Source organism: Glutamicibacter sp. HZAU, assembly GCF_004100365.1.
In the GTDB taxonomy this organism is placed as follows: Bacteria; Actinomycetota; Actinomycetes; order Actinomycetales; family Micrococcaceae; genus Glutamicibacter; species Glutamicibacter nicotianae.
Genome location: NZ_SCKZ01000006.1, coordinates 1 through 114,384, shown reverse-complemented (window position 1 = coordinate 114,384; position 114,384 = coordinate 1). Strand labels below are relative to the sequence as shown.

The 114,384-nt window shown below is 62.3% G+C and carries 98 protein-coding genes, 1 tRNA gene, 1 other RNA gene, 1 pseudogene and 5 riboswitches (1 of these 106 only partly in view); of the genes and pseudogenes, 44 read left to right on the top strand and 57 right to left on the bottom strand.

The genetic code is table 11. The features are described 5' to 3' along the window. Positions 1-1,047, bottom strand: the 5' portion of a protein-coding gene (xylA, locus tag EKH49_RS10220) for a xylose isomerase (protein WP_128470765.1). It extends 141 nt beyond the left edge of the window; the window shows 1,047 of its 1,188 coding nt (coding positions 1-1,047); it begins with the start codon at positions 1,045-1,047; its stop codon lies beyond the left edge, outside the window. A gap of 130 nt (positions 1,048-1,177) precedes the next feature. Between xylA and EKH49_RS10215 the strand changes: the two genes are divergently transcribed. Continuing rightward, on the top strand, positions 1,178-2,413 hold the full coding sequence (locus EKH49_RS10215) for an ROK family transcriptional regulator (protein ID WP_128470764.1): 1,236 nt from the start codon (positions 1,178-1,180) through the stop codon (positions 2,411-2,413). On the opposite strand, the gene EKH49_RS10210 is transcribed toward EKH49_RS10215, so the two are convergent. Then, positions 2,410-3,207 carry a MerR family transcriptional regulator gene (locus EKH49_RS10210; protein WP_128470763.1) on the bottom strand — a complete coding sequence of 266 codons (798 nt, stop codon included), beginning with the start codon at positions 3,205-3,207 and terminating at the stop codon, positions 2,410-2,412. The genes EKH49_RS10215 and EKH49_RS10210 overlap by 4 nt on opposite strands. Positions 3,208-3,471: 264 nt before the next feature. On the opposite strand from EKH49_RS10210, the gene EKH49_RS10205 reads away from it, so the two are divergent. After that, positions 3,472-4,761, top strand: coding sequence for an adenylosuccinate synthase (locus EKH49_RS10205; protein WP_038991981.1), 1,290 nt, complete (start codon positions 3,472-3,474; stop codon positions 4,759-4,761). Positions 4,762-4,873: 112 nt separating this feature from the next. Here EKH49_RS10205 and EKH49_RS10200 read toward each other — a convergent pair whose 3' ends face one another. After that, positions 4,874-6,388 (bottom strand): sodium:solute symporter, encoded by a 1,515-nt coding sequence (locus EKH49_RS10200; protein WP_128470762.1) that lies wholly within the window; start codon positions 6,386-6,388, stop codon positions 4,874-4,876. A 367-nt stretch (positions 6,389-6,755) separates the two neighbouring features. On the opposite strand from EKH49_RS10200, the gene EKH49_RS10195 reads away from it, so the two are divergent. The 5 genes from EKH49_RS10195 to EKH49_RS10175 all read left to right on the top strand — a co-directional run bounded on the left by EKH49_RS10195 (position 6,756) and on the right by EKH49_RS10175 (position 12,561). Beyond that, entirely contained in the window at positions 6,756-8,411 is a 1,656-nt protein-coding gene (locus EKH49_RS10195; RefSeq protein WP_128470761.1) for a thiamine pyrophosphate-dependent enzyme, read from the top strand. Positions 8,412-8,547: 136 nt separating this feature from the next. Further along, entirely contained in the window at positions 8,548-9,828 is a 1,281-nt protein-coding gene (locus tag EKH49_RS10190) for an AAA family ATPase (protein WP_128470760.1), read from the top strand. Positions 9,829-9,851: 23 nt separating this feature from the next. Further along, the gene (locus tag EKH49_RS10185; RefSeq protein ID WP_128470759.1) at positions 9,852-11,480 is read left to right on the top strand and encodes a hypothetical protein; all 1,629 of its coding nucleotides are present in this window, start codon (positions 9,852-9,854) and stop codon (positions 11,478-11,480) included. A gap of 132 nt (positions 11,481-11,612) precedes the next feature. Beyond that, the gene (locus EKH49_RS10180) at positions 11,613-11,987 is read left to right on the top strand and encodes a hypothetical protein (RefSeq protein ID WP_038991978.1); all 375 of its coding nucleotides are present in this window, start codon (positions 11,613-11,615) and stop codon (positions 11,985-11,987) included. 142 nt (positions 11,988-12,129) lie between these two features. Next, positions 12,130-12,561, top strand: a complete 432-nt coding sequence (locus EKH49_RS10175) for an SRPBCC family protein (protein WP_038991977.1) — start codon at positions 12,130-12,132, stop codon at positions 12,559-12,561. Between the two features lie 21 nt (positions 12,562-12,582). Here EKH49_RS10175 and EKH49_RS10170 read toward each other — a convergent pair whose 3' ends face one another. The 9 genes from EKH49_RS10170 to EKH49_RS10130 form a co-directional block, all read right to left on the bottom strand. Then, positions 12,583-13,338, bottom strand: a complete 756-nt coding sequence (locus EKH49_RS10170) for a polysaccharide deacetylase family protein (protein ID WP_128470758.1) — start codon at positions 13,336-13,338, stop codon at positions 12,583-12,585. A 103-nt stretch (positions 13,339-13,441) separates the two neighbouring features. Continuing rightward, positions 13,442-14,746, bottom strand: coding sequence for an MFS transporter (locus tag EKH49_RS10165; RefSeq protein WP_128470757.1), 1,305 nt, complete (start codon positions 14,744-14,746; stop codon positions 13,442-13,444). A gap of 128 nt (positions 14,747-14,874) precedes the next feature. After that, entirely contained in the window at positions 14,875-15,153 is a 279-nt protein-coding gene (locus EKH49_RS10160; protein WP_038991974.1) for an HPr family phosphocarrier protein, read from the bottom strand. Between the two features lie 51 nt (positions 15,154-15,204). After that, positions 15,205-16,887, bottom strand: coding sequence for a phosphoenolpyruvate--protein phosphotransferase (gene ptsP / locus EKH49_RS10155; RefSeq protein ID WP_128470756.1), 1,683 nt, complete (start codon positions 16,885-16,887; stop codon positions 15,205-15,207). After that, positions 16,884-18,929: a PTS fructose transporter subunit IIABC gene (locus EKH49_RS10150; protein WP_128470755.1), complete on the bottom strand. Its 2,046-nt coding sequence runs from the start codon at positions 18,927-18,929 to the stop codon at positions 16,884-16,886. The genes ptsP and EKH49_RS10150 overlap by 4 nt, the downstream gene beginning before the upstream one ends. After that, positions 18,926-19,906, bottom strand: a complete 981-nt coding sequence (locus EKH49_RS10145; RefSeq protein ID WP_128470754.1) for a 1-phosphofructokinase family hexose kinase — start codon at positions 19,904-19,906, stop codon at positions 18,926-18,928. Before EKH49_RS10145 ends, EKH49_RS10150 begins: the two co-directional genes overlap by 4 nt. Next, positions 19,903-20,679, bottom strand: a complete 777-nt coding sequence (locus tag EKH49_RS10140; protein ID WP_128470753.1) for a DeoR/GlpR family DNA-binding transcription regulator — start codon at positions 20,677-20,679, stop codon at positions 19,903-19,905. The genes EKH49_RS10145 and EKH49_RS10140 overlap by 4 nt, the downstream gene beginning before the upstream one ends. A 315-nt stretch (positions 20,680-20,994) precedes the next feature. Continuing rightward, positions 20,995-21,489, bottom strand: coding sequence for a CoA-binding protein (locus EKH49_RS10135; RefSeq protein ID WP_066143617.1), 495 nt, complete (start codon positions 21,487-21,489; stop codon positions 20,995-20,997). Further along, positions 21,489-22,862, bottom strand: coding sequence for an O-acetylhomoserine aminocarboxypropyltransferase/cysteine synthase family protein (locus EKH49_RS10130; protein ID WP_128470752.1), 1,374 nt, complete (start codon positions 22,860-22,862; stop codon positions 21,489-21,491). The genes EKH49_RS10135 and EKH49_RS10130 overlap by 1 nt, the downstream gene beginning before the upstream one ends. Before the next feature lie 98 nt (positions 22,863-22,960). Further along, a riboswitch (SAM riboswitch) is annotated at positions 22,961-23,072 on the bottom strand. Between the two features lie 110 nt (positions 23,073-23,182). Here EKH49_RS10130 and EKH49_RS10125 point away from each other — a divergent pair. The 3 genes from EKH49_RS10125 to EKH49_RS10115 all read left to right on the top strand — a co-directional run bounded on the left by EKH49_RS10125 (position 23,183) and on the right by EKH49_RS10115 (position 24,982). Beyond that, positions 23,183-23,743: a histidine phosphatase family protein gene (locus EKH49_RS10125; RefSeq protein ID WP_128470751.1), complete on the top strand. Its 561-nt coding sequence runs from the start codon at positions 23,183-23,185 to the stop codon at positions 23,741-23,743. A gap of 115 nt (positions 23,744-23,858) precedes the next feature. Beyond that, on the top strand, positions 23,859-24,356 hold the full coding sequence (locus EKH49_RS10120) for an RNA polymerase sigma factor (protein ID WP_128470750.1): 498 nt from the start codon (positions 23,859-23,861) through the stop codon (positions 24,354-24,356). After that, on the top strand, positions 24,353-24,982 hold the full coding sequence (locus EKH49_RS10115) for a methylated-DNA--[protein]-cysteine S-methyltransferase (protein WP_128470749.1): 630 nt from the start codon (positions 24,353-24,355) through the stop codon (positions 24,980-24,982). The genes EKH49_RS10120 and EKH49_RS10115 overlap by 4 nt, the downstream gene beginning before the upstream one ends. Positions 24,983-25,080: 98 nt before the next feature. Here EKH49_RS10115 and katG read toward each other — a convergent pair whose 3' ends face one another. Together katG and EKH49_RS10105 are read right to left on the bottom strand one after the other, a co-directional pair. Continuing rightward, positions 25,081-27,261 carry a catalase/peroxidase HPI gene (gene katG / locus EKH49_RS10110; protein ID WP_038991963.1) on the bottom strand — a complete coding sequence of 727 codons (2,181 nt, stop codon included), beginning with the start codon at positions 27,259-27,261 and terminating at the stop codon, positions 25,081-25,083. Positions 27,262-27,338: 77 nt separating this feature from the next. Then, positions 27,339-27,791, bottom strand: coding sequence for a Fur family transcriptional regulator (locus EKH49_RS10105; RefSeq protein ID WP_128470748.1), 453 nt, complete (start codon positions 27,789-27,791; stop codon positions 27,339-27,341). Between the two features lie 660 nt (positions 27,792-28,451). Here EKH49_RS10105 and EKH49_RS10100 point away from each other — a divergent pair. Then, positions 28,452-30,329, top strand: coding sequence for a BCCT family transporter (locus EKH49_RS10100; protein WP_236641119.1), 1,878 nt, complete (start codon positions 28,452-28,454; stop codon positions 30,327-30,329). Positions 30,330-30,413: 84 nt separating this feature from the next. Here EKH49_RS10100 and acs read toward each other — a convergent pair whose 3' ends face one another. The 4 genes from acs to EKH49_RS10080 all read right to left on the bottom strand — a co-directional run bounded on the left by acs (position 30,414) and on the right by EKH49_RS10080 (position 35,193). After that, positions 30,414-32,375: an acetate--CoA ligase gene (acs, locus tag EKH49_RS10095; RefSeq protein WP_128470747.1), complete on the bottom strand. Its 1,962-nt coding sequence runs from the start codon at positions 32,373-32,375 to the stop codon at positions 30,414-30,416. A 61-nt stretch (positions 32,376-32,436) separates the two neighbouring features. Then, complete coding sequence (locus EKH49_RS10090; protein WP_128470746.1) at positions 32,437-33,264, bottom strand: ABC transporter permease; 828 nt, start codon at positions 33,262-33,264, stop codon at positions 32,437-32,439. 6 nt (positions 33,265-33,270) lie between these two features. Beyond that, positions 33,271-34,293, bottom strand: a complete 1,023-nt coding sequence (locus EKH49_RS10085; RefSeq protein ID WP_128470745.1) for an aliphatic sulfonate ABC transporter substrate-binding protein — start codon at positions 34,291-34,293, stop codon at positions 33,271-33,273. 84 nt (positions 34,294-34,377) lie between these two features. Continuing rightward, positions 34,378-35,193 (bottom strand): ABC transporter ATP-binding protein, encoded by an 816-nt coding sequence (locus EKH49_RS10080; protein WP_038992052.1) that lies wholly within the window; start codon positions 35,191-35,193, stop codon positions 34,378-34,380. A 5-nt stretch (positions 35,194-35,198) separates the two neighbouring features. Then, positions 35,199-35,301: riboswitch (SAM riboswitch) on the bottom strand. Positions 35,302-35,568: 267 nt separating this feature from the next. Next, positions 35,569-35,660, top strand: a riboswitch (SAM riboswitch). Between the two features lie 15 nt (positions 35,661-35,675). On the opposite strand from EKH49_RS10080, the gene EKH49_RS10075 reads away from it, so the two are divergent. Together EKH49_RS10075 and EKH49_RS10070 are read left to right on the top strand one after the other, a co-directional pair. After that, positions 35,676-37,007 (top strand): acyl-CoA dehydrogenase family protein, encoded by a 1,332-nt coding sequence (locus tag EKH49_RS10075; protein WP_128470744.1) that lies wholly within the window; start codon positions 35,676-35,678, stop codon positions 37,005-37,007. A 58-nt stretch (positions 37,008-37,065) separates the two neighbouring features. Further along, positions 37,066-38,469 (top strand): LLM class flavin-dependent oxidoreductase, encoded by a 1,404-nt coding sequence (locus EKH49_RS10070; protein ID WP_128470743.1) that lies wholly within the window; start codon positions 37,066-37,068, stop codon positions 38,467-38,469. A gap of 84 nt (positions 38,470-38,553) precedes the next feature. On the opposite strand, the gene ggt is transcribed toward EKH49_RS10070, so the two are convergent. Together ggt and EKH49_RS10060 are read right to left on the bottom strand one after the other, a co-directional pair. Then, on the bottom strand, positions 38,554-40,377 hold the full coding sequence (gene ggt / locus EKH49_RS10065; protein ID WP_128470742.1) for a gamma-glutamyltransferase: 1,824 nt from the start codon (positions 40,375-40,377) through the stop codon (positions 38,554-38,556). A gap of 216 nt (positions 40,378-40,593) precedes the next feature. Then, positions 40,594-41,457 (bottom strand): SDR family oxidoreductase, encoded by an 864-nt coding sequence (locus tag EKH49_RS10060; RefSeq protein ID WP_128470741.1) that lies wholly within the window; start codon positions 41,455-41,457, stop codon positions 40,594-40,596. Between the two features lie 306 nt (positions 41,458-41,763). After that, a riboswitch (SAM riboswitch) is annotated at positions 41,764-41,855 on the top strand. Between the two features lie 94 nt (positions 41,856-41,949). Here EKH49_RS10060 and EKH49_RS10055 point away from each other — a divergent pair. From EKH49_RS10055 to EKH49_RS10000, 12 genes are all read left to right on the top strand, one after another. Next, positions 41,950-42,969: a methionine ABC transporter ATP-binding protein gene (locus EKH49_RS10055; RefSeq protein WP_128470740.1), complete on the top strand. Its 1,020-nt coding sequence runs from the start codon at positions 41,950-41,952 to the stop codon at positions 42,967-42,969. Further along, positions 42,966-43,661: a methionine ABC transporter permease gene (locus EKH49_RS10050; protein ID WP_013347651.1), complete on the top strand. Its 696-nt coding sequence runs from the start codon at positions 42,966-42,968 to the stop codon at positions 43,659-43,661. Before EKH49_RS10055 ends, EKH49_RS10050 begins: the two co-directional genes overlap by 4 nt. A gap of 29 nt (positions 43,662-43,690) precedes the next feature. Next, the gene (locus EKH49_RS10045; RefSeq protein ID WP_128470739.1) at positions 43,691-44,602 is read left to right on the top strand and encodes a MetQ/NlpA family ABC transporter substrate-binding protein; all 912 of its coding nucleotides are present in this window, start codon (positions 43,691-43,693) and stop codon (positions 44,600-44,602) included. A 294-nt stretch (positions 44,603-44,896) separates the two neighbouring features. Then, positions 44,897-44,988, top strand: a riboswitch (SAM riboswitch). A gap of 124 nt (positions 44,989-45,112) precedes the next feature. Continuing rightward, entirely contained in the window at positions 45,113-46,744 is a 1,632-nt protein-coding gene (locus EKH49_RS10040) for an ABC transporter substrate-binding protein (protein ID WP_236641118.1), read from the top strand. A gap of 11 nt (positions 46,745-46,755) precedes the next feature. Further along, positions 46,756-47,712: an ABC transporter permease gene (locus EKH49_RS10035; protein WP_013347654.1), complete on the top strand. Its 957-nt coding sequence runs from the start codon at positions 46,756-46,758 to the stop codon at positions 47,710-47,712. Between the two features lie 14 nt (positions 47,713-47,726). Beyond that, positions 47,727-48,614, top strand: a complete 888-nt coding sequence (locus EKH49_RS10030) for an ABC transporter permease (protein WP_128470737.1) — start codon at positions 47,727-47,729, stop codon at positions 48,612-48,614. 28 nt (positions 48,615-48,642) lie between these two features. Further along, on the top strand, positions 48,643-50,265 hold the full coding sequence (locus EKH49_RS10025; protein ID WP_128470736.1) for an ABC transporter ATP-binding protein: 1,623 nt from the start codon (positions 48,643-48,645) through the stop codon (positions 50,263-50,265). A 38-nt stretch (positions 50,266-50,303) separates the two neighbouring features. Continuing rightward, on the top strand, positions 50,304-51,545 hold the full coding sequence (locus EKH49_RS10020; RefSeq protein ID WP_128470735.1) for an acyl-CoA dehydrogenase family protein: 1,242 nt from the start codon (positions 50,304-50,306) through the stop codon (positions 51,543-51,545). 2 nt (positions 51,546-51,547) lie between these two features. Next, the gene (locus EKH49_RS10015) at positions 51,548-52,966 is read left to right on the top strand and encodes an NtaA/DmoA family FMN-dependent monooxygenase (protein ID WP_128470734.1); all 1,419 of its coding nucleotides are present in this window, start codon (positions 51,548-51,550) and stop codon (positions 52,964-52,966) included. A gap of 103 nt (positions 52,967-53,069) precedes the next feature. Further along, on the top strand, positions 53,070-53,486 hold the full coding sequence (locus EKH49_RS10010; RefSeq protein WP_128470733.1) for a CoA-binding protein: 417 nt from the start codon (positions 53,070-53,072) through the stop codon (positions 53,484-53,486). A 10-nt stretch (positions 53,487-53,496) separates the two neighbouring features. Further along, entirely contained in the window at positions 53,497-53,916 is a 420-nt protein-coding gene (locus tag EKH49_RS10005; RefSeq protein ID WP_066143674.1) for an MmcQ/YjbR family DNA-binding protein, read from the top strand. A 4-nt stretch (positions 53,917-53,920) separates the two neighbouring features. Then, complete coding sequence (locus EKH49_RS10000; protein ID WP_038991945.1) at positions 53,921-54,244, top strand: putative quinol monooxygenase; 324 nt, start codon at positions 53,921-53,923, stop codon at positions 54,242-54,244. 65 nt (positions 54,245-54,309) lie between these two features. Here the strand turns inward: EKH49_RS10000 and EKH49_RS09995 are convergent, their stop codons facing one another. The 5 genes from EKH49_RS09995 to EKH49_RS09975 form a co-directional block, all read right to left on the bottom strand. After that, positions 54,310-56,340 (bottom strand): 5'-nucleotidase C-terminal domain-containing protein, encoded by a 2,031-nt coding sequence (locus EKH49_RS09995; protein WP_128470732.1) that lies wholly within the window; start codon positions 56,338-56,340, stop codon positions 54,310-54,312. A gap of 175 nt (positions 56,341-56,515) precedes the next feature. Further along, the gene (locus EKH49_RS09990) at positions 56,516-56,728 is read right to left on the bottom strand and encodes a hypothetical protein (protein ID WP_128470731.1); all 213 of its coding nucleotides are present in this window, start codon (positions 56,726-56,728) and stop codon (positions 56,516-56,518) included. Positions 56,729-56,898: 170 nt separating this feature from the next. Beyond that, positions 56,899-57,606, bottom strand: coding sequence for an HNH endonuclease family protein (locus EKH49_RS09985; RefSeq protein WP_128470730.1), 708 nt, complete (start codon positions 57,604-57,606; stop codon positions 56,899-56,901). A gap of 143 nt (positions 57,607-57,749) precedes the next feature. Next, complete coding sequence (gene fepB, locus EKH49_RS09980; protein WP_128470729.1) at positions 57,750-58,964, bottom strand: Fe2+-enterobactin ABC transporter substrate-binding protein; 1,215 nt, start codon at positions 58,962-58,964, stop codon at positions 57,750-57,752. A 31-nt stretch (positions 58,965-58,995) separates the two neighbouring features. Next, positions 58,996-60,189, bottom strand: a complete 1,194-nt coding sequence (locus EKH49_RS09975) for a siderophore-interacting protein (RefSeq protein ID WP_128470728.1) — start codon at positions 60,187-60,189, stop codon at positions 58,996-58,998. A gap of 206 nt (positions 60,190-60,395) precedes the next feature. Between EKH49_RS09975 and EKH49_RS09970 the strand changes: the two genes are divergently transcribed. Together EKH49_RS09970 and EKH49_RS09965 are read left to right on the top strand one after the other, a co-directional pair. Continuing rightward, positions 60,396-60,743, top strand: a complete 348-nt coding sequence (locus tag EKH49_RS09970) for a zinc ribbon domain-containing protein YjdM (RefSeq protein WP_128470727.1) — start codon at positions 60,396-60,398, stop codon at positions 60,741-60,743. A 269-nt stretch (positions 60,744-61,012) separates the two neighbouring features. Then, positions 61,013-62,326, top strand: coding sequence for an FAD-dependent oxidoreductase (locus EKH49_RS09965; RefSeq protein WP_236641117.1), 1,314 nt, complete (start codon positions 61,013-61,015; stop codon positions 62,324-62,326). Here EKH49_RS09965 and EKH49_RS09960 read toward each other — a convergent pair. Both EKH49_RS09960 and EKH49_RS09955 read right to left on the bottom strand, forming a co-directional pair. Further along, positions 62,318-62,989: an NADPH-dependent F420 reductase gene (locus EKH49_RS09960; RefSeq protein ID WP_128470726.1), complete on the bottom strand. Its 672-nt coding sequence runs from the start codon at positions 62,987-62,989 to the stop codon at positions 62,318-62,320. The genes EKH49_RS09965 and EKH49_RS09960 overlap by 9 nt on opposite strands. A 16-nt stretch (positions 62,990-63,005) precedes the next feature. Next, on the bottom strand, positions 63,006-64,049 hold the full coding sequence (locus EKH49_RS09955) for an LLM class flavin-dependent oxidoreductase (RefSeq protein WP_128470725.1): 1,044 nt from the start codon (positions 64,047-64,049) through the stop codon (positions 63,006-63,008). Positions 64,050-64,258: 209 nt separating this feature from the next. Between EKH49_RS09955 and EKH49_RS09950 the strand changes: the two genes are divergently transcribed. Continuing rightward, positions 64,259-64,879 (top strand): GerMN domain-containing protein, encoded by a 621-nt coding sequence (locus EKH49_RS09950; protein ID WP_236641115.1) that lies wholly within the window; start codon positions 64,259-64,261, stop codon positions 64,877-64,879. 65 nt (positions 64,880-64,944) lie between these two features. Here EKH49_RS09950 and purL read toward each other — a convergent pair whose 3' ends face one another. Genes purL through purS form a run of 3 tightly spaced genes read right to left on the bottom strand, consistent with a single transcriptional unit; the run spans position 64,945 to position 68,260 of the window. Further along, complete coding sequence (purL, locus tag EKH49_RS09945) at positions 64,945-67,260, bottom strand: phosphoribosylformylglycinamidine synthase subunit PurL (RefSeq protein ID WP_128470724.1); 2,316 nt, start codon at positions 67,258-67,260, stop codon at positions 64,945-64,947. Further along, entirely contained in the window at positions 67,257-68,009 is a 753-nt protein-coding gene (gene purQ, locus EKH49_RS09940; RefSeq protein WP_038991934.1) for a phosphoribosylformylglycinamidine synthase subunit PurQ, read from the bottom strand. The genes purL and purQ overlap by 4 nt, the downstream gene beginning before the upstream one ends. Beyond that, positions 68,009-68,260: a phosphoribosylformylglycinamidine synthase subunit PurS gene (purS, locus tag EKH49_RS09935; protein WP_038991933.1), complete on the bottom strand. Its 252-nt coding sequence runs from the start codon at positions 68,258-68,260 to the stop codon at positions 68,009-68,011. The genes purQ and purS overlap by 1 nt, the downstream gene beginning before the upstream one ends. A gap of 220 nt (positions 68,261-68,480) precedes the next feature. On the opposite strand from purS, the gene EKH49_RS09930 reads away from it, so the two are divergent. Continuing rightward, positions 68,481-68,891: a YchJ family protein gene (locus EKH49_RS09930; RefSeq protein WP_236641114.1), complete on the top strand. Its 411-nt coding sequence runs from the start codon at positions 68,481-68,483 to the stop codon at positions 68,889-68,891. A gap of 18 nt (positions 68,892-68,909) precedes the next feature. On the opposite strand, the gene EKH49_RS09925 is transcribed toward EKH49_RS09930, so the two are convergent. Beyond that, positions 68,910-69,899: an ankyrin repeat domain-containing protein gene (locus EKH49_RS09925; protein WP_128470722.1), complete on the bottom strand. Its 990-nt coding sequence runs from the start codon at positions 69,897-69,899 to the stop codon at positions 68,910-68,912. Between the two features lie 179 nt (positions 69,900-70,078). On the opposite strand from EKH49_RS09925, the gene rlmC reads away from it, so the two are divergent. Next, positions 70,079-71,209, top strand: coding sequence for a 23S rRNA (uracil(747)-C(5))-methyltransferase RlmC (gene rlmC / locus EKH49_RS09920; RefSeq protein ID WP_128470721.1), 1,131 nt, complete (start codon positions 70,079-70,081; stop codon positions 71,207-71,209). Here rlmC and EKH49_RS09915 read toward each other — a convergent pair. The 3 genes from EKH49_RS09915 to EKH49_RS09905 are packed head-to-tail and all read right to left on the bottom strand — an operon-like array spanning position 71,206 to position 74,194. Then, complete coding sequence (locus tag EKH49_RS09915; RefSeq protein ID WP_128470720.1) at positions 71,206-72,783, bottom strand: cation:proton antiporter; 1,578 nt, start codon at positions 72,781-72,783, stop codon at positions 71,206-71,208. The two genes, rlmC and EKH49_RS09915, sit on opposite strands and share 4 nt — an antisense overlap. A gap of 47 nt (positions 72,784-72,830) precedes the next feature. Beyond that, positions 72,831-73,262: a hypothetical protein gene (locus EKH49_RS09910; protein WP_128470719.1), complete on the bottom strand. Its 432-nt coding sequence runs from the start codon at positions 73,260-73,262 to the stop codon at positions 72,831-72,833. Positions 73,263-73,294: 32 nt separating this feature from the next. Continuing rightward, a complete protein-coding gene (locus EKH49_RS09905; RefSeq protein WP_128470718.1) occupies positions 73,295-74,194 on the bottom strand; it encodes a 3-methyladenine DNA glycosylase in 900 nt (299 codons plus the stop codon). A gap of 78 nt (positions 74,195-74,272) precedes the next feature. On the opposite strand from EKH49_RS09905, the gene EKH49_RS09900 reads away from it, so the two are divergent. The 3 genes from EKH49_RS09900 to EKH49_RS09890 all read left to right on the top strand — a co-directional run bounded on the left by EKH49_RS09900 (position 74,273) and on the right by EKH49_RS09890 (position 77,717). Then, the gene (locus EKH49_RS09900) at positions 74,273-74,830 is read left to right on the top strand and encodes a mycothiol transferase (RefSeq protein WP_128470717.1); all 558 of its coding nucleotides are present in this window, start codon (positions 74,273-74,275) and stop codon (positions 74,828-74,830) included. A gap of 183 nt (positions 74,831-75,013) precedes the next feature. Further along, the gene (locus EKH49_RS09895) at positions 75,014-76,363 is read left to right on the top strand and encodes a TIGR01777 family oxidoreductase (RefSeq protein WP_128470716.1); all 1,350 of its coding nucleotides are present in this window, start codon (positions 75,014-75,016) and stop codon (positions 76,361-76,363) included. Positions 76,364-76,571: 208 nt separating this feature from the next. Next, a complete protein-coding gene (locus EKH49_RS09890; protein WP_330857427.1) occupies positions 76,572-77,717 on the top strand; it encodes a ferrochelatase in 1,146 nt (381 codons plus the stop codon). Between the two features lie 228 nt (positions 77,718-77,945). Here the strand turns inward: EKH49_RS09890 and EKH49_RS09885 are convergent, their stop codons facing one another. The 4 genes from EKH49_RS09885 to EKH49_RS09870 all read right to left on the bottom strand — a co-directional run bounded on the left by EKH49_RS09885 (position 77,946) and on the right by EKH49_RS09870 (position 82,528). Further along, complete coding sequence (locus EKH49_RS09885; RefSeq protein ID WP_128470715.1) at positions 77,946-78,326, bottom strand: Sec-independent protein translocase TatB; 381 nt, start codon at positions 78,324-78,326, stop codon at positions 77,946-77,948. 78 nt (positions 78,327-78,404) lie between these two features. After that, positions 78,405-79,787 carry an LCP family protein gene (locus EKH49_RS09880; RefSeq protein ID WP_161567498.1) on the bottom strand — a complete coding sequence of 461 codons (1,383 nt, stop codon included), beginning with the start codon at positions 79,785-79,787 and terminating at the stop codon, positions 78,405-78,407. 167 nt (positions 79,788-79,954) lie between these two features. Further along, the gene (locus EKH49_RS09875; protein WP_121866017.1) at positions 79,955-80,848 is read right to left on the bottom strand and encodes a LysR family transcriptional regulator; all 894 of its coding nucleotides are present in this window, start codon (positions 80,846-80,848) and stop codon (positions 79,955-79,957) included. Positions 80,849-81,103: 255 nt separating this feature from the next. Then, complete coding sequence (locus tag EKH49_RS09870) at positions 81,104-82,528, bottom strand: CitMHS family transporter (protein ID WP_128470714.1); 1,425 nt, start codon at positions 82,526-82,528, stop codon at positions 81,104-81,106. Between the two features lie 186 nt (positions 82,529-82,714). On the opposite strand from EKH49_RS09870, the gene EKH49_RS09865 reads away from it, so the two are divergent. Both EKH49_RS09865 and EKH49_RS09860 read left to right on the top strand, forming a co-directional pair. After that, positions 82,715-84,409, top strand: a complete 1,695-nt coding sequence (locus EKH49_RS09865; protein WP_128470713.1) for a sensor histidine kinase — start codon at positions 82,715-82,717, stop codon at positions 84,407-84,409. After that, positions 84,406-85,077 (top strand): response regulator, encoded by a 672-nt coding sequence (locus EKH49_RS09860; protein ID WP_128470712.1) that lies wholly within the window; start codon positions 84,406-84,408, stop codon positions 85,075-85,077. Before EKH49_RS09865 ends, EKH49_RS09860 begins: the two co-directional genes overlap by 4 nt. 10 nt (positions 85,078-85,087) lie before the next feature. Here the strand turns inward: EKH49_RS09860 and EKH49_RS09855 are convergent, their stop codons facing one another. Then, entirely contained in the window at positions 85,088-85,843 is a 756-nt protein-coding gene (locus EKH49_RS09855; RefSeq protein ID WP_128470711.1) for an aminoglycoside 3'-phosphotransferase, read from the bottom strand. 178 nt (positions 85,844-86,021) lie between these two features. Here EKH49_RS09855 and EKH49_RS09850 point away from each other — a divergent pair, with 178 nt between their 5' ends. Continuing rightward, entirely contained in the window at positions 86,022-87,629 is a 1,608-nt protein-coding gene (locus EKH49_RS09850; RefSeq protein ID WP_128470710.1) for an alkaline phosphatase D family protein, read from the top strand. A gap of 70 nt (positions 87,630-87,699) precedes the next feature. Here the strand turns inward: EKH49_RS09850 and EKH49_RS09845 are convergent, their stop codons facing one another. The 10 genes and pseudogenes from EKH49_RS09845 to EKH49_RS09800 form a co-directional block, all read right to left on the bottom strand. Then, complete coding sequence (locus tag EKH49_RS09845) at positions 87,700-88,986, bottom strand: aspartate kinase (protein WP_128470709.1); 1,287 nt, start codon at positions 88,984-88,986, stop codon at positions 87,700-87,702. A gap of 181 nt (positions 88,987-89,167) precedes the next feature. Then, a complete protein-coding gene (locus EKH49_RS09840; protein WP_128470708.1) occupies positions 89,168-89,719 on the bottom strand; it encodes a hypothetical protein in 552 nt (183 codons plus the stop codon). 20 nt (positions 89,720-89,739) lie between these two features. After that, complete coding sequence (locus EKH49_RS09835) at positions 89,740-89,949, bottom strand: hypothetical protein (RefSeq protein WP_128470707.1); 210 nt, start codon at positions 89,947-89,949, stop codon at positions 89,740-89,742. 144 nt (positions 89,950-90,093) lie between these two features. Next, complete coding sequence (locus EKH49_RS09830) at positions 90,094-90,570, bottom strand: MarR family winged helix-turn-helix transcriptional regulator (protein ID WP_128470706.1); 477 nt, start codon at positions 90,568-90,570, stop codon at positions 90,094-90,096. A gap of 8 nt (positions 90,571-90,578) precedes the next feature. Continuing rightward, on the bottom strand, positions 90,579-92,201 hold the full coding sequence (locus tag EKH49_RS09825; protein ID WP_128470705.1) for an MFS transporter: 1,623 nt from the start codon (positions 92,199-92,201) through the stop codon (positions 90,579-90,581). 400 nt (positions 92,202-92,601) lie between these two features. Further along, a pseudogene (recR, locus tag EKH49_RS09820) lies at positions 92,602-93,192 on the bottom strand (recombination mediator RecR); the annotation flags it as partial. 90 nt (positions 93,193-93,282) lie between these two features. Continuing rightward, positions 93,283-96,822 (bottom strand): DNA polymerase III subunit gamma and tau, encoded by a 3,540-nt coding sequence (locus tag EKH49_RS09815; protein ID WP_128470703.1) that lies wholly within the window; start codon positions 96,820-96,822, stop codon positions 93,283-93,285. Between the two features lie 12 nt (positions 96,823-96,834). After that, positions 96,835-97,752, bottom strand: a complete 918-nt coding sequence (gene gluQRS / locus EKH49_RS09810; protein ID WP_128470702.1) for a tRNA glutamyl-Q(34) synthetase GluQRS — start codon at positions 97,750-97,752, stop codon at positions 96,835-96,837. A 28-nt stretch (positions 97,753-97,780) separates the two neighbouring features. Then, positions 97,781-97,877, bottom strand: an RNA gene (gene ffs / locus EKH49_RS09805) — signal recognition particle sRNA small type. A gap of 92 nt (positions 97,878-97,969) precedes the next feature. Further along, entirely contained in the window at positions 97,970-99,511 is a 1,542-nt protein-coding gene (locus EKH49_RS09800) for an HNH endonuclease signature motif containing protein (RefSeq protein WP_128470701.1), read from the bottom strand. Positions 99,512-99,699: 188 nt separating this feature from the next. Between EKH49_RS09800 and EKH49_RS09795 the strand changes: the two genes are divergently transcribed. Together EKH49_RS09795 and EKH49_RS09790 are read left to right on the top strand one after the other, a co-directional pair. Further along, a tRNA-Ser gene (locus tag EKH49_RS09795) sits at positions 99,700-99,787 on the top strand. Positions 99,788-99,914: 127 nt separating this feature from the next. Continuing rightward, the gene (locus EKH49_RS09790) at positions 99,915-100,280 is read left to right on the top strand and encodes a VOC family protein (RefSeq protein ID WP_128470700.1); all 366 of its coding nucleotides are present in this window, start codon (positions 99,915-99,917) and stop codon (positions 100,278-100,280) included. Positions 100,281-100,384: 104 nt separating this feature from the next. Here EKH49_RS09790 and EKH49_RS09785 read toward each other — a convergent pair whose 3' ends face one another. After that, positions 100,385-101,425 carry an isopenicillin N synthase family dioxygenase gene (locus tag EKH49_RS09785; RefSeq protein ID WP_128470699.1) on the bottom strand — a complete coding sequence of 347 codons (1,041 nt, stop codon included), beginning with the start codon at positions 101,423-101,425 and terminating at the stop codon, positions 100,385-100,387. A gap of 271 nt (positions 101,426-101,696) precedes the next feature. On the opposite strand from EKH49_RS09785, the gene EKH49_RS09780 reads away from it, so the two are divergent. Together EKH49_RS09780 and EKH49_RS09775 are read left to right on the top strand one after the other, a co-directional pair. Beyond that, positions 101,697-101,999 carry a type II toxin-antitoxin system VapB family antitoxin gene (locus tag EKH49_RS09780; RefSeq protein WP_038993786.1) on the top strand — a complete coding sequence of 101 codons (303 nt, stop codon included), beginning with the start codon at positions 101,697-101,699 and terminating at the stop codon, positions 101,997-101,999. A gap of 78 nt (positions 102,000-102,077) precedes the next feature. After that, positions 102,078-102,701 carry a LytR C-terminal domain-containing protein gene (locus tag EKH49_RS09775; RefSeq protein WP_128470698.1) on the top strand — a complete coding sequence of 208 codons (624 nt, stop codon included), beginning with the start codon at positions 102,078-102,080 and terminating at the stop codon, positions 102,699-102,701. A 4-nt stretch (positions 102,702-102,705) separates the two neighbouring features. On the opposite strand, the gene EKH49_RS09770 is transcribed toward EKH49_RS09775, so the two are convergent. After that, positions 102,706-103,395 carry a DsbA family oxidoreductase gene (locus tag EKH49_RS09770; RefSeq protein WP_073707369.1) on the bottom strand — a complete coding sequence of 230 codons (690 nt, stop codon included), beginning with the start codon at positions 103,393-103,395 and terminating at the stop codon, positions 102,706-102,708. Between the two features lie 123 nt (positions 103,396-103,518). Here EKH49_RS09770 and EKH49_RS09765 point away from each other — a divergent pair, with 123 nt between their 5' ends. Then, positions 103,519-104,241, top strand: coding sequence for a YoaK family protein (locus tag EKH49_RS09765; protein ID WP_236641113.1), 723 nt, complete (start codon positions 103,519-103,521; stop codon positions 104,239-104,241). 62 nt (positions 104,242-104,303) lie between these two features. Here EKH49_RS09765 and EKH49_RS09760 read toward each other — a convergent pair whose 3' ends face one another. Then, positions 104,304-105,710: an amino acid permease gene (locus tag EKH49_RS09760; RefSeq protein WP_128470697.1), complete on the bottom strand. Its 1,407-nt coding sequence runs from the start codon at positions 105,708-105,710 to the stop codon at positions 104,304-104,306. Between the two features lie 187 nt (positions 105,711-105,897). Between EKH49_RS09760 and EKH49_RS09755 the strand changes: the two genes are divergently transcribed. Further along, positions 105,898-106,464 (top strand): histidine phosphatase family protein, encoded by a 567-nt coding sequence (locus tag EKH49_RS09755; RefSeq protein WP_128470696.1) that lies wholly within the window; start codon positions 105,898-105,900, stop codon positions 106,462-106,464. A gap of 6 nt (positions 106,465-106,470) precedes the next feature. On the opposite strand, the gene EKH49_RS09750 is transcribed toward EKH49_RS09755, so the two are convergent. From EKH49_RS09750 to aceA, 3 genes are all read right to left on the bottom strand, one after another. Continuing rightward, complete coding sequence (locus EKH49_RS09750; protein WP_128470695.1) at positions 106,471-107,535, bottom strand: alpha/beta hydrolase; 1,065 nt, start codon at positions 107,533-107,535, stop codon at positions 106,471-106,473. A 133-nt stretch (positions 107,536-107,668) separates the two neighbouring features. Further along, positions 107,669-109,306, bottom strand: a complete 1,638-nt coding sequence (gene aceB, locus EKH49_RS09745) for a malate synthase A (protein WP_128470694.1) — start codon at positions 109,304-109,306, stop codon at positions 107,669-107,671. Between the two features lie 80 nt (positions 109,307-109,386). Continuing rightward, positions 109,387-110,700 (bottom strand): isocitrate lyase, encoded by a 1,314-nt coding sequence (gene aceA, locus EKH49_RS09740; protein ID WP_038993781.1) that lies wholly within the window; start codon positions 110,698-110,700, stop codon positions 109,387-109,389. A gap of 54 nt (positions 110,701-110,754) precedes the next feature. On the opposite strand from aceA, the gene EKH49_RS16895 reads away from it, so the two are divergent. Next, positions 110,755-110,895, top strand: coding sequence for a hypothetical protein (locus EKH49_RS16895; RefSeq protein ID WP_236641112.1), 141 nt, complete (start codon positions 110,755-110,757; stop codon positions 110,893-110,895). Positions 110,896-111,230: 335 nt separating this feature from the next. Here the strand turns inward: EKH49_RS16895 and EKH49_RS09735 are convergent, their stop codons facing one another. Together EKH49_RS09735 and EKH49_RS09730 are read right to left on the bottom strand one after the other, a co-directional pair. Further along, positions 111,231-111,833 (bottom strand): HutD family protein, encoded by a 603-nt coding sequence (locus EKH49_RS09735; RefSeq protein WP_128470693.1) that lies wholly within the window; start codon positions 111,831-111,833, stop codon positions 111,231-111,233. Positions 111,834-111,842: 9 nt separating this feature from the next. Further along, positions 111,843-112,463, bottom strand: coding sequence for an AAA family ATPase (locus EKH49_RS09730; protein ID WP_128470692.1), 621 nt, complete (start codon positions 112,461-112,463; stop codon positions 111,843-111,845). A gap of 236 nt (positions 112,464-112,699) precedes the next feature. Between EKH49_RS09730 and EKH49_RS09725 the strand changes: the two genes are divergently transcribed. Next, on the top strand, positions 112,700-114,163 hold the full coding sequence (locus tag EKH49_RS09725) for a helix-turn-helix transcriptional regulator (protein ID WP_174787673.1): 1,464 nt from the start codon (positions 112,700-112,702) through the stop codon (positions 114,161-114,163). Positions 114,164-114,384: the final 221 nt, after the last annotated feature.

The following is a 114,384-nucleotide window of genomic DNA, read 5'->3' as shown; positions in this document are numbered from 1 at the left end:
CAGGGTGCTTTCGCCCAGCTCGAACACGCCCGAGAACTTCATGGCCTCCTGCACCTCGGGATCCGCGCGGAAGGCGGCGGCGCGTTCCTTGAGCATCAGGTACATGGACATGTTGGCCTTGGCCGAGTCCCACACCCCGTCATAGCCGTCGGTGCGCGATGGCTTGTAGTCGAAGTGGCGCGGGCCGTCGTACTTCGGTCCGCCGTTCGGGAAGCCGTTTTCCAGCAGGTCCACGGTGAAGAAGGCGCTGGCCAGGTCGCCGTGGCCGAAGACCAGGTCCTGGTCGTACTTGATGCCCCGCTGGCCGTTGAGGTCGATATGGAACAGCTTGCCTGCCCACAGGGCCTGGGCGATGCCGTGGGTGAAGTTCAGGCCGGCCATCTGCTCGTGGCCGGTCTCCGGGTTCAATCCGACAATGTCGCCGTGCTCCAGCTGCTCGATGAAGGCCAGGCCGTGGCCGACGGTGGGCAGGAAGATGTCGCCGCGCGGCTCATTCGGCTTCGGCTCCAGCGCGATGCGCAGGTTGTAGCCCTTGTCCTTGATGTAGCCGGCAGCGGTGTCCACGCCTTCGCGCATGCGGTCCAGCGCTGCTGCCAGGTCCTTGGAGCCGTCGTATTCGGAGCCTTCGCGCCCGCCCCACATGACGAAGGTTTCGGCGCCCATTTCGGCCGCCAAATCGATGTTGTGCAGCACCTTGGCGAGCGCGAAACGGCGGATCGAGCGGTCGTTGGAGGTGAAGCCGCCGTCCTTGAAGACCGGGTGGCTGAACAGGTTGGTGGTCACCATCGGGACCTTCAAGCCGGTTTCCTCCAGTGCCGCGCGGAAGCCGGCCAGGATCCTTTCGCGTTCCGCCTCGGTGGCGTCGAAGGGAATCAGGTCGTTGTCGTGGAAGGTGATGCCGTAGGCGCCGAATTCGGCCAGCTTGTGGACAGCTTCCACCGGGTCCAGGTTCTCGCGGGTGGCGACGCCGAACGGATCGGCGCCGGTCCATCCCACGGTCCACAATCCAAAAGTGAAGCGGTCGGCGGGGGTTGGCTGAAGAGTCATGGGATGCATCCTCGGATCGGGGTGGGGTGGCTTCCACCATTTAGTTTATGTCCTGAACTATATGGGTGGCCATGCGCTAGAGTCAATAGCGAAGAACATCAGTCCGGTCGCCAATTTCCCAGGAGCAGGCATGCGCACGACAACAGCCAACACCCAGCCTGCGCCGTCCACGGCGCCGGGCAGCGTGGGGGATGTCCGCAAGGCGAACCTGGCCAGGGTGCTTGCGGTGATTGCAGGTGCAGCCAGCGGCCAGCGCCTGTCCCGCGCCGATATCGCCCAACTCAGCCAGCTCACCAAGGCTTCGGTATCCAGCCTGGTTGCGGATCTGCTGGAAACCGGCCTGGTCATCGAAATCGGGGTGCACCGCGACGGCGAACGCGGCAGGCCCTCGGTGGGGCTGGTGCTGAACCCGGCACGCTGCGTGATCGGCATGGAAATCAATGTCGACTACATCTCCGCCGGGCTGGTCGACCTGTCCGGGAAATTGCTGGATCACCGGATCGTTGCCCGCGCCAACGGCACGGCCACCGCCGGGCAGGTCATGGCTGCCCTCGGCGAGCTGAGTGCCGAGATGCAGCAGGCAGCCACGGCCCAGGGACTTGAGATCCTCGGCGGGGCGCTCGCCGTGCCGGGCCTGGTGGACGAGGAAAAATTCATGGTGCTCCAGGCCCCGAACCTGGGCTGGGCGGACCAGGTGCTGGATGCTGCGAAGCTGCTGGCCGAGCCGAAGACCCGCGTCCGCCTGTTCAATGAGGCCAATGCCTCCGCGCTGGCGCAGCTGCAGCTGATGGAGCCGGGCCAGCGGGACTTCCTATTCGTTTCCGGCGAAGTGGGCATCGGCGGCGGCGTGGTCATCGACGCGCAACTCTTCACCGGCCCGCAGGGCCACGCGGGCGAACTGGGCCACGTGGTGATCCAGCCGGGAGGCAATCCCTGCAGCTGCGGCGGACAGGGCTGCCTGGAAACCGTGGCCGGCCAGGAAGCAATCCTGGCGGCCGCCGAATCGGCCGATTCCGCGCACGGCCTCTCGCGCCAGCAGCGCATCGGCAATTTCTACCGGGCCCTGGAGGGGGGAGAAGAAAAAGCGCTGCGCGCGGTGGCCGAAGCCGGAACCGCGGTGGGCATCGCCCTGGCCTCCACGCTGCGCCTGTTCAATATCTCCACCGTGGTGTTCGGCGGGCATTTCGCCGCCCTGGAACGGTGGCTGCTGCCGGCGGTCCATGAGGCATTGCAGGCCCACGCGCCGGGCATCGCCAGCGAAGCCAAGTTGGCGTGCTCGCCGCTGGGGCAGGCCGGCGCCTTGGCCGGCGCGGCGCGAAGCGTGGTCGGGGACCTGCTCGAAGCCCCGCACCAGCTGGTGGCCTAGGGTGCGCTGACCGGCTGCTGCAGCTCGGTCACCCAATCGGCCTGATCTTCCGACGCGGCCCGCAGATACACTTCGCGGCACGGCCCGGAGGGCACCAGCCCGCGGACCAGCACCTCGTCATGCACCGCCTGCCAGCTTTCGTGGATGCTGTCCATGGCCCCCAGATGCATTCCGCAGATGGCCTCGGGAACCGCGGGCAGCTCGATGATTTCGGCGCCGTCGACGGCGTCAGCCGAGCTGGCGTACCCGGCAATGACCTGAATCCCGGACTCGCTGCCGGTGTACTGCGCAATCGGTGTCGCCAGGCTCTGGCCCTGCAATGCCTGGGCGACACGGTCGAACACTCCACCGATCAACCCGGCGATCCGGGGCTGCTCGGCCACCGTGAAGCGGCCGGCGGCCAGGCGTACCGCAGGCAGCGGCTTATGGATGATTTCAATGCGTGACATGAGTTTCTCCTTCGAGATCAAGCGCAGGCGCCGTTGCACATCCTGCAACCGCTGCGTGGCGAGCCGGTGTTCGGCCTCGACCTGCGCAGCACGATGCCGCAGGTGCCCAGCAATCTCTTCCGCGGTGGCTCCCTGATCCAGGATCGAGGACACCTCCTCCAGCCCGAATCCCAGTTCGCGCAGCGCAACGATCTGGTGCAAGCGCTGAAGCTGGGAGGGGTCGTAGGAACGGTAGCCGGTGAACGGGTCCACGTGGGCGGGCTTGAGCACGCCGGCGGTATCCCAATGCCGCAGCATGCGGTGGGTCACCTGGCCGATTTGCGCAAACGCGCCGATGGATAACATGCTTCAGTTCTCCGCCCTCACACAGTGTCAGGGTCAAGTTTGCTTGAAAAAGCCGCGTATATCCATGAATCGCATCGGCTCGGTGACGCACAGCTCGAGATTCGCTAATCGTTTCGGTAAACTTTGGTCGTAAGAGCCCCTAACTCTTGCAACGGACCTCCGGGTTTCAGTGAGCAGGACAGGGGCATATTTTTTGCCCGGCACCGTGCCGGGACGGCGCTAAGCACGCCGCAACCGCTGCTTATAAGCAAGGGGGAGGATCCCATGCCAGCAATCGTGATCGTCGGAGCCCAATGGGGCGATGAAGGCAAAGGAAAGGCTACCGACCTGCTCGGTGGCAAGGTCGACTACGTAGTGAAGCCAAACGGCGGCAACAACGCCGGGCACACCGTGGTCGTGGGCGGCGAGAAGTACGAGCTCAAGCTTCTTCCAGCCGGCATCCTTTCGCCGAACGCCACTCCGATTATCGGCAATGGCTGCGTGGTGAACCTTGAAGCGCTCTTCGAAGAGATCGACGGCCTGGAGTCCCGCGGCGCCGATACCTCCAAGCTGCGTGTTTCGGCCAACGCCCACCTGGTGGCCCCGTACCACCAGACCATGGACAAGGTCACCGAACGCTTCCTGGGCAAGCGGGCCATCGGCACCACCGGCCGCGGCATCGGCCCGGCCTACATGGACAAGGTCGGACGCCTGGGCATCCGCGTGCAGGACGTCTTCGACGAATCGATCCTGCGCCAGAAGGTCGAAGGCGCGCTGCGCCAGAAGAACGAGCTGCTGGTCAAGATCTACAACCGCCGCAGCGTCGAGGTCGAGGAAATCGTCTCGTACTTCCTGTCCTACGCCGAGCGCCTGCGCCCGCTGGTCATCGATTCCACCTACGAGCTGAACAAGGCGCTGGACGAGGACAAAGTCGTGCTGATGGAAGGCGGCCAGGCCACCTTCCTGGACGTCGACCACGGCACCTACCCGTTCGTGACCTCCTCGAACCCGACCGCCGGCGGCGCTTCGGTAGGCTCGGGCATCGGCCCGACCCGCATCACCCGTTCGATCGGCATCATTAAGGCCTACACCACCCGCGTGGGTGCCGGTCCGTTCCCCACCGAGCTGTTCGACGACATGGGCATCTACCTGCAGAAGACCGGCGGCGAGTACGGCGTGAACACCGGCCGCCCACGTCGTTGCGGCTGGTACGACGCGGTGCTGGCCCGCCACGCTTCGCGCGTGAACGGCTTCACCGACTACTTCGTGACCAAGCTGGACGTGCTCACCAACATCGAGCAGATCCCGGTCTGCGTTGCCTACGACGTGGATGGCGTGCGCCATGACGAGATGCCGATGACGCAGACCGAGTTCCACCACGCGAAGCCGATCTTCGAGTACTTCCCGGGCTGGACCGAGGACATCTCCGGGGCCAAGACCCTGGAAGACCTGCCGGAGAACGCCCGCAACTACATCCTGGCCCTCGAGAAGATCAGCGGCACCCGGATCTCCGCCATTGGCGTGGGTCCTGACCGCGACCAGACCATCGTGCGCCACGATCTGATCAACGACTAGTTCCGACAGTTACGAGGAAACCCCCAGTAGGAGCATCCTGCTGGGGGTTTCCTCATACCTGTCATAAGCGGAGTACCGGTGCCCAGAGGAGAACCTTCCGCCAGCGGAGCGGCTACGGTTCGACGCTGACGCCTTCTTCCTTGGATTTGCCCGAGACCCGCAAGTTCCACTGGGTGAGCACCTTGGAATCGGTGGCCTTGGTGACAGCGGAGACCACGGCAAAGGTCGCCGCGGAGGCGATCAGGCCATAGTAGATCGGTTCGTTGGCGTAGACGCCATCGAACTTGTTCTCAGCTTGGATCTCCAAGATGATCATGGTGCCCAGCGTGACCACGGTGCCCACGGCCATGGACGCAGTTGCGCCCGCGCCGTTGCCGCGCTTCCACAGCAGGCCGCCGATGATGGCCACCAGCAGGCCGCCGACCAGGATGTCGTAGGCGATGGTCAGCGCGGCGACCACGTCGTCGACGAGGATCGCCAGGGTCACCGTAACGATGCCGAGGACCAGCACCCAAATGCGGTTCGCCCGCACGTCGTGCTCCGGGTTCAGATCGGTGTTCACCTGGATATTCTTTCCGAACCAGCTGGCGACGAATGGGGTCACGTCGGTGCGGGCCACGGTAGCCGCTGCAATCAGCGCGCCCGACGCGGTGGACATCATCGCGGCCACGGCGGCGGCCATGACCAATCCGCCCACAGCTACCGGCAGCAGCTGGGTGGCGACCTCGGCGTAGACCACGTCCTTGTTGTCTGCCGCCCCGGCGATATCCGGCAGGGCGACCTTGGCCGCCATGCCGATGAGCGCGCCGGCGATGCCGTAGATGATGCAGTAGATCCCGGCGGTGGTGCCGCCCCAGCGGGCGACCTTCGGGGTCTTCGCGGTGAACACGCGCTGCCAGATATCCTGGCCGATCAGCAGGCCCAGGGTGTAGACCACGAAGTAGGTGATGATGGACTGCAGCCCGATGCCGGTGATGTCGAAGAATTCTGCACCGATGCGTTCGCGGATGCCGTCCAGGCCGCCGGCGGCATGCATGGAGAATGGCAGCATCAGGGCGAAGATGCCGATGGTCTTGATGATGAACTGCACCTGGTCGGCCAGGGTAATGGACCACATGCCGCCGATGGTCGAATAGACGACCACAATGGCGCCGCCGATGGCGATGGCCAGCCATTTCTCCCAGCCGAAGAGCACCACGAAGATGGTGGCGTAGGCGCTGGTGGAGGTGGCGCAGAGCATCAGCGTATAGGCCAGCATGACGATGCCGGAGGTGTTGGTTGCTGTCTGGCTTCCATAGCGCAGGGAGAGCATCTGCGAAACGGTGAAGACCTTGAGCTTCTGCAGCGTCGGGGCGAACGCGAGCGACAGCAGGATCACGCCGGCGCCGATGGCGACCACGAGCCACATGCCGGAAATGCCCCACTTGTAGCCCAGGCCAACGCCGCCCACGGTGGAGGCGCCGCCAAGCACCACTGCGGCCATGGTTCCGGTATAGAGGAACGGGCCGAGGCGGCGGCCGGCCACCAGGTAGTCGCTGCTGTTCTTGGTGCGGGACTTGCCCCACCAGCCAAAGGCCAGCATGGCGGCCAGGTAGGCGGCGACAATTGCGCCGTTGATGAATTCCATGGAGAACATCGATGTCCAGGCGCATGCAGCGCTTACCGTAAGTAAACTTTTGTTGCACCATAGGCTACTCGCGCTTAAGCCGCCGATCAATGAAATTGGCAATTATTGCCTGCCGCCCGGCTCGCGCCAGCCGTAATGTGATGAATCAAACTGTTCCATCCAGTGAAACTTTCTAGACATTTTGCATCGAAATATGATTCACGTACGGCATCGTGTCACATATGCGTAGCATTCGACCGGCAATGTGTGCAGTCGCAGCTTGTTTAGTACTGTTTCAGGTTGACGCAGCGTTGCATCCTTGGCCAGCCGGGCCGCTTCCCAGCCGTTGCGTCAGATGATTTCTCGAAACCAGAAAGACGCCTAGAAGATGAGTGAAAATGGTCAGGGCCTGACGAAGAAGTCGGCCGGACACGTCATTGTCGACACGCTTGCCGCGCACGGCGTGGAACGAGCCTACGTAGTACCGGGTGAAAGCTACCTGGATGTCCTGGACGGGCTGCATAACTCGCCAATCGAAACCGTGGTCTGCCGACACGAAGGCGGAGCCACCTACATGGCCGAAGCCGAAGGCAAGATGCACCAGCGCCCCGGCGTTGCCATGGTGACCCGAGGACCCGGAGCTGCCAATGCCCACGTCGGCCTGCACACCGCATGGCAGGACTCGACCCCGCTGGTGCTGTTCGTGGGATTGATCCCGTTCGAGCACCGTGAAAAGGAAGCCTTCCAGGAATTCGATCCGAAGGCATGGTTCGGCACCGGCGCCAAGCGCGTCATGATCCTGGACCACGCCGATCGCGCCAGCGAAGTCGTTGCCGAGGCAATGTTCGCGGCGATGTCCGGACGCCCGGGCCCGGTGGTTGTCGGCCTGCCGGAAGACATCATCCGCAACGAAATTTCTGCCGAAATCCACCCGGAAATCCCGGTGGCCACCGGCGGCATGACTGTGACCGACTGGAAGGCGCTGAACTCCGCCCTGCAGGAAGCAGACAAGCCGCTGTTCATCTTCGGCGGCAACGACTGGTCCCACGAAGGCGCCGCGGACTTCACCCGCTGGCTCGAGGAGCACGACCTGCCTGCCGCTGCCGAATGGCGTTGCGAGGGCACCGTGCCTTTCAACTCGCCATCCTATGTCGGACCGATCGGCTACGGCCGCCCCAAGCCGACCTATGATCTGCTGGAGGAAACTGACCTGCTGATCTTCGTCGGCACAGTTCCCGGCGATGTCATCACCGACGGCTTCAACGTCCGCCAGAACTGGGACAAGAAGAACTTCCTGGTCACCATCGACCCGTCGCTGCGCGGGCGTTCCGGCCCGGTATCGCACCAGATTGTCGCCAAGCCTGATGTCTTTGTCCGCGACCTGCTGCTGATGGATCTGCCGGTCAAGGAATCCTGGAAGGAATGGACCTCGCGGATGCGTGGCGAGCAGGAGAAGTTCGCCGAGCTTCCACCCGCACAGCCATCCGAAGGCCAGGCAAAGATGGCCACCATGATGGCCAATCTGGTCGAATCCCTTCCGGAAGATGCCATGGTGACCTTCGGTGCCGGCGAGCATACCAACTGGGCCCACCGCTACTTCCCGACCAACGGTTACGCTTCCATGCTCTCGGCACGCAACGGTTCCATGGGCTACTCGATCCCTTCGGCCGTCGCCGCATCGCTGAATTACCCGGGCCGCCGCGTGGTGAGCATCGCCGGCGACGGCGAGTTCTTGATGAACGGCCAGGAGCTGGCAACCGCCGCCCAGTACGGCGCCACCCCGCTGGTGATCATTATGGACAACCAGCAGTACGGAACCATCCGCACCCACCAGGAACGCCAGTATCCGGAACGTGTTTCCGGAACCCAGCTGCTGAACCCCGACTTCGCGCTGATGGCGCAGTCCTTCGGCGGGTTCGGTGTCCGCGTCGAGAATGATGCGGATGTTCCGGCAGCCCTGGAAAGCGCGCTGAAGGCTATCGACGAGAACAAGCAGTTCGCGTTGATCCACTTGGTGGTGGAACAGGGAGTCAAGGCCTACTAGGCACTTGCCGTCTTCGGCAAACCGTCGGGTCTGCGACATATAATTCCAGCGGGTATCGTTTTTAGCGATGCCCGCTGGGCGCTTTAACCAGTTAGGCGCAGCAGACCGGAAGCTTACAACCGTGGATCGGCCCAAAATGAATGATGCCCTTATTGCCAGCCTCCTGCGTGCAGTCGAAGCAGCGCCGGAAGACCATGCCCTGCGATTGCATCTGGCTGAGCAGATGAATACCGCCGGCCGATCCGCAGAGGCGCTCGCGCATGTCAGCGCCGTGCTGCAACAGGATCCGGGACATGCGGCCGCACTGGCAATGCTTGGAACCATTAGCGCGTCGATTACCGGAACCACTGTTGAAAAACAGGGGGCCGAACCCGCAGCCGATGCTGCACCGGATGAACCGCAGCATGGCACGCCATCAGGGTACGACTGGGAGGCAGGGGCCAAGGAGTTCGGCAGTTCGCTGCCGGCGCCGTTTGTCGAAGAACGGATCCCCGTGCAGGCAGATGCGGGGTCCGAGGTTCCGGGCATTCCTATCGAAAACCCTGCTGGACCGGGCATTACCCTGGATGATGTGGGCGGTTTGCAAGCGGTCAAGAACCGGTTGAATGAATCCTTCCTGGCCCCGATGCGCAACGCCGCAATCGCCAAGGCCTTTGGCAAATCATTGCGCGGCGGCCTGCTGCTGTACGGTCCGCCAGGTTGCGGCAAGACCTTCCTGGCCCGCGCGGTGGCCGGCGAGCTGAAAGCCAATTTCATGTCGGTCACCATTACCGATGTCGTGGACTCCTACATCGGCGAGACGGAGAAGCGGCTCAAGGCGATTTTCGACCAGGCCCGCAAGAACGCCCCAACCGTGCTCTTCATCGATGAAATCGATGCCATCGGCATCCGCCGCGGTTCGCTGAACGGGTCGGGCGCGTGGATGCGCCAGATGGTCAACCAGCTGCTGATCGAGATGGATTCGCTCGCAGGCAACAACGACGGCCTGTATGTTCTGGGCGCCACGAACCACCCATGGGATCTGGATGAAGCACTGCTGCGTCCGGGACGGCTGGATCGCACCCTGCTGGTGACTCCGCCGGATGCTCCGGCCCGGGAATCCATTTTGCGCTACCACCTGAAGAACCGCCCGATCGCCGGAATCGATCTGAATTGGATCGCGGCGCAGACCGACGGGTTCTCGGGCGCAGATCTGGAGCATGTCTGCACCACCGCCGCGGAAAAGGCGATGATGCAATCCATCGAGCGCAACGAGGTGCTTCCCCTGGGCATGGAGCATATCCGCAAAGCATTGGCGGAAATCAAGGCGTCGACGGTCCCGTGGCTGGAATCCGCCCGCAATGTGGTGCGATTCAGCAACCAGCATGGCCGCTACGATGACTTGGCCGAGTATCTGGTTTCGCGGAACATGCTCTAGGAAGCACCGGGGGAGAACACCGCATGGAATTCGAGCGACTGCATCACCGGATCACGCACAACCTGGCTATCGGACGTGAAACCGAAGCGATTGCGTTGCTGAAGGACCAGCTCAACGAACACCACCAGGTTCCTGCATTCTGGATCCTCTATTCGTCATGCCATTTGAATCTCGAGCAGTGGGCGGAAGCCGAGTCCAACGCCCGGGCCGCGCTGAATCTGGATCCTGCCAACCCGGTCGCCGGGGAATGCCTGGCTATCGCCTTGATGCGCCAGCATCGCCGAGACGAAGCGCTGCTGGCGATCCGGCAGGTTATTGAAGCTGATCCGGAATACGGCAACGGGCACTACTGGCTGAGCATGATCACGCTTAGTGGCATCCGGAGCAATGATGACAGGGTGCTGGCCCGCCAAGCCATCGAGCACGCGATTCGGCTGGATCCCGGGAACCCCGCCTATTACCAGGGTGCGGCGATCGTTGCCGAGGCCCAGGACGACAATCGCGCGGCACTTGCTTTCCTCCAAGCCGGGCTGCAGATCGACGCCAACCACCAGGGGCTGCTGCGGGTGGCAGGCGGCATCGGCAATGGCGAAAAAATCGTCGGGGACCAAGGCGATGTGCTGCGTGGATTGATTTCCATGGATCCGATGAATGAGGGCCTGCATCAGGACTATGCGGAATCCTTCGTCGCGAAGCAGTCGGTCTATGCCCATCGCTTTTGGCTCTTCGCCCCGGTCGTGGCAGCCGCCGCGGCGCTGGGGCAGCGGGCCGGGGGTGCAGGAACGGTGCTGGCGATTCTCGCCATTGCCGTCCTCTCGGGCCTCTTCGGATGGTGGAACAAGCGGCAGTACAGCGAAGCGGCGAAGTTCCTGCCCGCCGGTTACACCAAAGACATTGCTGCGCGCTACCCCAAGCTGCCGCGAGCCATGCGTGCCTATCAGCTGGCCTGGCTGCTGGGCGCAGGCGGCGCGATGCTGGGCTGCTTCTTGCCGGTGGCCGGCATCATCGTGATGCTGCTCGGCGTGCTGGCCAGCCAGCTGGGCGCATTGTGGATCCTGCAGGAAAATGCCGGCCCGCCGGCAGGCACGGCCGATCGCCACGAGCAGCGCCGGTACCTCATCCGGTGCAGCGGCATGCACGCGGAAGGTTTCTGGAAGCGGGTGGGCCTGGTGCTGTGCCAGCTGGTGATCTTCGGAATTTGCCTGGCCAATGGAAGCCGGATTGCAGCCGTGCCAGCCGGATCGATAGCGGCCGGGCTGCTGTTCCCGGGATTCAGCCTGCTGGCGGCTCAATTCCGCCTGGGATTCAAGGAGAACGCCTTCGCCTTCGGGCTGGCTGCCACCACCTCGGCCAAGAACCGGAATCTGGCCTTGCTGCGCGGCAATATCGGCGGACTGTATTTCATCGGGGTGCACCTGTTCATCGGGCTGATTGCCGCAACGGCTTCGTTCACGCTGCTCGCATCGGGGGTGGATTCCTCACTAGACCCGGCGTCAGAAGACCAGACACCACGCCAGGAGAACGTCATCGACGAGAACCTGCTCAAGCGGCTCGAGGAATTGGAAACCAGGGATCGGCAAATCAGAGAATACGCCACCCCAACGCTGCCCGAGCTGCCCGACATTCCCTCGCTCAGCGTCCCGGAACAGTAAGCGGCAGGCAGCGCGTAAAAGTTCACAGCTGCGCGGGCCGTTCTGTCTTGGCACGCGCCCGCTGAGGAAATAAGATGAATTGCTACCGAATCCCGTGAGCACTAGAACCCCGACCACGAGGTGGATAATCTGATGGCACAGATGAGCGAAGAGCTCATTGAGCAGTGGGCCGACGCGACTGCTGAAATCTACAATGAGTCCCTGACTGGCATTAACCTGACACGTCTGCCTGAGGCAGTGGCTCAGTACGTCGAACTCTTCGCGCAGAGCGAGAACCTGACGTTCAACGGGGATGCCACCCCCACCGATTACTTCGACAATCACCCGTTCCTCGCAGTGACCGCAGTGCTCAACAGCCCTGAGGCGATGGAGGTGCTGGATTCCGACGCGCAGGACGCATTGGACGCTATGGCCGACTTCACCGAGGCCTGGTACAACTTCGACCTCGAGAACGAGCCCGAACTGGGCATCTCCGAGGCAGATGACGACGGCGACGAAGACTGGTAAGTCTTCCCCCGGCTAAGGCCGGCACCCAGCAGCACCATGCTCGCTGGGTGCCGGCCTTTGCCGTTGGATAGCGGGAAATGGATCGCATGGCAACAGCCATGGAACTATTCCATTTGGCCGCCGAGGGTGGCACTATTCGCATATGAGCCAGTTCAGCGTCTTCGAGAGCACCGTGGTCATCCACCTGCCGGTGCACCGTGTCTGGGAGCTGCTTACCGATTGGGCAGCAACACCCTTGTGGATCCATGGCATCGGTTCCATGCATTCGGACGACCCGGAACTCAAGGTCGGCACCAACCTCGTGTACCGCGTGGCCGGACATGAACGCGTGTATCGCGTCCATGACCTTATCGAGAACCGCCTGCTGATCCTGCATACCTCGGAAAATCCCGATGGGCTCTCCTACCGCTACGACCTGAAGGATGACGCGGGGCACACCGAGGTAGTGCTGCAGGTGGCGATCATCAATCCGGACCTGACAGTGGAGCAGTGCGAGGAGCTGGCGGCGAATATCCGTGAAAGCGAAGGCGACAAGCTGGACCAACTGCGGCTCTACGCAGAGCAGGCTCCCTGAGCGGCAGGCGTTGGCGGGCAGCTATTTGGCAGAGCCGGGAGCCGGCGCCGAGGCGTAGGCCTTCGAGTTCTCCAGCTGGCCATTGAAGAGCTGGTCCACGGTGACCGGGGTGTAGCCAGCGGCCTTCAATTTCTTCACCAGATCCGGCACGGCCTTGATTGAGCTCTCATGGATGTCATGCATCAGGATGATCGATCCCGGCTGGACTTCGTCCATGGCGATGCGCACGGTCTTCTTCGGATCATGGTGCTTCCAATCCAGGGTGTCCACATCCCATAGCACCAACGGGTAGGGGACCAGTCGATCATAAACGGCGCCGTGGCTCCCATAGGGAGGCCGGAAGACGGTCGGCTTCTTCCCGGCAGCCTTTTCCACCGCATCGCTGGTCCACCCCAGCTCATGCTCGATCTGCTCCCGGGTCAGCGACGTGAGATCCGCATGGTCCCAGGTGTGGCTGCCCAGCTGGTGGCCTTCGGCAGCCATGCGCTTGACCGTCTCGGGGTACTTGGCGATGTTCTTCCCGACGAGGAAGAAGGTCGCTGGCGCATCCGCCGCCTCCAGTTCGTCGAGCAGTCGTCCGGTGTATTGGCCGGGACCGTCATCGAAGGTCAGCGCCACGCAGCGGGCCACGGTGCAGTCCACCTGCTCGCTGGTGGCAGAGGCGGTCGGTTGCGCATCGGGCGCAGGTGCAGATACCGGGGAACATGAAACCAGGCAGGCCAGTGACAGCGGCAGCAGCAGGGACCGGCGCGCCACGCCGGGCAAACGGAAAATCATCCTTCCACCATCTCGCCAACCCGCAGCGATGCCCGGGACCTACACGCCCAAAGCCGCTGGGAATTTGATCCGTGCTCGCCTAACGCCAGCTGGCCGGAGCCTCTCAGCCGCGCCCGCCGTCCAGCGCGGCCGGGACAGGGTCCGAGAGCGGATGCGCGATCTCGTCGTGGGCAAATTTCCCTGCCCACCAGGCGATGATTCCGAACAATGGCGAGGCGAGGCCGGCGATGATGAAAATCGCCTGCAGGCTGAGCACCTGGGTCAAGGGCCCGGCGGCCGCCATGGACAGCGGCATCAGCGCCAGCGAGACGAAGAAATCCAGGCTGGAGATCCGTCCGAGCAGATGGCCCGGCACCCGGCGCTGGAGCAGGGTGCCCCAGATGACCATGCCCACGGCGTCGGTGATGCCGAAGGCCAGCAGGATCGCGAACAGCATCCAGGCTTCATCGACATAGCCCACCAAAGCCAGGGGCAGGGTGCCCAGGCACCAGCAAGCGGTCATCAGGCTCAGGTAGCGCCGCGGGAATTTCGCGGAGGCGACCAGCATCGAGCCGATTGCCGAACCGAGGCCGAAGAAGGCCAGGGCGAAGCTGAATAGCTGTGCATCCCCGTGCAGGTTGCCGCTGACGATGAACGGGAGCAGCACCTCGAAGGGGCCGATGAAGGTGAACACGGAAATGACCGAGAACAGCAGCGTCCACAGCAGCCAGCGGGTGCGCACCGTGTAGCCGATGCCCTCGCGCAGCTGGCGCAGCATCCCGGGCTGCCCCTGGCCGTCAACTGGTCCTGGAGCGTTGTACGCCTGGTGGTTGGGGATCCGGCGCAGCATCAGCAGCGCCGCCAGGTGGATCACCGCGATGCCGACGATGGCATGGGCCGGCGACAGCGCGGCCACAACGAAGCCTGCGGCCATCGGTCCCAGGGCGGTGTGCACCACCGGACGGGCGGTTCCCTCCAGCCCGTTGGCGGCCAGCAGCTGCTCGGCGGGCAGCATCTTGGGCAGCAGCGCCGAGTAGGCCGGGTAGAAGAAGGCCGAACCTGCCCCGGTGCAGAAGCCGGCGAGGATCAGGTGCGACAGCTGCAGGGCCCCGGTCATGGCGAGCACCGCGGTGACGACCATGACCGCCAGCGATAGCGCCTCGACCAGCATCACGATGCGCCGGCAGGAATGGCGGTCCGCCATGATCCCGCCGAGCAGCACGAAGCAGAGCAGCCCGGCGGCGCTGGCGGTGGCCACCGCTGACAGCTCCACCGGTCCGCCGCCCAAGCGGCGCACCTGGTAGACCATTGCCACGGCCCACATGCCGGCGGCAAAGGTGGAGAAGACGAGTGCGCTGGCCAGCAGGGCGTAGTCGCGGTAGGCGAACGGCTTGATGAGGCGCAGCGCAGAGGTTTTGAGTGCGCTCATGAAAGCTCCTGCGGTAGTGCGTAGGAACTATCATCCATCCAGTGATTGAGTTCTGTCAATCAGTGAGGAGGCTTTAAAGAAGCCGGGGACCATGCGGCGGCGCATGATCCCCGGGAAACCACTGGAAACTACTCGGCGTCGTGGTCGGTTTCCAGGATGGCCGCCAGCTGCTCCAAGACGGCCTCGGCACCTTCGCCCTCGGCACGCAGCACGACGGTGGAACCGTATTCCGCGCCAAGGCCCATCAGCGAGAGGATGCTCGACGCATCCAGCGCCTCGTCGGCGGGTTCGCCCTCGTGTGCGATGGTGACCTCAACGGGCGCTTCGGCCGCGGCCTCGGCGAAGATGGCTGCCGGGCGGGCATGCAGTCCGACCCGGCTGCCGATGATTGCTGTACGTTCTGCCATGATGGCTCCTTCGGGTTTTCGTGAATGGTTGATTGCGGTAAATTACGGGGCCTAGAGGCCAAAGCGGTCCAGCTCGCCCAATTGCGCGCGCACGGCACTGCGTGCCGCCTCGGCGGACTCGGCGTCCAGGGCCAGCTGGGCCAGGCGCTGGGCGGTGGCCAGATCCACGGTGCGCAGCACCGCGGCGACCGGTGCCAGGGCCCGCTTGTTCATCGACAGGGTGCTCACACCCAGCCCCACCAGCACTACGGCGAGGGCCGGGTCGGCGGCGGCCTCGCCGCACACGCCAACCGGCTTGCCGCCGGCTGCCTTGGCACCGGCGGCGGTGGCGGCCACCATGTGCAGCACTGCCGGCTGCCAGGGGTCGTTGAGCTCGGCCAGGGCACCGAGCTGGCGGTCCGCCGCCATGGTGTACTGGGTCAGGTCATTGGTGCCGATGGAGACGAAATCGCAGCGCTGCAGGATCTGGCCTGACAGCATGGCCGCCGAAGGGACCTCGATCATCGTCCCGGCGGTGGCCAGCCCGGCTGCCGTGGCAAGCTGCGCGAACTGCTGCGCTTCGGATGGAATGGAAATCATCGGCGCCATCACCCAGACCTCGGCCTGGTGCTCACCGGCGGCCTGCGCGATGGCTTCGAGCTGGCGTTCGAGCACCCCCGGGCTGGACAGGGTCGTGCGATAGCCGCGCACGCCCAGGGCGGGGTTCGGCTCGCTGGCGTCGGTCAGGAACGGCAGCGGCTTGTCGGCCCCGGCATCCAGGGTGCGCACCACGACCTTCCGGCCGCCGAAGGCGGCGAAGACCGCCCCGTAGGCTTCGACCTGCTCTTCGCGGGTCGGCTCCTTGTCCTTGCCCAGGAAGCAGAATTCGGTGCGCAGCAGGCCCACGCCCTCGGCTCCCGCCGCGGCTGCCAGCTGCGCGTCGACGCCGCTACCCACATTGGCCAGCAGCGGGACATGGTGCCCGTCAGAAAGCTGGCCGGTGCCGGAAAACTCCGGCAGCTCCTCGCGGTTGGCGTAGGTGGCGGCCAGGTGCTCTTCGGCTGCTCCGGGATCGGCGATGACCAGCCCGTCGATGCCGTCGACGAAGACCTGGTCCCCATCGGCCAGCGCGGTGGTGCCGGGCGCCGCCACGACGGCCGGAAGGCCCAGCGAGCGGGCGATGATGGCGGTATGCGATTGCGGCCCGCCATCGGAGGTGACCAGCGCCAGGACCTTCGCCGGATCCAGTGTCGCGGTATCGGCCGGAGCCAGATCCACCGCGGCCAGGATGAACGGCTCATCCGAGTCGGGGATGCCCGGTGCGGGCACGCCGCGCAGCTGCGCGACGATGCGGGCGCGCACATCGAGCACGTCCCCGGCGCGTTCGGCCATGTAGCCGCCGAGGGCCGACAGCTGCGTGGCCACCGCATCGGCGGCCTCCCAGATGGCCGATTCGGCGCAGGTGCCCGAGGCGACCAGCTTGGTGGCGGACTTAAGCAGGGTGCGGTCGCTGGCCATCAGCGCGGTGGCCTTGAGCACCGCCTGGGCATCGCCCGTGGCCTGCGCCGCGCGCCCCTTGAGCTGGGCTGCCACCGCTTGCGCGGCCGCGGCCAGGCGCTCGGCCTCGGCTTCCGGGCTGGAGCCTGCCGGCAAGGGGGCGCCGTCTGCGGGCGGGAGGATGGGTTCGGGCATGCGGCGCACGGATCCGATGACCCGTCCGGCGCTGACGCCTACTCCGGTGAATGCCTGGCTCATGCTGCGGCCTTTGCCTGTTCAGCGGCCCGGGCGGGGGCCTTGCGGACATATTTCTTCAGGATGATCACCAGCGCCGCGGATACCAGCATGCCGATCACGGTGGCCAGCAGGAACATCGGCCAGGTGCCGTCCATGGCGAAGAAAACGAAGATGCCGCCATGCGGCGCCTGGGAGAGCGCATCGAAGCTCATGATCAGCGAGCCGGTGACCCCGGCGCCCACCATGGAAGCAGGGATGACGCGCAGCGGGTCGGCCGCGGCGAAGGGGATGGCCCCTTCGGAGATGAACGCGGCGCCCAGCAGCCAGGCCGCCTTGCCGTTTTCGCGCTCGGCGGCGGTGAACAGTTTCGGCGAGAGCGCGGTGGCCAGCGCCATGGCCAGCGGCGGAACCATGCCGGCTGCCATCACGGCCGCCATGATCATCAGCGGGGCGGGGTTCTCCGCGACCGAGCCGGTGCCCAGGCCTGCCACGGCGAAGGAGTAGGCCACCTTGTTGACCGGTCCACCCAGGTCCACCGCCATCATCAGGCCCAGGATCAGGCCGAGCACGGCCGCTGCGGCGCCGGACATGCCCGAAAGCCAGTCGTTCAGCGCCAGGGTCAGCTTGGCGATCGGCCCGCCGAGGAAGAGGAACATCAGCCCGGAGGCGATGATCGAGCCGAGCAACGGCACGATGACCACCGGCATCAGTCCGCGCATGAAGCGCGGCACGGACCAGGAATTGATCCAGCGGCAGGCCAGGCCGGCGATCAGGCCGCCGATGATGCCGCCGATGAATCCGGCGCCCATGAACCCTGCCACCGCGCCGGCGGTGAAGCCCGGGGCGATGCCGGGGCGGTCCGCGTAGGCGTAGGCGATGTAGCCTGCCAGTGCCGGAACCAGGAAGGACATGGACAGCGAACCGATCTTGAACGCGACGGCGCCGAGATAGGCACCCAGCGGGCCGAACGGCGCATCCAGCTGCGACATCACATCGGCGCCGGGCAGGTTGAACAGGGTGCTGGAACCCAGCACGCCATCGGCCACGCCGCTGATCGAGTACCCGCCAAGCAGGAAGCCCAAGGCGATGAGCAGGCCGCCGCCGGCGACGAACGGGATCATGTAGGAGACGCCGGTGAGCAGTGCGCGCTTCAGGCCTGCGCCGAAGGATTCGCTGCCGGCGGATTCTTCGCTGGACGCGGCGGCACCGGCGGGAATGCGGCGTGCCTGGGGATCTTGGGAGGCGGCGATGGCGTCATTGATCAGCTTTTCCGGCTCGTCGATGCCGCGCTTAACCGGAACCTGGATCACCGGCTTGCCGGCAAAGCGGCCGCGGTCGCGCACATCCACGTCCACCGCGAAAATCACTGCGTCGGCGGCTTCGATGACCGCCGGATCCAGCGGGGTGGAACCCGAGGAGCCCTGGGTTTCCACCGCGAAGTCGACACCCATTTCGCCGGCGGCCTGGGCCAGCGAATCGGCTGCCATGTAGGTGTGCGCGATGCCGGTGGGGCAGGCGGTGACCGCGATGATCTTCTTCGTGGCAACGGCCGGGGCGGCCGGCGCGGCGGGGCTGGCAGCCGGGGCAGCGTCGGGGAGGGAGACCGCCGGGGCGTCGGAGACAACCGCGCGGATCAGCTCGACAATCTGAGCTTCGCTGCCTGCTTCGCGCAGCGAGGCGGTGAACGGCTTCTTCACCAGCGCGCGGGCCAGCTTGGAGAGCAGCTTGAGGTGGGCCTGGTCGGCGCCGTCCGGGGCGGCAATGAAGAACACCAGGTCGGCTTCGCCGTCCTTCGCGCCGAAGTCCACCGGCGGGGCCAGCCGGACCATGGCCAGGGTCGGCTCGGTGACCGCTGCCGAACGGCAGTGCGGGATGGCGATGCCGCCGGGCACCCCGGTCGCGGTCTTGGCTTCGCGGGCCTTGGCATCGGCGGCCAACGCGGCGGCGTCGGTGGCGCGCCCCTGGCTGGCCACCAGCTGGGCCAGCTGCTCGATGACCCCGCTCGTGCTGCTGCCCAGGTCGGCGTCGAGCAGCACGAGCTCTGCGGTGATTAGTTCACTCATGACTCGGTTCCTTGAGTTGAGGTAAGTTCGCTGACGGTTACGGCGCCAGCGGTGAGATCGGATTCGGCCGGGATGGTGGAACCCGGCAGCCGGGTTGCCGCGGCCCCGTAGGCGACGGCGTTTCTCAGCTTCTCGGGGGCGCTGGCTCCGGCAGCATCGGCCAGCAGGTAGCCGGCGAGCGAGGAATCGCCCGCCCCCACCGTGCTGCGCGGGGTAATCGGGGTGTGCGTTCCGTGCCAGGCTCCGGTCTTGGTGACCAGCAGCGCGCCCTGTGCCCCGAGCGTGGCCAGTACCGCGCCGGCGCCCCGGTCCAGCAGCTGCTGCGCGCAGCCGGCGGCCAGCTCGATGGAGCCTTCCAGTGCCGCTTCGCTGTAGCCGCCAGCCAGCTGCGCCAGTTCCTCGGCGTTGGGCTTGACCAGGTCTGGGATGTGCTGCTGGCCGTGGGCAAAGAGCTCGAGCAGCGGTGCGCCGGAAGTGTCCACGGCGATCTTCGGGCACTTTGCGCCCAGGGCCGCGCGCAATTTTGCGGTCAGCTGCGCATAGAAGCCGGCGGGAACTCCCGGCGGCAGCGAGCCGGCCATCACCAGCCAGCTGGCGCCGGCGGCCGCTTCGGCGACCAGCTCGCCGAGCTCGGCCAGCTGCTGCGCATCAAGGGCGGGACCTGGCTCATTGATCTTGGTGGTGGTGCCATCGGGATCGGTCAGGGTGGTGTTGGTGCGCAGCGCTCCGGCGATCGGCAGGTTCCGGTGAGCCAGCTGGTCGTGGGCCAGCGCGGTGACCAGCGGGTCGGTGTTGGCTCCGGGCAGCACGGCCAAGGTGGCGCCACCCGCCGCGGCGATGGCGCGCGAGACGTTCACTCCCTTGCCTGCCGCCTGGACATGGCTGGCCACAGCGCGCTGCACGGCACCGGGAGCCAGCGGGTCGGCCAGCTCGATGGTCTTGTCCAGTGCCGGATTGGCGGTCAGCGTGATGATCATGCGATCACCACCTCGACATCCGCGGCTTCCAGCGCGGCAGCGAGCTCCCCGTCGGGCTGCTGGTCGGTGACCAAGGTGTCGATGTCTTCAAGCCGGGCAAAGCAGACCAGGGTTTCCTGGTCGAATTTGGATCCGTCGGCCAGCAGCACCACGCGGCGGGCGCTGGCGACCAGGGCGCGCTTGACGGCGGCTTCCAGCGGGTCCGGGGTGCTCAGGCCGAATCCTGCATGCAGCCCGTTGGTGCCGATGAAGGCGATGTCCGCCCGGTACTGGGAATATTCCAGCACGGTGCGTGCTCCGCTGGAGGCGCCGGTGATGCCGCGGACCCGCCCGCCGATCAGCTCCAAGGCGATATCCGGGCTGTGGACCAGGGCAGCGGCGATGGGCAGGGCATGGGTGATGACCACCAGGCCGTTGCCCGCGGCGCTTTTGAGCATGCGCTCGGCCAGGATTTCCGTGGTGGTTCCCGCGTCGATGACAACCGAGGCGTCGGAGACCGGCAGCAGGCTCAGTGCGCGCTGGGCGATGCGGGCCTTGGACTCGGAATGGATGGCGGTGCGCACCACGTAGCTTTCCTCGCGGGTGCTCGCCTCGGTGATGGCAACCGCTCCGCCGTGGACGCGGCGAAGGTAGTTCTCGGATTCCAGCTGGGCCAGATCCCGCCGCACGGTTTCCCGGGTGATATCGAAGCGCTGCGCGAGCTGTGCGACGGTTACTTTCCCGTCAGCTTCCAGCTGCTCAACGATCAGCCGGTGTCGTTCTTCGGCGAACATTCTTGCCTCCGCAATTCATCATGACCTGCAACACATTGATCTGTGTTTCCATGACTTTATGCCCGATTGTGTGGCATCGTCAAGTGAAAATGTGGAGAATTTTTGGCTTTATTTGGTTTTAAGTGGGTTTCGGGGGAAGGCGAGGAAATTGCATCGCGCATGATTGCGCAGGTGAACTGTACGTTCCTGCCGAATGAGCCGCGGGAAAAGCCCAGTCCCGTCGGCCTGCACGGAAACTCTGGAGCTGTTCCGAACACATAATGGGTGCATGCAGCGGAATGCTGCATGCACCCATTATGTGGAGCTCCGGACTTCCTAGGCGAGGACCTGTCGCTTCGAGGAAATCACGCCGGTGTTGAATCCGGCCAGGCGCAGACCGCCATGGAAGCGGGCGTGCTCGATCTTCACGCAGCGGTCCATGACCACGTTCATGCCCGCGGCCTCGGCGCGATGGGCCACTTCCTCGTGCCAGGAGCCCAGCTGCAGCCACAGGGTCTTCGCGCCCACGGCCAGGGCCTCGTCCAGCACGCCGGGCAGGTCATCATGCTTGCGGAAGACCTCCACCAGATCCGGGGTCTCCGGAAGATCGGCGAGCGACTTGTACACCGGCTGGCCCAGGATCTCGTCGAGTACCGGGTTGATGAAGTACACCTTGTACCGTGAGGAGGAGAGCAGGTAGGTGGCCACGAAGTAGCTGGCACGTGACGGCTTGTTCGAAGCGCCGACAATGGCGATGGTCTTCGTCTCGCGCAGGATCTCCAGGCGCTGCGCGGCTCCCGGGCCTTCCCAGGTGGTTTCAACGGCAGTCATTAGTTTGCTCCCTTCGAAGCAGTTGGCAAGGCGCAGGCGGAACCGTCATAAGTTGGCGCTTCGAACTGCGCGGCGGAACCGGCGGCAGCTTCCTGCGAAGCGGCCAGCGCTTGGTCCAGATCCCAGAGGATGTCTTCGACGTCTTCCAGGCCCACCGACAAGCGGATCAGGTCTTCTGGCACGCCAGCGGAGACCAGCTGCTCGGCGCTCAGCTGCTGGTGCGTGGTGGAGGCAGGGTGCAGCACCAGGGTGCGGGCATCGCCGATGTTGGCCAGGTGGCTGGCCAGTTGCAGCGCCTCGATGAACTTGGCGCCGGCTTCGCGTCCGCCCTTCACGCCGAAGCTGAAGACCGAGCCGACGCCCAGGGGCAGCAGCTCCTTGGCCTGCTCGTGCTGCGGGTGGGAATCCAGGCCTGCGTAGTTCACGTAGGTGACGCGCTCATCGGATTCCAGCCAGGCGGCGACCTGCTTGGCGTTGGACAGGTGGTTGTCCATGCGCTGCGGCAGGGTCTCCAGGCTCTGCAGCAGCTGGAATGCCGACTGGGCCGGCAGCGACGGACCAAAGTCGCGCAGCTGCTCGCTGCGCAGCTTGGTCAAGAAGCCGTATTCGCCGAAGTTGTCCCACCAGGAGACGTTGCCGTAGCTGGCTACCGGCTCGGTCATGGTGGGGAACTTGCCGTTGCCCCAGTTGAACTTGCCAGACTCGATGACGACGCCGCCCAGGGTGGTGCCGTGCCCGCCGATGAACTTGGTGGCCGAGTGGATCACGATGTCCGCGCCGTGCTCGATGGGGCGAAGGATGTATGGGGGAGTGAGCGTCGAGTCCACGACCAGCGGGATGTTGTGGCGGTGCGCGACTTCGGCCAGGCCCTTCAGGTCGGCGATGTCGCCGGACGGGTTGGCCACCACCTCGGTGTAGACGGCCTTGGTGTTCTCCTGGATCGCGGCTTCGAAGTCCGCGGGATCGTTGGAGTCGATGAAGGTGGTGCTGATGCCGAAGCGGCGCAGCGAGACATCCAGCTGGGTGATGGTGCCGCCATAGAGCTTGGAGGAAGCCACAATGTGGTCGCCTGCCTGGGCCAAGGCCGCGAAGGTGACGAATTCCGCGGCCATGCCCGAGCCGGTGGCAACCGCGCCGATGCCGCCTTCCAGCGAAGCCATGCGCTCTTCGAAGGCCGCCACGGTCGGGTTGCCGATACGCGAGTAGATGTTGCCGTACTTCTGCAGGGCAAAGAGGTTGGCCGCATCGTCAGCGTCCTTGAAGACGAACGACGTGGTCTGGTAGATCGGCACTGCGCGTGAGCCGTGCTCAGCATCGGGGGTGCCTCCGGCATGCAGGGCGCGGGTGCGGAATCCAAACTTGTGATCTGCCATGGTGGCTTACGACTCCTTGTCGATTGGGGTTTCGCGTGCACCGCAGGGCGGGCCGCGATCGAGGCAGGAATCCCGGAATCAATGTCGCTTCCTGCCGTTCTCCAACGGGTAAGCGGCTGCATCGTTTCTGGCGGTAGCACCGTAACCACCGGATGTGGCAGGTTGCTGCGGCGTCATCGAACCAGATCTCTCGGCCGCTCGGGATGGTGTAATAATCTTCGCAACATGACCGTTCGTGACCCAACTATGAGTCGTAACGTTGCGTATCGGACCTGTGATCGGAGATTCTTCGACATCTATGGCACCGGTAGGCTGGAGCCATGGATACTTCGCTGGCACTGGTTCGACACGGGCAGACCGATTGGAACCTTGCAGGCCGACTGCAGGGGCAAACCGACATCCCGCTGAACGAAACCGGACGCGAGCAAGCTCGCGAGGTCGGGCGCAAGCTCATCGGCCAAGACTTTTCGCTCATTCTGGCATCCCCTTTGGCGCGTGCCCGGGAAACTGCCGTGCTGATTGCCCAGCAGATCGGGGCAGCGACGGGCAACGCAGTTCCGGAACTCATTGAACGCGGTTTCGGCCCGCTGGAGGGCCGGAACATGGCGGAGGTCAGCGACAAGGAATCGGCTGCCGCCGCAGACCAGATTGAGCCGTGTGCGCACATCTTGAACCGCGCGGTGCCAGCGCTGCTGGGCCTAGCCAGCAAGCATGCCGGACGCAAGATCATGATTGTCAGCCATGGCGCCACCATGCGCACCATTCGCGACGCCTTGGCAGGAACCAGGCAAGCCCAAGGCGTGGAGAATGGCGAAATTATCGACGTGGATTTGGCCCGGCTTGAGCAGCTCGCCGGTGAATCCGACTTGGTGGCATTCTAGGAATCCGTGCGGCAGCGGGGTGAATGAAAAAATTTTTCATTCACACCTCACAGAACAGGTGGCCGTTGCGTTTACATGGTGAGAGGCCAGCAGGTCGCGAAATCCCAGGAGAGCCATGCAAGCACCATTTGAGCGGATAGTCCAAGAATATGGACTGAACGTCCTGCGTGTTTGCCGCGCCCTGCTGGATGAGCACCGCGCGCAAGATGCCTGGTCCGAAACCTTCCTCGCCGCGCTCAAGACGTACCCGCAGCTGCCAGATGATGCCAATGTCCTGGCGTGGCTGGTGCGCATTGCCCGGAACAAGGCCATTGACGAGTTGCGCAAGCATAAGCCGGAGATCCTTAATGACCAGGACATGGATGGTCCCGCGTCCGGGATGAACCGGCCGGATCTGCAGTTGGACAATCTTCAGCTCTGGCACGAGGTGAATCAGCTTCCCGGCAAGCAAAGGCAGGTCGTGGCCTATCGGTACCTGGGCGGGATGAGCTACGCGCAAATTGCCGAAATCCTTTCGGGCAGCGAAGCCGCTGCCCGCAGGGCCGGTGCCGACGGGATCAAGAACCTGCGGGTCCGGCTAGACGACCAGGAACTATGGCGGGAGCAGCCATGAACGAAAAAAATTATCAGCAGCAGGCGACGGCCGCTGAAATGCAAACCCTCGACGCGCTGCAAGGCCAGCTCGCTGAAAAAGCCCGCGCGCTTGAACTTGTCGATGTCGCCTATCGGATGGTCGACAGCCCAGTGGGTTCATTGCTGCTGGCCAGCACCGATGCCGGGCTGGTGCGGGTGGCATTCGAATCCGAGGGCCACGACCGGATACTTGAGCTGCTCTCGGAAAAGCTCAGCCCACGCATCCTGCGCGACAAGTCGAGCCTGGATGGGACCGCCCGGCAACTCGATGAGTACTTCGCGGGCACACGGCACAGTTTCGAGCTCCCGGTGGATCTGCAGCTCTCTACGCAGTTCCGCCGCCAAGTGCAGCTGGAACTGGGGCATATCGATTACGGGCAGACCCTCAGCTACGCCCAGCTGGCGCAGCAGATCGGCAAGCCGAAGGCGGTGCGAGCCGTCGGCTCAGCGTGCGCCACCAACCCGATTCCCATCGTGCTGCCCTGCCACCGCGTGCTGCGTACCGATGGTTCGCTGGGTGGCTACCTGGGTGGCTTGGAAGCCAAGACGGAACTGCTGAAACTGGAGAATCCGGACTTCGCCGGCAGCGCGGCGACGTTGTTCTAGCGGCCAAAAACTGCATAAAAAAGTGCTGGGCTGTTGCTCCCCATCAGGGGAAGCAACAGCCCAGCACTATATGCTGCGAGATAGCAGCCAGCTAGCTGCTACTTGCGGCGCAGTTCGAAGCGATCCGCGTCCATGACCTTAGCCCATGCCTTGGCGAAGTCCTTGGTGAACTTCTCCTTGGCATCGTCCGAAGCGTAGACCTCGGCGAGGGCGCGCAGTTCCGAGTTGGCACCGAAGACCAGGTCCACGCGGGAACCGACCCAGCGGCCGTCCTTCGAGTGGTAGGTCTGCTCGTCCTCGGAAGCGGTCCAGGCGATGCCTGGCTCCAGCAAGTTCGCGAAGAAGTCGTTGGTCAGCGCGCCCGGGTTCTCGGTGAAGACACCCAGGTTCGAGCCATCCCAGTTGTTGCCCAGTACGCGCAGGCCGCCGACCAGTACGGTCAGTTCCGGTGCGGATAGGCCCAGCAGGTTCGCCTTGTCGATCAGCAGGTACTCGCTTGGCATCTTGATGAAGCCCGAGTCGTAGTTGCGCAGGCCATCGGAGACTGGCTCCAGCCATGCGAACTGCTCAACGTCGGTCTGCTCCTGGGTCGCGTCAACGCGGCCAGGGGTGAATGGAACGTCGATCTGCTGGCCAGCGGCAGCTGCCGCGAGCTCGACACCGACGTTGCCGGCCAGGACCACTACGTCAGCGAAGGACGTCTTGATGCTGGAGGTGGCGTTGAAGGTGTCAACGATTTCTTCCAGCTTGGCGATGACTGGCTTGAGCTGCTCCGGCTGGTTCACGGTCCAGGAGACCTGTGGTTCCAGACGGATGCGGCCGCCGTTGGCGCCGCCGCGCTTATCCGAGCTGCGGAACGAGGCCGCTGCCTTCCACGCGGTGGAGACCAGCTGCTGCACGGTCAGGCCCGAATCCTTGATCAGTTCCTTGAGCGCCGCGATTTCCTGGGCGCCCAGGGTGACCTCTGGAGCTGCCGGCAGCGGATCCTGCCATGCCAGATCCTCGGCTGGAACTTCTGGACCGAAGTAGCGGGACTTCGGACCCATGTCGCGGTGGGTCAGCTTGAACCATGCGCGAGCGAAGGCATCGGCGAACTCTTCAGGGTTTTCCTTGAAGTGCTTCGAGATCGGACCGTAGATCGGGTCGAAGCGCAGGGCCAGGTCGCTGGTCAGCATGCGCGGTTCGCGGCGCTCGAGGGTCTCGTGCGCTGCCTGGACCAGGCCGGAACCGCCGCCGTTGACCGGACGCCACTGCTTGGCGCCTGCTGCCGACTCGAACAGTTCCCACTCGTAAGCGAACAGGATGTGGAAGAACTCGTTGTCCCAACGGGTCGGGTGGTAGGTCCAGGTGACTTCCAGGCCCGATGCGGTGTTGTTCTCCGCGTTGCCCTCGCCGTAGCCGTTCTTCCAGCCCAGGCCCTGCTCCTCCAGCGGAGCGGCTTCTGGATCCGGACCGATGCGGTCGACGTTGTTGGCGCCGTGGGTCTTGCCGAAGGTGTGGCCACCGGCAATCAGGGCGACGGTCTCGTAGTCGTTCATGCCCATGCGGCGGAAGGTTTCGCGCACGTCGACTGCCGAAGCCAGCGGATCAGGGTTGCCGTCCGGGCCCTCTGGGTTCACGTAGATCAGGCCCATCTGGACCGCAGCCAGTGGTGCTTCCAGATCGCGGTCGCCGGTGTAGCGCTCGTTGTCCAGCCAGACCTTTTCAGGGCCCCAGTAGACATCGTCATCTGCTTCCCAGACGTCCTTGCGGCCGCCGGCGAAACCGTAGGACTTCAGGCCCATGTGCTCCATGGCCACGGTGCCGGCCAGGATCATGAGGTCAGCCCAGGAGATGGACTGGCCGTACTTCTTCTTCACTGGCCACAGCAGGCGGCGGGCCTTGTCCAGGCCGACGTTATCTGGCCATGCATTCAGTGGAGCGAAACGCTGCTGGCCTGCGCCGCCACCGCCACGGCCGTCGTGCGAACGGTAGGTGCCGGCCGAGTGCCAAGCCATGCGGACGTACAGCGGACCGTAGTGTCCGAAGTCAGCTGGCCACCAGTCCTGGCGGGTGGTCATGTTCTCGATCAGGTCGGCCTTCAGGGCCTCCATGTCCAGTGCGTTGAATGCCTCGATGTAATCGAAGTCCTCATCCAATGGGTTCGATACCTGCTGGTTCTTAGCAAGGATCTTCAGGTTCAGCTTGTTCGGCCACCATTCGGTGTTGGCGTTGCCCTGGGTCGGGTGAATTCGCCCCGCGCCAACTACTGGGCACTGACCTGCAGTCGTCTCAGACATGTGCTCTTCCTTCCGGATTTTTAGGGGTTTGTGCGGTTCATGTCCACCGCGCGGTATTGGCCCGCGTGATGGCAAATCTAGGGGTTAGCTACGACATCTTTCTGCGCATTCGCAGCCTGGCAATCGGGGCAGGTGCCCCAGTAGATCACTTCAGCCTCGTCGATGCTGAAGCCGTGATCATTGGACGCATGCAGGCACGGGGCCCCGCCGACAGCGCAGTCGACGTCCGCCAGCTTGCCGCACTGGCGGCACACCACATGGTGGTGATTGTCGCCAACGCGGGCTTCGTAGCGGGCAGTGTGGCCCTGCGGCTGTATCTGCCGGATGACTCCCAGCTTCGTGAAAAGCTTCAACGAGTCATAGACAGCTTGGTGCGACACATTGGGGTGGCCTTCGCGAACGGCCGAAATGATGGTTTCGGTATCAGCGTGAGGGTGCTCGGCGACAGCGGACAGCACTGCAACGCGTGGTTGCGTAACCCGCATCGATGCCGCTTTCAGCACCTGCTCGATCCCTGCCTGTGATGTCATGTAACCAGCATGCCTGCTTATTTTGAATCAGTCAAGATAAGTTCCCGTGTATTTCTGGTTAAAGCTTGGCGAGGGTTGGTTGGCGGGCCAAATGAGCGCCTGCGTAGTAGATATTCCTCATCAGGCATGCTTCGGCTTGGGGGCCCGGCTGGCCTATTTGCTAAATCCCGATCATTCAAGAGAAAAATGAAAGCAAATTAGTGGCCATTCCGGCTACGGAAATAGTTCGGCGCAAACAAGGATTTCGCGGATGCAGGGACAGGGAAATCGGATAGCGCGAGGAAGCTCACACGGACGCTGAAGCCAGCGCAATCATCGTGATTCCCGGGTGATCGAGATCCGAAAGTGGCGAGAATTCAAGGATCTGATTTGACCCTTGGTGGGATGTCGACAATGCTGGTAAAGGCCCATTTTGGGACTTATCGTGTCAATTCCGTGTTAAATCGGGTCAGCTCGCAGGAATAATTCGCGGGATATTTGCGCAGAATAGCTGTTTCATTCAAGCAGTTCTGAAGCTAGATTTAGACACAACGGACCGACACCCGAAAAGCAATTCGCAATCAATCACACTGCATGGCGATCGTTGACTCGAGAAACGATGGCTGGACAGATTCCGCCTGGAACTTCTCCACGGGATCTCACCAGTGAAGGAAGAACGCAATGAAGCAGACGGATCAATCAATCGTAGACCTCGTCGAGGAACTGCATTCAGTTCGCCACAGGCGACCTAAGAAGTACTCCCTTTCCGGTACGGATTATTGGGTATTCGGAATCGCCGGCGTTATCGCGCTGGCATTCATCATTTGGGGTTTCTCCACCCCATCGGGGCTGGGCAAGGCCTCCAGCGCAGCCTTGGACTGGGTTATCACCAACACTGGTTGGCTTTTTGTCATCGCCGCCGCATTATTCGCGGTCTTCGCTATTGTCGTAGCAGCGAAGAATTTCGGGCGTATCCCGCTGGGCAAGGACGGTGAATCGCCACAGTTCTCCACGGTTTCGTGGATCTCGATGATGTTTGCCACCGGCATGGGCATCGGACTGGTCTTCTACGGGGTCGGCGAACCGCTGTACTTCTACATGTCGCCTCCTCCGGGAACTGTGGAAGGCTCCACCAGCGAGGCACTGAGCACCGCTATGGGCACCACGCTCTTCCACTGGACGCTGTTCCCATGGGCCATGTACGCGATTGTCGGCTTGGGCATGGCCTACGGCAGCTTCCGGCTGGGACGCCCGCAGCTGTTCTCCGCCATGTTCAGCTCGCTCTTCGGCGACCGCGCCATCCACGGCTGGGGCGGCCGCACGATTAACATCCTGGCTATCATCGCCACGCTCTTCGGCTCGGCCTGTTCGCTGGGCCTTGGCGCATTGCAGATTGGCGGCGGCATCCAGGCCACCGGGATGATGGAGAAAGTCGGTTCCGGCGTTCTGGTGGTCATCATCGCGATTTTGACTGCCTTGTTCGTTGCTTCCGCTGTTTCCGGCATTGAGCGCGGCATCCAGTGGCTGTCCAACACCAACATGGTGCTGGCAGTGATCATCGCGTTGATCGTATTCATTGGCGGTCCAACGCTGTTCATCCTTAATGTCATCCCCAACGCCATTGGCTCCTTCATTGGCGACTTGCCGGAGATGGCTTCGCGCACGGCGGCTGGCGATGTTGCAATGTCTGATTGGCTGTCCTCGTGGACCGTCTTCTACTGGGCCTGGTGGATCTCCTGGAGCCCATTCGTCGGCCTGTTTATCGCCCGCATCTCCCGCGGCCGCACGATTCGCCAGTTCGTTACCGGCGTGCTGCTGGTGCCATCGACTGTCACCTTGATCTGGTTCTCGATCTTCGGTGGCGGCGCAATCGGCATTCAGGAACGTGCCGAACGCGCCGGGGAAACCGGGGAAAAGCTGGCCAATATCGTCGATGGCGCCCCAGACATCAACTTCGATCTGATCCTCTTCGACATGCTCGGCCGCCTGCCGCTGGCAGGCTGGGTGGCTACCGTGCTGATGGTCGTCACCGTGCTGCTGATTGCGATCTTCTTCGTGACCGGCGCAGACTCGGCCTCGATCGTGATGGGTGCGCTCAGCGAACGCGGCGCCGAAGAGCCAACCAAGAAGGCGGTGATCTTCTGGGGCGTGGCCACCGGTGCTGTTGCCGCGGTGATGCTGCTGGCTGGCGGTGATCATCCGGCGGAGGCATTGAACGGCCTGAAGAACATCACCATTGTTTCGGCGCTGCCGTTCGTCATCGTGATGCTGCTGCTCTGCGTGGCGTTGTGGAAGGACTTGAGCAACGATCCGCTGGTGCTGGGCGACAAGGTGGCCCGCAAGGTGCTTGAGCATTCCGTGGGCCAGGCGATTGACCGCCATGAGGGCAGTCAGTTCAGCTTGATGACCACCGAAATTCCTTTGGTCAGTGCCGATGGCAAGGAGGCTGAAGTGAAGATCTTCGCCACCGAAGCCACCGAGGCCACCATTGACCCGGTGGAGGACGGCAAGAAAACTGAGGGCGACGGCGAGAGCCCGAAGCCAACTGCCGGGGAGTAATTACCGGCAAAGCAAGTGAAGCTTCTTCCCGATTCCGGGAAGAAGCTTCACTTTATTTAACCTCTGGAGGCTTGGCCTGGCTGATTAGCCGCGAGCGCGGCAGATCGCGTTGATCTCCGGGATGCACGGCTCATTCTGCAGACTTGTCGTATCGCCGAGCGTGGTGCCCTCGAACAACTGGGTGAGCAGGCGGCGCATGATCTTGCCAGAACGCGTCTTGGGCACATCTGGAACCAGGACGATTTCACGCGGCTTGGCAATCGGGCCGATCTGGACCGCGACGGTCTCGCGAAGCTCGGCGATGAATTCGGCCTGCCGGGCAGCGAGATCCGCATCAGGCGACTCGGCGATCAGGGTCTTGTCCAGCGGCACCACGAAGGCGGTAGCAGCGTGTCCGGTCTTGGGATCCGGGGTGGGGCAGACGCCGGCTTCCACCACACCGGGGTTGGTGACCAGCGCCGACTCGATCTCGATGGTGGACAGCCGATGGCCGGAAATGTTGATCACGTCATCGGTGCGGCCCAGGATGTAGATGTCGCCGTCCTCATCGAAGCGGGCACCGTCACCGGCCAGGAACCAGCCTTGCTCGACGTATTGTTCCCAGTAGCTGGTGTAGTAGCGTGCCGGATTGCCCCAAACGGTACGGGCCATCGACGGGCCGGTGCGGGTAATGACAATATTTCCCTGCTCGTTGGCCGGCATGCTGCGGCCATTGGCGTCAACGATGTCCACCGAAATGCCCGGCAGCGGACGTGCGGCGCAACCCGGCTTGAAGTGCTCATCCGTAGGCAATGGGGAAAGCACTGTCGCGCCGGACTCCGACTGCCACCAGGTATCGACCATGGGCAGGCCCGCCGCGGTGTCGCGGCCAATCTGCTGGCGGAACCATTTCCACGCCTCGGGGTTGACCGCTTCGCCCACGGTGCCGCCGATCTTCACCGACGACAGGTCGTATTCTGCCGGGATGCCGTCGGGGAACCAGCCCATCAGCGAGCGGACCAAGGTGGGAGCGGTGTAGTAGCTGGTGACCTTGTAGCGTTCGATGACCTCGAAGTGCCGGCCCGGATGCGGGGCGTTGGGCACGCCCTCGTAGATGACCTGGGTGACGCCGTTAGCCAGTGGACCGTAGATCTCGTAGGTGTGGGCGGTGACCCAGGCCAGGTCAGCGGTGCACCAGTGCACATCGTGCTCGCGCTGGGACTCGTCCGGATTGGCGAACAGCATGTTGTAGCTGGTGGCCGCCTGCGTCAGGTAGCCGCCGGTGGTGTGCACCAGGCCCTTGGGCTGGCCGGTGGTCCCCGAGGTGTACATGATGAACAGCGGCGTCTCGGAGTCGAAGAACTCCGGGGTGTGCTCGGTGGACTGGGTATCAACCACCTCATGCCACCAGACGTCGCGGCCCTCGGCCCACGGGATCTCATCTCCGGTTCGGCGGATCACCAGCACCTTTTCGATTTCGTTCTCGCCGGCAACTGCCGCATCGGCGTTGTCCTTGACCGGGACCGAGGTGCCGCGGCGGAACTGGCCGTCGGTGGTGACCAGCACCTTTGCCTTGGTGTCTTCCACGCGGAACTTCAGCGCTTCGGCAGAGAACCCGCCGAAGACCAGCGAGTGGATGGCGCCGATGCGGGCGCATGCCAAGGTTATGACGATGGTTTCAATGAGCACCGGCAGGTAGATGACCACGCGGTCGCCCTTCACCACGCCCAGGGATTCCAAGGCATTGGCAGCTTGGGAAACCCGCTCCTGCAGATTCTTGTAGGTGACTGCAACGCGGTCGCCGGGTTCGCCTTCGAAGTACAGCGCAACCTTCTCGCCGCGTCCTGCGGCGACGTGGCGGTCGGCGCAGTTCACTGCCGCGTTCAGCTTGCCGCCGAGATACCAGGAAATTTCCGGGCCGCGCTGCGCCTGGGGGTCAGCCGGAATGATGCGGCTGGTGGTGTGCCACGGGGTGTCCCAATCCAAAAGGTGCGCCGCTTCGTCCCAGAATTCCTGGCGTGCCGCCTCTGATTCAGGTGCTGAGGTTGTTGCCAATTCGGTGGTCATTGCAAACTTTCTTTGGTGAGGGAAGGGGTAGCGTTGCCAGCCGGTGCTAGCTAGTCCGGGGCTAGGTCCAGCGTTTGATCGCCCAGCGTTCGGCTATCGATAGCAGGGCATCGGTGATTTTTCCGAAGACGGCCAGCAGCACGATGGTCATGATCAGGCGGTCTAGGCGGCCATTGTTCTGCGAATCGGTGAGCAGGAAGCCCAAGCCCATCGACGCTCCGAGCAGTTCAGCCGCGACCAGGAAGAGCCACGCTTGGGCCAGTGCCAAGCGCAGTCCGGAGAAGATGGAAGGGACTACCGCGGGGAGCTGGACTGTGCGCAGCAGCTTCAGTCCCTTCAAACCGAAGGAGCGAGCGGCCTCGATCAGGTGGGCATCGACATGGCGCAATGCCAAGGCGACGGTGGTGAAGACCGGGAAGAACGCGCCGATGATCACGAGCGTGACCTTGGAATCTTCGCCCATTTTCATCCAGAGCACCAGCAACGGAACCCAAGCCAGCGAAGGGACGGCGCGCAGGGCGCTGATGCTCAGGCCCAGAAACGCATCTGCCAATTTGGACAGGCCGACGAGGGCGCCCAGCGCCAGGCCGAGCAGGGAACCAAAGGCGAAGCCCAGCAGTACACGCTGGGTGGAAATGCCGATGTGCTTACCAAGATCGCCATCTTCGAGGAGCTCAAAGGCGGCGGCAACGACCGAGCCTGGAGTCGGCAGCGTCCACGGGGCAACGATGCCGCTCACCGTGACGAATTGCCAGACAGCCACGGTGGCCAGAGGCAGGATCAGCGCAAGCAACCATTTGGGTGCGCGCAGGATCGTTGCGGCGATGCCTGTCTTGTGCTTGGCAGGTGTCGGATTTTCGCGGGTATCAGCCGCGTTTGCGGTGCTCATCGCTGTTTACTCTCCGGAGATCTTCGTTGCATCTGCCTTGAGGGCAAACTGGTCGTCAACGAGGGTTGCTAGTGCTTCATCTACGGATTCCTGCTTGGAAACATCGCCGCTGGCGACCAGGGTGGGGCCAATGTTGCTCAGCACTCCGGTGAATTTGGCGTCGGGAACCGCCGGAACGTCCAGATTGGAGCGTTCCTCGATCACGGTCTTGGCAACTTCTGGTTCGAGCCCTGCAACGTCGGCCAGGATCTCAGCGGTTTCCCCAGGGTTTTCGGCCGCCCAGCCGCGAGCCTTCTCATAGGCGTCGACCACGAGCTGGGCCAGTTCGGGGCTCTGCTTGATGAAGTCTTCGCGAGCGTTCAGCGCACCGTAGGTGTTGAAGTCCAGGTTCCGGTAAACCAGCTGCGCGCCGTCTTCTTCGGCGGCTGCCATGATTGGATCCAGTCCGCTCCAGGCATCGACCGAACCGTTGACCAGTGCGGTGCGGCCATCGGCATGCTGCAGGTTCTGCAGCTTGATGTCGTCTTCGCTCAGTCCCGCGGTGTCCAGAGCCTGGAGCAGGAAGAAGTATGGATCGGTGCCCTTGGTGGCGGCCACGGTCTTCCCTGCCAGGTCTTCAACGGATTCGATCTTTGAATCCTTGTCCACTACCAGGGCTGCCCATTCCGGCTGGGAGTACAGGGCGACGGTCTTGATTGGTGCACCGTTGGAACGGTTCAGCAACGCTGCGGAACCGGCGGTGGAACCGACGTCAATCGCACCGGCGCGAAGCGCCTCATTGGCCTTGTTGGAACCTGCGGACTGGATCCACTCGACGTCAACGCCCTGTTCCTTGGCGGCCGCATCCAGCCACCCCTTTTCCTTGAGCACCAGGCTCAGCGGGTTGTACGTGGCAAAGTCGATGGACAAGGTCTGATCACCGGAGTCGGCAGTAGCGTTTTCGCCAGCGCAGCCGGTCAGGGCAACTGCGCCCATGAGCAAAGCGGCGGCGGACAGAGCGGTGCGGCGGGAGAAGCGGTTCAAGAGCATGGAGAATCCTAGAATTATGCGTGCAAGCGGATGGACGATAGGGCAAAGAGCAAGGATCGCCGAGGATCCAATGCGTTCCCTGGATTAATGGTTGGTTGGGTCGACGCCGAGCAGGCGCAGCAGGTGCAGGCGATCGGCAACGAACTTCTCGTCCGTGTGCCGGCGCGGTTGCCCGGCGGAGATCGCTAGGTCTTCGATGACACCAGCCGCGCCGTTCCCGGTGCTGCGTCCCAAGACGATAACGCGGTCAGCCAAGGTCAAAGCCTCGTCCACGTCATGGGTCACCATGAGTACCGTGGTGGGGAATGATGCGTGAATTGAGAGCAGCAAATCCTGCATCTTCAGGCGGGTCAGGGCATCGAGTGCGCCGAAGGGCTCATCGAGAAGCAATACGCCCGGGCGGCGGGCCAGCGCGCGAGCCAGCGAAACACGCTGGGCCATGCCGCCGGAAATCTCCCGCGGGCGCAGGCTGGCTGCATGGCTCAGCCCGGTCAGCTCGATCAGCTCATCAATCAGCGCGTCGCCAGAGGCCTTCTCGGTTCCTGGGGCCAGACCCAGCGCAATGTTCTCGCGCACCGATCGCCACGGCAGCAGCCGTGGTTCCTGGAAAGCAACGGCGCATAGCTCGTTGATGCCGTTGACCTCGTGGGTGCCTGTGCGGATGTCACCGGTGGAGGGGTGGTCCAACCCGGAGACCGAACGCAGCAGCGTGGATTTTCCGCAGCCGCTGGCGCCTAGGATCGCGAGGACTTGGCCGGCTGGAATGTGCAAGTTGATGTCGGCCAGCACGGTGCGGCTTTCCTTCTTTGTGGTGAAGGTCCGCGACACGTTGCTGAATTGGACGTCCAGTGCGGTTGAGGTGGTTGAAGTTGCCTCGGGCGCTGCAATGGTAAGAGCCATATCAATCTCCATCGGTCCTGGCGGTAGCACCGGCCTGCGGAGCCAGAGCTCCGAAGGTGGTTGCTGCGGCGTCAAAGAGCCAGATCTCTCGGCCGCTCGGGATGGTTACCCCTCTATTACAGCGAGTCGAACGATTTGGACGCAAATCTTGCGTAACATGAAAAAATCTTCGACACCTGCGTCACATTGCCCAGAAATTTCGTTATTTATTTTACCTAGGACCGGTTTGATCGACAGCATGCCAATCCTTGCAACTCATCTTCGATGGGACGGGGATTAGGCTGTGGGATTTGAGCATAGGCCCTTCCAAATCTGAGGCGAAATATGACTTCGCGGCTTGGAAGCGCCGGATTATTACCGTTACAAATGAATCACGACCCATCCAGAGCGGCTGAGAGATCTGGCTCCACGACGCCGCAGCAACCACCCGAAGAGCGGGACGGTGCTACTGCCAGGACCGATGGAAAGAATTGAGAACCCTGATGCCTATTGGCGAATCACCGAATGCCCCAGGGCTGGACTTCAACCAGCTCAGTGATCCTTCGCAAGCCAGCGCTCTGGAACTGGACGAGTTCGAGGAGCAGCTGCCCACGCGGCAGCTGCTGAAGATCACTCCCGGTCCCGGTGCGGATGAGCAGTACGACCGGCTGGCCGAAATCTTCCGCCCGGTCTTCGCCCAGATCGCCGCGACCGCCAAGGACCGCGACCTGAACCGCGTGCTTCCCTTCGAGCAGGTAGGCCTGCTGAACCGCGAGCGCTTCGGCGCGCTGCGCCTTCCCGTGGCCGACGGCGGCTACGGTGCGCGGCTGGTGGATGTCTTCCGCCTGCTCATCGAGCTCTCCGAGGCCGACTCCCATGTAGGCCAGCTGTGGCGCGCGCATATCGCTTTTGTCGAGAATGTGCTGGCACTGGAAGACGAGGCGCTGCGCAAGAAGTGGGTGGCCCGCATCGCCGCCGGGCAGATTGTCGGCAACGCCTACACCGAGCGCGGCGGCAACGCCCTGGGCACCTTGAATACGAAGGCCAGCTTCGTGGACGGGCGCTGGGTAGTCGACGGCGAGAAGTACTACTGCACCGGCACCATCTTTGCCGACTGGACCACTGTTGCGGTGGCCCACCCTGAGCTTGCCGGACGCCAGATCGCGGTGGTGTCCACCCAGCGCAGCGGCGTCAAGATCCTCGATGACTGGGACGGATTCGGCCAGGGCCTGACCGGAACCGGCACCACCGAATTCCATCAGGTCCCGGTGGACTGCTTCATGCCGCAGCAGCGCAATGACTCCGAAGCGGCGATCTTCCAGCTGGTGCTCATGTCCGTGCAGGCAGGCATCGCCCGCGCCGCGCTGAACGACCTGCGCAGCGCGGTGCAGGCACGCACCCGCATCTTCACCACCGGAACCGGGGTGCCGGTATACCAGGAACCCCAGGTCCTGCAGCTGGTGGGGGAGGTGTCCGCGGAATCCTTCGCCGCCGACTCGGTGGTGATCGGCGCGGTACTCGAAGTCGAAGCGGCCCTGGGCGATCCGGGACTGAACGACGAGGAACGCTACGCGGTCTGCGAGCTGGCAGCCAACCGTGCGCAAACCGTGGTGCAGCCGCTGGCCATCGGCGTAACGAGCAAGCTCTTCGACGGGCTGGGGGCCTCGTCCACGAGAAGCGGCTGCAACCTTGACCGGCACTGGCGCAATGCGCGCACCATCGCCACGCACAACCCGGCGATCTACAAGGCGCGCATCGTCGGGGACTACGAGATCAACGGCGTCCAGCCGCAGCGGCTGTCCGTCACCGGCGAAGATTCGACCCAGCGGGCCTGAGAGCCCGCGACGCAAACCAGGAACTTTCCATGAATATCGACCTAATGGGGGCAAAGGCATGAGCGAGAACAAGCGCGAGATCCTATTCAACGCATTCGACATGAACTGCGTGGTGCACCAGTCGCCAGGCCTGTGGCGCCACCCGGAGGACAAGGCCTCGACCTACAACACCCTGGGCTACTGGACGCACCTGGCCAAGGTGCTGGAGAAGGGCAAGTTCGACGGCCTGTTCCTCGCCGATGTGCTGGGCACCTACGACGTGTACAAGGGCAACAACATCACCCCGCTGACCTCCGGCGCCCAGGCGCCGGTCAACGACCCGATGATGCTGGTCTCGGCCATGGCCGCCGTGACCGAGAACCTCGGCTTCGGCGTCACCGCGGGTACCGCCTATGAGCACCCGTACGCCTTCGCCCGCCGCCTGGCCACCCTGGACCACCTGACCAACGGCCGCGTCGGCTGGAACGTGGTCACCGGGTACCTGCCATCGGCTGCCCGCAATATGGGCCAGGAAGACCAGATGGAGCACGACGAGCGCTACAACCACGCCGATGAGTACCTCGAAGTGGTCTACAAGCTGCTCGAAGGCTCGTGGGAAGACGACGCGGTGCAGAACAACAAGGAAACCGGCATCTACACCGATCCGGCCAAGGTGCACCCGATTGAGCACGAAGGCAAGTACTTCAAGGTCCCGGGCATCGCCATCACCGAGCCGTCGAAGCAGCGCACCCCGGTGATCTACCAGGCCGGCGCCTCCAAGCGCGGCACCGAATTCGCCGCGTCGAACGCCGAAGCCATCTTCGTCACCTGCCCAACCCGCGAACTGCTCAAGGAAGCTGTCACCAAGATCCGCGATGCCGCTGAAGCGGCTGGCCGCGGCCGCTACGACATCAAGGTCTTCGCCATGCAGACCATCATCACCGCCGAAACCTCGGAACTGGCCCAGGCGAAGTTCGAGGACTACCGTTCCTACGTGGATACCGAGGGCTCGCTGGCGCTGCTGTCGGGCTGGACCGGCATCGACATGTCTGTCTACGGACCGGACGATGTCATTGGCGATGACGTGAAGTCCAACGCCATCCAGTCCTCGGTGGAAACCTTTAAGAAGGCCAGCGGCGATACCGGAAAGCCATGGACCATCCGCCAGCTGGCCGAATGGATCGGCGTGGGCGGCTTCGGCCCGGTCTCCGTCGGCTCGGGTGCCGAGGTTGCCGAGAAGCTCATCGACTGGGTGGAATACACCGACGTGGACGGCTTCAACCTCGCCTATGCTGTCACCCCTGGCACCTTCGAGGACATCGTCGAGTACGTGGTTCCCGAGCTGCAGGCCCGCGGGGTCTACAAGACCGAGTACACCGAGGGCACGTTGCGCAACAAGCTGTTCGGCGCCGGCGACCGGGTGAAGGACACCCACCGTGCAGCCAAGTACAAGATCGTCAACCGGATGGCCGCGCAGGCCTGAGCATCCGGCTAGATAGCGCAATCGGCGGCGGCCTGCGGCAACTTCGCAAGAATGTTGCCGCAGGCCGCCGTTTTCACTGCGTGCCTACTTGATCGGCTCCAGCACCATGGCCGAACCGCCGCCGCGCCTGGTGGGCTCGGCCGCTGCCGTGAGCGTGCCATCGGCCGCGATCTCCACGGCTTCGACGGCGCCGATTTCAGCCTGCGGGGTGAAGGAATCGCCAGCCGGCGTGAGCTTGTGGCCAAAGGCCTCAAGCGCAGGACCATAGGTTTCGATGAACTCGGGTTCGGCGGTGACCGCGGCCGTATTGCGCTGAGATGCCCGCGGCGCGGCGATGGCTTCGCTGATGCTCATGCCCAAGTCGATGCGGTTCACGAGGGTCTGCAGCACCGTGGTGATGATGGTTGAACCGCCCGGGGAACCGATGGCCAGCACCGGTTCGCCCTCCTGCAGGACAATGGTGGGCGCCATCGAGGAGCGCGGGCGCTTGCCCGGCTCGATGCGGTTCGGATCCTGCGGATCATAGACCGTGGAAAAATCGGTCAGCTCATTGTTCAGCAGGAATCCGCGGCCGGGAACCACCATGCCCGAGCCGCCGGTCTGCTCGATGGTCAACGTGTAGGAAACGACGTTGCCCCAGCGATCCACCACCGACAGGTGGGTGGTGGAGATGTTTTCCGTGTCCCGCTCTTCAACCGGCTCGCTGGTGGCAGCCGGGCACTGGCCATCATAGTTCTCGATATCGCCGGGAGCGACCGGCTTGGCCGCGGCCTGGTCCGGATTGATGGCGCACGCCCGATCCGCACCGAACAGCTTGTCGGTCAGGGTCTGGGTCGGAACATCGGCGAAAGCCGGGTCGCCGACGAACTTGCCGCGATCAGCGTAGGCAAGAGCAGTTGCCTCGAAATAATGGTGCAACGCATCGGCTTCGTCCATGGCCGCCACGTCGAACTGGCCCAGGATGTTCAGCGATTCGCCGATGGTGGTTCCTCCGCTGGAAGATGGAGCCATGCAGAAGACATCGTAGCCCCGGTAATCCACTTGCGTGGGTTCCTGCTCAACCACTTCGTAGCCGGCCAGATCGGCGGTGGACAGCTGCCCCGCGGGAACCGGGAGGCCGGTATCTGCGCTCTTTGGCGGTGCCTGCACCGTCTGGGCGATCTCGGCGGCCAAGTCTCCCGCATAGAACCCGTCGAGGCCTTGCTTGGCCAGCATCCGGTAGGTGTCCGCCAGATCCGGATTCCTGAAGATGGTCCCGACCTGGGGAGCATCCCCGCCGGGCAAGAACAATTCGCTCGTGGCAGGAAACGCGGCGAACCGTTCCTTGTTGTCCAAGGTCTGCTCGCGGAACGTCTCATCAATGGCAAAGCCGCGGGAAGCGATTTTGGTTGCCGGCCGCAGGACCTGCTTCAGGTTCTGCGAACCCCAATTGTCCAGGGCGCGTTGCCATGTGGCCAAGGTTCCGGGCACGCCGACTGCCACGCCGCTGGTAACCAGTTCCGGGGTGAAGTTGTACGGCTCGCCGGTTTCAGGATCGATGAATGCATCTTTGGCCATGCCTGCCGGGGCGGTTTCGCGACCATCGATCGTGCTGACCTTTCCCGACTGTGCATCGTAGTAGAGGAAGTATCCGCCACCGCCAATGCCTGCGCTGTAGGGTTCGGTGACGCCCAGCGCCGCCGCGGTGGCCACAGCCGCATCCACGGCGTTGCCTCCCTTGCGCAGGACTTCGATGCCGGCGGCGGTGGCCTCCGGGTCCACCGAAGACACCGCGCCTCCGGTTCCGATGGCCGTCGGGACTTTTTCGGTGTGGCGTGGATCCGCGCTCGCCGGGACAGCCGAGAAAGCTCCCAGGCCCAAGGCGATGGCTGCAGCGCAGGCAACTGGCCTCAAACGTGCTCGTGGCATACTCTGATCTCCTCTTCAGGTGGGGATGAAGTATGCGCAAATTTACGGGAGCGGGCTCTCCCAGCGAGCTTGTGACACGCAGCACAATCTATCTGGGCGTTAAAATTCCTCCTTGTCGCGCGAATATTCGCGGTTATGAAGCTTAAATGCTGCAGGGCATGCACCGCGGCAACGACTGCCGCGAGTGCCTGCCCGCTGGACCCTCGATGATCGGTGCTACTTGTCCAGGTTGTCCTTGATGACCTTGCCCAAGGACGCTGGAGCGCGGCCGATCAGCTTGGCCAGATCACCGGTGCTGACCTCCAGTGCTCCTTCGCGAATGCGCACGTCGGTATCGACGAGGATGTGCGCGAAGGGTCCTGGGACTCCGGCATCAGCGTAGATCTTTTCCAGCTGCTCGGGATCCACTTCCTGATAGGCGACGTCCTGGCCAGCGGCGGCGCCGACAGCGCCAGCAAGCTGGTTGAGGGTGAATGGCTTGTCGCTGCCCAACTCGTAGATCTTGCCGTTCTGCTCTTCATCGGACAGCAGCACCGCGGCGGCTGCCTCCGCGAAATCGGCCCGGGCGGCAGCGCTGATCTTGCCCTCGCCCGCGGCACCGAGGATTACGCCGCTATTGAGGTAGCCCATGAGCTGGTCGGTGTAGTTCTCGATGTACCAGCCGTTGCGCAGCAGCACGTACCCGATGCCGGATCCGGCCAGCAATCGCTCGGTGGCGATGTGCTCCTCGGCGAGCTCCATGCCGCCGGTCATCGCGTTGGCAATGGACGTGTAGGCGATCAGCGAGACGTCCACCTGCTTGGCGGCGTTGATGATGTTCTCATGCTGGGCAACGCGCTGGCCCACTTCGCTGGAGGAGATCAGCAGCAGCTTGTCGACGCCTTCAAGCGCAGAAACCAGATCTGGCTGGACGTTGTAATCGGCAACGCGGGTTTCCAAGCCCTTGCCTGCCAGCGGGGCCAGCTTTTCCTCCGAACGGCCGATGGCCACCAGCTGCGCGGGATCGGCCCCGCGCTCCAGCAGTGCATCGATGACGAGTTTTCCCAGCTGTCCGGTGGCTCCGGTCACGGCAATCTTCATGGCATTCCTTTCCAAGGCATTCGGTGATTCCAACCGTAGGCCAGCAGCGCGTATTCCCGATGCCGGGCCGGGGCACCAATTGCCGGCGGTTGCCGGAGAAGGCCCCCGGCTGAGCGCAAATCCGCCGGAGCACTTCCGACTTGGAAGGTCATATGAACGGCAATGAGACGAATCATGACGCCGAAGATGACGCCGACGGCCCGCAGTGCCGGATCGGAAATGACGTGATGTCGCAGTGTTGCGCAACTCTTGGCTCTGTTCGGACAGGGAACGCAGACTGGGAACACCTGGCCGCCAAGGCCGGGCAACCCATCCAGAGCGACCGAGAGACCTGGCTCGTTGACGTCGCAGCAACCACCCGAACCGCGGGACGGTGCTACCGCCAGGACCGATGGAGCAGTGGCTGCCACCGGGCCACGCCTGGCTACGAGCCGGCTCAACCTCGGCCCAAGGCAGTCCTTCACGGTGCAACAGCCAAGGAGCACGCAGCACATGATCGAGATCAAGGATCTGCACAAGCACTATGACACCGCGCAGGGGCGCATCGAAGTGCTCAAGGGGATCGACCTGTCGGTGCCGGAAGGCTCGATCACGGCAGTGGTCGGCCCTTCCGGGGCCGGCAAATCGACCCTGTCCCATTGCATCTCGCTGCTGGAGAAGCCCAGCAGCGGGCAGATCCTCGTTGACGGCAAGGATCTCGGTGCGCTCTCTGGCAGGGCGCTGCGCGCTGAACGCCGCGCCATCGGCACGATCTTCCAGAACTCGGCCCTGCTGAGCCGGCTGAGCGTCGCCGAGAACGTGGCACTTCCGCTGCGGAACCTCGGGGTGGTCCACCACGAAATGCAACAGCGGGTGGCCCAGCTCCTGGACCGGGTCGGGCTGCTGGAGAAGGCGGACGCCTATCCCGGGCAGCTCTCCGGCGGCCAGCGGCAACGCGTCGGCATCGCCCGGGCCCTGGCCCTGCGGCCGCGGCTGCTGCTCTCCGACGAAGCCACCTCGGGCCTGGATCCCGAATCCACGCACCAGGTGCTGGGGCTGCTGGATTCGCTGCGCAGCGACCTGGGCCTGTCCATCATCCTGATCACCCATGAGATGGATGTGGTGCGGCATGTGGCCGACGAGGTCGCCCAGCTGGCCGGCGGGCGCATTGCCGAGCACGGAGCCCTGCATGAGCTGGTGGCCTCGCCTGGCTCGGCGACCGGGGAGAAGCTGCTGCCGCTGCGGTCCGAGGAACTGCCGGCAGGCTTCGACTATGCCGTGACGGTGGCCTACCGCAAGGACCGGGTCGATCCCGGCTGGATCTCCCGTCTGGGCATCGAGCACGGGATCGCGGTGGCCCTGCTTGGCGGCGCCGTCGAGGCGCACCATGAGGGGACCTTGGGCCGAGTGCGCTTGGGCGTGCGGGGCGCGACCCCTCAGGACCTGCTCCGGTTGCTGGACGGGTGGGGCCTGCAGGCCGACCCGGGCAGCCTGGCCCGCAACAATCACGAATTGGTGGAGGCCAACGCATGAGAATCCCATTTGAAAGCGCAGCCGTGGGCACCGACACTCCATGGCAGCAATTGCCCGCGTTGATGCTGCCGGCCTACGGCCAGACCTGGGCCATGGTCGGAATCGTCATGGCCCTGGTCATCAGCCTCGGAGGGCTGATGGGCATCGCGCTGTACAACACCGATCGGCAGGGGCTCTTCCCGCGGGCGCGCTTGCATGCGGTGCTCAGCTGGATTGCCAACATGGGGCGCTCCCTGCCGTTCCTGGTGCTGATGGCAGCGATCATCCCCTTCACCAAATGGGTCACCGGCACCACCATCGGCATTGCCGCGGCCGCCGTGCCCATGACCATTGCCGGCATCCCGTTCTTCGCCCGGCTGGTGCAGAACGCGCTGAACGACCTGCCGAGGCACAACCTGGCCGTAGGGCTGGTCACCGGCGGTTCGGCCGCGCAGATCATCGGCACCACGCAGATCCGCGAGGCGCTGCCGGCCCTGGCTTCGGCCATCACGCTGAACACCATCTCGATGATCGAGTATTCGGCCATCGCCGGGACCATTGGAGCCGGGGGCATCGGCTATCTCGCCGTGACCTACGGCTACCAGCGCTTCGACATGAACGTCATGCTGGCGACCATCGTGGTGCTGATCCTGACCGTGCAAATTGTCCAATTCCTCGGCGACCGCATCGCCCGCGCCCTGGCGCGTCCCTGAACACCATCGACGAACGAACGAGCGAGACCATGACTACACCGCACACCGGGCACGACCACGGCTTCACGCTGCGCAAGAACCGCAATGCCCTTCCCTGGACCATCGCCGCCCTCGCGGCCGTGGCCGCCCTCATCCTCGGCGTGCTGCTGGGCCAGCAGCGCTCCGCCCCTGCCGCCGCCTCGGCCGCCGGAAGCCAGACGAAGTTCACGGTCCACTTCGAACCGGCCATGGCCGGGGAGGAGAAGATCCTGGATTTCGTGGCGCGCCAGATCGCGCCTGACTACGGCATCGAAATCGAGAAGGTCGGGCTGCAGGATCCGATCCAGGCCAACCAGGCGGTGGCCAGCGGCCAATTCGATGCCACCATTTTCGAGCACCAGTGGTACATGGAGCAGTCCGCCGAGGCTGCCGGAGTCGAGCTGGAACCCACGGTGGAGCTCTTCCAGTGGGGTTTCGGGCTCTACTCGAACCATTACGAATCGGTCGAGGACATCCCGCGCGGCGCCTCGCTGCTGCTGCCCAACGACGTGGCCAACCAGGGCCAGGCGCTGTGGCTGCTGCAACGCGAGGGCCTGCTCGGCCTGGACCCGGACATCGAACCGCGCACCGCGAAGATCTCCGATGTGGTTGATAACCCCCGGGGCTTCGAGCTCAAGGAAGCCGACCTGCTGGCGATGCCGCGCATGCTTGACGACGTCGGCGTGGCGATCGGCTACGTCTCCCAGTTCGATGCGGGCAAGGTCGACCGCGACCAGGGGATCTTGTTCCCCGAGCCGCCCAAGACCTTTGCCTCCCGCCTGATCATGGGCGCGGAGTATGCCAAGAGCGCCGATGCGCAGAAGCTGGTGGAAGCATTCTCCGATCCGCGGCTGCAGGAGTACCTGGCCACGACCGAGGATCCGCTGGTCCAGGGAGTGCTCACCCCGGTCTCCGGTTCCTGACGGCAACCCCCATTGCGCCGCACGGATCGGCGTTCGCGAAGCGGCCCGGCACCGACAGGAGCCGGGCCGCTTCACGCTCCTGATGACGCATTATCTCCGCCGAGGCCAGCAGCGTCAAGGATTTCCTGTCAAGGTGCTTAATCCTTGGACTTGTGACAGAGAATTACGCCCAATATGACGAACATCGGGCATTTCAGAATGCGTTGTGTGACTTCATGACCCCTGTCTTACGTAACGCTTGTCTGCTGAATTCACGGGTTGCAGACTTGAATTGTTCGGCCGGTACAGCCGGACACCCCATCCAGAGCGACCGAGAGACCTGGCTCGTTGAAGTCGCAGCAACCACCCGTGAACGGGAGCGGTGCTAAGGCCAGGACCGATGGAGATTGCTAATTTTCACGACAGTCTGCCGGGAGAAACTCGCCAAGAGTAGTCCCACGAATCATGGCAGAACGTACAGGGAATCTAGGCGTAATCCTCGGGTCACCAACCGAGAGGACATTTGAAATCATGCGTACAGCACATTTTGGACTGAAGACCACTGCGATTCTTGCCGTTCTGGGCTTATCGCTCACCGCGTGCGGCGGCAACGCCAATAAGACGGGCGCAGCGCAGGCGGTAGCCGATCCAGGGACGCCGGTTGAAGGAGGCACCTTCACCTTCGCTGAAGTCACCCCTATCAACAATTGGCAGACTCAGGCAGCACGCTTCTATGAGAAGGCGAATGTTCTGAACTCAGTGCTTGATCGCCTGACCTACTATGACGTGGAAGCCGGCAAACTGGTTGGCTGGATCGCCAGCGAGTTCGAAGCCAATGAGGACCAGACGGAGTTCACTTTCACCATTCGCGACGGTGTCACTTTCTCAGACGGCTCCAAGCTGGATGCTGAGGCTGTGAAGCTGAACCTGGACGCCCTTGGAAAGGGAATCAAGTCTGCCCAGATTGCGCCAAACGTTGATTTTGCCGCCTATAAGTCGGCAGAAGTCGTAGGGGGCAACAAGGTCAAAGTAACGCTCAAGCGACCAGATGCCAATTTCCTCAGGTCGACTTCCTCCGTAACTGCTGGTTTGGTGTCCCCGAAGACCCTTGAACTGGACAATGCCGCGCAGTCTTCGATCTCCAAGATAGTTGGTTCCGGCCCATTCGTCTTCGAATCGGAAAAGCCTGATGAAGAAGTCGTTTTCAGCAGCCGGGATGACTACGCCTGGGCGCCAGAAACTGCCCCGAACCAGGGCGATGCCTACCTGGATACCCTGGTTATCAAGTACCTTCCAGAGGTCGCTAGCCGTGCCGGCGCCGCCCAGTCCGGGCAGGTGGATCTCGTCCGAGGATTGCAGCCGGTAGACGAACAGGTGCTGGCCTCCAGCGGCGGCAAGGTTTATGCCGCCGAAGGGGTGGACCTGACCACCAACCACGCGGCCGTGCGCATTGGCTCGGGAAAGCTGGAAGACGTCAAAGTCCGCCAGGCACTGCAGGTTGCAATCGACCGCCAGGCCATCAAAGACACCGTTCTCTCGGATAGCTATGTCATTTCGGGATCGATCCTCAACCACAAGGCACCAGGGTTTGTAGACCTGTCAGCAGAATTGGCTTATAACCCGGAAAAGGCCAAGCAGTTATTGGACGAGGCCGGATGGAAGCCGGGCGCAGATGGCATTCGGGAGAAGGACGGGAAGAAGCTGGAAGTCACGGTTTCCACCTCCAATAACTCCGTAGTCATCAAGCCAGCGTTCGAACTGATTGAGCAGCAATGGCGCGAGATCGGCGTCCAGCTGATCAACCGCGCGGCGGACAATACTTTCCTGACCAACGCACTTGTCGACGACAAGGTGGAGTTCTTCGGAACTCGCCAGTTTGCGTACGGCGGACTGGGCCCGGTCTATGCACCTGCGAACAACAACCAGACCCTTCGCGCTGATCCTGAACTGAACAAGCTTTTCACCAAAGAGCAGTCGGCGGCCACCGATGAGGAACACCTGAAGCTGGTCGAAGAAGAACAGCGTGCCCTGGTGCTGGACAAGGCCCTGACGCTGGTTCTTTGGGACGAAGTCCAGGTCTATGGCGCCAATAGCTCGGCGAACGTCGAGTTCACTTCCGGTACCGCGCCCATCTTCCAAGGTGCTTGGAAGAGCGAAGGCTAGGAACCAAATCCATGGGCACTTACATCGTAAAACGACTGGGACAGGCGCTTCTGGTCATCTGGCTTGCCTACACAGCGGTTTTCATTGCCGTGCAATCCTTGCCGAATGACCCGGTCACGATCTTCCTGAGCACTGACTCGGCGGCGGATCCGGCCACCATTGCCCAGATGAAGGCATACTACGGATACGACCAGCCGCTCTTCGTGCAGTACTTCTCGCAGTTGCTCGGGCTGCTTCGCGGGGATCTTGGATATTCGTTATCCAATGGTTCGGAAGTGGCAACGCGCATCGGGGAAGTCGCTGGATCAACCTTGATTCTGGCTGGCAGTGCATTCGTTCTTTCAGTGGTATTCGCCCTGATCATCGCCTCGGCTGCGAGCCTAGCCAGAGGCGGGAAGTTGCGCAAGGCGCTGCTGAACCTGCCACCTTTGATGGTTTCGATACCTGTTTTCTGGTTGGGGCTGCTGCTCTTGCAGCTGTTGGCCGTGCAGCTCGGCGTGATGTCGCTGTTCCCGGATGGATCGTTCATGTCGTTGGCGGTGCCAATCTTCGTGCTGGCCGTGCACCTGAGCGCTCCGATTGCCCAGGTCCTGATCAAGAGCGTGCAGGAAGTGAATAGGCAACCGTTTATTGAAGTTTTGCGCGCCAAAGGCGCAAGCGAAGCATGGATCTTCTACCGGCACACCTTGAAGAACGCGGCCCCGGCCGCGCTATCCATTGCCGGTATCACCATCGGTGCCTTGCTCGCTGGTTCCGTCATCACCGAGACCGTGTTTTCCCGCGCGGGATTAGGCCAGCTGATCTTGCAGTCAGTGACGGCGCAGGACATTCCACTGGTCCAGGGATTGGTGCTGCTGACCGCAGTCGTTTTCACCGCAGTCAACTTGCTCGTTGATCTCATCCACCCGCAGCTCGATCCACGCATCGTCACGTCAACAAGCGGCGCAACCCGCTCGCTTGTTGCGTAAGGAAAGTAGGACTAATGAGTCTCATAACCGAACACGTTGGATCGGTGGACACAGCAGACCAGCCGCTAGCTTCAACCAAGCCTGCAACCAAAATAGGAAATCCAGCAGCACGCTGGTTTGCCGCCTGGTGGGTTCTCATTCCGCTGGCCGTATTTGTGGCGTGGGCTTTTCTTCCATCGCTCTTTACGGGCCACGACCCGATTACTGGTGTGCCGGCTGACAAGCTGCTAGCGCCATCCGCGGAACACCTGTTTGGAACCGACCATCTGGGGCGTGACATCTACAGCCGAGTTGTCTACGGAACGCGCCAGACGCTGCTGACCGCGGGCCTGGCGTGCTTGGTTGGAAGCGTTGTCGGGTCGATCCTCGGTCTGCTGGCGGGCACTGCTGGACGTTTCGCAGATACCGTGGCAATGCGATTTGTCGATATTGTCCTGGCAGTTCCGGCCTTCCTCATTGCGCTGATTCTGGTCACCGCGACTGAACCTGGACCGCTGTCCTTGGGCCTGGGTGTAGGCATCGCCTCGATCGCTGCATTCGCACGCCTCGTGCGCACAGAGGTGCTGAGGGTCCGCTCTCGAGATTTCGTGCAGGCAGCGTTAATGAGTGGCGGGAAGTACTTCACGGTGCTGCGTCGGCACATCATCCCGCATATCGTCGGTCCGGTGCTGTCCTTGCTAGCTGTGGATCTGGGTGCTGCAATTCTTGCGATCTCCGGTTTAGGGTTCCTCGGCTTCGGGTCGCCACCGCCAACCCCTGAATGGGGACTGCTGATTTCCGAAGGCCGCCAGTACCTTTCGGTGGCTTGGTGGCTGACGACATTGCCGGGATTGGTCATCGTGTCGGCGGTCATGCTGACAGCCGTACTGGGACGTGCCATCAACAAGGCATTCCGCTTCTAGCTCTACACTTCGATGAACGGACAAGACCATGAACGCAACCAGCAACGCTTCTTCTGCGGTGATCCGCATAGAGGACTTAACAGTCCAGTATGCCCAAGGCACCGTAGCTGCTGACAGCATCAACTTGGAAATTCCAGCGGGACAAATCGTTGCCATTGTCGGTGAATCCGGCTCGGGCAAATCAACGCTGACCAAGACCCTGATTGGCCTATTGCCACAGGGGACGGAGGTCCAAGGAAGCGTGCGTTTCGGCGGTACTGAAGTCACCAATCTTTCTTTGTCCGACTGGCGTGCCATTCGTGGTGCCGGAATCGGCTTAGTCCCGCAGGATCCGGGCGCCTCGCTGGATCCCGTGAAGACCATTGGCTCCCAGATCATCGAAGTATTCCGTTTGCATCCGTCACGCTCAGTTCCAAAGGCCCAGTGGCGCTCTAAGGCAATCGAACTGATGCAGAGCGTTGGCATCGACCGGGCGGAAAGCCGGCTGGATCAATTTCCGCACGAGCTTTCTGGCGGGCTGAAGCAACGTGTATTGATTGCCATCGCCTTCGCGTTGAATCCTCAACTGCTCATTGCGGATGAACCCACCAGCGCCTTGGACGTCACCGTCCAGCGCACAGTTTTGGAAGTTTTCGTTTCGCTGGCTCGGAAGAAGGGAACCACTGTACTCTTCGTAACTCACGATCTGGCTGTTGCGACTGACATCGCAGACCGGGTACTGGTCATGAATTCGGGGAGGCTCCTCGAAGATCGCAGCGTTCCGGCGCTGGTTGCACAGAGCACTGAACCTTACACCAAGGCACTGCTCGACCAGGCCTATGCGCATCAGGACAGGCAACAACCTTCAACCTCAGACGACATCGCGATCACAGTGGAGGGACTCGGCAAGGTCTTCGGCAAAGGCCGCAACGAGCACCAGGTTCTTTCCGACGTCAGTTTCGAAGTGCAGCGAGGCACCACGTTCTCGCTGGTAGGCGAATCCGGTTCCGGAAAATCCACAACAGCAAAAATCATCATGGGAATGCATCCAGCCACCGAAGGATCGGTGCTGGTCAACGGCAGAGAAGTTGCCAACATCAGCGGCAAGCAGCGCTATGACCTGTGGAGGGACGCGCAACTGGTCTATCAGAACCCCGACTCTGCTCTGGACCCTCGACAGTCGATCGGCTCGATCATCGCTGAACCAATGGTCAACTACCGTCTGGGTGATTCCGCTTGGCGTGCCCAGCGAGTAGCGCAGTTGATGGATCAGGTGAACCTGCCAGAACAGCTGGTCGGAAGACGCCCAGGAGAGCTTTCCGGGGGACAACGCCAACGCGTCGCCATTGCCCGGGCTCTGGCAAGCGGTGCCAAAATTCTCGTCCTCGATGAAGCATTGAGCGCACTTGATGTACTCACCCAGGAACAAATACTTGAGTTGCTCGACCAGCTGCAGCGCGAAGAACAACTGACCTACCTGTTCATTTCCCATGATCTGCATGTGGTGGAACGGATCAGCCACCGCGTAGGCGTGATGTGCCGTGGGCAAATTGTGGAATCGGGAACCGTCGATGAAATCTATTCCAATCCCCAGCATGAGTACACCAGGACCCTGCTTGCGGCGAATCCCGGCAAGGTACTTCGCGAATTGGCCGATACGCGTATCGCCTAGCCATTTCACACCAATTCCAAAATCTACAAGGAGCATCCATGAGCACTGAAGCCTTGGCAACATTCCGTCCTTCCGCTCAGCAGCACACCGAAGCCGCTTACCAAGAACTTTTGGCACACTTCAGCCAGGTATTTGCCCGTATCGCGCAGGGCGCTACCGAACGCGAACAGCAGCGCATCCTGCCTTTCGAGCAGGTGCAGTGGCTCAAGGACGCAGGATTCACCACCTTGCGCGTGCCAGCCAGCCACGGTGGCTCGCCGATTAGCCATGAGCACCTGTTCCGCCTGCTTATCGAGCTGGCGGCAGCCGACTCCAACGTAGCCCACTTGCTGCGCAGCCACTTCTCGTTCGTGGAAACCATTGCCCTGCAGCCTCAGGAGTTCCAGGACCGCTGGTTCCCGCGGGTGCTTGCGGGGGAAATCTTCGGCAATGCCGCCACCGAGCGCGGCGGCAACGCCCTGGGCAGCACCAACACCAAGCTCGTCAAGACGGACGCCGGGTGGGTGCTGCGCGGCGAGAAGTACTACACCACCGGATCGATCTTCGCGGACTGGGTTGTCGTCATGGCCACTACCGACGGCGTTGAGGGGCGGCAGTACGCGGTAGTCGAACGCCACGCCAAAGGCGTCGAAATCCTGGACGACTGGGACGGCTTCGGCCAGCCGCTGACCGGCACCGGCACCGCGATCTTCACCGACGTCGCGGTGGACGAGCAGAACATCATCCAGCGCAAGGTGGCTTCCACCCTGGAGCCGGCGTTCTTCCAGCTCTGCCTGCTCTCGGTACTGGTTGGCATCGGCAAAGCAGCCCGCAACGAAGCCGCCCGCATCGTGGCGACCCGCACCCGTACCTTCAACACCGGCTCCGGCGCGCTGTTCAAGGACGACCCGCAGATCCAGGAGCTCGTAGGACGCCTTGCCTCGAACGTATTCGCCGCAGAATCAATTGTGGTGTCGGCGGCCCGCGACCTTGACGCAGCACTGGATGAGAGCCTCGGCTTGAACGCGGAGGAAGCCTTCCTGCGCGCCGAGCTCGCCGTGCAACAGGCGCACGTGGCCGCACCGAAGCTGGTCTTGGATGCCACCAGCGAACTCTTCGACGTCACCGGCGCCTCGGCGGTATCCACCTCGAAGTCGCTGGACCGTTTCTGGCGCAACGCGCGCACCGTCGCCACCCACAATCCGGTGGCCTTCAAGGCGCGCTCGGTCGGCGACTACTTCATCAACGGAACCATCCCGACGGGTCTGCACTCGATCGGCGAAGCCAAGGGAGCCAAGTAGCCATGGGAACCTTCGAATCCCGGCCGCGCTTCCTGCTGTCGGCCTTCCTCATGAACACCTCAAGCCACATCCTCGGCGGCATGTGGCGCCACCCCGAGGCGCAGCAGCACAAGTTCAACGAGCTGGAGCTTTGGGTGGAGCTGGCCAAGAAACTGGAAGATGCCAAGTTCGACAGCCTATTCTTCGCCGACGTGGTGGGCCTCTACGGCGACCACGAAGGCGGCTGGGCCTCCCACGTGCGCAAAGGGCTGCAGGTGCCCAGCCACGACCCGCTGGTGCTGCTCTCCGCGCTGGCCGCAACCACCAAGGACATTGGCCTGGCGATGACCAGCTCGGTCATCCAGGCGCACCCGTTCCAGTTTGCCCGCCAGCTGTCCACGCTGGACCATCTCTCGCGAGGCCGCGTGGCGTGGAACATCGTCACCAGCGTGCTCGAGAACTCGCACCGCAACTTCGGCGGGGCGAGCCTGGTCGCGCACGATGACCGCTACGCCTGGGCCGAGGAATATGTGGAATCGGCCTACAAGCTGTGGGAAGGGTCCTGGGAGGACGACGCGCTGCTGGCCGACAAGGAGTCGGGCATCTACGCCGACCCTGCACGGGTCAACAAGATCAACCATCGTGGCAAGCTGTACTCCATCGATGGCCCGCATCTGGCTTTGCCCAGCGCGCAACGCACCCCATTCCTATTCCAGGCAGGCTCCTCGCCACGAGGCTCGCAGTTCGCCGCGACGCATGCGGAAGCGACGTTCCTGTTTGCCCCGCACCCGCAGTATGTGGCGAAGAAGAATGCGCAGTTGACCAGCAACCTGCAGGCCGCCGGCCGCACCCGCGAAGACATCAAGGTCTTCGCCGGACTGTCCTTCGTGGTCGGTTCCACGGAAGCTGAAGCCAAGGCCCTTGAAGCTGAATACGACCAGTACCTGGATCCGCACGCCATCATCGCCCACATCGGCGGAGGCATCGGAGTGGATCTGGGTGGACTGGATTTGGATACCCCGCTGGGGGATGTGAAGACCGAAGGCGCCCAAGGCGTGCTGGAAGCGGCGCTGGCCTCGACCCCGGGACGCAACCCAACCCTTCGCGACCTGGCGCACTATCGCGCCAAGGCTCAGCAGATCGTCGGCACTCCGGAACAGATCGTTGATGAGCTGGAACAATGGCAGGACGCGGGGATTGATGGGTTGAACATCATGAACCACGTACTGCCCGGATCCTATGACAACTTCATCGAAGGCGTCCTTCCGGAGCTGCGTCGCCGCGGCCTGGCACAAACCGAGTACACGCCGGGGAGCCTGCGGCAGAAGGTGTTCGGCCGCGGGGACAAGCTTCCGGAAAATCATCCGGCGGCCCAATACCGCGGAGCGTTCACGCAGAACAGCGCAGCATCCACCCAGAAAGCAGCGCAGCTGCAGCACTGAATTCCGCAAGCTTGAAAGACCAGTGGCATGGATGGGTCCGGGCCACTGGTCTTTCTTTGATGCCCGGAAGCTGAATCGCCGGCAACGCGGTAGGGTGTCGTGCATGGACACCCATCACGTAAATGATCCAGAGACGATCCGCAGGCTGTTGAGCACACCGGGGCGCTGGGCCGTTGTCGGCCTGACCAATAATCCCGCTCGCGTGGCTCCTTCCATCGCACGGTTCCTGCGCGACGAGCTGTCGATGAAGATTTTTCCTGTGTCATTGAGCGGAGAAACCGTGATGGGCGAACCGGGATTCACGAAGCTTGCTGATATCCCGGAACCCATCGATGTGGTGGATTGCTTCGTGAACTCCTCCAAGGTGGGGGACATCATTGACCAGGCGATCGCCGTGGGAGCCAAAGCGGTGTGGCTGCAGCTCGGCGTGATCGACGAAGCCGCTGCCCTGCGGGCCAAGGACGCGGGATTGGACGTGGTGATGGATACCTGCCCTAAGATTGAGTACCCATTCCGATAGCGAGGAATTGATGGCAATATCAGCTGCTCAAGATGAACTGGAAAATGCGTGGGCGCAGCTGTGCCTGAGCATGCCGTGCGCTTATGCCGATTATCCTTTTGGCCCTGAGAGCACCGTATTCAAGGTGGCGGGCAGGGATCCTGGCAAAGGCAAGATGTTCGGGCTGATCATGCACCTGAATGGTGAATTGGTGCTGAACCTGAAATGCGAGCCTGCCCTTGCTGACCAGCAACGCAGCGAGCATCCGCAGATCACCCCGGGCTATCACATGAACAAGAAGCACTGGAATTCCGTGCGTGCTGGACTCGACCCGAACCTGATGCGTGAACTCATCGAGGATTCCTATGATCTGGTGGTCGACGGCATGCCCCGGAGGGACAAAGAATACATCCGCCTGCAAGGCACAATTAACAAGGGGAGCATAGACTAGAGGCATGTACTTCATCGTTGTTAAATACCAGGTAAAGCCAGAATCAACCCCGACCTTCATGGATCAGGTCGCTGAATTCACCGCGGCTACCCGCGCCGAGGAAGGCAACATCTTCTTCGACTGGTCCGTGAGTGTCGAAGACCCCAACGAATTCGTGCTGGTCGAGGCCTTCCGTGATGACGAGGCCGCTGCGGCACATGTGAACTCGGCGCACTTCGCTGCAGGTCTTGAATCCATGCGGCCACACCTGGTCTCCACCCCGAAGATCGTCTCCCGCAAGGTGGACGGCGAGGGCTGGGATTCCATGGGCGAATTGGTCATCGATTAATTTACCGGGATAAAGGCAAAGGGAAGAACCGCAGCGGTTCTTCCCTTTGCCTTTGCCTATGGATCTTAGCGGCCGGCCTTGTTGCCGAAGCGGCGTACCAGAATCAAGGCGATGCCGGCCAGGACAACGACACCGGCGATGATGCCGATCCAGCTGGCGTTGAAGCCGGTGTCGGCCAGATCATCGGTGTTCTGATCCGGGGATTCGTTCTTTGGCTCGTCAGAAGCATCTGGGGATTCGCTTGCATCCCCAGTTGGCTCTGGCGAACTGGTTGGCTCTCCGGTGGGCTCGTCGGTCGCATCTTCAGATGGTTCCGGCGAAGCGGTTGGCTCGGTTGGATCCTCGGTCGGGTCATCCGAAGGAACCGGCGACTGAGTTGGCTCTTCCTCTTCGAGCAGGACCGCGCGGCCCAGGGGAGCCGGCTCGACGACGTCGTGCGCCTTGAAGTAGTTAACGGTGGCGTCCAAATCGATCTGGCCGGAGTCGGCGTGATCGGTGCCGTCTGCGAAGGCGATGAAGTTATCGCCACCGGTCGCCAGGAAGGCGTTGGCCGCAACCCGGAAGGTTGCTTCCTCGTCCAGCGGCTCGCCCTTGAAGGTGATGTCCTTGATGTGCTCGCCCTGGGCGGCTTCCTCAACGTAGGTGTAGGACAGTCCCTCGGAAATGCCCAGATGCAGCTTGGAGCGCTCCGAGCCAGCCGGCTGCCACTGCTGCTCCAGGGCCTCGCGGATCTGCGCTCCGGTGAGGTTGAAGGTGATCAGGGTGTTGGCGAATGGCTGGACCTCGGCCGCGTCCTTGTAGGACACGGTGCCGTCTTCACCGTAGAGCAGGTCGGCACGCAGGCCGCCCGGGTTCATGAAAGCGATCTCCGCTGGTTCGCCGGCAAAGTCGTCGTTCGAGGTGGCCCACAGGTGGATGTCGGCTACGGTGTTGCCCAGCGTGGATTCAACTCCACGGTCTGAGCCTGGTTCTTCGCCGCCGCGCAGGATGTCTTCGGAAATAGCGCCGATCTTCACGCTGCCGACCACTTCAGCTTCGACTTCAGCGTCGCTGACGATCTCTGCAACCTGGGCGTTGGCCTCGAAGTTGCCGGCCCATTCGCCGTCGGCGCCCTCAGCGGCCAAGGCGATTCGTTCGGTGGAGGCTTCGGTGACCTCGCCGGATTCGGGATCCACCTGCAGGGAAACCTTGCCCAAGGTGGTGCCGTACTGATGGGACTGGATCACTGGGCGGTCCGCGATGTCGCAGTCGTAGGACTGGTGGGTGTGGCCCGAGAAGATCGCGTCAATCTCATCGCTGGCTTCACGGATGAGCGTGCCATAGGTGCTGTTTTCGGTGGCAATATCTGCGCACTGGTCGCCAGCGGAACCGTTGTGGGTCAGCAGCACCACGACATCAGCTTCGCCGTTTGCTGCATCTCCATCGGAGAGCTGGGCTGCTACCCGGTTCGCTGCTTCCAGTTCACTGCCGAAATCCAGGTCGGCAATGCCAGCTGGGGAAACCAGCGAGGGCATTTCCTCGGTAACCGTGCCGATGAAGCCTACGGAAACCCCGGAGACTTCGCGGATCGCAAATTCTTGCAGGGCAGGAGTCTTGGTGCCCTTTTCGTAGACGTTGGCGCCCAGCGCGAAGTCTGCACCGTTTTCACCGGTGGAATCGGCATAGCTGTCGATGACGCGTCCAGCCAGATCAGCAAAGCCCTTGTCGAACTCGTGGTTGCCTACTGCCGAGACATCCAGGCCGCCGGCTCCGAGCGCCGCGATGGTTGGTTCATCATCCTGGGACGCGGAAGCGAAGGTCGAAGCGCCAATGTTATCGCCGGCAGAGACGAACAGGGTGTTCTCGTTTTCTGCGCGCAGTTCATCAACGGCGCCGGCGAGCACCGCGGCACCGGCGGAGCTTCTGTCTGCGGAAATGCGCCCGTGGAAGTCGTTGATGCCGACTAGGTCCACGGTGACTGCTTCGGCACCCGCGGCTGTAGACGACGAGGGGCCCTGCGTGGATGTAGCCTGGGCTGCTGCGGCACCGCCGGCCGCCAGCGAAATCGTCGCCAGCGAGGCGAGACCGAGTTTGCTTATCTGCCTGAATGCAGACATGGGTACTCCTAAAAGTGACGAGTGTGACAAGACATATGTCTATCGCATCTGAATGAACCTGTCGATGCTTTAGCGTTAAATTTAGGTGCAGAAGTACAACTGCTGGCGGTTATTCAACAGAAGCAACCTCCCAGCCATAGGCCGAGAGGTTGCTTCTGGAAATGGATGTTTGCAGTTATTGCCGACGCTTTCGCGGTGGGTCTCCCGCGGTAACGGTGGAGGAGCCAACAATCGCTTTCAGCAGCAGCATCGCTGCTCCAATGAACATGAGGGTGGAGACGACCCAGCAGGCAGTAGCCGCATCGCGCTGCGCGGTGTTCAGAGCAAAAGAGAAGATGAATCCGCTGGTAACCAGCAGGAGGACCCCGGGAATTCGTGTCTTCATCATGCGCCTTTGCAGTGGAGGATTAGGCCAAACGATCGCAGAACATAATCGCCATCGTGTTGAATAACATCCATCCTGCCACAAATCCATCGACTTTACGATAGGCCTTAAGGCGGATATTACCTTGGGATATCCTGTGTCCGGCTATTGATGCAGGCAAAGCTGCTTGGCTGCTAGATGCAGGATTTCAGCAGTTTCCCGATCGTGGCGTGCTCTGCCTTGGTCATCCAAACGCCGTATTTGGCTTTTACCTGGGTCTGCCGCGAGACGTAGTCGCAGCGGAAACTCTTGTTCGGCGGCAGCCAAGATGCGGCGTCCTTATCGCCCTTAGCGGCATTGGTCGGCCCATCGGAAGCCAGCAGGTTCAACGGATCGTTGGCAAATTCCAGTCGCGTGTCGGCATCCCAGCCCTGCGCTCCCTTTTGCCAAGAATCGGACAGCGCGACCACATGGTCGATTTGCACCGCAGTGCTGGTGCCTTGGCCGCGCTTGAATTCAATGGTCTTGCCTGTATAGGGATCATCGAACCGTCCGCTCAGGACAACGCAAGGTCGAGCGGCCGACTTATAGGTCACGTCTACCAAATCACGCGACAGGATGTCGTTGCGCGCGTCGCATCCATTGCGGTCCGGATCTTTCCACCCCTTGCCGAACTTTGCTCTGTCGTAGCCGGTTTTCGGCGCGCGGCCCTTCACAGCAATTTCGGCGAGCAGTTCAAGGGATTCCGCATAGATCTCGCGTTGCTCTGCGGTGCTTGGGACAGGTGCGCCTTGCGCATCAGGAAGGGGAGGGAGCTCTACGCTTTCCAGCGCAGAGCACGAACTGAGTGCAAGAGTGGATACGAGGGCGAAAAACGCAAAGGTGCGACGCAGCAAACGCATGCGGTAGTACTACTCCTAAAATGGCCGGTGCTTGAGCAGGAAAATGCCTCTGGCTTGAACTATAGGCAGTGGGGCTGACTATTCAGCAGTGCCTGCTTCGTGTGGTGGCGTGACTTTGAATGCACAGGCATAAGAGACTGATGCTATTCAAGCTCGGAAGAACTCAGACCTGGGAAATCTTGCTCGAAATAGTCCAGGATTTCCTGGGCCGCGTAGTAGTCCAGCAGGTGCGGGGCGCTGAGCGGGAAGACGCTGCCGCTTTGCACCGAAGGCAGCTGGGCTAATGATTCATCGGCGGTAAATTCCATGGTGGTTTTCTTGTTTGCCGCCAGCAGGAAGGTGGCATCGCCAGTGAGCGCCGCTGGCAGGTCTTGGTAGCTGACGAAACTGAAATCCTCCCTTGGCTGCGTGGAAGTGTCGAGCTGCTTTGGCGTTGAAACCACGGTGAAGCCGAGTCCGCTCAGCAGCTGCGCGTACGGCCCGGCGGCCTTGGCGATCGGAGATGTCCCGCGGGCTGCATAGGAAATGAGCGAAGCGGTGGTTCCGGAAGGGATTGCCAGCTTCGCTCTCAGTGTTGAGATCCGTTCGGCAACGGCTGCGGTGTTCTGCTGTGCCTTGTCTTCTGTGCCGGTGGCTTCCGCCAGCAGTTTTGAAAGTTCGTTCCAATCCTTATCCGCATAGTCTAAGACAATGGTTGGTGCAATCTTTCGCAGCGCACCAATCTTGCCTAATTCGGAGTCTGCGCCTGTCGCCGCCACAACGATGAGGTCAGGCTTCTGTTCGGTGATTTCTTCCAGATCGAACTTTCCAACTTCATAGAGCGGATCGACTTTGCGGGCCGAGGCAACATCAGCCCAGTGCTTGAAGAAGCCGTCGCGATCAGCATCTGGTCCTTCCGGTGCCGTCGCGCTGGCAATGACCGGCGCGTCCAGGGCCAGCAGAGAGCCCGTTAGCCCTACCGAGGTCGAGACGATGCGTTCAGGTTTTGCCGGGATCCTTACGGCGTTCTGCATTGAATCCGTGAACGTGCGAGGCCAGTGCCCGACGTCAAATGCCGCTGTGCCCGTATCCCGCGCTGGCTCGGCAGGTGTCGTCGCGCACGAGCCAAGGGAGAAGGCTAATGCGCTGATGGACAAGGCAACTGCGATTCGTGACAAGCTGGGGCGCACTAAAGTTCTCCTGGGCCGATGGCCAGAAACTGGCCAGGTGGCATATGACGGCAATGTATTACTCGAAATCTCTTTCCGAACCCATTTTATGTTCCCCAGCCGCAGGCACGCCCTTGGCGCAAGAACAAATGGATCACGTTGACTGCGTAAACCGCTGCTTCTTGCGCATCGGGGCCGCGGAAGAGCCATTGCCGATGCCGACGCTCATGCTGCCTGGTCTTTAGCGGCGCAACCTCTCTTCACGGAGGGTCCAATATGAGGAGATATGGGTGGAACGCTTGTCGAGGTGCCAGTGCCGGGCGACTTGGCTGATCTCCTTGACCGCGGAACGCTCTGCATGAGCGATTAACCCAATCCGAAGATGAGGCAGCGGCAGGGAACGGAGCTCATCGGCCAGCAATGTGCTGCGTCCCGCCGAAATGCCATCGCGCGGCAACCAGCGTAAATCAACTCCAGGAGGATGTTTCACGTCAAACATTGCGTCCCGATCCGCAACTTCGAGCAGCGCTATGCCGTGCGCGTCGGCGGGCAATGCTTCCAGAGCCTTGCAGATCGCCGGGATGCCCGCTTCATCTGCTGCCAGCAAATAATAGTCGGCGTTCAGTGACAGCGAGGACTTGCTGCGCGGTGGCGAAATGACCAGAGGAGCCCCGGGCTGCACCGTTCCGGCCCAATGGCCAACGGTGCCCGGCTCGCCATGAACTACGAAGTCGATGGCAATTTCCGGGACAAGCGCGTCGATCCATCGGATCGTGTACGACTTGGAACGTGGAACTTTTTCGCGGGGCAGGCGTTGGCGCAAGGCACGCATGTCATAGGGAGGCTCGAGTCCAAGGGCAGGATCAGCGACAAAGACTTTGACATATTCGTCGATTGCTCCGTTGGAACGGTAGCCATCCAGATCCGGGGCTCCGGCGATGATGCGCACCATCTGGTCATTCAGCCGCTCTACCCGGGTGACCGTCAGAATGTGCTGATCAACCTTTTTCCTTGGCGGTTCTTGATATCCCAGGGCAGGGGTGTGCCTTGCGATGGGCTCTTCATAGGTTTCCGCGTAGCTGCGCGTTTCCGTAGGGACTGCGGGTGGCGGCGCAAGTGGGACGGGCGAGGCCTGCGCCGGTGCGTGGTGGTAGTGCTTGAAAGAGGTGCGCAGTGTCTTGTCCAGGACCTTTCGTGCAGCGGCAAGCGCCGCAGCGGCGCCGGCACGTTCGGCAGCTGCCAGCAGTTCGTCGGTTTGCTGCTCGTTGAGCATCGAGTTGTCGCCGATATTCCGGTACAACTGCTCCTTGGCCACCGCGTATCCGGCCTTCGCTCCGGCCTTTTCTGCCTGAGCGAGGACTTCCAAGGTGAGCCCTTCCCTGGGTGTCACCGTGTATTGCGGACCGTAGCTCTTGTACTTGTGATGCTTAGACATGGTGTGCCCCTAACCCGGCCGGTGTGAGCACCCGCCCGTATGCCTGAGTATGGGGGATATCGGGCATGGAAAACAAGTCATTGTAATTTGCAAACGCCAAGCGCTCTGGGCCTGGTGCCTTGGCCATTTCTACCGCGGAATTCCGCGGATTATTCGATATTCGATTCATTCGACAATGAGCAGATCCGGTCACTAAAATTAGCCCCATGTCTGATACCTTGCCACCGTGCCCTGAATGCTCCAGCGAATACACCTACGCCATGGATGCCCTGTTGGTCTGCCCAGAGTGCGCGCATGAATGGAATGCTGAGACCGAACACACCGAAACCGCCGAAGCGGTGATCAAGGATGCGGTCGGCAATGTGCTGCAGGACGGTGATACCGTCAGCATCACCAAGACCATGAAGGTCAAGGGCTCGCAAAGTGCGTTGAAGGCCGGAACCAAGGTCCGCGGCATCCGATTGGTCCAGGGTTCTGGCGATCATGACATCGCCGCCAAGGTCGATGGCTTTGGGCAGATGGAGTTGAAGTCTTCCATCGTCAAGAAGATCTAGTTTTCCTATCCGGAGTCCCATAAGTTGCCAAAATCCTCCGAGGGAAAGCATCCCGAACTAAGACGCTCATCGCAGTTCCCGCAAGTGGCAGGCCCATCGCTTCTGTCTGCCGCTGGGGAAGATCCGTGAAGTGTTGACGGAAGCAGGCCGCGGGAACAAGACACGTGCTGGAAAGAAGGTTTCAGCAGCGAGGGATCGTCATGGATTCAGCAAGCGAGGACGAAAAGCTCGACGCGATAATCATCGGGTGGGGCTAGGGCGGCAAGACCTTGGCAGGAACCCTGGCCCGGGCCGGCCAGCGGGTGGCAATCATCGAGCAGTCATCCCAGATGTATGGCGGCACCTGCATCAATATCGGTTGCGTACCCACCAAGGCGCTGATCCATGATGCCGAAAACCGGGATGGCAGCGGATATGACCAGAAGGTTTTCGATGCGGCAGTCGATCGCCGGGACAAGCTCACCGCCAAGATGCGCGCCAAGAACTTCGCCATGCTCGACGACCTGGACTCGGTGCTGGTGGTCAACGGCACGGCGGCATTCACCGGGCCGAAGCGCATCAAGGTCAATGCCGGTTCAGAAGAGCTGGAACTGAGCGCAGAAACGATCATCATCAACACCGGTGCCCTCCCGGCGGTCCCGGAAATCGACGGCGCGCAGATTGGCGGGCGGGTGCATGACTCCACCACCATCCAGCACGCCCCGTTGCCCAAGACCCTGGCCGTGGTGGGCGGCGGATATGTCGGCATCGAGTTCGCGTCGATGTTTGCCCAGTTCGGATCAAGGGTCACGGTGCTGGATCGCGGAAGCCGTGCACTGTCCAAGGAAGATGCGGATGTGGCCGCCGAGGTCCAGGGGTGCTTGGAAGATGCGGGAGCCGAGATCATCAGCTCGGCCTCGGTGCGCTCAATCAGCCAGGACGAGCACGGTGCTACCGTCAGCTATGAACGCGAGGACGAGGTGCATCGGTTGCAGTCCGATGCGGTGCTGATCGCGCTGGGGCGCGTGCCGAATACTGCCGCCCTGGGCTTGGAAGCCGCCGGGGTTCGCACGGGGTCCCGCGGGGAAATCGTGGTGGACGAGTTCCTGGCCACCAGCGCTCCGGGCATCTATGCCGTGGGTGATGCCAATGGCGGTCCGCAGTTCACCTATATCTCGCTTGATGACCATCGGGTGCTGGCCAACCGGCTGCTGGGCGACGGATCGCGCAGCACCAAGGACCGGGTGGCCGTTCCGTACACCATCTTCACCACCCCGCCACTGGCACGCGTCGGTTTGAGCGAAAAGCAGGCGGCGCAGCAAGGGCTGGACACCAGGATCGCAGTGAAGAAGGTTGCGGAGATTGCGGCAATGCCGCGCCCCAAGATCGTGGGTGATCCGCGGGGAACCATCAAGTTCGTCGTCGATGCGCGCAGCGATGAGATCTTTCGCGCGGCGTTGATGCACGTGGACTCCCAGGAGGTCATCAACCTGGTGGCACTGGCCATGCGGCAGCGCATGGGCGCTGCCGAACTGCGCGACCAGATCTTCACCCACCCCTCGTCCACCGAAGCGCTGAACGAGGTGCTCGGGCAGCTAGGCTGAGGCCTGGATTTGTGCGGAGCTGATCAGCTCGGCGAGCTCGGCCAGCGGCTTGTTCGCACCGAAGGCAGGCTGGCCAGGCTGCAGGCGCAAGCCTTCGTCCAGGGAACCGATGGACAGCGGGTCGAAGCCGAACTCGTCAACAATCCGTGCCACCTGCTCAACGTCTTCGGACAGATCCCCGGCCACCGCGATGGCCTTGCGGCGCTCGGCGCCGGACGGACGGGCCTCATCCTCCAGATCGTGGTAGCCCATGTGGTTGAAGGCCTTGACGATCCGCGAGGCTGGCAGGAAGTCCTGGACCAGGGTGCTGGTGGAGACCTCCGGATCGTTCAGGTCCTCGCGGATGCCGTCGGTTTCCCACCAGTAGTTCATCGCATCGATCACCAGCTTGCCCTGAAGCTCGGCAACCGGAAGGTTCCGGTACTTGCCCAGCGGCAGCGCCAAGATGGCGATATCGGCATCCCGTGCGGCAGTTTCCGGATCCACGGCCACCGCTCCGGGAGTGAGGATCTCGATGGTCAGGGCAATGGGGCCGGGGTCGCCGGAGCCGGCGATGAGCACCTTGTAGCCGGCTTGCACCGCGCGGCGGGCAAGGACCGTGCCGATCTTCCCGGCACCGAGGATGCCGATGGTCTGCTGAGCCATTTTCTCTCCTTCAGGCATGTTCGCGAATCCGTTCCTAGCTCTGGGCGAGCATGTCGCGCACCAGCGGGATGACCTTCTCGCCGTAGAGCTCCACCGCACGCAGGCGGGCGCCGGCTTCCACCGCGCCGCCGGAGTAGATCAAATCGAAACGGCCGATATCCAGGGACTTGATGGTCTTGGCGATCTTGCGCGCCACGGTTTCCGGCGAGCCGACATACAACGAGCCATCGCTGATCTCATGCTCGAATTCGCCGCGGCTCATCGGGCTCCAGCCGCGGCTGGAACCGATGCGGTCTCGCTGCTCCTTGTAGGCGTCGAACATGTGCTCGCGGGCCTGCTCGTCGGTTTCTGCCACGAAGCCGGGGGAGTGCAGGCCCACGGGCAGGGATTCGTGGCCGAACTGGTCGTTGGCCCGGCGGTACAGGTCGATGTAGGGGGCGAAGCGCTCGGGGGAGCCGCCGATGACCGCGAGCATCATGCGGAATCCGTAGTGCGCGGTGCGGATGACCGACTGCGGGGAGCCGCCCACGCCCACCCAGGTGTTCAAGCGGCCTGACTCGGTCTTCGGGAAAACATCCATGTCCACCAGCGCCGCACGCTTGGTGCCCTGCCAGGTCACCGGCTTCTCGTCGAGCAGCTTGTGGAACAGGTCGATCTTCTCGTCGAAGAGCAGTTCGTAGTCGGCCATGTCGTAGCCGAACAGCGGGAAGGACTCCGTGAACGAGCCGCGGCCCAGCATGACCTCGGCGCGGCCGTTGGACAGCGCATCCACGGTAGCGAAGCGCTGGAAGACGCGCACCGGATCATCTGAGGACAGCACGGTCACGCCGGATCCGAGGCGGATCCTCTCGGTCGCCGTGGCAATGCCGGCCAGTACCGTTTCGGGGCTGGAGATGGCGTATTCCGGGCGGTGGTGCTCGCCGACGGCGACCACGTCGACGCCTGCCTGGTCGGCCGCAATGGCCTCCTGGACGGTGGCGCGGATACCCTGCGCGTGGGTTGCCAGCTTGCCCGTCTTGTCGCTGGGCACGTCGCCGAAGGTGTCAAGGCCGAATTCGATAGTCTCGCTGGCGGTCATTGCGTGTTCCCCGTTTCAAATACTTGGTTGATGCATCAATTATCACTCAATATCATTGACGTGTCAACTACTTTAGGCCGGCCCTCTCCAGCTGATCTCTTGGGGGCAGCAAAGGAGCCAAACTGCAATGGATTCGTGCTGGATTGGGTTCACCGCGCATGGCTACGGTAGGAAAACCATTCGTTCGAGTCTGGCGAGGAGGAATCACCATGCGAACTCAACGAACCTCCCCAGCGCCACTGGCGCTCGTTCTTGCGGTGCTCATGCTCGCTGCCGGCTGCAGCCAAGGCCCCGGCGGCGAGATGGCCGAAAGCCCTGCACCGCCAACCAGCGCGAGTACGGAAACTTCGGCATCGCCAACTAGCCCTGGCGGCTCTACACCGGCGCAGAGCACGGAGCCTGCGGCAAGTTCCGCAGAGCCAACCACCGCTGCCCTGACGCTGTTCTATGTTGCCGTGGGCGATGAAGGGAAGTCGGGGCCGCAGATCGGCTGCGGCGACTCGCTGGTCGCGACCGAAACGCGGCCAGAGGAATTCACCAACCAAATTGAGGCCTCGATTGACGCCCTTCTCGACGACGACGAGGAAATGCTGGGAGAATCAGGGCTGCGCAACGCGTTGGCCGGCTCCGATCTCGACTACGTTTCATCGGCAGTGGATGGTGATGTGGTGACCGTCGAATTGAGCGGAACCGTGAGCTCCGGCGGCACCTGCGATGATCCGCGCATCATCGGGCAGCTCGAATACACCGCGATGACGGCGGCCGGTACCGGCGAGGCACGGATCCTTGTTGGCGGAAAAGAGCTCGAAGAAGTGCTCAGCGCCAAATAAGCAGCCTAGGCAAAACGGCGGCCCTCCTCAATGAGGAGAGCCGCCGTTGACAGGTTGGCTGGAGCCTAGCCGAAGTACTTCTTCATGGTGCCTTCGGATGCTTCGCGCAGCTCGTCCACCGATACGGTGAACTCGCCCTGGATTTCCAGGGCGCCGGACTGCGCATCGACAATGCCCAGGCGGGCCACGGTGACGCCGCGGGCGACGGTCATGTCGTTGAAGCGGACCTCTTCGCTGCGTGGAACCGCAACCAGGGCGCGGGCCTGGGACTCGGAGAACAGTGCGGTGAAGGAATCAAGTCCGTCACGCTGCTTGATCTCGTCCAGGGCCACGCGGGCGCCAACGCCGTAGCGCAGGACCATTTCGGACAGGGCCGCAACCAGGCCGCCCTCGGACAGGTCGTGCGCCGCGTCGATCATGCCGTCGCGGCTGGCGTTGATCAGGATCTCGCCCAGTTCCTTCTCCGCTGCCAGGTCGACCTTCGGCGGCAGGCCGCCGAGGTGGCCGCGCAGGTTCGCGTACTCCGAGCCGTCCAGCTCATCAGCGGTGGTGCCGATCAGGTAGATGGCCTGGCCATCGGCCTCTTCGCGCCAGCCCGATGGGGTGCGGCGGGCGACGTCATCCAGCTTGCCCAGGGTCGCAACCACCGGGGTCGGGTGGATGGCCTTGTCGCCGGTCTGGTTGTACAGCGAGACGTTGCCGCCGGTGACCGGGACACCCAGCTCCATGCAGGCATCCGACAGGCCGCGGATGCCCTCGGCCAGCTGCCACATGACATCCGGGTCCTCGGGGGAGCCGTAGTTCAGGCAGTCGGAGACGGCCGCAGGCACGGCGCCGGAGGTGGCGACGTTGCGGTAGGACTCGGCCAGCGCCAGCTGCGCGCCGGCGTAAGGATCCAGGTAGGTGTAGCGGCCGTTGGCATCGGTGGCGATGGCCACGCCCAGGCCGGTGGACTCGTCGATGCGGACTACGCCGGCATCATCCGGGGCGGCCAGCGCGGTGTTGCCGCCGACGTAGCGGTCGTACTGGCTGGTGATCCAGGACTTGTCGCACAGGTTCGGGCTGGCGATCAGCTCCAGGGTGGCGGCCTTCAGCTCCTCGCCGGTGGCCGGCAGGTTGGCGCCGGCTGCCGAGGACTTGAAGGTGTCTGCCTGCAGCGCGTCCTGCCACTGGGGGCGGGCGTAAGGGCGGTCGTAGACCGGGCCGTCGTGGGCGACGGTCTTCGGATCCACGTCGACGATGACTTCGCCGTCCCAGGTGATGATCAGCCGGTCGGTGTCGGTCACCTCGCCCAGCCAGGAGTACTCCACGTTCCACTTGGCCATGACCGCCTCGAATGCCTCGACGTTCTCTGGGGTCACCACGGCCATCATGCGTTCCTGGGACTCCGACATCAGGATTTCGCCCGGGGTCAGGGTGGAGTCGCGCAGCAACACGTTGGTCAGCTCGACCTGCATGCCGCCCTCGCCGTTGGAAGCCAGTTCGGAAGTGGCGCAGGAGATGCCCGCGGCGCCCAGGTCCTGGATGCCCTCGACCAGCGAGGCCTTGAACAGCTCCAGGCAGCACTCGATGAGCACCTTCTCGGCGAACGGGTCGCCGACCTGCACGGCCGGCCGCTTGGATGGCTTGGTGTCGTCGAAGGACTCCGAGGCCAGCACCGAGGCGCCGCCGATGCCGTCGCCGCCGGTGCGCGCACCGAAGAGCACCACCTTGTTGCCCACGCCCGAGGCGTTGGCCAGGCGCAGGTCCTCGTGGCGCAGCGCGCCGACAGCCAGCGCGTTGACCAGCGGGTTGCCCTGGTAGATCGGGTCGAACACGGTTTCGCCGCCGATGTTCGGCAGGCCCAGCGAGTTGCCGTAGCCGCCGATGCCGGAAACCACGCCGTGCACCACGCGCTGCGAATCCTCGTGGTCGATCGCGCCGAAGCGCAGCGGATCCATCACGGCGATCGGGCGGGCGCCCATGGAGATGATGTCGCGCACGATGCCGCCGATGCCGGTGGCGGCCCCCTGGTAGGGCTCCACGTAGGACGGGGAGTTGTGCGATTCGATCTTGAAGGTCACGGCCCAGCCGTCGCCCAGGTCGGTGACACCGGCGTTCTCGCCCATGCCGACCATCAGGTCCTTCTTCATCTCCTCGGTGACCTTCTGCCCGAACTGGCGCAGATGGTTCTTGGTGGACTTGTAGGAGCAGTGCTCGGACCACATGACCGAGTACATGGCCAATTCAGCGGCGGTCGGACGGCGGCCGAGGATCTTGACGATCTCGGCGAACTCGTTCTCCTTCAGGCCAAGCTCTGCCCAGGGCAGTTCCACGTCCGGGGTGCCCGCTGCGTTATCGACGGTGTCGATATTAAATTCCTTAGTGGCTTCCTGGCTCACTTTTTGCCTCCAACAAGGTGGGTCAGAACACTGGTGAAGAATGCCAGGCCGTCGGTGCCGCGGTGATCCGGGCCGAAGCCGGCTTCGATGGCATGCTCCGGGTGCGGCATCAGGCCGACCACGTTGCCCGCCTTGTTGCTCACGCCGGCGATCGAGCGGCGCGAGCCGTTCGGGTTCCAGCCCACGTAGGAGAACGCGATGCGGTTCTCGGCTTCGAGCTCGTCCAGCACCTTCTCGTCAGCGACGTACTGGCCGTCCTGGTTCTTCAGCACGATGGTGATCTCCTGGCCGGCTTCGAACCCGTTGGTCCACGCGGTCTGGTTGTTCTCCACGCGCAGCAGCTGATCGCGGCAGATGAACTTCAGGTGATCGTTCTTGATCATCGAACCGGGCAGCAGGTGCGACTCGGTGAGGATCTGGAAACCGTTGCAGATGCCCAGCACGGGCAGCTTGGCATCGGAGTTCGCGGCATCGGCGATCTTCGCCATCATCGGTGCGAAGCGGGAGATTGCGCCTGCACGCAGGTAGTCGCCGTAGGAGAAGCCGCCGGGGATCACCACGGCGTCGACGTCCTGCAGGTCGGTGTCGGCGTGCCACAGGGACACTGCTTCGGCACCGGCGGCGCGCACTGCGCGCGCGGCGTCCCGGTCATCGAGGGTGCCCGGGAAGGTCACCACGCCGATGCGCGCTCCGGAAATTTCGGTGCTTGGCGTTGAATAATCGCCAATCAGGGGAAGTTCGGCGCTCATTAGTCTTCGACTACCTCGACGTTGACGACATCTTCGATCACCGGGTTGGACAGCAGGGTTTCTGCGGCCTCGCGAGCCTGTGCGAGGATTTCTTCGGTCACCTCGCCATCTACGGACAGTTCAAAGCGCTTGCCCTGGCGGACAGCTTCGAAGGAGGTGAAGCCTAGGCGGGGAAGCGCTCCCGCGATGGCCTTGCCCTGTGGGTCAAGGATTTCTGGCTTGAGCATGACATCTACAACGATGCGGGGCATCCGGCATATCTCCTGTTGGCGAGGTTAAGTTAAATGCCACACGGAGATGCCGTCTCACACCAGGGGGATTTGGCGCTCCGCGAGCTTGCCCTCATAGTCTACCCGTGAATGTGACAGGGAAAACGTGCCTGTGTGCGATAGCACCGATATCACGCGGTTTAAGTCATGTGATCTTAGGCTCATGGGATTCCCGGCAGCGCTTGGCGCGTATGCTGAAACTGTGAAAAATGCTAGTCAAGCCGTCTGCGCCTGCCGTGTTCTGGACGCCGCGAAACTGTCCTACGAAAACTGCTGCAAACCATTGCATGACGGAAGGGAAGACGGTTCGGTGCTGCCTGAGACCGCAGAGCAGCTGATGCGCTCGCGCTACAGCGCCTTCGTGCTCGGCTTGCAACGGTATTTGCTGGCGACCTGGCATGAGAGCACCAGGCCCAAGGAGCTGGAATTGGATGCGCAGCTGCGCTGGAGGGGTTTGGAGATCATTTCAACCCGCGCCGGCGGTGCAACAGCCTCCCGCGGGGTGGTGGAATTCGCCGCGCACTACCGCGATGGACGGCATGAATCGCAGCAGCATGAGGTGAGCACCTTCGTGAAGCAGGAAGGAGCCTGGTACTACCTCGACGCGCTCTAGGGCTGGGGGTTCAGCCGCTCAGCGCTTGGCCGCGGCCTGCAGCATCGTCAGCATCTGGGTCTGCTGGCGTTCACGGGCCAGCTTGAACGCATCGGAACCGGAATGGTCCTCCAGGTGCGGGTTGGCCCCGTGGGTAATCAGCAAGCGCGCAATGGTGATGGCGTTGCTGGTGCCTTGGCCCAGGACAATGGTTTCGTGCAGGGCAGTCCAGCCCAGGTCATTGACCTGGTCGACAGGGATGCCGGTGCGCAGCAGGTGGCGTACGGCCTGGACCTGGCCATTCTCGCTTGCGACTGCCAGCGCGGTGCCGCCCATGCGATTGACCGAGGCGAGGTCCGCTCCGCCGTCAATGAGCATCTTGAGCGTTTCAACTTGGCCGTTGGCGCTGGCACGCAGGAACGGGGTCTCGTAGAAGTCGTCCTTCTTATTGGGATCCGAACCGGCCTTGAACAGTTCCTTGGCAATGGCATGGTTCTTGTTGATGACAGCACGCATCAACGCGGTGCGGCCGGACTGGTCTTGCGCATCAACGTCGGCGCCCTTCTTCAATGCCGCCTTGACGTCCTTCAGCTTGCCCTCGTTCACCGCAGCGAAGAGCTGGGTAGTGGACTTGGGCATGCCAGCCGATGCGCTGGGAAGGGCCTTGATGGAAGCGCCGGTGTTGGCGCCTGAAGCCAGTGGCGAGAGAGTTGTCTCGGAGCTTTCCGGGGCGGCAGGGCTGCTGGTCTGCTGAGCCTTATTGTCCGGCGTCGTGGTCGGTGCGGTGGTGCCGCTTTGGGAGGAAGCCGGAGCCGGGAGGCTGGAGCCAGATGCGGCCTTGCCCGGGGTAGGCATGGATGCCTGGGCTGAAGCGGTGGAGGCAGGGGCGGGAGCCGGGTTGGAAGCAACTTCTTGGGCCTGGGGCGAGGAAGCGGAACAGCTGGAGCATGCGCCCATGATCGCGGCCAGCGGTAGCGCCAGCAATGCCAATCCACGGCGGTTCGTGGTGGGACCGGTATGAAGTGCCATCTGTCCTTTCGCGGTTCAACAACCCATCCCGGAATGGTTTTCGCACCATCCAGGGACTCTGCTCAGTAACTTTTGATCACTTGCGAGCTTAGCGGCCGAAGCTGAAAATTTGCGGTCAATCGGCGCCGAGATTGCTCTGTGCCCGCCCCCTGCCGATCTTCGCTAAAATCATTAGCACCATGGAATGCCTTTACTTTTCTGCCTCCCGTTGCCGCTCGTGCACCTTGATGACGGTGCCCTACGCCCGGCAACTGCAATCAAAAGTCGAGGATTGCCAGCAGCTGCTCTCCGGCTTCCAGTCCCTGGAATTCCTTCCGCCCCAAGCCAGCAACGAGCAGGGCTTCCGCAACAAGGCCAAGATGGTCATTTCCGGGACCACCGAGCAACCGACCATCGGCATCCTGGATGCCGACGGCCATGGTGTCGATCTGCGCAACTGCGGCGTCATCGCGGCACCGCTGCGGGCAGTGTTCCCGGTCATCGAGCAGTTCATCCATGATTTGAAGCTCATTCCCTACGATGTTCCCAAGCGCAAGGGCGAACTGAAGCATGTGATTCTCACCCTGTCGGACACCGGGTCGGTGATGGTCCGCTGGGTGCTGCGCACCAAGAAGCATTTTGTCGCGCTGCGCGATTCGCTGCCGCAGTTCCTCGAGCAGCTTCCGCGCCACAGCGTGGTGTCGGTGAACTTCCTGCCCGAGCACAAGGCGGTGCTGGAAGGCGAAGAGGAAATCATCCTGACCCGCCGCAGCGCCTTGGAATTCGGGTTGAATGGTGTCCCGATGCACCTGCGTCCCCAGGGTTTCTTCCAGACCAATAGCGAGATCGCCGCCGCGTTGTACCGCCAGGCCCGCCAATGGATCAACGATGCCAACCCGGAAAGCGTGTGGGATTTGTACAGCGGGGTGGGCGGTTTCGCGCTGCACTGCGCTGCGGAGGACCGCACCGTGTACGGGATCGAGACCAGCACGGAAGCTGTCGAAGCGGCCAAGACCAGCGCGAAAGCCATGGAATTGGAAGACGTCCACTTCAAGGCCCAGGACGCTACCGAATTCGCGCTGAATGCCGGCTGGGCACCGGACGCGGTGATCGTGAATCCGCCGCGCCGCGGCATTTCCGCGCAACTGGCGGCATGGCTGAACGAGTCGGATGTCCAGCACGTCATCTACTCCAGCTGCAATGCGAAGTCGCTGGCCAGGGACCTGGAGCGGCTGGATAACTACACCCCGCAGCTGGCCCGCGTGATGGACATGTTCCCGCAGACCAGCCACTACGAGGTCATCGTGAAGCTGGAACGCAAGGTCGCCTAGCGATCCAGGGTTGCGGTGCGCCGGTCAAGGCGCCCGACAATCTCATCAACAAGGTGCGGGTCGATATTCGGTTCGCGGCGGGCCTTGAGCAGCTCGTCGCGGGCGGCTTCCAGTGCGATGGCCTGGATCGAATCCGCCTTGGCGATCACCGCACGGATCTGCGTGTACTTCTCGTCCGAGATCGCATCATGCGGATCCGGGTCCTTGGCCAGGATGGTGTGCAGCGAGTTCATGCGCCGACGCACCGCCTGCTGGTAGTTCTCCGGCAGCTCTTCCAGCTCGACATTCTTGCGCAGCGCCGACAAGGCGACGGCTTCGGCACGGCGGGCCAGGGCGCGGCGGGCGCGCTTGGTGTCCTGCTCGTTATTGCGCAGCTTCAGCACGCGCATCAGCGCCGGCAAGGTCAGGCCCGGCAGTACCAGCGTGCACAGCAAGACCGAGCAGGCGGCCACCACCACGAAGTTGCGGCCCTCGATGGCAGTGCCATCGGCCGTGACCTTGGGCAGCGCCAGTGCCAGGGCCAGTGTTGCCAGGCCGCGCATGCCGCACCAGGTGAGCACCAGCGCGTCCTTGCGTGCAGGAATCGCGGGCTTGGTGCGGTTGGGCAGGTAGTAGGTCCCCAGCATCCACAGCGCACGCACGGCGATGACCACGAAGCAGATCGCGGCAATGCCCGGGATGAAGCCGATCAGGTTGCTGCCTTCCTCCTGGATCACCTGGTTCATCTCGATGCCCATCAAGCCGAAGGCCAAGCCGGTGGCCAGCAGCTCGAGCACTTCCCAGAAGGACTGGCGGGTCAGGCGCTCGGCGGAGTCCTGGGGACGGTCGCGGCGTACCATTTCAAGAGCAGTGACCACGACCGCGATGACGCCGGAAATATGCAGCTCCTCGGCAATCATGTAGACCGCATAGGGTGCCACCAAGGTCGCTGCGCAACGTGCCGCCAGGTTGGGAACGAAGCGGTTCAGTGCGCCGATGGCCCAGCCCATGGCCAGGCCCAGGACTACTGCGCCTGCGGCGCCAAGCAGGAACTGCGGAATGATCTCAAACCCGACCTCTGAGCCGTTCAGGGTTGCCTGCACTGCCAGCTGGAAGATCACGATGGCCATGGCGTCGTTGAACAGGCCCTCGGTTTCCAGCAGGGAGGTCAGACGCCGCGGCATCTTCACCTTGGTGGCAATGGCATCCACCGCCACCGGGTCGGGCGGGGCGACAACGGCACCCAAGGCCAGCGCCAGCGGAATGGAAACGATCGGGGAGAAGGCCAGCGCGGTGGCGGCCACCATGCCTGCTGTCACCACGATCAGCACCACGGCCAGCCTGATCAGGGCCTTCCATCGGAAGCGGAACACCGACCAGCTGCTGCGCTGGGCCGTAGCGAAAAGCAAAGGGGGCAAGAAGATCGGAAGGATCAGTTCCGGCTCGATGTGCATTTCGGGCATGAACGGCAAGAAGCCCGCCAACGTCGCGAAAATCAGCATCAAGATCGGGTAGGGCAATTTAATGCGTTCCCCGACGCCGACAATCAGAATCGTGGCGAATAGCAGTGCGATGATCAGCAGGAAAAACTCCATAGTCTAGCTATTCTACTTTCTCCACGTCCCTAATCGTGATTATTGACTTATCGTTTCACCGGACCGAAAAGAAATGCCGCGGTGTCCCAACGCTCGATGGCGCAGCCGTTATGCCGCGAGAAACTCGCATCGACCGGATCGCCGTGCAGCGTTCCGCTGACTTCGGCCCGTTGCGGCCCGCCATAGATTTCGGTGCAGATCTCGTCCGGACCGGGCTTCCCGGTGATGATGCTGGGTTCAAGCTCGAGCTGCAAGCAGGCCTTGGACGCGTCGGGAAGGGTGCTGGAATCAGCGGCTTGCTCGCCAGAGCATTGCAAGGTGTACTGCTGCGAGATTTCGGTGCCGTCATCGCGGATGGTGATTTCCAGTCGGGTGCGAGTTTCATGGCCGCTGCCGGCGGCGCAAGAAGCCAGCAAGAGGCCCACGGCGCTGGCCGCGATGCCGGCCAGCAGCAGGTGGTTTCCGCGTGCTGCGCCCATGCATCCATGATGCCCCGGCCCTAACCAGAGTTCTAGTCTTCCGGGGAGATTGGCAGTTTGTTGGCGACGTCCAGCAATTGCTTGCGCAGCGCATCGGCGCGCTGCGCAAATTCCTTTTGCAACCGCACATACTCGGCCTTGCCCTCGGGAGTTTCAATCCGGATGGGTTCGTGGCCCCAATCGCCCAAATCATAAGGGGAGGCCTGCATGTCCATGGTGCGGATGTCCCAAGCGAGCTCGAAGCAATCCATGAGCAGTTCGCTGGGTACCGCCGGGGAGAGCTTGTAGGCCCATTTGTACAGGTCCATGTTGGCGTGCAAGCAACCGGGCTGTTCCAGATCGCGCTGGGTTTCCCTGGTTGGCTGCAGCTCGTTGAGCTCGATGGCCTGGGGTGCGTAGAAGCGGAAGGCATCGAAGTGGGTGCAACGGATCTTGTGGGTTTCCACCACTTCATCGGTTCCCTGTGCGCCCAGGCGCAGCGGAAGGTACTCATGGCGGATGCCGTTTTCCTCCGACTTGTAGGCCATCGCCCACTCGTGGAGGCCGAAGCAGGAGAAATTGCCTGAACGCTGAGAGGTGCCGGCCAGGATGATTCGGGCGAACTCGATGGCGCGTGCGCGCGCCTTGCCGAACGCCGGCGCATCAAATTGGTAGCCCGTGCCGTGGCTGCCCTGGACAACGCGGTAGAACTTCCAGTCGCGGCGTTCTTGGGCGGTCTCTCCGGTGAGAACCACGTCCATTCCGGGATGCCATCGGTAGAGCTGGCCAGGCTTTTGCGTGTAGTAGGTGAACAGGAAATCCTCGATAGGGTGCTTCTTGCCTTTCATGCGCCGATCCACGAAAGGTTCGCCAAAGGCCCGCGCCCGTGCTTCATGCTCGGCGGCATCAGGCATCCACTGCGAGGGTTCCAAAATGGTGGAGGTCAGAGGCATACTTCTAATTATTCAATTCATGGGCCGATGAAACCAGTTTGGTACGCCAACTCACACTTCCTGGAAAAGGGGGACGCGATGCAAGACTTTCCTGTCTGGGAACCGCCCATGGGCGGTACCGAGCAGCAGCATCTGTTCGGGATGCTCGACAGGCTGCGCACCACTTTCCGGTACAAGGCCGACGGGCTGGACATCCGCCAGCTGGCCACGAAGCTGCCCAGTAGCCAGCTGAGCCTGGGCGGATTGCTGCAGCACCTTGCTTTGGTCGAGGACGAGAAATTCACTTACTTCATCGCCGGGCAACGCCCCGAGGTGCTCCTTGAGCTCACAGCCGACGGGCGTGAGCAGTTCGTTGTGGATCTGGACGACGATCCGGAGATCCTTTACCAACGCTACGACCATGCGGTGGCCAAGAGCCGGAAAATCCAGCAGTCGATCATCGAGGAAGGGACGCTGGATGCGGACTCGGGATTGGAATTCGAAGGCAAGCATGCGTCGATACGCAGAATCATCTGCGATCTGATCGAAGAGTACGGCCGGCATGCAGGGCATGCAGATCTCCTGCGGGAAGCAGTTGACGGGCGAGTGGGCGAAGATGCTCCGTGGGATTATCTGCCCGCGTGGTACGGGGATTAGCGGCAGAAGACAGCTTCCCTTGAGCAGTGGCGGTTTCCAGAGGCCTGGAACCATGATGGGCCTTTGAGCCGGTGCCGACTCAGTCCCTTCCCGCATAATCCAATGGGGACCGGCTTGGCGCGAGTTATGGAAGAAACCTGAAAGCCCGTGGGGAAAACATGCCCCCGCCCCTACGATGGGGCCATGAACATTGAGCGCTCCAGCCAGTTGCCGGTATCTGCCCCTGTCGTCTTCGACTGGTTCTCGCGACCCGGGGCCATCCAGCGGCTCCTGCCACCGTGGCTTCCGCTGAAGGTCATCGAGGAAGCGGGCTCGCTGAAAGACGGAACAGCCGTCTTGGGTCTTCCCGGCGGATTGCTGTGGAATGCCAAGCACCAGCCCGAAGGCTTCGCTCAGAACCGCAGTTTCGTCGACCAGCTCGAACCGGTTGGGCTGCGCGGCCTTCCTGCGCGTGCCGTGCGGTGGCGGCACGAGCATTACTTCGAGCCCGCTGGCCAGCAGTCCACCACTGTGCGCGACTGCATTGAGTCGAATATGCCCGGGCGGCAGATCGAATCGATGCTCGCCTACCGGCACCGCCAGTTGGCGGACGACTTTGCCGCCCACCATCGTGCAGCGCAGTCCGGGCTGGAACCGCAGGTGATCGCCGTAACCGGCTCAAGCGGACTGGTCGGCCAGGCCCTCTGCGCCTTCTTGTCCACCGGAGGGCACCGGGTCATCAAGCTCGTGCGGCACGCACCGAACACGGCTAGCGAACGGCGCTGGGATCCAGCGGACCCCGACGAAGGCCTGCTCGAAGGGTGCGATGCGGTCATCCATCTGGCTGGGGCGAGCATCTTCGGACGATTCAGCCAGGCCCATCGCCAGGCGATCGCCTCCAGCCGGATCGAGCCCACCCGCTCCCTCGCCCTGCTGGCGGCACGTTCAGATGTCCGTACCTTCATCAGCGCCTCGGCCATCGGGTTCTATGGCGCTTCAGCCGGAGCGGACCCGCTGGACGAGTTCGATTCCCCGCCGGCCGGCACCCCGGACTTCCTTTCCGGCGTCGTGCAGCGATGGGAGCAAGCCGCCGAAGAAGGCGGCGGTTCAATGCGCCGGGTGCAGATCCGCACCGGTGTCGTGCTCAGCCCCAAGGGCGGGATGCTCGCTGTTCTGCGCCCGATATTCTCCGCAGGCCTGGGCGGACCCTTGGGCGGTGGACAGCAGATGCTGTCGTGGATCGGCCTTGATGACCTGCTGGACATCTACCATCGCGCGCTCTGGGATTCGCAATTGGCTGGCCCCGTCAATGCGGTAGCGCCGCAGCCGGTCAGCAACGCCGAATTCACCCGGGCCCTGGCGCGCGCGGTGCACCGGCCCGCAGTAATACCAGTCCCCGGTGCTGCCCCGAAACTGGTGCTTGGCGCCGAAGGGTCGCAACTGCTGGCCATGGCCGATCAGCGGATCGTCCCGCGCAAGCTGCTTGATTCCGGGCATCAATTCCGCAACGAGCGGATAGAGCTCGAACTGGCCCATAGCCTCGGCGCGAGCTAGGTGCTGGAACCCCCTGCCACGCTTCGAATGCTCCAGCGCTAGGTCGCTGCAGGGAACCGGGCTCGCCCAGCCGGGTGCAGGCGAATTGGAGATAAGCCAGCCAACGGATTATCATTAGCTTAGCTAGATAATAGCCAATCTAGATAATTTTTTGCATCTGCCGGCGGCGGGAGGAGCTTGCCCATGCCGGCAGTTGTTCCAGGAGAAAGTGTGGAAGATCCTGATGGGAAACATGTCGGTAGCCCCGTTCGATGCAATCCTGTTGATGTCGTTTGGCGGACCGGAGAAGCCAGCTGATGTCCTTCCCTTCCTGCAGAACGTCACTCGGGGACGAGAGATTCCAGATGAACGTCTCGAAGAGGTGGGCGAGCATTACTACATGTTCGGTGGAAAATCACCGATCAACGAGCAGAACCAGGCTTTGCTGCGGGCGCTCCAAGATGAATTCGCGAGCCGCGGCATTGATGCGCCGCTGCTCTGGGGCAACCGGAACTGGGAACCGTATCTCGCTGAAGTGGTCGGTAACCATGCGCGCATGCACGGCTCGCGCAGGTTCCTGGCTATTGATACTTCGGCGTACTCCTCGTATTCCTCTTGCCGGCAATACCGGGAGGATTTTGCAGGTGCCGTGGCCGCACTGGAAGCAGAAGGCATCGAGGTGATGATTGACAAAGTCCGCCAGTACTACAACCACCCGGGATTCGCCCAGGCCCAGCTCGAATGCCTCCGGCGAGGGCTGGCAGATCTCAAGCGGCTTGTCGGCAGCCTGAATCGCAGTCGCCACAAGATCCTCTTCGTAACCCATTCAATTCCGACGGCGATGCAGAAATCATCGGAGAAGTTCACCGCTGGTTACCAGGGGCAGCATGAAGAGCTCATGGCGTGGCTTAGCGGGGAATTGCATGGAGATGAACAATTGGATGCCGAGCTGGTGTTCTGCTCCCGATCCGGATCTGCGCACACCCCTTGGCTGGAACCGGACATCAATGACCGCATGCGCGAGCTTTCGGAATCTGGAACTGAAGCGGTACTGGTGGTTCCGCTAGGTTTCGTCTCCGACCACATGGAGGTGAAATTCGATTTGGATACCGAAGCGGCGCAGACAGCGCGTGAGTTGGGGATGGCGTTTCTCCGCGCCGATAGCGTCGGCATTTTGCCCGCCTTTGTCAGCGGCTTGGTCGATTTGGTCCTGGAACGCGCAGCTCAAGTGCGTGGAGAGCACCCGGAGCAAAGAACCATCTCCGGCAGCAAGGCGCTGGGCCCGGGCAGCGGTGCCTGCTCCCGGAATTGCTGCGAAGGCACCAGAGGAAAAAATACTGTTCCGAATTGGAACCTCGATAAGCCCGCAAGCTAGGCAGGCAGTTGCTTGCTGGCCATCACTGTTGGCTGGCAAGCCACCGGAACTGCAACGGTCCCCGTTGGGTCCGGAATTCGTGTGCTCGCGATGATGATCCCGAGTGCTGCGGGCTACGAAACAGGGCCGGCTTTCCGAATCATCGATGATTGGTTTCTGCTGGATCAAGCCTGGCTTTGCCGACCCTGCGTGGCCCGCGGCCGCCCGGGCACCTGAGAGCGAAGCCAACTAGGTGCTTTCGTCGTCAAAGGGAGCCGGGCCGGAAGGCGCTGGCGGTGGCGGTGAGCGAGGCGGTGCAGGCTTCCTCGCAGTAGCGGAATCCGACAGCGCCTGGCCTGTCAGTTCATCGAGATTCTCGCGTAGCGCGTCGCTGATGATCCTGCGAGGATCATATTGCCGAGGGTCGAGCCTTTTCAGATCCAGATCCTCGAATTCATCACCGAGATCCTCGCGGAGCTGTTCTTCGGCATCAGCGGCGAGACGGCGCAACTGCCGAATCAGCGTGGCAGTTTTCCGCGCATAGTCCGGCAGTTTCTCGGGCCCGAGCAGAACGGCCGCCAGAATGGCCAGGACGATGAATTCATTGCCGTTGATGCCTGCAATGCTCACGGGGAACCACCTCGCAATGTAGAGCTTGGACAGACGAAAGCAGCCGGGATTCCCGGTCTTGCCCGCCTTGGCGCCGGGCTAGCCGCAAAGATCCTGGTCGGCGTTGCGGCTGTCCATCTGGATGGGCTTCTTCTCGGGCCGCTTCAGATCCTGGTAGTCCTGGCCCAGGATTAATTCGATGCTTTCGACCTCGGCGACCGTGGCCTTGATATCGAGATTCATTGTTTTTGCGAATGCAGCGGCTGTGCTCCTGGCATCATCGGTGTCCGGAATCAGCATCTTGGTCTGCGCCTGCAAAGTCGCGGCGGTAGCTATCGAGATGACCGTGTAGCCCTGCTTCGTGGCGTCGTTCGCGAACTGTCCGGCAAGACCGCTTACGTGCGCGCCGTTGACGATGCTCAGAGGCAACTTCCGGTTGGCGGATTGCTCAGCAGCAGTTGTTCCGGTCGCGGAATCGGAGCCGGGATTCACCGGGATGCCTTGCTTGATGCGGTCGAAGATGAGGGCAGCGTCAGGGGCTGGGACCACCCTGTTGGCGTTTGATGGCGCTGGCTGGTTCGGCATGGTCATGAAGGAGATTTTGTCCGTGGGGACCTCCTTGATCCTGGCCGCCAGTGACGCAAGGTCCTGCAGCGAACTGAGCTGCGGGTCGACGGTCATCGAGGAGGTGGTGGCGTCGAGGAAGGAATAGAGCCGGTCAGGGCGTGCGAGGACTTCCTTGCTCGTGGCACGCTGGACGATGGCGGACATGACCTTCTGCTGGTTTCCCAGCCGGGCCAGGTCGCTGCCATCGCCAACGGCATGGCGCGTCCTGGCCAAGGCCAGCGCGTCGGTTCCGTCCAGTTCCTGCCGCCCGGCGGGAAGATCCAGATTCGCTTTCGGATCCGACATCGGCTGGGCAAGGCACACCTTGACACCTCCCAGCGCGTCGATGATCGAAATGAATCCTTCGAAGTCCACTTCGATGAAATGGTCGAGGCGAACTGCCGTGAGGGCTTCCACCGCTGCGACGGAGCATGCGGGCCCGTAATTCAGCGCGGAGTTGATCATGCCGTAGCCACCGGCATAGGAACCAGATCCGGTATCCGCGCATGCGGGAAGCTGCATAACGGTATCGCGGGGAATCTGGATCGCTTCGATGCGCTCATTCCCGGGAGACACATGGACCAGAAGCATCGAATCGCTGCGCCGGGAACCGGTGTCGGAGCCGAAGCCGGTGGAACTGAAATCCCGGCTATCCGAACCGAGCACCAGCACATTCAGCCCTTCGCTGGAATCGGGGATTTCCGAGTCGGATGCCCTGAGTGCAGACACCGAAATGTTCCCCTGCAGCCGCAGGAACGCGAAGCCCGCAGTCACCACGACAGCCAGAACCAGGGCAGCAGCCATGATGGCGAACATCCTGCGCCGCGTCCGCTTGGAATTTCGCATGGCAGCGGATGCCGTCCGCAGGGAATTCACGATTCTGCACTCCTTGGTCAAGCCTTGGCTGGATTACCCCTCCAGCTGACCACGTCAAACGCGGAAGGAACCAATAGCAAGGCTGGGACGATCCATGCATTCAGCGCATGAAACGCCAATTTCCCGCAGAAGCCCAAGGGCACTGCAGCCGCACCGAGACTTCGGTCTCAGAGGAACTTGAGGAACTCGTCCACTGCCGGATTGCGGTACTCGTCGCGTCGATAGATCACGCCCAGCGGCCTGCTGGCCGGCAAGAGCAGTGGAACCTGCTTGCCGCCGAAGATCACGGCGGTGCTGGCCATGATTCGCGGAACCAAGGTGATCCCGCCGGTCGCGACACTCAGATGCACCAGCGCGTCACGTTGCGTTGTGGTGATGAGCCGTGGAGCGGTGGCCTTGAAGCTGCGGTACACCTCGTCGGTGATCTTGCGGATCGAGGTGCCCTGCGGGAGCGTGGCAAGGGTGAGGGAATTGAGCAGTTCAGCGCTCAGCCCGGTATCGGGGTCCACCTCGGTCTCCTCGGATACGACCGCCGAGAACTGCTGATCGCGCAATGATTTTCCGATGAGATCTGCAGGGATGCGCTCGTTCACGCCGAAGGCCAGATCGGCGCGATTCAAGCGAAGCGCGTCGGCAAGCTGCTCGCCATCCTCCACGCTCAGGATCTCGATCCGGACGCCGGGATGGCGGCGATGGAATGGGCCGATGAACTCGGGCATGATTCCGCCAACCAGCGAGGGCAGGCCTGCGATGCGCAGGGACCCGGTGGCCAGCGCACGGGTGGAGGAAGCGATGCTTCCGATCGCGGCGACTTCGCGCAATGCGCGGCGTCCGGCGGGAATGATGCTCCGGCCGATCTCGGTCAGGACCATGTCCCTGCCGGAGGCCCGGAAGACGGGCAGGCCCAAGGTGCGTTCCAGGGCGCTGATGCGGCGGGACAAGGAGGGCTGGGAAATGCCGAGGATATCCGCGGCGGCCGTGAATGAGCCGTAGTCCACGATCATGACCACGGCTTCGAGCTGGGCCAGGGAAATGCTGTTCTCGAGAGGTTCTCTTTCCATGCGCTGGATGCTTCCTTCGCTTGGGGACGGGGTGGGTGAATTCCTTGAATCCCGGAGGGTTGGCCCTGACTCCAGCATTCCACGAGAGGCCGAGCTTGCCGAGCGGATGCGGAAGTGGCGGTTTCCGGAGAGCCGCCATGGGTGTCCGGCTCAAAGTGATGGGCCCAGCTTAAACACCGGGCTCCGCGCTGCCCGAGTCGATAAATCCGGGTGGCGCGGAGCCAGGCTGACGACGGACCATCGGTCCTTGGGGCATTAGCCCATGTGGATGACACCGAGGAGCATGCCTGAAGCAAGCATGACCAAGGAGACCACCAACGCGCGCCACAGCACCTTCTTGTGGTGATCGCCCAAGTCCACACGAGAGAGCGACACCAGCAGCAGGATGGCTGGAACGAGCGGAGACTGCATGTGCACTGGCTGACCGGTGATGGAGGCACGAGCCATATCCACCGCTGGAACACCGAAGTGCGCGCCGGCTTCAGCGAGAACTGGCAAGACACCGAAGTAGAAGGCGTCGTTGCTCATCAGGAAGGTGGCAGGAATCGAGATCAGGCCGGTCAGCACCGCCATGTAGGGGCCCATGGAGGAAGGAATGACATCCACCAGCCACTGGCTCATGGCATCAACCATGCCGGTGCCGGAGAGCACGCCGGTGAGCACTGCCGCAGCGAGCACCATGGAGACCACTGCAATTATTTCGCTGGAGTGCGAGGCAATCATCTTCACCTGGTCGGAGACCTTCGGGAAGTTGGCAATCAGCGCGATCGCGGTACCCACCATGAACAGGTATGGCAGCGGCATGACATCGACGACCAGCAGCACCATGATGGCGACGGTCAACGCAAGGTTGAAGTAGAACACCTTGGGGCGCAGGGTCTCGCGATCCGGATCCAGCACGGTGCCGTCCATGGTGGAGAATTCGGTGCCATCGCCCTTGCGGGCCACGGATTCCAGAACTGCCAGGTTGCCACCGGCAGGGGAGATGCCGCCCGGGGTCTTTCCTCCGGTCGGGGTGGCAACGTTGCCGCCACCGAGCTCGGTGCCCCAGATTTCCGGACGCTCGCGCTGCAGGCGGCGGCGCTCGGAAACACCCATCTGCCATGCGAACAGAGCAATGACGATGAGGGCAATGCCCAGCGAAGGCAGCATCGGAACGAAGATTTCCGAAGCGTCCACACCCAGTGCCGCGGCGGCGCGGGCCGTTGGGCCGCCCCATGGAACGATGTTCAGGGTGCCGTTGGTCAGGCCGGCCACACAGGTCAGGACCACTGGGCTCATGCCCAGGCGCTGGTAGATCGGCAGCATGGCGGCGGTGACCACGATGAAGGTGGTCGATCCATCGCCATCCAGCGAGATGACCGCGGTGAGCAGCGCGGTGCCCATGACGACCTTGGCCGGGTCGTTGCCAACCAGTTTCTGGATGCCGGAGACCAGGCGGTCGAACAATCCGACGTCGATCATGATGCCGAAGTACATGATCGCGAACATCAGCAGGGCTGCGGTTCCGGACATGTCCTTGACTGCGTCCATGACCATGTCGCCCAGGCCGAATCCGGCACCGGTGAATAAGCCGAAGATGGTCGGTACCAGAATCAATGCCAGCAAGGGCGTCATGCGCTTTGTCATGATCAGCACCATGAAGGTGGCGACCATGAGGAATCCGAGTGCAACAAGCATTGACCCGACCTCCATTTCAGTGTGAGTGAATCCTTTGGCCCCGCAAGCCGGGCGAGGCACTAATCCAAGGTACGTGGCGGTGCTCACTTTGCGCGTCTTGTGCTTATTGTTGAACGGTTAAGTTCTTTGCCATCTTTTTGCTCATTAAAATCACGAGCGTGGGAGGATGGGTTTATGCTGGGTGGCATGTTCCGTTCTGGCGCCGGCACCCGGCATTTCGCCTCCCGCATCATGCGACTGCAATTCCTGGTCGTAGGTGTCTTGATTGTCCTGGTTACCGCAGGAACGCTTTTCGCCAGCTATGACCGGGTATATTCGAAAGCGGAGGACACTTCGCTGACCATCGCCCGCACCGTGGCGGTGCTGCCGGAAGTCGTCGAGCGGGTTTCACGCTACGCCCAGCAGGACAAGCTGGATCCGCAGGCGCTCGCCGAGGGAGAGCTGCAACGTCTTGCTGACGCCGTCATCGAGCAGGAGCAAGCCTATTTCGTGGTGATCACCGAAGACCGCGGACTGCGCCTGAGCCATCCGAACCCCGAAGAACTGGGCAAGATGGTCTCCACCGACCCGGTCGCCTTGAAGGGAATCGAAGATGTCTCCCGGGAACACGGAACCCTTGGGGAATCGGTTCGCGCCAAGGTCCCGATCTACAGCACCGCTGGTGCCGTTGTCGGCGAGGTTTCCGTGGGCGTGACCACCGACTCCTTGACCGGGGCACTGCTCGGATCCTTCGCCTGGATCGTCTTGTTCGCGGCGCTCTCCGCGGCCCTGGCGGTGTTCGCCGGGCGGGTGACCGTACGCCGCTTGAAGCGCCAGACGCTGGGGCTGGAACCGGCCGAAATCGCCCAGCTGGTCAGGGACCAGCAGGCGGTGCTCTACGGTGTCACCGAAGGCGTCATGGGCATTGGCGCAGACAAGCGGATTACCGTGCGCAACAAGGCTGCCCGGCAATTGCTGGGGCTGCCGCACCGCACGGAATTGGAAGATGTGGTGGGCCGCCACTTCGAATCCGCTGGCCTGGATCCCCGGCTGGTCAAGGCCATCAAGGAATGCGACCCGGCACCTGTCCGTTTCGGAGCGAATGGCAACTCGCTTATCGCCCGCGTGACCAAGGTCGACCGTGATGGAGTGGATCTCGGGCTGGTCGTGCTGCTGCATGATGTCACCACGCTGGAAGCGCTGGGAACCAAGCTCGACGCGGTCCAGGACATGGCCGACGCGCTGCGCGCGCAGCGCCATGAATTCGCCAACCGCATGCATGCGGTCCTCGGGTTGATCAATCTGGGCAAGATTGAACAGGCCGAAGACTACCTGCGCGAGGTGATGGAAGCCGGGCCGAAGATCGCCCAGGTTCCCGGGCTGGAGGCCATCCAGGATGCCTACCTCGCGGCGTTCATTTCGGCTAAGGCGGTGCGTGCCCACGAATTGGGTATCGAACTGCGGGTGTCCCCGCAATCCATGCTTTTCGGGCAGATCGCCTCGGCCCATGATGCCCAGGATGCCACCGCGGTCCTGGGAAATCTGCTGGATAACGCCTTCACCGCGGCGCTTAGTGCGGATGCTGAACCCTGGGTGGAAATCGATCTGCTGTCCGAGGGGAACACCCTGCACATTGCCGTGGCCGATTCGGGACCTGGCATCACCACCGACGAGGATGTCTTCGCGCGGGACGTCAGCACCGGATCCCATCTGGGCAACGAGCATGGGCGTGGCGTAGGACTGCCGCTGATCAAGCGGCTCGCCCAAGCCCGCAGCGGGGATGTCTGGATCGCGGATCGCGGCACCGATGGTTCAGGTGCAGTGTTTGCAGCACGCTTGCCGGCGGTGCTGGCTGAACCATCCAGTTCAGAAAATGACCACAGTGAAGGAGTGCAACTTTGAACGAGAACAGCAGCGGAAATTATCGGGTGCTGATCGTTGATGACGATTTCCGGGTTGGCGAGCTGCATGCGGAGATGGTCAATGCCATCCCCGGGTTCCAGGCTTTGGAACCTGTGCAGGATCCGCGCGTGGTCCCCAAATTGATGCAGAGCCTGAAACCCGATTTGGTCCTGCTGGACCTCTACCTGCCGCATGTGAGCGGAATCGAGCTGCTCAGAGAACTCGATGTCGATGCGATCATGATCTCCGCGGCGATTGAGCCGAAGAACATCGACAAGGCGCTGCGCTCAGGCGCGCTGGCCTTCATCATCAAGCCTTTCGATGCCAAGACCCTGGCTTCCAAGCTCAAAGGCTGGGCGCGCTACCGCCGCCAATTGGCCGGGACCACGGAGTTCAACCAGCAGGGCGTGGACCGGTTGTACCGGTCGCTCCAAGGCGGCGAGGAAACCAGTGCGTCAGTGGGTGCCGCCCCGACCGAGCATGCAGTGCTTTCCTGCGTGAAGGAAGCGGCCGAACCGATGAGCGTTGCCGAAGTTGCAGAAGCCGTGGGTGTTGCCCGGGCGACAGCGCAACGCTATTTGGCGGCACTGGTGGCCAACGAATCCCTGGAGCTCCAGCTCGGATACGGAACCCGTGGCCGCCCTGAACACCGGTACGTGGCACGCTAGCGAAGGCATCCTAGGCGGCGTCCCAGACCCGGCGGTAGAACGAGATCTTCCACTCGTCCGGTTCGATGCCGTAGCCCGCGTAGACGTCCTGTTCGAAACCAGGCCCGTAGTTCCACTCGGTGCTCCACGCGGCAATGGCCAGATCTGCCCAGCGGTCTGCGAGTCCCAGCATGCCCAAATCCACATGCGCGCTGAACTCATGGTCGTCGGTGATGATCGTGTTTGGCAGGCACGCATCGCCATGGCACACCACAAGATCCAGTTCCGGGACGTTGTCGAGAAACCCGGCCTGCTGATCGGCTGGCAGATGCTGAATACGGGATTCCAGATCCCAGTCGAAAGGGCATGCTCCAACGGGCAAGGCATCGTGCATTTGCCGCAGTCCGAGGCCGACAGCGTGGGCTGAACGCGCAGGGTCGCTTTTGCCCAGGCTGCTGGCTGCGCTGTGCCCGTGCAATGCGGCGGTGATGAGCAGCTGGCCGTCAGCGTGTTGTTCGCAGGAGAGCACTTCCGGGACCCGAATGAATTTTCCTGCCCATCTCATGCGCTGGGCTTCAGTTTTCAGATCGCCTTCCGCTTCCGGAGGGCACCCCGGCGACCACTTGGCGAAGCGTATCTGTTCGCCCGAGCCGATGCGGTAGGTGACTCCGCCAAGCGCGTTTTGCCAGATACCCTCGATTTCTGCCGGACCAGCTGCTGCGCGCACCGCCAGGGGAACAGGATGATCCGCCGAGGGCGGGCCAGAAATCACTCGCGTTGAACTCATTGTCCAAGTCTGCCAGCAATCGGCGTTCCGGTGGCGGTCCGGAGGAACCCCAAGCGGCTTGCAAATTCGCGCAGGTGCGCTCGCTCGCGCACAGCCACTGGATTGCCAGGAATTAATTTCTTCTTGTGTTCATCTTGGCTCAAGGAAACGGCTGATCGAGTCGTGAACACTGAGGCGCATGACTGATATTTCGCGTCGCAAATTGCTCACCGGTGCTCTCGGTGCCAGCGCCCTGACCTTGGTCGGGCCGACGGGAGCAGCGCTGGCTTCCAGCAGCCCCCGCCTCGTGCGTTCCCGACTTGGCCTGACCAGCGGGTTTTCCATGGGTGATGTCTCCACGAGCAATGCCGTGCTCTGGGCACGCAGCTCCGGCGAAGGCCGCTTGCGTGCTCAACTGCGCGCGGTAGACGAGACCGGGGAAATCATCCGCGGCCGTGGATCATTCGCCAGGACTCTGCGCGGCGCCTACGCCCGCGAGGCCACCGACTTCACCGCAAAGATCAATGCTCAGCATCTGCCTGCCGGAACCCGCTTCGCAGTCACCATCGGTTTTGAGGACGACAACGGAACCCTTGGCGAGACGCAGGATGGCTGGTTCAGCACCGCACCTGCACTGACCGGTCGCCGCAATCATGACGCCTCCCGAGCCCAAAGCTTCGTCTGGTCCGGCGACACCGCTGGCCAGGGCTGGGGCATCAATGAAGAGATCGGCGGCATGCGCGCCTACGCGGCCATGCATGCGACCAAGCCGGATTTCTTCGTGCACAGCGGCGACACCATCTACGCCGATGGCCCGATCGCCGCAGAGGTCGTGGAACCTGATGGCCAGATCTGGCGCAACCTGGTCACCGAAGAAGTCTCCAAGGTGGCCGAAACCCTGGACGAGTACCGCGGCCGGCACCGCTACAACCTGATGGACCGCAACGTGCGGGCCATGTATTCCGAAGTTCCGGTGATTGCCCAGTGGGATGACCACGAGACCCACAACAACTGGTGGCCGGGCGAGATCATCGAAGATGAGCGCTACACCGTGCGCGATATCAACACCTTGGCAGCTCGCGGACGCCAGGCCTGGCAGGAATACCAGCCCATCGCCGACCCGCGCGCCATGCGCTCAGGCACTGGTTTCGAGGCGGCTCGAATTTACCGCAAGATCTCCCGCGGCCCTGCGCTTGACCTGTTCGCGTTGGACATGCGCAGCTACAAGTCGGAGAACACCACTGGAATGGAAGTGAAGTCCACATCCATTCTCGGCGAAGAACAGCTGAATTGGCTGGTGGATTCCCTGGCCAAGTCCAAGGCCACCTGGAAGGTCATTCTCAATGACCTTCCGCTGGGCATCATCGTTCCAGATGGCAAAGCCCAGGAATCAATTTCCAACGCTGACCACGGGGCACCGCTGGGCCGCGAGCTGGAGCTTGCCCGCCTGCTCAAGGCGATCAAGGACCGCGGCATCAAGAACGTCGTTTTCCTGACTGCCGATGTGCACTACTGCGCAGCCCACCACTACTCGCCGGAACGCGCGGCATTCCGCGAGTTCAATGAGTTCTGGGAATTCGTGGCCGGGCCAGTCAATGCCGGTTCCTTCGGGCCGAACCAGATGGACGGCACTTTCGGGCCGCGTGTGGACTTCTCGCTCGCAGGCACCACGAACCAGTCGCCACGCGATGGCAAGGGCCAGTTCTTCGGCCACGTCGATCTTGACGAGCAGGACCTGTTCACTGTCACGCTGCGCAACGGACTGGGCGACATCGTCTACACCAAGACGCTGGAACCGGCCAAGTAGAGACCAAAATGGAGAACGCCTGCGAAACAGGAATTGTTTCGCAGGCGTTCTTCCCTTGGCTAATCAGCGCTTAGCGTCCGGTGCCGCCGTAGACGGTGGCTTCCACGTCGGTATCCAGGTCGAACGCGGTGTGGATTGCACGTACGGCGTCGTTGAGCTTGTCGGCATCGGTGACCACGGAGATGCGGATTTCTGACGTCGAGATCATGTCCACATTCACGCCGGCGCGGTGCAGCGCTTCGAAGAAGGTGAAGGACACGCCCGGGTTCGAGCGCATGCCTGCGCCGATCAGCGAGAGCTTGCCAACCTCGTCGTTGTGCTCGATATCCTCGAAGCCGATTTCCGGCTTTGCGGTGTTCAGCGCTTCGAGCACATGCTTGGTTTCGGTCATCGGCAGGGTGAAGGAGATATCGGTGGCACCAGAGCCGCGGGTCGAGATGTTCTGCACAATCATGTCGATATTGGCTTGCGCAGCGGCGATCACACCGAAAATCTGTGCGGCCTTGCCCGGAATGTCAGGTACGCCAATGATGGTGACCTTGGCTTCGGAGTGGTCGTGGGCGACACCTGAGATGATTGGCTGTTCCAAGGGTTCTCCCTCTTGAATTTTGATTTTGTCTTCGGGATCCGGGAGCACCCAGGTGCCCTCGTTGGTGCTGAATGAGGAGCGCACGTGCAGCGGCACGCCGAAGCGGCGGGCGTATTCAACGCAGCGCAGGTGCAAGATCTTCGAACCGCTGGCGGCCATTTCCAGCATTTCCTCGCTGGTGATCTTCTCGATCTTCTTTGCCGAGGCGACCACGCGTGGGTCGGCGGTGTAGACGCCGTCCACATCGGTGTAGATCTCGCAGACATCGGCGCCCAGAGCCGCGGCCAGTGCCACGGCAGTGGTGTCCGAGCCGCCACGGCCCATGGTGGTGATGTTCTTGGATTCCTTGCTCATGCCCTGGAATCCAGCGACGATGGCAACGAATCCGCGGTCGATGGCCCGGCGCACCCGCTGCGGGGAGACCTCCATGATGCGGGCCTTGCCGTGGGTTGAATCGGTGATCAGGCCTGCCTGCGAGCCGGTGAATGATGCGGCCTGCTCGCCGAACTGGTTGATGGCCATTGCCAGCAGCGACATCGAGATGCGCTCGCCAGCGGAGAGCAGCATGTCCATCTCGCGAGCCGGTGCATCATCTGTAAGCTGGCCTGCCAGATCCAGCAGGTCATCGGTGGTGTCGCCCATTGCAGAAACAACGACAACCACGTCATGGCCCTTGGACTTGGTATCAATAATTCGGCGCGCTACGCGCTTGATGCCTTCGGCATCTGAAACGGAAGAACCGCCAAATTTTTGAACAATTAGGCCCATGGGCACTCACTCCACCTGTTGAAAGCTGTGCCTCGCCGCCGGTGGTTGCTGACAGAACTTTGGCGCGAGGCATCTACCAGATAAATATTGTGACAGCTATGAGGGGCCATGTCCTAGTTGGGGCGGTAACCATTGGTCATATTGCCTAGGAACACCAGCGCGAGTTGTCGAAAAACACTGGCTATCCCTTGAATTCAGCCAAAATTTGTCGCCAAAAGCTCTTCCATTCAGACACCTGCTCAGGCGTTTCAGCCTTAGTGATATTTATGGCTACCGAGGATTTTCCGCCCTTGAGCCCAATGTCCACCTGCGCCTTGGTGCCATCGCTGAAGTCCGCCCGCCAGTAGCGCCAGCGCTCGGAGGCGCTGGTGCGTGCAGGCTCGGATAGCTGGTTCCCATTGAATTTCTTGCGGTCTTTCACGCAGGCGACCCAGCGCTCCAGCGCCGTATCCAAATCGGCATCGATGGTGCTGCTGACCGAGCCCTGGAAGGTGCCGTCCTGGGCTTGGCCGGGTACGCGTCTTCCGATGTGCTGCTCATAGGCCACCGCGACGGATTGGGCCCACCATTCTGGATTTTCGACTGTTTCGGGTATGTGGGTGATGGCCAGTTCGGCCATCTCCTTATGCGCCAATTCGTCGGCTCCGCCGGCACGCAGCTTGGCGCACCACTGGTCCCACTCGATGCCTGTGGCATTGGCGATGGCTGACGTGTTGCTGCTTTTGATTGCCATGAGCTCAGTCTACGACCCGCTCAGAGCTGCCGGTACTCGGAGGCAATGCGCCGTGCCCAGAGAAGCCTCTGGCTTTCCTGCCGGTCCTTCGTCAGTGGAAGCAGCATCTGCACCTGTTCGCTCTGCTTCATGCAGCGCAGACCGGCGGAGTCCATCGTGCCTGCCCATTCGTCCATGCTTGATCCGGCGTGGTCTTCGATTTTCTCTGCTCTGCTCAAGGATTCGCTCATGTGCCCGAACCTAGCAAGCCGAACCGACAGGATGGCCGCTGCAAGCTTCAGCGCGGAGGAATGCCCCTACGAGCAAGGGAATTTAAGCGGCTCTGGCCGGCCTTCTCGGTATTTCCGAGAAGGCCGGCCAGAGGGCGAAGCGAACTAGAGGGACTGGATTTCCAAGTTCAACCGGCCCAAAAGATCGATGAGTTTCGACAGGTCCTCATCATCCCAATCGGTCATTCGCGAGCGCAGATCCGTGCGCCATCCTTGGAAGGTTTCATGCCACCGTTCGCCAGCAAGATCGGTAGGCAGGAGGTGTGACACCCTTCGGTCTTCCGGATCGACTTCCCGCTTGACCAGTTCCAGCTGTTCCAGCTTCGTGATCATGCGCGACAGCGAGGCCTTGTCAACCAACAGCCTTTCGCAGATTTCCGACTGGGTGATGCGCTGGCTGCGCAAGATCATGCCCAGCACCGGAAGGTGGCCCGGGGTGAGCCGGCTGTCGAGCCGGGTGGCCAGTTCCCGCTTGGCACGCGCCGTCAGCGCGATGAGCGAGAATAGCTCCTGTTCGGCGCTTGCGTACAAATCGGGACGTTCCGCCACCGGGACGCCATCGGCTTTGCTTGGAACCTGCACTGGATCTCCTAGTTGCCAGCTGGCTTTTCTGCCTTGGCTGCGCCCTTGTCCTCAGCGTCCAGATCCTGCATGCGCTCGCTGGCGGTCTGGGTCTTCAGCGACTGGTTGGGGATCAGGCATACAGCCACGACGACAATCAGCGACAGCGGAGCGGCAATGGCGAACAGCGAAGGTACTGCATCGCCGTAGATGGACTCGAAGATCACGCGGACCGGTTCAGGCATCGCGGCCACCGAAGGCAGGTTTCCGGATCCCAGAGCCGCGGTCAGTTCCTTGGCCTGGTCGCCCAGGGAGGCCAGGGCCGCGGCCAAATCGGACTGGCGGTCGGCGATCATGTTCGGCACGGTGGTCGCCAGTACGGCGCCCAGGCCTGCGGTACCTGCAGTGCCGCCCAGGGTGCGGAAGAAGTTCACAGCCGAGGAGGCTACGCCCAGTTCCCTGACGTGGACCGAGTTCTGCACCACCAGCACCATGTTCTGCATGACCAGGCCCATGCCGGCGCCGAGGATGAACATGTAGGTAGCGACCAGCGCGTAGTTCGTGTCGTAGTGGATGGTTCCCAGCAGGAACAAGCCAATGACAACCAGCACAGAACCGGTGACGACCAGCGCCTTCCACTTGCCGGTGCGCGAGATCAGCGCACCGCCGATGGTGGAGATGACCAGCAAGCCGCCCATCAGCGGGAAGGTCATCAGGCCGGCCATGGTGGCTGATGCGCCACGGGCCATGATCATGTACTGGCTGAGGAACACCGAGGTGCCGAACATTGAAACACCAATGGCCAGCGAGGCGATGACCGCGAAGGTGAAGGTGCGGTTCTTGAACAGGCCCAGGCTCAGCAGCGGCTCCGTAGCCTTGGTCTCAACCAGAATGAACAGTGCCAGCAGGACTACCGCGCCGGCAATCATCAGGTAGCTGGTCGCCGAGGCCCACTCGAACTGGGAGCCGCCCAGCGACATCCAGATCAGCAGCAGCGAGACGCCGGCGGACAGCAGGACGATGCCCCAGTAGTCGATCTTGACCTTGCGCTTGGCAATGGCCGGCAGGTGCAAGGTGCGCTGGATCAGGATGACCGCGGCGATGGCGAAAGGCAAGGCGATGAAGAAGTTCCAGCGCCAGTTGATGGCATCGGTAACGAAGCCGCCGATCAACGGGCCGCCCACGGTGCCAACGGCCATGACAGCGCCGAACAGGCCCATGTACTTGCCGCGTTCACGAGGGGAGAGGAAATCGGCCATGACAATCTGTGCCAAGGCGCCAACGCCACCGCCAGCCAGGCCCTGGACCACGCGCATGGCGATCAGGAAGCTGGTGTCCTGCGAGAAGCCTGCCGCGGCCGAGGCCAGGACGAAGATGGAAAGCGAGATCTGCAGCAGCAGCTTGCGGTTGCCCAGGTCGGCGAGCTTGCCCCAGATCGGGGTGGCGATGGTGGTCGCCAGCAGCGTGGCGGTGACCACCCAGGTGTAGGAGGTCTGGCTGCCGTTGAGATCCGAGACGATCAGCGGCAGCGAGCTGGAAACAACGGTGTTGGCCAAGATGGAGACGAACATGCCCATCAAAATGCCCGTGAGGGCAGTGAGGATTTCGCGGTGAGTCATCTTGGGCTTGGCGACCGGTGCGGTTGCGGTCATTAAAGCTCCAAAAAAATAGGGTCAGGCGTGGAACGCCTGAATGGTTGATTGATGTCAACTATACGAGGATAGTTGACCTTTATCAACTAAGCGTGTTTCACCGCACATCGCGCTGCAGGAATGGAAAAACGCCCTGCACTCATGCCGGTAAAGCGGTCGAGTGCAGGGCGTTCAAAAACTGCGGGAATTAGTGGCTGCGGCGGCTGTCCATCTCGGGAACAACTGGATGCGACGACGCTTCGCCGGTGTCACCCGTGTCGCTGGCAACGCGCAGCAGGCGTGGCTCGGAAAGCTGCGCCTTCGGCTTTTCTGCGGTATCCCCAGCTTCTGTCTGCGGTGCTTCCTGCTCGGATTCCTGCTTCTCTGCCTTGAGCCGGGCCGGGCCGGGTGCGGTGCGACCGGCAGCCCGGCGTCCTTCGAAGGCGCGGGCCAAGGTCACTTCATCGGCGTATTCCAGATCGCCGCCCACCGGCAGGCCGGAAGCCAGACGGGTAATGCGGATGCCCAGGGGAGCCAGCGCGCGCACCAGGTACACGGCGGTGGCTTCGCCTTCGAGATTCGGGTCGGTGGCCAGGATCAGCTCGGTGATCGAGTCATCGGCCAAGCGGGTGACCAGCTCACGGATGTGCAGCTGTTCCGGGCCAATGCCTGCCAGCGGATTGATGGAACCGCCGAGCACGTGGTACTTGCCGGAGAACGCCCGGGTGCGTTCAATGGCCAGGACGTCCTTGGACTCCTCCACGATGCAGATCTTTGTTCCATCGCGGCGCTCATCGCGGCAAATGGCGCAGGTATCCTGCTCCGAGATGTTGAAGCAGATCTCGCAGAATTTCACCTTTTCCTTGACCAGCTGGATCGAGGCGGCGAGCCGGGTCATGTCCTCGGCATTGGCATCGAGAATGTGGAAAGCAATGCGCTGAGCCGACTTCGGGCCGATGCCAGGCAAGCGACCGAGCTCGTCGATCAATTCCTGTACAGCACCTTCGTACACGTGCGCCTACTTTCTAGCTTGCTTCACTACCTTGAAATTGTTCCGTGGTACACCCTAGTGTCTCACTCCGACAGCTCGCCGTGGTGCCGGCTACAAGCTGCGTTTGATTTCCACTACATTCCCGTTTACGTCGCGCTGCTCGATGACCATCCCGCCAAGCAGGCGCTCCACGGCTGGAACGCCGATCAGTGCCGAATCCTCGACCTCGATGTCATCGTCGCTGGGGACGAACTCCTCCGGATCCTGCACCGGGGCAGGATCGGGAGCCGATGCCGGGCCGCCCCAGCCGCGTGCCGACTGGGCAGGCGCTGGCGCGCTTGGTGCGTTCTTCGCCTGGTTCATCAGCTGCTGGTACCGGCTCATGCGGCCCGTGCTTGCCGGTGCCGATGCAGCGGGGGCCGGTTCCGGCTCAGGCTGCGGAGCACCCCAGCGCGGTGCCGCCTCCGGAGCAGGTGCCGGGGCTGCTGGCGAAGGCGCCGGTGCAACCGGCTCCGGGCGGGGCTGCTCCTGCTCGCGTGGGCGAACCTGTGGCTGTGCAGGGGCGGGCGCAGGCTCCGGAACCGATCGCTCTGGAGCTTGCGGAGCCGGCTGCTCTGGTGCAGCAACCGCCAGATTCTCGAAGGAATCGGTGGTGCTGTCCGGGTGCAACGGAGTCGAAGACACCGGGCGCGCAATATTCGGAACTCCGCCTTCGGCCTGGCGCGCTGCCAGGCCGGCAGTCATCCGGGGCTTGGGGGCTACCGGAGGCCCGTCGAAACTGCGTGGCGCACTGGTTGCCGGGGCGGGCGCCACCGGCTCTGGCTGGGCAGCCGGGGCCGGGGACTGCTGCTGCGGCTGAACCTGCGGTGCCGCCGGGGCGGGGCCAGCCGGCGAATAGTACGGGTCATCCGGGAACGGCGGCTCGTCGAAATACGGCTCTTCCGCGGGTGGCGGAACGTCATCGTAGGAGCTGGCGTACCCGTCATGCGCGCGTGGTGCAGGTGCGGCTGGTACCGAGCTCTGCACCGCCGAGGCAGGACGCTGCTGCGGTGCCGGAGCGGCAGCTTGGGCCCGCGCTGCGGCGCGCGCAGCGGCCCCAGCAGAACTTACAGCCTTGGTGAACTTAGTTGGTGCTGGGGTTGGCGCCGGGATTGGCCGGCGCTCACCTTTTGGGGAACCACCACCGTTGGGGTTGGAACCGCCTTCGGTCAGGACCACTTCGATTGGCGAACCCGAGACCTGGGAGAGGACTCCGGTCAATGTATTCATCAAGTCCGGCCGGTTGCGCAGATTCACGATGGGGCCAGTATTGCTGAACGCCAGGGTAAGGGTGCGGCCATCGAAGCCTGCCACAGAGCCATAGGTGGCGACCATGGAATGCAGGACGCGCGAGCTGCCCTGCAGCTGCTGCAGGATCGTTGGCCACGCCTGCTGGAACATCGCCACTGGCGAGCCGGCGCCTGGTGCTGCAGGCTGCTGTGGAGCATGCTGTTGCTGTTGCTGTTGCTGTGCTTGGGCACGCTGGGCTCGCTCTTGTGCGGCGCGCTGTTGTGCTTCGCGTTCTGCTTGCTCGCGCTGGGCTCGCTCTTGTGCGGCGCGCTGTTGTGCTTCGCGTTCTGCTTGCTCGCGCTGGGCTCGCTCTTGTGCGGCGCGCTGTTGTGCTTCGCGTTCTGCTTGCTCGCGCTGAGCTTGTTCTTGCGCGGCGCGCTGTTGTGCTTCACGTTCATCCTGCTCGTGCTGGGCATGTTCCTGCGCCGGCTGGGCAGCGTTGCGCTGGGCATCCATGCCAGGCTGGCTGGCCTCCGGCGCCTGTTGCGACTGCTGCGGCTGGGCAGGCTGCGGTGCTTGTGCTGCGCGGTTGGCTGCCGCGCGACGTGCGAATTCGGCCATGGCAGGATTCTGCTTCACGTCATCGATGGAGACACCGGTGCCGAACGACAGATCTTCACCGCTGGACGGATCAGGAACCAAGCTGAATGGTGCCACGCCTTCCGGACGGGCTGCCGGAATGCTCGGACCAGGCTGCACCTCGGTGGTCACCGAGTAGTTTTCGCCCTTTGGCCCCCAAGTGGCGCCCCAGTCAGCGGCTTCGCCGGTGTTCAGGGAAGCTGCCGCGCCAGGATCCAGCGGGGCATTTGGGTCATCATCAGCCGGCTGCGGCTGCGGCTGCGGCTGCGTCTGTGGCTGTGGCGGCATGGACTGCTGCGGCTGCTCGGTGCGCTGTGCCTGCGCTGGTTCTGCGTGCTGCGCAGGCTGCTGTGCCGGTGCGGGAGCCTGCGCATCCTGCTGCGGCTGAGCCTGAGCCGACTGGACCTGTGGTTCCTGCTCTTCAGCCGGTTCCGGGGCAGCTCCTCGACGGGACTTGGCAGCGGCCAAGGCCTCGCGCACTGCGGCAGCACCCTGACGCGCGGCGCCAGGATTCGGTGCAGCATTCGTTGAGGGTGCAGCACCCGCGGCGTCGTCTTCATTAAGCGCAGGCAGCGCTCCACCGGTCATCGCATGGCGCTCCAGGCGATCCAGACGGGCGGCGAAGGAGCTGTCGGAGTTCTGCGAACCCGGCAGCATCAAGCGCGCCGCCAGCAATTCCAAGTGCAGCCGAGGCGAGGTAGCGCCGGTCATCTCGCTCAGGGCCTTGTTGGTGACGTCTGCCCATCGCGACAGTTCGCCTGCGCCGACCAGTCCCGCCTGCAAGCGCAGGGCTTCGAGCTGGTCTTCTGGCACGCCGCGCAAGATCTTCTCAAGGCCTTCGGGCATCGCCTTGGCGATGATCAGATCGCGGAAGCGCTCCAGCACATCTTCAACGAAGCGCCGAGGATCCAGACCGGTCTGGATGATGCGGTCGATCGCGCCGAACAGCCCGGCGCCATCGGATTCGTGCAGCGACAAGGTGACCTCGTCGAGCAGCGTCGAGTGGGTGTAGCCCAGCAGCGCAACCGCGGTCTCGTAATCAAGGCTGCCATCGCGGGCGCCAGCGATCAGCTGGTCCAGCACCGAGAGGGTATCGCGGACCGAACCGCCGCCAGCACGGATCACCAGCGGCAGCACGCCTTCGGCTACTGCGACGCTTTCCCGTTCGCAGAGCACTTGCAGGTACGCCAGCAGCGCCTCGGGCGGAACCAGGCGGAATGGGTAGTGGTGGGTACGCGAGCGGATGGTGCCAATGACCTTTTCCGGCTCGGTTGTCGCGAAGATGAACTTGATGTGCGCCGGTGGCTCTTCAACGATCTTCAGCAGGGCGTTGAAGCCTGCCGCGGTGACCATATGGGCCTCATCGATGATGAAGATCTTGTAGCGGTCGCGGGTAGGCGCGAACGTTGCGCGCTCGCGCAGGTCGCGGGCGTCATCGACGCCACCGTGGCTGGCCGCGTCGATCTCGATGACATCCAGCGAACCTGGTCCGCCATTGGCCAGGTCCACGCAGCTTGGGCAGGTGCCGCAAGGAACCGGAGTAGGACCTTGTTCGCAGTTCAGGCAGCGGGCCAGGATGCGGGCAGAGGTCGTCTTGCCGCAGCCGCGCGGGCCGGAGAACAAGTACGCATGGTTGACGCGATTCTTCTCCAGAGCCGTCATCAAGGGCGCAGTAACGTGCTCCTGCCCGATGACGTCGCCAAACGTATCGGGACGATATCTGCGATAAAGCGCTGTACTCACACCGGTTCCCTATCAGTTTCCTGATGCCCTGGGCATCAGCTGTTGGACAATATTCTCTGGTTCGACGATCCACGGCTCGCGTGGCAGATTCGCCGGATCGAAAGCTTCCAAGGCTGCCTGCAAACTTGTGCTGGGCAAGCCCAATGACTCTAGCAAAACCGCCACAACGTTGGCTGGATGCACACCTTGTTCGGTGATCTCTTCGAGTGTTACCGCGCCATCGCGCTTGGCCAGGCGCTGGCCTTTGGCATTCAGTGCAAGCGGGACGTGTACATAGGAGGGGATTGGGTGGCCCAGAAGCGTTGCCAGATAGGCCTGACGTGGCGCGGAAGAGAGCAAATCATCTCCGCGTACGACCTGGTCGATGCTTGAGAAAGCATCATCGACGACCACCGCAAGATTGTAGGCTGGTGCGCCGTCGTTGCGCACCAGGACAAAATCATCAACCGCGCCGGTGTAATCGCCGAATAGTTCATCGTGAACAGAAAATTCGTTCACTTCTGAGCGGAGACGCAAGGCGGCCGGACGGTTCTGCGCTTTGGCCGAGCGTTCGCTGGCGCTCAGATTGCGGCAGGTTCCCGGGTAGGCACCGGGCGCAGCATGCGGAGCGCTTCCGGCTTCGGCGATATCCTTGCGCGAGCAGTAGCATTCGTAGACCAGACCGCGCGCTTTGAGCTGCTCAACGGCTTCAAGATATATCGGAAGGCGGTCGGACTGGCGGAGCATGTCACCGTCGAAGTCAATGCCCAAGGACGCTAGCTCGGCAATCTGGGTGGCTTCGGCGCCGGAACGAACACGGTCCAGGTCCTCAATGCGCAACAGGAATTCGCGTTGCGTGGAGCGGGCGAAAAGCCAGGCGAGAATTGCCGTGCGCAAATTGCCAAGATGGAGCGGCCCCGAAGGGCTAGGGGCGAAACGGCCAGCGCCCACGTGGACTCCATTCGGCTTGCGTAAGAAAGTAAAAGACCCCTCATGCACCTGCCAGAGCCCATCTACCCTTGCTACCTTCCGGTCCTGGGGGAGTTCAACAGGATGACACCACACGAGGGGTCACCCAAAATACTACCTGAGGTTGGCGCTTGGATAAAATCGGCAGGCGTGCGCTTGATCTCAACTGGCCAATCCTGAGCAGGATTGCTGTTAGTTCTCAGGCGGTGCTTTCTTCAGGCGGTTCTAGCCAGCCAAGCACGCGGCGAACACGGTCATTGAGTTCGATGGTTGGCAGCATGGGCGTTTGCTCTTTCTCGAAATCGAAGTTCTGCACGCTGGTGACGCTGCCGGGAAGCTCAACGCAGATCATGCCGTTGGGGGAGCGCCAGTTCACCGAACCGTCCGGAAGGTATGTCGCCTGCCACCCCAGCACATGCTTGAACATCTGATGCCGCTTGCACAATAGATGAGTGTTGCTCCGGGTGGTATGCCCGCCCTGGGCCCAGGCATCGATATGGTCTATCTCAGATGATTCGGCTGGCCGATTGCATCCTGGGAATCTGCAAACCACATCCCGGCTCCGCAGCAGATCACGCAGCGCCTTCGACGGACGGTACTTTTCACGGCCAACGTCTATGGCCGCCCCGGACCATGGATCGGTGAGCACCTTGATGAAGGACGGGGCATCCTTGGCAATCAGCAGTGCCGTCCCCACGGGGATGGGTCCGTAGCCTTCGAGATCCGCCAGTGCGCGTTTGGGATCCGCCAGCATTTCCAGGGCAGGAATCGTGACAGCCACACGAGCTTTCAGCGGGGTGCCTTCGGTTGCCGGCCAGCCATCGAGCAAGGCATCGCAAATAATATCCAGCCGTCGTTGCTGTTCGGTCCGATGATCCTCTGGATCAGCATTGCGTACTGCATGCCAATTGACCGTATTGATGATGGCCAACGCTTTTTCTGCTGGCAAGTGCAGTTGGATAACGCTCATGCCATTGGCCTCATGCCAATAGATGACCTTGCGGTCCTCTGCACTTTTCTTGTGGCGTTCCTCGATCGGCTTCGGGTGCAGGCGATCACGCATTTTCCGAGCGCGTTGGGCAACTGCGGAGTCGGTGGCCTGCCGAGCTATCGGCAGCAAGGTTTGCTGCATCAGCTGCACATCCTCGGGTGCTAGATCCTGGGAGTGCTTGACGATCTCTTGCGCGGATCTAGTCGTGATCTCGCCGACGCTCAGCGAGTCCAAGATATCTGGGCAAAGATGGCGCAGCCCTTCGGCAAAGAATAACTTGTCCTGGACTTTCCTTTCTGAGGATCGCAGGGCCACCGCTGCCTCGGCGACAAAAGATGAACGGATCAGCGATTCATCGGAACGATTGACACCGTAGAAATATGCGGATTGATCTTCAACGGGCTCTTCAATTTCCCCAGGGTCATCCAGCAGAGATTCTTGGGACCCCTGGCTGACTGTCTCGGCAACCAAATATTCGTAGCTATCGGCCAATACTGCTGCCTCGGCAGCATCGAGCATGCTGTGCAACCGTGCAATCGCCTTCAGCCGTTCCAGCCCCTGGGCGGAACTTGAGACCGGTGTTTGCTCGTAAAGGTGTGTGGCGGTGGCGGCAATCTGGGTAAAGAGATTGTCCTTATCCAGGTTCGCTGCCCAAAGCCCGTCAATTCCGGGGATGCGCCTTGTCCCCGGAGGGCTAATGGGCAGCCGCCGAGGATCATCTTGGCTGTGAAATGCCTCTCTTTTACTCATGCTTACAGTATTGATTTGTTCAAACTGCGGTTTTCAAAGAAAGAACCGAGGTGGTGAAAAGGTGAAAAACCGCCGAATTTCAGGGGTTTGGCACCTTGGAGATGCGCCGGGGATCGTCGGGGGAGTGCTCGATTCGTGATTGAGCGAGAATTTAGATATGCTGGATCCTGCTCCTCGGAGCAAACTGAGGAGGATTCGCCTAGCGGCCTATGGCGCACGCCTGGAACGCGTGTTGGGTTAACGCCCTCAGGGGTTCAAATCCCCTATCCTCCGCCAATGTAATGTCTCGGGACATCGTACGAACGATGTCCCGAGACATTATTTTTTTGCTTGCCGGCATTGCCCGAATCTGAGGGGTAGTATCCGTGGCAACTGTTCAGCAATCTTTCGACAAGGTAAGACTATGGCAAGTGTATTGAGCGAAATCGCTGTCGACTGCGCCACCCCGATGCTGGTGGCCAGGTTCTGGTGCGAAGCACTGGACTTCGAGGTGCTGGAAGAAGAAGCCGGATTGGTCAGCATTGGATCCGAAGCCCAAGGCGAGCGCGGGTTGAAGCTGACGTTCGCTCAAGTGCCTGAAGCCAAGAGCGTCAAGAATCGCCTCCATCTGGATCTGCGTCCTCAAGGCTCCAGCCAGCAAGAAGAAGTCGACCGTCTCCTTGCCTTAGGGGCCAGCTATGCCGAAGTGGGCCAGCAAGAGGACGAGAGCTGGATCGTGATGGCTGATCCTGAGGGAAATGAATTCTGCGTGCTTTCAAGCCTTGAATGAGCAAGCCGCTTTAATGACATGTGGCGCCGGGCCGGCAATTTCTCACCGGCTCGACGCCAACAGGATTCGCGGTTGGGCTCCTGATCCCCGCAGGAGCTCAATGCCTAGGCGCTCTTGCGCCCTCTGGCCAGCTCCGGGTAGTGGATGGCCGCGGTCTGCGGGTGGGCTCGCAGCCAGCCCTTGAGCACGTTTGCGCCATAGGAAGCCAGCATTGGATTCTCTGGATCATCGGAAACGCCACGGGCGTCGGCAGCCAGGTCGGCTGGCAGCTCGACCTTGTCGATCACTGCATCCAGGCGAGGGGAGTAGAAGAACGGCACAGAGTAGCGGTCTACACCAGCTGGAGGAGCAATGACGCGGTGGATGGTGGCCATCAGGTAGCCATTGGTGGCCACTTCAAGCATTTCCCCGAGGTTCACTACCAGTGCACCTGGGGTAGGCGGCACCTCGATCCACTCTTCCTGGCCGTAAGGCTGCACCTGCAGGCCTCCAACCTGGTCCTGCAGCAGCAGGGTGACGAAGCCGTAGTCCGCGTGCAGGCCAACGCCCTGGTTGCCCGACTCAGGGACAACGTCGCCCGAAACGTAGTGCACCAGCTTGCCCATCCATGACGGGGTATCGGCGAATGGCTCATCGAAGTGGTCTTCGGGCAGGCCCAGGCCTACGGCGATGGCCGAAAGCAGCTCGTGGCCGGTCTTGTTCATCAGTTCGGCCCACGCCATGGCGCGCTCTTCGAGCTGGGGGAAGTCTGCTGGGAACTGGTTAGGGCCCTGCAGGTTCAAGTACGGCTTGTCCTCGGGAACGACGCTCAGGGTCTCGCGTTCCGGTCCGTAGTCAATCTGCTCGCGGGCGTCGGCGCGGCCGCGGGTGATTTCCGTGCCCATGCGGGTGTAGCCGCGGAACTGGGCGCTGTTGCGGTTATCGAGCTTGACCTTCTGCTCGACCGGCTTGCGGAAGAATTCTGCGATGGTGTCAAGCAGCTCCTGGTCCTGGCCGGCGTACGCGCCGTAGCCGACGATCTGGAAGAACCCGACGCGGTGTGCGGCATCGCGAAGCGCGGTTACGAATTCCTCGTTGAAGGAGCCGTCAGCATTGCGCGCGGTAGAAATATCGAGCAGTGGGATCTCGGTGACGACGTTATTCATAAACCTAGAGTGCACCTTATGACGCGATTGTTACTAGCTAAAGTTACGCCCGGTTCCCCCACATTTCCCGCAGCGTAACAATCCTTGCTTTTTCCCATTGCGTGCCCGACTATTCGCATTCACTTGTATTATGCCCCCGGCATTCGGGGGCCGAGCCCGGGTGCTGGCGGCCAGCCCGCACCGTCTTCGGAACCGGTATCTCCGGCAACCGCGAACCCCTCACTGATCTGGAAATATGGGGCTCGCAAGAGTTTGTCCGTATGCTTGAATAGTGATTTTTCGAGCGGTCGGTGAGGGCCGGCCATACCCAGACCACGGCTATTCGTCGACGCGTGATTGGAGCGGCCTTCCCCCTCAGCAGGTGAAGTTGGCCGATCTGGTCACCACCAAAGCGACCCTGGATCTTGAAACATTGCTCTCCGAGGATTCCACCTTCTACGGCGACTTGTTCCCGCACGTGGTGCGCTATCGGGGCGTGTTGTATCTGGAAGACGGGATGCACCGTGCGCTGCGTTCGGCGCTTCATCATCGCTCCGTAATACACGCGCGCGTATTGGATCTGGACGCCAGTTAGATAAGCTAGCGCCACGAGGATGACGATGAGGTATCCTTCAGGGCAGCGGCTGCCGAAGGCTGACCAGAGCAAGGTGGAATGATGCGTGATCGCGATGATCCGGGGCAATGGCACGGTGCGCATATTGTCGACGAGCAGGAATTGAGTTTCAGCTCGGATGGACAAGCGAAGAAGCGTGCCCGCAGACGCCAGAATATTGTTTTCTCCGTGATGGCCCTGCTGGTGATCGCGATACTGGTCGGCGCCGTGCTGGTTTTCAATGGAACGATCAAATTGGGTGCCGAACCCGCCGCAGTTGAGAGCCCGGGGCCAAGCGAAGCAGAAATCGAGAATCCAAACTGCCCGGCCATCGACTTCAAGTACCAGACGCCTGCAGAAGTAGAAATACGCGTGCTGAATACGACCAGCATTCCAGGGCTTGCCGGTGACACCGCCAAGGCACTGGAAAAGCGCGGCTTCAAGATTTCTTCGCTGACTTCCGGGTGGAAATCGCTCTCCGGTACCGCCGGTGCAGTCATTGCCGGACCTGATGGCTATGCCCAGGCATTCACCGTGCAGCGCCAGATCCCCGGCATCGTCTTCATCTACGACGAGACGAAGTGGGGAAGCCGGGTGGACCTGGCGCTGGGGGAGAAGTTCGAAGGCCTCGTAAAAGAACGCAAGCTCGATACTTCGGATGGCAAGCTCGTCTGCGCTAAATAGCCCGCTACCGGGTCTGCACGTTTCCGGAGTGGACCTGGGTCAGGGCGTTGGCAAAGACCTCGGCTGGCTGCGCGCCGGAAATGCCGTACTTCCCATCGATGATGAAGAAGGGGACTCCGCTGATTCCCAGCTCACGGGCCTGGGCGATATCTGCGTTGACTTCTTCGGCATAGGCGCCGGAAGCCAGATCTGCGCGGAGTTCGCCAGTATCCAAGCCTAGCGATCCGGCCAGCTGTAGCAGGGTTTCTTCATCCCCGGTATCCAGGCCTTTTTCGAAGTGCGCAGAAAGCAGCGCTTCCTTCATTTCGCTTCCAGCGCCATGCTGCTTGGCATATTCCAGAACTCGAAGCGCGGTGAAGGAATTAGCGACCTTCAGATTGGCGAAGTCGTAGTCCAGGCCTTCGCCAGCTGCCTGGGCGGTGACATGATCAAGCATCTGGGACACCTGTTCCTGGCCCAAGCCCTTCATCTTGGAGAGGTATTCGGCTTCGCTGCCGTCATAGTTCTCTGGCAGGCTTGGATCCAGCTGGTACGAATGCCAGTAGACGTCCACGTTCTGGGAGTATTCGAACGCTTCGACGCCCCGCTCGAAGCGGCGCTTGCCGATGAAGCACCATGGGCAGGCAATGTCGGAGAAGATATCGACGCGGATGCGCTTTTCTTCCAGGGAAGGGGCAGCAGTATTTTCACTCATGCTTGAGGTAACAACTTTTGCTCCCCGGGAATTCCGCATCCGTGGTTGCCGACTCCGGCTAGAGATAATGGGAGGGCTCCTGCAGAATGGGGACAACGGCGATGGCGAGAGAAAGCGAGACAGGTGGCAAAGAATCTTCGATGGCGGGGGATCCTTTTCGCCGGGACGATTACGGCGATGGCAGGGTTCGTCGATGGTGTCGGATTCGTGCACTTCGGCGGCTACTTCCTGTCATTCATGTCAGGCAACTCCACCCGTTCCTCCGCAGCTCTGATGACAGGAGATTTTGCCGGATGGGCCCTGGCCATGTCACTGGTCGGCTGCTTCGTTGGCGGCGTCATCCTCGCAACCCTGCTGACACTCCGGCTGGAGAAGCTGCGCCGGCCAGTGGCCATGTACTTCAGTGCGGTACTGCTGCTCGCTGCGGCCATTTCAGGGCAGGCCCTGCCGCAGCTGGCGGCGCTGCTGCTGGCCGCCGCCATGGGTGCGGTGAATGTTTCCTACACCCGTTCGGGCGAGGTTGCCTTGGGCCTGACATATATGACCGGAACATTGGTCAAGCTCGGCCAGGCGTTGGGCGGAGCAATCATCGGGTTGGCCACCGGATCGGATCGTGGCGGCTACCGTCTGCTCTGGATGCGTTACGCATTGCTGTGGCTGATGATCACCGTGGGTTCCCTGGGTGGCGTCCTGGCCTATCTCCGGCTGGGCCTAGGCAGCTTGTGGATCGTTGCCGGCGGCATGCTTGCTTGGGCCAGCCTGGCGCTAATCCAGGAGCTACGCATTTCCAAAGGCCGGGATGCTTCCCCGGGACCGCGGAACGGATCCCTGACCGAGATCGAGTAAGAAGAAAAAAATATGCTTGGCTTCGCTATATGCGAAGCCAAGCATATTTTATTACTCGGTGGTTAGCCCAGTAGTGAGTCGCTGTCCTGCTTGACCGGCGCGGCTGGGCGAACCAGCAGCTTGAAAAGCACGGCCAGGAGCATGAGCCAGGCGATACCGGTGTACAGGGCTACGCGTGTAGCCGGGCTCAGGGCCAGGAGCACAACGACGAAGACCATGAAGACCAATGCGATCCATGCGGCTGTGGTGCCGCCTGGCACAGCATATTCGCGGGCTACATCCGGTCCGCGGCCCGCAGAGGCTTCCTTGCGCCGCATCGACAGGTACGAGGTCAGGATCATGATCCACACCCAGACGGTGGCGAAGGTTGCGATGGAAGCGATGATGGTGAAGAGCGCTTCGGGCAGCAGGGCGTTGAGCACCACGCCGACCAGCAGCACGATGGCCATGATGACGACCGTCATCCACGGCACGCCGTTGCGGGAAATCCGGCCGAACGACTTCGGGGCGTGGCCGATTTCGGACATGGCGAAGAGCATGCGTCCAGCGCCAAAGGTATCGGCGTTGATCGCCGAGACGGCCGCGGTGATCACCACGGCATTGAGCACGTGGGCGGCGGCCGGGATGCCCAGTCCGTCGAAAATCTGCACGAATGGCGATGCCGAGCCGTCGATCTGGCGCCAGTCGAAAAGCATCATGACAACTGCCAGCGAAGCTACGTAGAAGAGCAGGATGCGCCACGGCACGGTGTTGATGGCCGCCGGAACCGACTTGGCCGGATCATCAGCCTCGCCGGCGGTGATGCCGATGGTTTCAATGCCGCCGAAGGCGAACATCACCACGGAGAAGGACAGCAGCAGGCCCACGAAGCCATTGGGGAACAGGGTGCCGGCGCTCATCAGGGTAGCGATGCCGGTAGCGGTTTCGGTCTGCGGGGAATTGAAGCCGAAGATGATCAGCGCCGCGCCGCCAACGATCATCGCGATAATCGCGGTCACCTTGACGATGGCCAGCCAGAATTCGGTTTCGCCGAAGACCTTCACCTTCATCAGGTTGATCGCGGCGATCAGCAAGACAATGGCCAGAACCCAGATCCACTGCGCGACCTGCGGGAACCAGAATCCCATGTAGATGCCGAACGCGGTGACGTCAGCAATCGCGACAATGGCCATCTCGAAGGCGAAGGTCCACCCGGTGACGAAGCCTGCGAAGCGGCCAAGGTAGCGCGAAGCGTAGTGAGCGAAGGATCCGGACACCGGATGCTTGACAGCCATCTCGCCCATGGCGCGCATGACGATGAAAACGGTAGCGCCGCCAACCATGTACGCGAAGAGAACGGCAGGGCCAGCAGCCTGGATGGCAGAAGAGGAGCCGTAGAAAAGGCCCGTTCCGATAGCTGAGCCGAGGGCCATGAAGCGGATGTGGCGGGCAGTCAGCCCGCGGGCGAGAGACGCCTTTATTTCGTTCACGATAGTAATGCTCGGATCTTTTAAGGGGTGCGTTCGATGGGGGCGGGCCCGCGCAAATGGCAGGGCGCAGCCGTGAAAATCTTATGTGTTCCAAGGAATTTTGACGCACTTAAGTGTTGCAGATCTATCGTGAGCTTTGCCACCAGCCAGTTCACGGGCCACTGGACCGGGTGGAAGAATGGGGCTCATGAAACTTGGATTCGTCCGCCACGGACAGACGCAATGGAATCTCGAGGGCCGCTTGCAGGGTTCCAGCGACATCCCCTTGAACGACACCGGTCGCGCCCAGGCCCGCGAGGCCGTCTCCGTGCTGGAACCCGGGCAGTGGGATGCCATCGTCTCCTCGCCGCTGTCCCGTGCGCGCGAGACCGCGCAGATCATCGCCGACGGGCTGGGCCTTGAATTGGGCCCGAGCTATGACCTGCTGATCGAGCGCGACTACGCGCAGGGCGAGGGCATGGTGGAAACCGAGGCCCTGGCCCTGTGGCCGGATAAGCACGGCGGCGGAATCGAGCCGCTGGATTCGGTGGTCGAGCGCGGATTGCGCGCCATCGAGCAGATTGCCGCAGACTACCCGGGCAAGAACGTCGCGGTGATCTGCCACGGCACCATCATCCGCTACACGCTCTCGCACTTCGCCGGCTACAAGCTGGACACCATCCGCAATGGCTCGGTAGCGGTCATCGGCAACGAGGCCGGGGACTGGCAGCTGGAACTGGTCAATGACCAGGTGCCCAACCAGGTTGCCGGCTAGGCCTTGCTAGCTGCCGGGAGGAAGGATCCGGCGGATCGTGGCGGCCAGCTGCGAATCCCGTTGGCGGTTCTTGACCACCGCCAGCCATGAACCCAGCGCCATGTAGGCCTTGGAACGGATCTTCGGCGACGAGAGGAACACGTCGTGCAGCGCTCCGGGCAGGCGCACCAGATGCAGTTCCCGGCCCAGGTCGATGCTGCGCTGGGCGACGACCTGCACATTCAGGGCCACATCGGCGCGGGTAGCGGTGTCATGCCAGCGGGGCAGCAGGTAGTCCTCCGCCGAGAGCATCACCAGCGTGGGCATTTGCAGGTCCAACCCCTTCTTCACCTTGGCTTGCGCAGTGAAGACCGCAGAAATGAAACCCGCGGTGAGCTTGAAGCCGTTGGCCGGACGCCAGCCCAAATCGTAGTCCCACTCCCCGGAGAACTGGCTGGAGACCGTGCGGGTGTAGAACCCGGGGTCCACGGTGGGCAGCAGGCGGTGCGGGTTGCGGTTGCTGGCAGCCTGGACGATCCGGGCCAACGCGGTGCGCCCGATCTCGCTGGCCTGGAATTCCAGCCACGGGCTGTTCAACGCCAGCGCATCGACCTTCTGCGGGTTGGCCGCTGCATACAGCGACGCGCTGAGCCCGCCGGTGGAATGGGCGAGCAAGACAAAGCGGGTTCCCGGATGCGCGCTGGATATGATCCTGTGGGCCGCGTCGAACTCCTCGAAGTACTCTTCCAGGTCGGTGGTGAAGCCGGGGCCGCTCTGCTCGGCGATGCCGCTGGCCCCGTCCACCGGCAGATTCCGTCCGTAGTGGCGCAGGTCCAGGGCGTAGAAATCCGCGCCGGCTTCGGAGAGGAATCGGGCCAGCTCGGACTGGAAGAAGTAGTCGGACCAGCCATGCACATAAAGCACCGCGATTCCGCGCAGTGGCGGAGGCCAGCGCAGCGATCTGCGCGGACGGTGCCTGACCAGCGTGGCGGTGGAACCGTCGGACAGCGGCAGCGGCCGTTGCGAGAAATCCTCGCCAAGCAGGTCCGGCTGCCACAGGTCCTCGGCCGGATTCTTGAACTGGAAGGCCATGGGTAAAGCGTATCCACTTTTGCGCACGAAAAACGGCATTCACCCGTTGGAGTGGCTACCAACTGATGAATGCCGTTTGACGCGGCCGGTGTTCAGGGACGACTGTTTCTTGCCGGCCAGGTCTGGCGGTTGCCTAGCCTGCCATTTCCAAGGTGCGCGCTGGTGCGTCCAGGTAGCGCAGGTAGGCGTTCTTGGTCAGGAAGGTCGGGAAGTCGTCGCGCAGTGCGCAAGCCTCGAAGATCTCCATGGCTTCCTCGAAACGGTCGCCTTCGAAGCGCTCCAGGGAATCCATGGTTTCCTCCGTCAGTTCCTGCACCCAGCGGCGGGTGATGATCTCGCCCTCGTCGGTGATTGCCGACTGGTGGATCCATTGCCACAGCTGCGAACGGGAGATTTCGGCGGTGGCGGCATCTTCCATCAGGTTGCGCAGGGCCACCGCGCCATTGCCGCGCAGCCAGGACTCGATGTAGCGGATGCCGATCTCGATGTTGTCGCGGATGCCGCGTTCGGTGATCTTGCCGGTCACGCTTTCCACGTTCAGCAGGGCAGCACCCGACACCTCCACATCTTCGCGGGTGCGCTGCAACTGGTTGGGGTTCTCGCCCAGCACCTCGTCGTACACCTCGCGGGCCACCGGCACCAGGTCCGGATGGGCCACCCAGGAGCCGTCGAAGCCGTCAGCGGCTTCGCGGGCCTTGTCCTCGCGGACCTTTCCGAAGGCCATCTCGTTGATCGAGGCATCCTTGCGGTTCGGAACGAAAGCGCTCATCCCGCCAATGGCCGAAGCGCCGCGGCGGTGGCATGCACGCACCAGCTGCTCGGTGTAGGCCCGCATGAACGGTGCGGTCATGGTGACGGTGTCGCGATCCGGGAAGACGAAGCGCGGTCCGCGGGAACGGAAGTTCTTGATGATCGAGAAGATGTAGTCCCAGCGTCCTGCATTCAGCCCCGAGGAGTGCTCGCGCAGCTCGTAGAGGATTTCCTCCATCTCGAAGGCTGCGGTGATGGTCTCGATCAGCACGGTGGCACGGATGGTGCCGCGATCGATATCCATCAGGTCCTGGGCCAGGTTGAACACGTCGTTCCACAACCGCGCCTCCAGGTGGTTCTCCAGCTTCGGCAGGTAGTAGTACGGACCGCGTCCGGCGGCCAGCAGGCGCTTGGCGTTGTGGAAGAAGTGCAGTCCGAAGTCCACCAGCGCACCGGACATCGGGGTGCCGGCAACCAGCAGGTGCTTCTCCGGCAGGTGCCAGCCGCGAGGGCGGACCACGATGGTCGGCAGCTGCTTCAAGTCGTAGGTGTTCAGCTTGTACTCGCGGCCATCAGGTGCGGTGAAGTCCAGTTCCTGATCCAGCACGCGGATCAGGTTGACCTGGTTCTTGATCACGTTTTGCCAGGTCGGCGAGGATGCGTCCTCCATGTCGGCCAGCCAGACCTTGGCGCCGGAGTTCAGCGCGTTGATGGCCATCTTGCGTTCGATCGGGCCGGTGATTTCCACCCGGCGGTCTTCCAGCCCCGGTGCAATCGGGGCCACCTGCCATGATTCATCATCGCGGATTGCGCGGGTCTCGTCCAGGAATTTCGGATCGCGGCCGTTGGCAATGCGGGCCCGGTTGACCTGGCGGCGCTGCATCAGTTCGGCACGGCGCGGTTCGAATGCGGTGTGCAGGGCCGAAAGGAAGTCCAGGGCTTCGCTGGTCAGGATCTGCTCCTGGTAGCGAACGGGGGTAGCGGTAATGGTGATGTTGTTCAGGGTGATGGGGGAGTTCATGGCAGCGTCCTTAAAAACTTGTAAATGGTGTTGGTGCTAGCCGGCGCCTTTGCCGGCTAGCACCATCGACCCATCAGGGTCTAATGGAATTGGCCTTCTTCGGTGGATCCCACTAGGGCCAGGGTGGAGGCGTTGGGATTCAGCGCCGTGGAGATTGCATCGAAGTAGCCGGTGCCGACTTCGCGCTGGTGCTTGGTGGCGGTGTAGCCGGCGGCCTCGGAGGCGAATTCGCGTTCCTGCAGCTCGACATAGGCGCTCATGCCGTCCTTCGCGTAGCCCTGGGCCAGGTCGAACATCGAGTGGTTCAAGGCGTGGAAGCCGGCCAGGGTGATGAACTGGAAGCTGAAGCCCATGGCACCGAGTTCGCGCTGGAACTTGGCGATGGTTGCGTCGTCCAGGTGCTTCTTCCAGTTGAACGATGGCGAGCAGTTGTAGGAAAGCATCTGGTCCGGGAAGTCCTTCTTGACCGCTTCGGCGAACTTGCGGGCCAGCTCCAGGTCAGGGGTGCCGGTTTCCATCCAGATCAGATCCGAATACGGTGCGTAGGCCTTGGCGCGGGCGATGCATGGCTCGATGCCGTTGCGGACCTTGTAGAAGCCTTCGGGGGTGCGCTCGCCGGTGATGAATTCCTGGTCGCGCTCGTCGACATCCGAGGTGATCAGCGTTGCCGCTTCGGCGTCGGTGCGGGCGATGACCACCGAAGGGGTGCCAGCCACATCGGCAGCCAGGCGGGCCGCGTTCAGGGTGCGGATGTGCTGCTGGGTCGGGATCAGCACCTTGCCGCCGAGGTGGCCGCACTTCTTTTCGGATGCCAGCTGGTCTTCCCAGTGGACGCCCGAGGCGCCGGCGGTGATCATGGATTTCATCAGCTCGTAGGCGTTCAGCGGGCCGCCGAAGCCGGCTTCCGCGTCGGCGACGATCGGGACCATCCAGTCCTCGACGGTCTGGATGCCTTCGGAGAATTCGATCTGGTCGGCACGCTGCAAGGCGTTGTTGATGCGGCGGACAACCTGCGGCACCGAGTTCGCCGGGTACAGCGACTGGTCCGGGTAGGTCTGGCCCGAGAGGTTGGCATCTGCTGCCACCTGCCAGCCCGAAAGATAGATGGCTCGCAGGCCGGCTTTGACCTGCTGCACTGCCTGGTTGCCGGTCAGTGCGCCCAATGCGTTGGTGTAGCCGCCGGTAGGGGTTTCCTCGGTGAGCTGCTTCCACAGCTTCTCGGATCCGCGCTTGGCCAGGGTGTGCTCTTCCTGGACCCGGCCCTGGAGCTTTACAACGTCTGCGGCGCTGTAATCGCGGGTGACGCCGGCCCAGCGGGGGTTGTTTTCCCAGTCGGTTTCGATGGCTGCGATGCGGTTGTCGATCGAGGTTTCGTTGGTGTTCTCGGTAGTCATTGCCTTGGCTCCTTCGCACAAGCTGCGGGTTCATGTTGATCGGAAGGTGATCTTGTGAACTTCTTCGTGGCAACTACTTTTCCGCAGGGGCAAGGGGTTCACCAGAGGTTTTTTGAATTAAGATTTGCGGTTCTTCGCGAAAATGAAAATTTTTGGGTTCTTGCGGTGCTTGTGAGCCAGAACATGGAAAATTAGTGAAAGTGACCGATTTGGCTGCGAAGAAGAATGAAATTTAACTCAAACCTCGGGCAGCTGAAGGGTGAAGGGCCTCTCAAAACGGACCTTCGCAGAAGCCCACGAATCGCCGGTGAGCTGGCATTTCCGGTAATCCGCCGGTGCTGGCTCGCCCATTAGGTCGCCGTGGAACGAGCCAGGAAACGTGAAATGTCCGAGTTTCGGACGGGTCGCGGTCGCTGCCCGGTGAACGACCGGGATTGCTGTTATGCCCAGGCATTGCTGGCCGGAACTGCGAATGGCGGGGCGCGAAGATCTACGGATCTTGCGAAAACGGATGCGATCGCCGGATTAGGCTAAGGCTGGTCGAAAGAGGCTACGGCCATGAAACCGCGGCCAGAGATGCGTGGTTCAGCGGCATCGGAGCCTACGACGGTGTCGCGCAGATTCAGCTGCCGTTCGTTGTCGCCGAGCAAGAGCTTGGCAGAACCTTGAACCATGATGCCCAGCTGCCCGTCAAAGAGGTACTGCTCGCGCTTCTTGGACAGTTCCACAATGCGAACGGTGGCCCGCACCTGCGCCGGTTCGGCAGCCACGTGGACGATGAGCAATTCCTCGGTGGGCTGGCTCCCCTCGACGGGATTGCCGGTGTCGAACTTCAGGGGGCGCAGCGGTTCCAGTCCGTGCTGGTGCCCATCAACTTCCAGTTGCGCGAAGTCGCCGGCGATCAAGGTGAATACTTGAGCCGAAAGCGCCGGCGTGAAGCTTGCGGCTTTCTCTATGGAACGAACCGACAGCTGCCAGGTGGCTTCGTGCAGGCTGCTGGGCTGCAAAGTTCCGTCCTGCGCCAAGGTGCCGCTGGCAATGAGCCGGACCTGGCCCAGCTCCCACTGCTTCTTGGTGCTCTGCGCCAATTCGAGGATGGAACCTGGTGCTAGAGATGCCTGTGCTTCGCTCATAGGATGAGTCTACTTGCCGGCGATCATGCGAAGCTGTTCAACCAATTGAGGTGTGGGTATCGAGGCATCAAGGATGATCCAGCCATGATGTTGCGCCAGGCGGAGGTATTCAGCTCGGCTCGCTTCAAGGTACTCCAAGCTTTCTTCATCTGTGCCGCGGGTATTGATTCGCTTGAAGGCAAGGTGGGGATCCACATCGAGCAGGACAATTCTCGCCTCCTCGGTACTTTTCCGGGCAAGCCAGGGCAGGAGCAATCCGTCAGGATGTCCACTCAGGCGCCGCAGCACCAGCTGGCAATAAAGGTGGCGGTCCATCACGCTGAGCCCGGGGGAATGCGCGGCAATGAACGTGTTGCGTGCAAGGTTGAAGCAGCGGATGGACGTTTCGAGGAAATCCTGGGTGAACGTCGGGAAGGCGATTCCCGCCGCGCGGGAGAATTTGGTCAGCCAGCTTCGGGCGGCGACGTTTGCGAGCTTGCGTGCTTGAATGCGTTCGTTGCGCAACTGATGCACCAGGGCATCGATGCTGGTGCTCTTGCCTGCGCCATCCGTTCCGACGATGACCAATGTTTGGGGTGGGTCGTGGGCAGGGCTCGTGACGGGTAGCGGGCTGGTGGAAATTGCGTGCATGCTGCTCCTCGGAAAGCGTCTTTGAAGTTTCAACGTGTGTGCGGCAACGATGATTCCGCAGAACGGCTGTGTGTTTGATGAGAGAAGCTCGTCCCGGCATGAAAGAAGAACTGGAAAGTTTTGATGGCGAACTCAGGATGGGTCAAAGAATTACCGTCAAAAGCAGGAAGATCTGGAAAATTTCCTGGTTCTTGGCCTAATCTTGATATGTGACTGCAACCACATGGAATCGCTCAGTGAACTCAGCGGGCAACGACGCTGGCAGCGAAGATACGGAACTCGACTCCATCGCCCTAGGCCGGAGAATCCGTTTTCTGCGCAAAAGCAAGCAACTGACCTTGGATGATGTTTCGGCCCTGGTCGATACCGCGCCGAGCCAACTGTCGTTGATTGAAAACGGAAAGCGCGAACCGAAGCTCTCTTTGCTCAAATCCTTGGCAGGCGCTTTGGGAGTCGGCGTCGATGATCTTCTGGGGACCGAACCGCCATCGCGACGCGCTGCCTTGGAGATCGAATTGGAACGTGCCCAGCGCGGCCCCTTGTACGCTTCCTTGGGATTGCCGACTGTGCGCGTTGGCGCACGCCTGCCGATGGATGTTCTCGAGTCGTTGGTGGGTTTGCAGAATGAATTGGAACGCCGTTTGAATGAGCAGGCCGCTACCCCTGAGGAAGCGCGGCGGGCCAATACAGCGTTGCGCCATGAGATGCGCCAGCGCAATAACTACTACAAGGACATTGAGCAGGAAGCCGCCAAGGTCCTCGCGGCAGTCGGGCACGATGCAGGCCCGCTCTCGCATCATCGAGCAGCGGATATTGCCGAGCATCTGGGATTCAGCCTGCGCTTCGTGGGCAATCTTCCGCATTCCACGCGTTCGGTGACTGATCAGAAGAACAAGCGCATCTACCTGACCCAGACCAACCGCTCGGAACATGATCCCCGCTCTGTGCTGTTGCAGGCGCTAGGGCATCATGTATTGGGGCATAAGCCGCCAACCGATTATTTCGATTTCCTCTCGCAGCGCGTGGCGACCAATTATTTTGCAGCGGCATTGATGATGCCGGAGAAGTCCACGGTGGAGTACCTGAGGCGCGCCAAAGACAATCGTGAATTGGCCGTCGAGGATCTGCGCGATGCCTTCGCCGTGTCCTATGAGTCCGCGGCCCACCGCTTCACCAACCTTGCCACCGAGCATCTGGGAATGACCTGCCACTTCCAGAAAGTCCACGAATCAGGCATTCTGCACAAGGCCTATGAAAATGATCGGGTGAATTTCCCGGCCGACCACACCGGTGCCATTGAAGGGCAGACCATCTGCCGCTATTGGACAAGCCGAGTGGTGTTCGAGCAGATGGACAAGTTCCGCTCCTTCGAGCAGTACACCGATACCGTCAATGGAACCTTCTGGTGCACCGCACGCACCGAGCGCCACTCTTCGGGGCTGTATTCATTATCCATTGGCGTGCCTTTTGAACACGTGAAGTGGTTCCGGGGACGGGATACCAAGGAACGCTGCCAGTCCACCTGCCCGGACGAGAATTGCTGCCGCCGACCACCTGCCGACCTGTCCAGCCAATGGTTCGGCAATGCGTGGCCTGCAACGCGTGCCAATACGCACCTGCTGGCGGCCATGCCGACCGGTGCCTTTCCCGGCGTGGATGAAACCGAGGTCTATCGATTCCTGGAAAAGCAGGTCGACTAGGTCTGCTGGGCTAACCCAGATGTTTCATCACGCCTTACACGGCCACCGAAATCCATTACCGAGTGATTCCCGGTGGCCGTTTCCGGTTGCGCGCACGACCAAGAGCACCTGAACCACCAGCGCTGGGTGCCAGGCTCCACCAACCTGGACTGAAATGACCTTTCGAAACCAAAGAAATAACAGGACAACCGCCAGTTCAGGCAGCGAGCTCGCCGTGCCGC

Excerpts from the sequence above, each read along its gene's own strand:
- EKH49_RS09840 (WP_128470708.1), bottom strand. The coding sequence starts at position 89,719 with ATGGCAATCAAAAGCAGCAACACGTCAGCCATCGCCAATGCCACAGGC.
- ptsP (WP_128470756.1), bottom strand. The coding sequence starts at position 16,887 with ATGAGCCAGGCATTCACCGGAGTAGGCGTCAGCGCCGGACGGGTCATC.
- EKH49_RS10105 (WP_128470748.1), bottom strand. The coding sequence starts at position 27,791 with ATGACATCACAGGCAGGGATCGAGCAGGTGCTGAAAGCGGCATCGATG.
- EKH49_RS10035 (WP_013347654.1), top strand. The coding sequence starts at position 46,756 with ATGGGCACTTACATCGTAAAACGACTGGGACAGGCGCTTCTGGTCATC.
- acs (WP_128470747.1), bottom strand. The coding sequence starts at position 32,375 with ATGACCACCGAATTGGCAACAACCTCAGCACCTGAATCAGAGGCGGCA.
- EKH49_RS10180 (WP_038991978.1), top strand. The coding sequence starts at position 11,613 with ATGGCACAGATGAGCGAAGAGCTCATTGAGCAGTGGGCCGACGCGACT.
- aceA (WP_038993781.1), bottom strand. The coding sequence starts at position 110,700 with ATGACTACCGAGAACACCAACGAAACCTCGATCGACAACCGCATCGCA.
- EKH49_RS09985 (WP_128470730.1), bottom strand. The coding sequence starts at position 57,606 with ATGCGTTTGCTGCGTCGCACCTTTGCGTTTTTCGCCCTCGTATCCACT.
- EKH49_RS10165 (WP_128470757.1), bottom strand. The coding sequence starts at position 14,746 with ATGAGCGCACTCAAAACCTCTGCGCTGCGCCTCATCAAGCCGTTCGCC.
- EKH49_RS10045 (WP_128470739.1), top strand. The coding sequence starts at position 43,691 with ATGACTACACCGCACACCGGGCACGACCACGGCTTCACGCTGCGCAAG.
- EKH49_RS09990 (WP_128470731.1), bottom strand. The coding sequence starts at position 56,728 with ATGATGAAGACACGAATTCCCGGGGTCCTCCTGCTGGTTACCAGCGGA.
- EKH49_RS10210 (WP_128470763.1), bottom strand. The coding sequence starts at position 3,207 with ATGTTATCCATCGGCGCGTTTGCGCAAATCGGCCAGGTGACCCACCGC.
- rlmC (WP_128470721.1), top strand. The coding sequence starts at position 70,079 with ATGGAATGCCTTTACTTTTCTGCCTCCCGTTGCCGCTCGTGCACCTTG.
- EKH49_RS10185 (WP_128470759.1), top strand. The coding sequence starts at position 9,852 with ATGGAATTCGAGCGACTGCATCACCGGATCACGCACAACCTGGCTATC.
- EKH49_RS09950 (WP_236641115.1), top strand. The coding sequence starts at position 64,259 with ATGCGAACTCAACGAACCTCCCCAGCGCCACTGGCGCTCGTTCTTGCG.
- EKH49_RS09790 (WP_128470700.1), top strand. The coding sequence starts at position 99,915 with ATGGCAAGTGTATTGAGCGAAATCGCTGTCGACTGCGCCACCCCGATG.
- EKH49_RS09835 (WP_128470707.1), bottom strand. The coding sequence starts at position 89,949 with ATGAGCGAATCCTTGAGCAGAGCAGAGAAAATCGAAGACCACGCCGGA.
- EKH49_RS09900 (WP_128470717.1), top strand. The coding sequence starts at position 74,273 with ATGCAAGACTTTCCTGTCTGGGAACCGCCCATGGGCGGTACCGAGCAG.
- EKH49_RS10115 (WP_128470749.1), top strand. The coding sequence starts at position 24,353 with ATGAACGAAAAAAATTATCAGCAGCAGGCGACGGCCGCTGAAATGCAA.
- EKH49_RS10070 (WP_128470743.1), top strand. The coding sequence starts at position 37,066 with ATGAGCGAGAACAAGCGCGAGATCCTATTCAACGCATTCGACATGAAC.
- EKH49_RS09995 (WP_128470732.1), bottom strand. The coding sequence starts at position 56,340 with ATGTCTGCATTCAGGCAGATAAGCAAACTCGGTCTCGCCTCGCTGGCG.
- EKH49_RS10170 (WP_128470758.1), bottom strand. The coding sequence starts at position 13,338 with ATGATTTTCCGTTTGCCCGGCGTGGCGCGCCGGTCCCTGCTGCTGCCG.
- EKH49_RS10040 (WP_236641118.1), top strand. The coding sequence starts at position 45,113 with ATGCGTACAGCACATTTTGGACTGAAGACCACTGCGATTCTTGCCGTT.
- EKH49_RS10020 (WP_128470735.1), top strand. The coding sequence starts at position 50,304 with ATGAGCACTGAAGCCTTGGCAACATTCCGTCCTTCCGCTCAGCAGCAC.
- EKH49_RS10175 (WP_038991977.1), top strand. The coding sequence starts at position 12,130 with ATGAGCCAGTTCAGCGTCTTCGAGAGCACCGTGGTCATCCACCTGCCG.
- EKH49_RS10055 (WP_128470740.1), top strand. The coding sequence starts at position 41,950 with ATGATCGAGATCAAGGATCTGCACAAGCACTATGACACCGCGCAGGGG.
- EKH49_RS10050 (WP_013347651.1), top strand. The coding sequence starts at position 42,966 with ATGAGAATCCCATTTGAAAGCGCAGCCGTGGGCACCGACACTCCATGG.
- EKH49_RS10205 (WP_038991981.1), top strand. The coding sequence starts at position 3,472 with ATGCCAGCAATCGTGATCGTCGGAGCCCAATGGGGCGATGAAGGCAAA.
- EKH49_RS09770 (WP_073707369.1), bottom strand. The coding sequence starts at position 103,395 with ATGAGTGAAAATACTGCTGCCCCTTCCCTGGAAGAAAAGCGCATCCGC.
- EKH49_RS09750 (WP_128470695.1), bottom strand. The coding sequence starts at position 107,535 with ATGGCCTTCCAGTTCAAGAATCCGGCCGAGGACCTGTGGCAGCCGGAC.
- EKH49_RS10090 (WP_128470746.1), bottom strand. The coding sequence starts at position 33,264 with ATGAGCACCGCAAACGCGGCTGATACCCGCGAAAATCCGACACCTGCC.
- aceB (WP_128470694.1), bottom strand. The coding sequence starts at position 109,306 with ATGAACTCCCCCATCACCCTGAACAACATCACCATTACCGCTACCCCC.
- katG (WP_038991963.1), bottom strand. The coding sequence starts at position 27,261 with ATGTCTGAGACGACTGCAGGTCAGTGCCCAGTAGTTGGCGCGGGGCGA.
- EKH49_RS10010 (WP_128470733.1), top strand. The coding sequence starts at position 53,070 with ATGGACACCCATCACGTAAATGATCCAGAGACGATCCGCAGGCTGTTG.
- EKH49_RS09850 (WP_128470710.1), top strand. The coding sequence starts at position 86,022 with ATGACTGATATTTCGCGTCGCAAATTGCTCACCGGTGCTCTCGGTGCC.
- EKH49_RS10150 (WP_128470755.1), bottom strand. The coding sequence starts at position 18,929 with ATGAGTGAACTAATCACCGCAGAGCTCGTGCTGCTCGACGCCGACCTG.
- EKH49_RS10030 (WP_128470737.1), top strand. The coding sequence starts at position 47,727 with ATGAGTCTCATAACCGAACACGTTGGATCGGTGGACACAGCAGACCAG.
- EKH49_RS10005 (WP_066143674.1), top strand. The coding sequence starts at position 53,497 with ATGGCAATATCAGCTGCTCAAGATGAACTGGAAAATGCGTGGGCGCAG.
- EKH49_RS09960 (WP_128470726.1), bottom strand. The coding sequence starts at position 62,989 with ATGCCTGAAGGAGAGAAAATGGCTCAGCAGACCATCGGCATCCTCGGT.
- EKH49_RS10140 (WP_128470753.1), bottom strand. The coding sequence starts at position 20,679 with ATGTTCGCCGAAGAACGACACCGGCTGATCGTTGAGCAGCTGGAAGCT.
- EKH49_RS09970 (WP_128470727.1), top strand. The coding sequence starts at position 60,396 with ATGTCTGATACCTTGCCACCGTGCCCTGAATGCTCCAGCGAATACACC.
- EKH49_RS09905 (WP_128470718.1), bottom strand. The coding sequence starts at position 74,194 with ATGCCTCTGACCTCCACCATTTTGGAACCCTCGCAGTGGATGCCTGAT.
- EKH49_RS10160 (WP_038991974.1), bottom strand. The coding sequence starts at position 15,153 with ATGGCAGAACGTACAGCAATCATCGGCAGCCGGGTCGGACTGCATGCC.
- EKH49_RS09975 (WP_128470728.1), bottom strand. The coding sequence starts at position 60,189 with ATGTCTAAGCATCACAAGTACAAGAGCTACGGTCCGCAATACACGGTG.
- EKH49_RS09775 (WP_128470698.1), top strand. The coding sequence starts at position 102,078 with ATGATGCGTGATCGCGATGATCCGGGGCAATGGCACGGTGCGCATATT.
- EKH49_RS09910 (WP_128470719.1), bottom strand. The coding sequence starts at position 73,262 with ATGGGCGCAGCACGCGGAAACCACCTGCTGCTGGCCGGCATCGCGGCC.
- EKH49_RS10085 (WP_128470745.1), bottom strand. The coding sequence starts at position 34,293 with ATGCTCTTGAACCGCTTCTCCCGCCGCACCGCTCTGTCCGCCGCCGCT.
- EKH49_RS10135 (WP_066143617.1), bottom strand. The coding sequence starts at position 21,489 with ATGACTGCCGTTGAAACCACCTGGGAAGGCCCGGGAGCCGCGCAGCGC.
- EKH49_RS09915 (WP_128470720.1), bottom strand. The coding sequence starts at position 72,783 with ATGGAGTTTTTCCTGCTGATCATCGCACTGCTATTCGCCACGATTCTG.
- EKH49_RS10025 (WP_128470736.1), top strand. The coding sequence starts at position 48,643 with ATGAACGCAACCAGCAACGCTTCTTCTGCGGTGATCCGCATAGAGGAC.
- purQ (WP_038991934.1), bottom strand. The coding sequence starts at position 68,009 with ATGAGCGCCGAACTTCCCCTGATTGGCGATTATTCAACGCCAAGCACC.
- EKH49_RS09785 (WP_128470699.1), bottom strand. The coding sequence starts at position 101,425 with ATGAATAACGTCGTCACCGAGATCCCACTGCTCGATATTTCTACCGCG.
- EKH49_RS09955 (WP_128470725.1), bottom strand. The coding sequence starts at position 64,049 with ATGACCGCCAGCGAGACTATCGAATTCGGCCTTGACACCTTCGGCGAC.
- EKH49_RS10100 (WP_236641119.1), top strand. The coding sequence starts at position 28,452 with ATGAAGCAGACGGATCAATCAATCGTAGACCTCGTCGAGGAACTGCAT.
- EKH49_RS10195 (WP_128470761.1), top strand. The coding sequence starts at position 6,756 with ATGAGTGAAAATGGTCAGGGCCTGACGAAGAAGTCGGCCGGACACGTC.
- EKH49_RS10080 (WP_038992052.1), bottom strand. The coding sequence starts at position 35,193 with ATGGCTCTTACCATTGCAGCGCCCGAGGCAACTTCAACCACCTCAACC.
- EKH49_RS10190 (WP_128470760.1), top strand. The coding sequence starts at position 8,548 with ATGAATGATGCCCTTATTGCCAGCCTCCTGCGTGCAGTCGAAGCAGCG.
- EKH49_RS09800 (WP_128470701.1), bottom strand. The coding sequence starts at position 99,511 with ATGAGTAAAAGAGAGGCATTTCACAGCCAAGATGATCCTCGGCGGCTG.
- EKH49_RS09855 (WP_128470711.1), bottom strand. The coding sequence starts at position 85,843 with ATGAGTTCAACGCGAGTGATTTCTGGCCCGCCCTCGGCGGATCATCCT.
- EKH49_RS09895 (WP_128470716.1), top strand. The coding sequence starts at position 75,014 with ATGAACATTGAGCGCTCCAGCCAGTTGCCGGTATCTGCCCCTGTCGTC.
- EKH49_RS10130 (WP_128470752.1), bottom strand. The coding sequence starts at position 22,862 with ATGGCAGATCACAAGTTTGGATTCCGCACCCGCGCCCTGCATGCCGGA.
- EKH49_RS09735 (WP_128470693.1), bottom strand. The coding sequence starts at position 111,833 with ATGAGCGAAGCACAGGCATCTCTAGCACCAGGTTCCATCCTCGAATTG.
- EKH49_RS10125 (WP_128470751.1), top strand. The coding sequence starts at position 23,183 with ATGGATACTTCGCTGGCACTGGTTCGACACGGGCAGACCGATTGGAAC.
- EKH49_RS09755 (WP_128470696.1), top strand. The coding sequence starts at position 105,898 with ATGAAACTTGGATTCGTCCGCCACGGACAGACGCAATGGAATCTCGAG.
- EKH49_RS10120 (WP_128470750.1), top strand. The coding sequence starts at position 23,859 with ATGCAAGCACCATTTGAGCGGATAGTCCAAGAATATGGACTGAACGTC.
- EKH49_RS09925 (WP_128470722.1), bottom strand. The coding sequence starts at position 69,899 with ATGGCACTTCATACCGGTCCCACCACGAACCGCCGTGGATTGGCATTG.
- fepB (WP_128470729.1), bottom strand. The coding sequence starts at position 58,964 with ATGGCTCTTCCGCGGCCCCGATGCGCAAGAAGCAGCGGTTTACGCAGT.
- EKH49_RS10145 (WP_128470754.1), bottom strand. The coding sequence starts at position 19,906 with ATGATCATCACGCTGACCGCCAATCCGGCACTGGACAAGACCATCGAG.
- purS (WP_038991933.1), bottom strand. The coding sequence starts at position 68,260 with ATGCCCCGCATCGTTGTAGATGTCATGCTCAAGCCAGAAATCCTTGAC.
- EKH49_RS10060 (WP_128470741.1), bottom strand. The coding sequence starts at position 41,457 with ATGAAGATTGCCGTGACCGGAGCCACCGGACAGCTGGGAAAACTCGTC.
- EKH49_RS09870 (WP_128470714.1), bottom strand. The coding sequence starts at position 82,528 with ATGCTTGTTGCACTCGGATTCCTCATGGTCGCCACCTTCATGGTGCTG.
- EKH49_RS09875 (WP_121866017.1), bottom strand. The coding sequence starts at position 80,848 with ATGGAAAGAGAACCTCTCGAGAACAGCATTTCCCTGGCCCAGCTCGAA.
- EKH49_RS10000 (WP_038991945.1), top strand. The coding sequence starts at position 53,921 with ATGTACTTCATCGTTGTTAAATACCAGGTAAAGCCAGAATCAACCCCG.
- EKH49_RS09730 (WP_128470692.1), bottom strand. The coding sequence starts at position 112,463 with ATGCACGCAATTTCCACCAGCCCGCTACCCGTCACGAGCCCTGCCCAC.
- EKH49_RS09845 (WP_128470709.1), bottom strand. The coding sequence starts at position 88,986 with ATGGGCCTAATTGTTCAAAAATTTGGCGGTTCTTCCGTTTCAGATGCC.
- EKH49_RS10200 (WP_128470762.1), bottom strand. The coding sequence starts at position 6,388 with ATGGAATTCATCAACGGCGCAATTGTCGCCGCCTACCTGGCCGCCATG.
- EKH49_RS09865 (WP_128470713.1), top strand. The coding sequence starts at position 82,715 with ATGTTCCGTTCTGGCGCCGGCACCCGGCATTTCGCCTCCCGCATCATG.
- EKH49_RS09825 (WP_128470705.1), bottom strand. The coding sequence starts at position 92,201 with ATGACCGCAACCGCACCGGTCGCCAAGCCCAAGATGACTCACCGCGAA.
- ggt (WP_128470742.1), bottom strand. The coding sequence starts at position 40,377 with ATGCCACGAGCACGTTTGAGGCCAGTTGCCTGCGCTGCAGCCATCGCC.
- EKH49_RS10215 (WP_128470764.1), top strand. The coding sequence starts at position 1,178 with ATGCGCACGACAACAGCCAACACCCAGCCTGCGCCGTCCACGGCGCCG.
- EKH49_RS10015 (WP_128470734.1), top strand. The coding sequence starts at position 51,548 with ATGGGAACCTTCGAATCCCGGCCGCGCTTCCTGCTGTCGGCCTTCCTC.
- EKH49_RS10075 (WP_128470744.1), top strand. The coding sequence starts at position 35,676 with ATGCCTATTGGCGAATCACCGAATGCCCCAGGGCTGGACTTCAACCAG.